Source organism: Paenibacillus sp. FSL R7-0297, from assembly GCF_038009025.1.
GTDB lineage: Bacteria > Bacillota > Bacilli > Paenibacillales > Paenibacillaceae > Paenibacillus_AQ.
This window is the reverse complement of record NZ_JBBPAQ010000001.1, coordinates 979041-1094383: the sequence shown is the minus strand read 5'-3', so window position 1 is coordinate 1094383 and position 115343 is coordinate 979041. Positions and strand designations below refer to the sequence as shown.

At 50.7% G+C, this 115343-nt stretch carries 104 protein-coding genes, 1 tRNA gene, 6 rRNA genes and 3 riboswitches (2 of these 114 cut by a window edge); of the genes, 88 read left to right on the top strand and 23 right to left on the bottom strand.

The features are described from left to right. The 6 genes from mnmG to rpmH all read right to left on the bottom strand — a co-directional run. Positions 1-116, bottom strand: partial view of a tRNA uridine-5-carboxymethylaminomethyl(34) synthesis enzyme MnmG gene (gene mnmG, locus MKZ24_RS04685; RefSeq protein WP_340781471.1) — the 5' portion only. It extends 1771 nt beyond the left edge of the window; only the first 116 of its 1887 coding nucleotides appear in the window; its start codon is at positions 114-116; the stop codon falls past the left edge of the window. 15 nt (positions 117-131) lie between these two features. Continuing rightward, entirely contained in the window at positions 132-1508 is a 1377-nt protein-coding gene (gene mnmE, locus MKZ24_RS04680) for a tRNA uridine-5-carboxymethylaminomethyl(34) synthesis GTPase MnmE (protein WP_340781470.1), read from the bottom strand. A gap of 196 nt (positions 1509-1704) precedes the next feature. Further along, complete coding sequence (gene jag / locus MKZ24_RS04675; protein ID WP_042241240.1) at positions 1705-2439, bottom strand: RNA-binding cell elongation regulator Jag/EloR; 735 nt, start codon at positions 2437-2439, stop codon at positions 1705-1707. Then, positions 2436-3380 carry a YidC/Oxa1 family membrane protein insertase gene (locus MKZ24_RS04670; protein WP_042241243.1) on the bottom strand — a complete coding sequence of 315 codons (945 nt, stop codon included), beginning with the start codon at positions 3378-3380 and terminating at the stop codon, positions 2436-2438. The genes jag and MKZ24_RS04670 overlap by 4 nt, the downstream gene beginning before the upstream one ends. A gap of 85 nt (positions 3381-3465) precedes the next feature. Beyond that, a complete protein-coding gene (rnpA, locus tag MKZ24_RS04665; protein WP_042140607.1) occupies positions 3466-3816 on the bottom strand; it encodes a ribonuclease P protein component in 351 nt (116 codons plus the stop codon). Positions 3817-4315: 499 nt separating this feature from the next. Further along, positions 4316-4450: a 50S ribosomal protein L34 gene (rpmH, locus tag MKZ24_RS04660; protein ID WP_340781466.1), complete on the bottom strand. Its 135-nt coding sequence runs from the start codon at positions 4448-4450 to the stop codon at positions 4316-4318. A gap of 738 nt (positions 4451-5188) precedes the next feature. Between rpmH and dnaA the strand changes: the two genes are divergently transcribed. From dnaA to gyrB, 6 genes are all read left to right on the top strand, one after another. Then, the gene (dnaA, locus tag MKZ24_RS04655; protein WP_340781465.1) at positions 5189-6535 is read left to right on the top strand and encodes a chromosomal replication initiator protein DnaA; all 1347 of its coding nucleotides are present in this window, start codon (positions 5189-5191) and stop codon (positions 6533-6535) included. 196 nt (positions 6536-6731) lie between these two features. Further along, positions 6732-7874: a DNA polymerase III subunit beta gene (gene dnaN / locus MKZ24_RS04650; RefSeq protein ID WP_039295747.1), complete on the top strand. Its 1143-nt coding sequence runs from the start codon at positions 6732-6734 to the stop codon at positions 7872-7874. Between the two features lie 46 nt (positions 7875-7920). Further along, positions 7921-8148: a S4 domain-containing protein YaaA gene (yaaA, locus tag MKZ24_RS04645; RefSeq protein WP_039295744.1), complete on the top strand. Its 228-nt coding sequence runs from the start codon at positions 7921-7923 to the stop codon at positions 8146-8148. A 23-nt stretch (positions 8149-8171) separates the two neighbouring features. After that, complete coding sequence (recF, locus tag MKZ24_RS04640) at positions 8172-9290, top strand: DNA replication/repair protein RecF (protein ID WP_042231378.1); 1119 nt, start codon at positions 8172-8174, stop codon at positions 9288-9290. Between the two features lie 16 nt (positions 9291-9306). Next, positions 9307-9555 carry an extracellular matrix regulator RemB gene (gene remB, locus MKZ24_RS04635; protein ID WP_039295738.1) on the top strand — a complete coding sequence of 83 codons (249 nt, stop codon included), beginning with the start codon at positions 9307-9309 and terminating at the stop codon, positions 9553-9555. A gap of 46 nt (positions 9556-9601) precedes the next feature. Then, positions 9602-11512: a DNA topoisomerase (ATP-hydrolyzing) subunit B gene (gene gyrB, locus MKZ24_RS04630; protein WP_042132667.1), complete on the top strand. Its 1911-nt coding sequence runs from the start codon at positions 9602-9604 to the stop codon at positions 11510-11512. Between the two features lie 90 nt (positions 11513-11602). Here the strand turns inward: gyrB and MKZ24_RS04625 are convergent, their stop codons facing one another. After that, positions 11603-12490: a YheC/YheD family protein gene (locus MKZ24_RS04625; protein ID WP_042231381.1), complete on the bottom strand. Its 888-nt coding sequence runs from the start codon at positions 12488-12490 to the stop codon at positions 11603-11605. A 343-nt stretch (positions 12491-12833) separates the two neighbouring features. Between MKZ24_RS04625 and gyrA the strand changes: the two genes are divergently transcribed. The 6 genes from gyrA to MKZ24_RS04595 all read left to right on the top strand — a co-directional run bounded on the left by gyrA (position 12834) and on the right by MKZ24_RS04595 (position 22797). Then, a complete protein-coding gene (gene gyrA / locus MKZ24_RS04620; RefSeq protein ID WP_340781464.1) occupies positions 12834-15380 on the top strand; it encodes a DNA gyrase subunit A in 2547 nt (848 codons plus the stop codon). Between the two features lie 149 nt (positions 15381-15529). Next, positions 15530-16630, top strand: coding sequence for an HD-GYP domain-containing protein (locus MKZ24_RS04615; RefSeq protein ID WP_042231385.1), 1101 nt, complete (start codon positions 15530-15532; stop codon positions 16628-16630). Between the two features lie 378 nt (positions 16631-17008). Then, positions 17009-18566 (top strand): 16S ribosomal RNA (locus MKZ24_RS04610). A gap of 386 nt (positions 18567-18952) precedes the next feature. Beyond that, positions 18953-21881: ribosomal RNA gene (locus tag MKZ24_RS04605) — 23S ribosomal RNA — on the top strand. A 127-nt stretch (positions 21882-22008) separates the two neighbouring features. Then, positions 22009-22125 (top strand): 5S ribosomal RNA (gene rrf, locus MKZ24_RS04600). The 16S, 23S and 5S rRNA genes sit together here, the layout of an rRNA operon. Before the next feature lie 258 nt (positions 22126-22383). Further along, positions 22384-22797, top strand: a complete 414-nt coding sequence (locus tag MKZ24_RS04595; protein WP_042231394.1) for a hypothetical protein — start codon at positions 22384-22386, stop codon at positions 22795-22797. An 85-nt stretch (positions 22798-22882) separates the two neighbouring features. On the opposite strand, the gene MKZ24_RS04590 is transcribed toward MKZ24_RS04595, so the two are convergent. Next, positions 22883-23407: a hypothetical protein gene (locus MKZ24_RS04590; protein WP_042231396.1), complete on the bottom strand. Its 525-nt coding sequence runs from the start codon at positions 23405-23407 to the stop codon at positions 22883-22885. A gap of 209 nt (positions 23408-23616) precedes the next feature. On the opposite strand from MKZ24_RS04590, the gene MKZ24_RS04585 reads away from it, so the two are divergent. From MKZ24_RS04585 to rsmI, 10 genes are all read left to right on the top strand, one after another. After that, positions 23617-23802 carry a sigma factor G inhibitor Gin gene (locus MKZ24_RS04585; protein ID WP_042241246.1) on the top strand — a complete coding sequence of 62 codons (186 nt, stop codon included), beginning with the start codon at positions 23617-23619 and terminating at the stop codon, positions 23800-23802. 219 nt (positions 23803-24021) lie between these two features. Beyond that, positions 24022-25758 carry an aminotransferase class I/II-fold pyridoxal phosphate-dependent enzyme gene (locus MKZ24_RS04580; RefSeq protein WP_042231398.1) on the top strand — a complete coding sequence of 579 codons (1737 nt, stop codon included), beginning with the start codon at positions 24022-24024 and terminating at the stop codon, positions 25756-25758. After that, positions 25759-26400, top strand: a complete 642-nt coding sequence (gene tmk / locus MKZ24_RS04575; RefSeq protein ID WP_039305713.1) for a dTMP kinase — start codon at positions 25759-25761, stop codon at positions 26398-26400. 113 nt (positions 26401-26513) lie between these two features. After that, positions 26514-26843 carry a cyclic-di-AMP receptor gene (locus MKZ24_RS04570; protein WP_036723983.1) on the top strand — a complete coding sequence of 110 codons (330 nt, stop codon included), beginning with the start codon at positions 26514-26516 and terminating at the stop codon, positions 26841-26843. Between the two features lie 40 nt (positions 26844-26883). Further along, on the top strand, positions 26884-27327 hold the full coding sequence (locus MKZ24_RS04565; protein WP_039305718.1) for a YaaR family protein: 444 nt from the start codon (positions 26884-26886) through the stop codon (positions 27325-27327). A gap of 17 nt (positions 27328-27344) precedes the next feature. Further along, positions 27345-28319 carry a DNA polymerase III subunit delta' gene (gene holB, locus MKZ24_RS04560; protein ID WP_042231400.1) on the top strand — a complete coding sequence of 325 codons (975 nt, stop codon included), beginning with the start codon at positions 27345-27347 and terminating at the stop codon, positions 28317-28319. A 149-nt stretch (positions 28320-28468) separates the two neighbouring features. Next, a complete protein-coding gene (locus MKZ24_RS04555; RefSeq protein ID WP_039305726.1) occupies positions 28469-29269 on the top strand; it encodes a PSP1 domain-containing protein in 801 nt (266 codons plus the stop codon). A 31-nt stretch (positions 29270-29300) separates the two neighbouring features. After that, entirely contained in the window at positions 29301-29663 is a 363-nt protein-coding gene (gene yabA, locus MKZ24_RS04550) for a DNA replication initiation control protein YabA (protein ID WP_039305729.1), read from the top strand. Between the two features lie 59 nt (positions 29664-29722). Then, on the top strand, positions 29723-30499 hold the full coding sequence (locus tag MKZ24_RS04545) for a tRNA1(Val) (adenine(37)-N6)-methyltransferase (RefSeq protein ID WP_042231402.1): 777 nt from the start codon (positions 29723-29725) through the stop codon (positions 30497-30499). After that, positions 30496-31401, top strand: a complete 906-nt coding sequence (gene rsmI, locus MKZ24_RS04540) for a 16S rRNA (cytidine(1402)-2'-O)-methyltransferase (RefSeq protein ID WP_340781463.1) — start codon at positions 30496-30498, stop codon at positions 31399-31401. The genes MKZ24_RS04545 and rsmI overlap by 4 nt, the downstream gene beginning before the upstream one ends. Before the next feature lie 861 nt (positions 31402-32262). Here the strand turns inward: rsmI and MKZ24_RS04535 are convergent. After that, complete coding sequence (locus MKZ24_RS04535) at positions 32263-32517, bottom strand: AbrB/MazE/SpoVT family DNA-binding domain-containing protein (protein ID WP_019914502.1); 255 nt, start codon at positions 32515-32517, stop codon at positions 32263-32265. Between the two features lie 303 nt (positions 32518-32820). Here MKZ24_RS04535 and MKZ24_RS04530 point away from each other — a divergent pair, with 303 nt between their 5' ends. The 13 genes from MKZ24_RS04530 (at position 32821) to MKZ24_RS04470 (ending at position 45504) form a co-directional block, all read left to right on the top strand. Next, positions 32821-34104: an HD domain-containing protein gene (locus MKZ24_RS04530; RefSeq protein WP_340781462.1), complete on the top strand. Its 1284-nt coding sequence runs from the start codon at positions 32821-32823 to the stop codon at positions 34102-34104. Between the two features lie 53 nt (positions 34105-34157). Then, positions 34158-34928, top strand: coding sequence for a TatD family hydrolase (locus MKZ24_RS04525; RefSeq protein WP_039305744.1), 771 nt, complete (start codon positions 34158-34160; stop codon positions 34926-34928). Positions 34929-35126: 198 nt separating this feature from the next. Beyond that, positions 35127-35356: riboswitch (cyclic di-AMP (ydaO/yuaA leader) on the top strand. 287 nt (positions 35357-35643) lie between these two features. Next, entirely contained in the window at positions 35644-36804 is a 1161-nt protein-coding gene (locus MKZ24_RS04520; RefSeq protein WP_340781459.1) for a 3D domain-containing protein, read from the top strand. 160 nt (positions 36805-36964) lie between these two features. Beyond that, positions 36965-37516: a ribonuclease M5 gene (rnmV, locus tag MKZ24_RS04515; RefSeq protein WP_039305750.1), complete on the top strand. Its 552-nt coding sequence runs from the start codon at positions 36965-36967 to the stop codon at positions 37514-37516. After that, positions 37513-38397, top strand: a complete 885-nt coding sequence (gene rsmA, locus MKZ24_RS04510; protein WP_340781458.1) for a 16S rRNA (adenine(1518)-N(6)/adenine(1519)-N(6))-dimethyltransferase RsmA — start codon at positions 37513-37515, stop codon at positions 38395-38397. Before rnmV ends, rsmA begins: the two co-directional genes overlap by 4 nt. Before the next feature lie 73 nt (positions 38398-38470). Then, positions 38471-39370, top strand: a complete 900-nt coding sequence (yabG, locus tag MKZ24_RS04505) for a sporulation peptidase YabG (protein ID WP_042231411.1) — start codon at positions 38471-38473, stop codon at positions 39368-39370. A 325-nt stretch (positions 39371-39695) separates the two neighbouring features. Further along, complete coding sequence (veg, locus tag MKZ24_RS04500) at positions 39696-39971, top strand: biofilm formation stimulator Veg (protein WP_036696386.1); 276 nt, start codon at positions 39696-39698, stop codon at positions 39969-39971. 125 nt (positions 39972-40096) lie between these two features. Further along, positions 40097-40273 carry a small, acid-soluble spore protein, alpha/beta type gene (locus tag MKZ24_RS04495; protein ID WP_039305760.1) on the top strand — a complete coding sequence of 59 codons (177 nt, stop codon included), beginning with the start codon at positions 40097-40099 and terminating at the stop codon, positions 40271-40273. Between the two features lie 175 nt (positions 40274-40448). Further along, positions 40449-41303: a 4-(cytidine 5'-diphospho)-2-C-methyl-D-erythritol kinase gene (gene ispE, locus MKZ24_RS04490; protein ID WP_042231412.1), complete on the top strand. Its 855-nt coding sequence runs from the start codon at positions 40449-40451 to the stop codon at positions 41301-41303. 170 nt (positions 41304-41473) lie between these two features. Further along, positions 41474-42301, top strand: coding sequence for a pur operon repressor (gene purR, locus MKZ24_RS04485; RefSeq protein WP_042231413.1), 828 nt, complete (start codon positions 41474-41476; stop codon positions 42299-42301). A 209-nt stretch (positions 42302-42510) separates the two neighbouring features. Further along, complete coding sequence (gene spoVG, locus MKZ24_RS04480; RefSeq protein WP_036696395.1) at positions 42511-42798, top strand: septation regulator SpoVG; 288 nt, start codon at positions 42511-42513, stop codon at positions 42796-42798. A 258-nt stretch (positions 42799-43056) separates the two neighbouring features. Next, on the top strand, positions 43057-44460 hold the full coding sequence (glmU, locus tag MKZ24_RS04475; protein WP_340781455.1) for a bifunctional UDP-N-acetylglucosamine diphosphorylase/glucosamine-1-phosphate N-acetyltransferase GlmU: 1404 nt from the start codon (positions 43057-43059) through the stop codon (positions 44458-44460). 90 nt (positions 44461-44550) lie between these two features. Further along, entirely contained in the window at positions 44551-45504 is a 954-nt protein-coding gene (locus MKZ24_RS04470) for a ribose-phosphate diphosphokinase (protein WP_019914487.1), read from the top strand. Positions 45505-45596: 92 nt separating this feature from the next. On the opposite strand, the gene MKZ24_RS04465 is transcribed toward MKZ24_RS04470, so the two are convergent. Further along, positions 45597-45797, bottom strand: a complete 201-nt coding sequence (locus tag MKZ24_RS04465; protein ID WP_039305774.1) for a hypothetical protein — start codon at positions 45795-45797, stop codon at positions 45597-45599. 92 nt (positions 45798-45889) lie between these two features. On the opposite strand from MKZ24_RS04465, the gene pth reads away from it, so the two are divergent. The 48 genes from pth to MKZ24_RS04225 all read left to right on the top strand — a co-directional run bounded on the left by pth (position 45890) and on the right by MKZ24_RS04225 (position 98365). Next, the gene (gene pth / locus MKZ24_RS04460) at positions 45890-46450 is read left to right on the top strand and encodes an aminoacyl-tRNA hydrolase (protein ID WP_042231417.1); all 561 of its coding nucleotides are present in this window, start codon (positions 45890-45892) and stop codon (positions 46448-46450) included. A gap of 89 nt (positions 46451-46539) precedes the next feature. Beyond that, entirely contained in the window at positions 46540-46770 is a 231-nt protein-coding gene (locus MKZ24_RS04455; RefSeq protein ID WP_042231418.1) for an anti-sigma-F factor Fin family protein, read from the top strand. Positions 46771-46901: 131 nt separating this feature from the next. After that, on the top strand, positions 46902-50426 hold the full coding sequence (gene mfd / locus MKZ24_RS04450; RefSeq protein WP_340781454.1) for a transcription-repair coupling factor: 3525 nt from the start codon (positions 46902-46904) through the stop codon (positions 50424-50426). Beyond that, entirely contained in the window at positions 50413-51447 is a 1035-nt protein-coding gene (locus tag MKZ24_RS04445) for a peptidylprolyl isomerase (RefSeq protein WP_340781451.1), read from the top strand. The genes mfd and MKZ24_RS04445 overlap by 14 nt, the downstream gene beginning before the upstream one ends. 284 nt (positions 51448-51731) lie before the next feature. After that, on the top strand, positions 51732-52274 hold the full coding sequence (gene spoVT / locus MKZ24_RS04440; RefSeq protein WP_039305786.1) for a stage V sporulation protein T: 543 nt from the start codon (positions 51732-51734) through the stop codon (positions 52272-52274). A 221-nt stretch (positions 52275-52495) separates the two neighbouring features. Next, a complete protein-coding gene (locus MKZ24_RS04435; RefSeq protein ID WP_340781447.1) occupies positions 52496-54151 on the top strand; it encodes a putative polysaccharide biosynthesis protein in 1656 nt (551 codons plus the stop codon). A 74-nt stretch (positions 54152-54225) separates the two neighbouring features. Next, entirely contained in the window at positions 54226-55725 is a 1500-nt protein-coding gene (gene mazG, locus MKZ24_RS04430) for a nucleoside triphosphate pyrophosphohydrolase (protein ID WP_340781446.1), read from the top strand. Between the two features lie 264 nt (positions 55726-55989). Further along, positions 55990-56262 carry an HU family DNA-binding protein gene (locus MKZ24_RS04425; protein ID WP_039309509.1) on the top strand — a complete coding sequence of 91 codons (273 nt, stop codon included), beginning with the start codon at positions 55990-55992 and terminating at the stop codon, positions 56260-56262. Further along, on the top strand, positions 56262-56540 hold the full coding sequence (locus MKZ24_RS04420; RefSeq protein ID WP_036723951.1) for an RNA-binding S4 domain-containing protein: 279 nt from the start codon (positions 56262-56264) through the stop codon (positions 56538-56540). The genes MKZ24_RS04425 and MKZ24_RS04420 overlap by 1 nt, the downstream gene beginning before the upstream one ends. Before the next feature lie 138 nt (positions 56541-56678). Next, positions 56679-56963, top strand: coding sequence for a sporulation protein YabP (gene yabP / locus MKZ24_RS04415; RefSeq protein WP_039309510.1), 285 nt, complete (start codon positions 56679-56681; stop codon positions 56961-56963). Next, a complete protein-coding gene (yabQ, locus tag MKZ24_RS04410; RefSeq protein WP_042231430.1) occupies positions 56960-57523 on the top strand; it encodes a spore cortex biosynthesis protein YabQ in 564 nt (187 codons plus the stop codon). The genes yabP and yabQ overlap by 4 nt, the downstream gene beginning before the upstream one ends. 22 nt (positions 57524-57545) lie before the next feature. Then, entirely contained in the window at positions 57546-57878 is a 333-nt protein-coding gene (locus MKZ24_RS04405; protein ID WP_042231432.1) for an FtsB family cell division protein, read from the top strand. Between the two features lie 127 nt (positions 57879-58005). Next, positions 58006-58509 (top strand): S1 domain-containing RNA-binding protein, encoded by a 504-nt coding sequence (locus MKZ24_RS04400; RefSeq protein WP_042132690.1) that lies wholly within the window; start codon positions 58006-58008, stop codon positions 58507-58509. 443 nt (positions 58510-58952) lie between these two features. Continuing rightward, entirely contained in the window at positions 58953-61460 is a 2508-nt protein-coding gene (spoIIE, locus tag MKZ24_RS04395; RefSeq protein WP_042231433.1) for a stage II sporulation protein E, read from the top strand. A 935-nt stretch (positions 61461-62395) separates the two neighbouring features. Beyond that, positions 62396-63142: a VWA domain-containing protein gene (locus tag MKZ24_RS04390; protein WP_340781440.1), complete on the top strand. Its 747-nt coding sequence runs from the start codon at positions 62396-62398 to the stop codon at positions 63140-63142. Next, entirely contained in the window at positions 63132-64070 is a 939-nt protein-coding gene (locus MKZ24_RS04385) for a serine/threonine protein kinase (protein WP_340781439.1), read from the top strand. Before MKZ24_RS04390 ends, MKZ24_RS04385 begins: the two co-directional genes overlap by 11 nt. A gap of 74 nt (positions 64071-64144) precedes the next feature. Then, complete coding sequence (tilS, locus tag MKZ24_RS04380; RefSeq protein WP_340781438.1) at positions 64145-65587, top strand: tRNA lysidine(34) synthetase TilS; 1443 nt, start codon at positions 64145-64147, stop codon at positions 65585-65587. Positions 65588-65632: 45 nt separating this feature from the next. Continuing rightward, a complete protein-coding gene (gene hpt / locus MKZ24_RS04375) occupies positions 65633-66172 on the top strand; it encodes a hypoxanthine phosphoribosyltransferase (RefSeq protein ID WP_039309523.1) in 540 nt (179 codons plus the stop codon). Positions 66173-66283: 111 nt separating this feature from the next. Continuing rightward, the gene (ftsH, locus tag MKZ24_RS04370) at positions 66284-68335 is read left to right on the top strand and encodes an ATP-dependent zinc metalloprotease FtsH (protein WP_042231440.1); all 2052 of its coding nucleotides are present in this window, start codon (positions 66284-66286) and stop codon (positions 68333-68335) included. 215 nt (positions 68336-68550) lie between these two features. After that, positions 68551-69489: a quinolinate synthase NadA gene (gene nadA / locus MKZ24_RS04365; protein WP_039309543.1), complete on the top strand. Its 939-nt coding sequence runs from the start codon at positions 68551-68553 to the stop codon at positions 69487-69489. Between the two features lie 39 nt (positions 69490-69528). After that, on the top strand, positions 69529-71145 hold the full coding sequence (nadB, locus tag MKZ24_RS04360) for an L-aspartate oxidase (RefSeq protein WP_340781437.1): 1617 nt from the start codon (positions 69529-69531) through the stop codon (positions 71143-71145). Beyond that, entirely contained in the window at positions 71135-72007 is an 873-nt protein-coding gene (gene nadC, locus MKZ24_RS04355; protein WP_042231443.1) for a carboxylating nicotinate-nucleotide diphosphorylase, read from the top strand. Before nadB ends, nadC begins: the two co-directional genes overlap by 11 nt. Beyond that, complete coding sequence (locus tag MKZ24_RS04350) at positions 72007-72774, top strand: type III pantothenate kinase (protein ID WP_039309527.1); 768 nt, start codon at positions 72007-72009, stop codon at positions 72772-72774. Before nadC ends, MKZ24_RS04350 begins: the two co-directional genes overlap by 1 nt. Positions 72775-72821: 47 nt before the next feature. Continuing rightward, positions 72822-73706 (top strand): Hsp33 family molecular chaperone HslO, encoded by an 885-nt coding sequence (hslO, locus tag MKZ24_RS04345; RefSeq protein WP_042231450.1) that lies wholly within the window; start codon positions 72822-72824, stop codon positions 73704-73706. A 9-nt stretch (positions 73707-73715) separates the two neighbouring features. Further along, positions 73716-74660, top strand: coding sequence for a peptidylprolyl isomerase (locus MKZ24_RS04340; protein WP_340781436.1), 945 nt, complete (start codon positions 73716-73718; stop codon positions 74658-74660). Positions 74661-74784: 124 nt separating this feature from the next. Continuing rightward, on the top strand, positions 74785-75723 hold the full coding sequence (gene cysK / locus MKZ24_RS04335) for a cysteine synthase A (RefSeq protein WP_340781435.1): 939 nt from the start codon (positions 74785-74787) through the stop codon (positions 75721-75723). Positions 75724-75994: 271 nt separating this feature from the next. Further along, positions 75995-77617 (top strand): anthranilate synthase component I family protein, encoded by a 1623-nt coding sequence (locus tag MKZ24_RS04330; protein WP_340781434.1) that lies wholly within the window; start codon positions 75995-75997, stop codon positions 77615-77617. After that, a complete protein-coding gene (pabA, locus tag MKZ24_RS04325) occupies positions 77617-78198 on the top strand; it encodes an aminodeoxychorismate/anthranilate synthase component II (RefSeq protein ID WP_042231456.1) in 582 nt (193 codons plus the stop codon). Before MKZ24_RS04330 ends, pabA begins: the two co-directional genes overlap by 1 nt. Next, positions 78195-79076 carry an aminotransferase class IV gene (locus tag MKZ24_RS04320; protein ID WP_340781433.1) on the top strand — a complete coding sequence of 294 codons (882 nt, stop codon included), beginning with the start codon at positions 78195-78197 and terminating at the stop codon, positions 79074-79076. The genes pabA and MKZ24_RS04320 overlap by 4 nt, the downstream gene beginning before the upstream one ends. Continuing rightward, positions 79073-79930 (top strand): dihydropteroate synthase, encoded by an 858-nt coding sequence (folP, locus tag MKZ24_RS04315; protein WP_340781432.1) that lies wholly within the window; start codon positions 79073-79075, stop codon positions 79928-79930. Before MKZ24_RS04320 ends, folP begins: the two co-directional genes overlap by 4 nt. A gap of 30 nt (positions 79931-79960) precedes the next feature. Continuing rightward, on the top strand, positions 79961-80323 hold the full coding sequence (gene folB / locus MKZ24_RS04310; protein WP_042231463.1) for a dihydroneopterin aldolase: 363 nt from the start codon (positions 79961-79963) through the stop codon (positions 80321-80323). Positions 80324-80332: 9 nt separating this feature from the next. Then, entirely contained in the window at positions 80333-80884 is a 552-nt protein-coding gene (gene folK, locus MKZ24_RS04305) for a 2-amino-4-hydroxy-6-hydroxymethyldihydropteridine diphosphokinase (protein ID WP_042231465.1), read from the top strand. Continuing rightward, positions 80851-81045 carry a helix-turn-helix domain-containing protein gene (locus MKZ24_RS04300; protein ID WP_331281922.1) on the top strand — a complete coding sequence of 65 codons (195 nt, stop codon included), beginning with the start codon at positions 80851-80853 and terminating at the stop codon, positions 81043-81045. Before folK ends, MKZ24_RS04300 begins: the two co-directional genes overlap by 34 nt. Positions 81046-81084: 39 nt before the next feature. Then, on the top strand, positions 81085-82101 hold the full coding sequence (dusB, locus tag MKZ24_RS04295) for a tRNA dihydrouridine synthase DusB (protein WP_042231467.1): 1017 nt from the start codon (positions 81085-81087) through the stop codon (positions 82099-82101). Positions 82102-82325: 224 nt separating this feature from the next. Further along, positions 82326-82805, top strand: coding sequence for a transcription elongation factor GreA (gene greA, locus MKZ24_RS04290; RefSeq protein WP_039309541.1), 480 nt, complete (start codon positions 82326-82328; stop codon positions 82803-82805). Positions 82806-83000: 195 nt separating this feature from the next. Continuing rightward, complete coding sequence (lysS, locus tag MKZ24_RS04285; protein WP_039309542.1) at positions 83001-84515, top strand: lysine--tRNA ligase; 1515 nt, start codon at positions 83001-83003, stop codon at positions 84513-84515. 368 nt (positions 84516-84883) lie between these two features. Next, positions 84884-86441, top strand: a 16S ribosomal RNA gene (locus MKZ24_RS04280). 386 nt (positions 86442-86827) lie between these two features. Further along, positions 86828-89756 (top strand): 23S ribosomal RNA (locus tag MKZ24_RS04275). 127 nt (positions 89757-89883) lie between these two features. Continuing rightward, positions 89884-90000 (top strand): 5S ribosomal RNA (gene rrf / locus MKZ24_RS04270). 388 nt (positions 90001-90388) lie between these two features. Further along, positions 90389-91846, top strand: coding sequence for an IMP dehydrogenase (gene guaB / locus MKZ24_RS04265; protein ID WP_042241251.1), 1458 nt, complete (start codon positions 90389-90391; stop codon positions 91844-91846). 167 nt (positions 91847-92013) lie between these two features. Continuing rightward, positions 92014-93372, top strand: coding sequence for a D-alanyl-D-alanine carboxypeptidase family protein (locus tag MKZ24_RS04260; protein ID WP_042241254.1), 1359 nt, complete (start codon positions 92014-92016; stop codon positions 93370-93372). A gap of 118 nt (positions 93373-93490) precedes the next feature. Further along, on the top strand, positions 93491-94372 hold the full coding sequence (pdxS, locus tag MKZ24_RS04255) for a pyridoxal 5'-phosphate synthase lyase subunit PdxS (RefSeq protein ID WP_042231469.1): 882 nt from the start codon (positions 93491-93493) through the stop codon (positions 94370-94372). 18 nt (positions 94373-94390) lie between these two features. Continuing rightward, entirely contained in the window at positions 94391-94975 is a 585-nt protein-coding gene (gene pdxT, locus MKZ24_RS04250; protein ID WP_340781421.1) for a pyridoxal 5'-phosphate synthase glutaminase subunit PdxT, read from the top strand. 89 nt (positions 94976-95064) lie between these two features. Continuing rightward, positions 95065-96354: a serine--tRNA ligase gene (serS, locus tag MKZ24_RS04245; protein WP_042231473.1), complete on the top strand. Its 1290-nt coding sequence runs from the start codon at positions 95065-95067 to the stop codon at positions 96352-96354. 65 nt (positions 96355-96419) lie between these two features. Beyond that, positions 96420-96508, top strand: a tRNA-Ser gene (locus MKZ24_RS04240). Positions 96509-96666: 158 nt separating this feature from the next. Then, positions 96667-97008 (top strand): hypothetical protein, encoded by a 342-nt coding sequence (locus MKZ24_RS04235; protein ID WP_042231474.1) that lies wholly within the window; start codon positions 96667-96669, stop codon positions 97006-97008. Positions 97009-97020: 12 nt separating this feature from the next. Further along, entirely contained in the window at positions 97021-97173 is a 153-nt protein-coding gene (locus tag MKZ24_RS04230) for a small acid-soluble spore protein P (RefSeq protein WP_042132708.1), read from the top strand. A 103-nt stretch (positions 97174-97276) separates the two neighbouring features. Further along, positions 97277-98365: a DUF6612 family protein gene (locus MKZ24_RS04225; protein ID WP_042132709.1), complete on the top strand. Its 1089-nt coding sequence runs from the start codon at positions 97277-97279 to the stop codon at positions 98363-98365. A gap of 92 nt (positions 98366-98457) precedes the next feature. On the opposite strand, the gene MKZ24_RS04220 is transcribed toward MKZ24_RS04225, so the two are convergent. Beyond that, the gene (locus MKZ24_RS04220; RefSeq protein WP_340781415.1) at positions 98458-99024 is read right to left on the bottom strand and encodes a GNAT family N-acetyltransferase; all 567 of its coding nucleotides are present in this window, start codon (positions 99022-99024) and stop codon (positions 98458-98460) included. Between the two features lie 47 nt (positions 99025-99071). After that, on the bottom strand, positions 99072-99575 hold the full coding sequence (tadA, locus tag MKZ24_RS04215; protein ID WP_268794628.1) for a tRNA adenosine(34) deaminase TadA: 504 nt from the start codon (positions 99573-99575) through the stop codon (positions 99072-99074). A 308-nt stretch (positions 99576-99883) separates the two neighbouring features. Here tadA and MKZ24_RS04210 point away from each other — a divergent pair, with 308 nt between their 5' ends. Beyond that, positions 99884-102196, top strand: coding sequence for an ATP-binding protein (locus MKZ24_RS04210; protein ID WP_042231479.1), 2313 nt, complete (start codon positions 99884-99886; stop codon positions 102194-102196). A 5-nt stretch (positions 102197-102201) separates the two neighbouring features. After that, complete coding sequence (rluF, locus tag MKZ24_RS04205) at positions 102202-102903, top strand: 23S rRNA pseudouridine(2604) synthase RluF (protein ID WP_340781414.1); 702 nt, start codon at positions 102202-102204, stop codon at positions 102901-102903. A 100-nt stretch (positions 102904-103003) separates the two neighbouring features. Here the strand turns inward: rluF and motB are convergent, their stop codons facing one another. Together motB and motA are read right to left on the bottom strand one after the other, a co-directional pair. Next, on the bottom strand, positions 103004-103822 hold the full coding sequence (gene motB / locus MKZ24_RS04200; protein ID WP_340781412.1) for a flagellar motor protein MotB: 819 nt from the start codon (positions 103820-103822) through the stop codon (positions 103004-103006). After that, positions 103806-104606 (bottom strand): flagellar motor stator protein MotA, encoded by an 801-nt coding sequence (gene motA, locus MKZ24_RS04195; protein ID WP_039303855.1) that lies wholly within the window; start codon positions 104604-104606, stop codon positions 103806-103808. Before motA ends, motB begins: the two co-directional genes overlap by 17 nt. 205 nt (positions 104607-104811) lie before the next feature. On the opposite strand from motA, the gene MKZ24_RS04190 reads away from it, so the two are divergent. Beyond that, the gene (locus MKZ24_RS04190; RefSeq protein WP_042231484.1) at positions 104812-105105 is read left to right on the top strand and encodes a hypothetical protein; all 294 of its coding nucleotides are present in this window, start codon (positions 104812-104814) and stop codon (positions 105103-105105) included. Positions 105106-105317: 212 nt separating this feature from the next. Further along, positions 105318-105593 (top strand): 4a-hydroxytetrahydrobiopterin dehydratase, encoded by a 276-nt coding sequence (locus tag MKZ24_RS04185; RefSeq protein WP_042231486.1) that lies wholly within the window; start codon positions 105318-105320, stop codon positions 105591-105593. A 105-nt stretch (positions 105594-105698) separates the two neighbouring features. Here MKZ24_RS04185 and MKZ24_RS04180 read toward each other — a convergent pair whose 3' ends face one another. The 6 genes from MKZ24_RS04180 to MKZ24_RS04155 all read right to left on the bottom strand — a co-directional run bounded on the left by MKZ24_RS04180 (position 105699) and on the right by MKZ24_RS04155 (position 111643). Continuing rightward, entirely contained in the window at positions 105699-106055 is a 357-nt protein-coding gene (locus tag MKZ24_RS04180) for a c-type cytochrome (protein WP_042241255.1), read from the bottom strand. A 126-nt stretch (positions 106056-106181) separates the two neighbouring features. After that, on the bottom strand, positions 106182-106667 hold the full coding sequence (locus MKZ24_RS04175; protein ID WP_042231489.1) for a GNAT family N-acetyltransferase: 486 nt from the start codon (positions 106665-106667) through the stop codon (positions 106182-106184). A 248-nt stretch (positions 106668-106915) separates the two neighbouring features. Continuing rightward, positions 106916-107407, bottom strand: coding sequence for a C40 family peptidase (locus MKZ24_RS04170; RefSeq protein WP_042231491.1), 492 nt, complete (start codon positions 107405-107407; stop codon positions 106916-106918). Positions 107408-107412: 5 nt separating this feature from the next. Continuing rightward, positions 107413-107556, bottom strand: a riboswitch (cyclic di-AMP (ydaO/yuaA leader). Between the two features lie 387 nt (positions 107557-107943). Then, positions 107944-108372 carry a C40 family peptidase gene (locus MKZ24_RS04165; RefSeq protein ID WP_042140612.1) on the bottom strand — a complete coding sequence of 143 codons (429 nt, stop codon included), beginning with the start codon at positions 108370-108372 and terminating at the stop codon, positions 107944-107946. Between the two features lie 57 nt (positions 108373-108429). After that, positions 108430-108568, bottom strand: a riboswitch (cyclic di-AMP (ydaO/yuaA leader). A 217-nt stretch (positions 108569-108785) separates the two neighbouring features. Beyond that, entirely contained in the window at positions 108786-109583 is a 798-nt protein-coding gene (locus MKZ24_RS04160; RefSeq protein ID WP_340781409.1) for a hypothetical protein, read from the bottom strand. Positions 109584-109627: 44 nt separating this feature from the next. Further along, entirely contained in the window at positions 109628-111643 is a 2016-nt protein-coding gene (locus MKZ24_RS04155; protein WP_340781407.1) for a M1 family metallopeptidase, read from the bottom strand. A 104-nt stretch (positions 111644-111747) separates the two neighbouring features. Here MKZ24_RS04155 and MKZ24_RS04150 point away from each other — a divergent pair, with 104 nt between their 5' ends. After that, a complete protein-coding gene (locus tag MKZ24_RS04150; protein WP_042231499.1) occupies positions 111748-112254 on the top strand; it encodes a YwhD family protein in 507 nt (168 codons plus the stop codon). Positions 112255-112346: 92 nt separating this feature from the next. Here the strand turns inward: MKZ24_RS04150 and MKZ24_RS04145 are convergent, their stop codons facing one another. The 3 genes from MKZ24_RS04145 to MKZ24_RS04135 all read right to left on the bottom strand — a co-directional run. Next, positions 112347-112826: an AbrB/MazE/SpoVT family DNA-binding domain-containing protein gene (locus MKZ24_RS04145; RefSeq protein ID WP_042231503.1), complete on the bottom strand. Its 480-nt coding sequence runs from the start codon at positions 112824-112826 to the stop codon at positions 112347-112349. Positions 112827-113097: 271 nt separating this feature from the next. Beyond that, positions 113098-113778, bottom strand: a complete 681-nt coding sequence (locus MKZ24_RS04140; RefSeq protein ID WP_042231506.1) for a DNA-3-methyladenine glycosylase — start codon at positions 113776-113778, stop codon at positions 113098-113100. A gap of 99 nt (positions 113779-113877) precedes the next feature. After that, positions 113878-115343, bottom strand: the 3' portion of a protein-coding gene (locus tag MKZ24_RS04135; RefSeq protein ID WP_340781405.1) for a transglycosylase domain-containing protein. It continues 607 nt past the right edge of the window; only the last 1466 of its 2073 coding nucleotides appear in the window; its start codon lies off the right edge, out of view; its stop codon occupies positions 113878-113880.

Genomic DNA, 115343 nt, shown 5'->3' with positions numbered 1-115343 from the left:
TTAATCGTGATCATCAGTGTGCGGCAGCCCATCCGTGCAGCAGCCAGAGCCGCCTCACAGCCGGCATGTCCGGCGCCAATGACGACAACGTCATAGCTGCCTCCATCATAATTCATAACTGTTACCTCCTTTTATTTACCTAAGCAGAACTGCGAGAAAATCTGATCCAGCAGAGAATCCGCAGCCGTATCTCCAATGATCTCACCGAGCTGCTCCCAGGCAAGGCGTACATCGATCTGTATCATATCTATAGGAATAAGCATCTCCGCCGCTTCGTAGGCATCCTGCAGTGATCTGTGTGCCTTCTTGAGCAATGCTATATGTCTTACATTACTTACATAGGTTAAATCACCTGATTCCAGCTTGCCTCCGAAAAAGAGTGCCGAGATCGCCTCTTCCAGTTTATCCAGTCCTTCCTCTTCCAGCACAGACATCGGTACAATGCTCGATTCGTCAAAAAAGGAGCGCAGCTTATCCGTATCCAGACGGGACGGTAAGTCCATTTTATTCATGATGACCAAGGCTTGTCTACCGTGGATTTGTTCCATCAGTGCCAATTCATCCTCATGGAGCTCATCGTTGGCGTTCAGCACCAGCAGAATCAGATCCGCATCGCTAAAAGCCGCCTTCGAACGTTCCACACCGATTCTTTCTACCACATCCATCGTTTCACGGATACCGGCAGTGTCCAGCAGCTTCAACGGGATATTATTAATCGTAACATACTCTTCTATTACATCACGCGTTGTTCCCGGAATATCGGTTACAATCGCCTTGTTGTCGCGGGCAAGCGCGTTAAGCAGGGAGGACTTGCCGACATTAGGCCGGCCCACAATTGCTGTTGTGATCCCTTCGCGCAGAATCTTTCCTTCATTAGCTGTACGAAGCAGCTTGTTAATGCCTTCCATAACCTCTTGGCTCTTGTCCTTAATGAAATCGGCAGTTAAGGACTCCACATCATGTTCCGGATAATCAATGTTCACTTCAATATGAGCCAGCATCTCAATAAGAGTGTGCCGAAGCTCATGAATCCGTGCGGATAGAGAACCGCTAACCTGCTTAAGCGCAACCGAGAAGGCCCGGTCCGATTTGGAACGAATCAGGTCTATAACAGCCTCTGCCTGCGAAAGATCAATCCGTCCGCCCAGAAAAGCACGTTTGGTGAATTCCCCCGGCTCAGCCAGCCGGATATCCTGCTGCAGCAGTAGGTCCATCACTCTTCTTACAGAGATTACGCCGCCATGGGCACTGATTTCCACTACATCTTCCGTTGTAAAAGAACGCGGTCCCTTCATGACCGTAACCAGCACTTCTTCCATCCGCTCCCCATCCAGCGGACTTACAATATGTCCATAATGTACAGTATGGGATTCAGCTTCCGTAAGGGGGATACGGCTTTTGAACAATGGAGCCACCTGGCTGATAGCCTGCGGTCCGCTAACCCGGATGATGGCAATTCCGCCCTCGCCCAGAGCCGTCGATACAGCAGCAATAGTGTCACTAAGCATGTTGTTATTCACCTCTGGATTGATCTTTTCTTATTTGTCTCTTCAAGTGGAAACGGTTAAGCCGTCCTTCCAAAGGACGGCATCCGTTTCAGCGCGAAATATAAGGGTAATATATTGCGCGAACCATATAAATTCTTATATTTCAAAAAAACAATGACTCCTCGCATAGGTCAAGGAGTCATTGCGGCATATAGATCTACTTCAAAGTTATAACGACGCGGCGGTTCGGTTCTTCACCCTTGCTAAGCGTGTTTACCTGCCGGTGATCTTGTAATCTGGAATGAATAATCTTGCGTTCCTGCGGGGACATGGGTTCCAGGACAACCTCTTTACGGGTCCGGACTACACGTCCCGCCAGCCGATCCGCCAATTCCTCAAGCGTCTTCTTGCGGCGTTCACGGAAGTTCTCCGCATCCAGCACAAGGCGGATGAAGCTGTCGGAATAGCGGTTGGCAACAATATTAGCCAAATACTGCAGAGCATCGAGAGTTTGTCCTCTTCTGCCGATCAGCAGCCCGAGATCCGGGCCGGATATTTGCAGAACAGTTGATTCCTTGGTATGAACGATTTCAACTTCCACCTCGAGCCCCATGCTCTTGGCGACATCCACAATGAAATGAACGGCCTGCCCGTAAGCTTCCTCCACCGGTTGTCCGGAATCCTGGCGCGGTACGCCGCTGATCGCCTCTGGTTTGCTCTCTCTTGTTGACTGCTGAGACAGTAGCGGAGCACTCGCCGCTGATGCCGGTGCGGCTTCAGAGATCAAGGTTAATTCTACCTTGGCTCCCTTTGCACCGATCAATCCAAGGAATCCTTTTGACGGCTGTTCAAGTACGTTGACCGTTACCCGGTCCTTCTGAACTCCAAGCTGGTTAAGTCCCCGTTCTACAGCTTCTTCAATGGTTTTCCCTGTCGCGACGACTTTGCTCATTTTGACTTTTTGACCCCCTTCTTACCTTTGCTGCTATTGCCTTTTGCAGCAGGAGTAACATCTTTGCGGGCGTTATTGTTGCTGTTCTTGCTCTTCGTCAAATTCACTTCTTTGGCTTTGCCGTTACCTGCAGTAGCGGAAGCGGTGGCACCGGCAGCTGCAATAGCCGCTTTATGTTTATCATTGTTGCGGTACAAGAAGTAGTTCTGAATAATGGTGTACAGATTACTATAGAACCAGTACAGCGGAAGCGCGGACGGGAAGTTGTAGGACATGATGAAAATCAGAACCGGGTATACCATCATCATGAACTGCATTGGACCCTGCTGTTGTACCGGGTTCATTTTGGTCATCATACGAGTCTGAATGAATGTCGTAGCAGCGGCAAGAAGCGGCAAAATGAACAGGTGATCGGGCTTGCCGAGCTGCAGCCACAGGAAGTCATGCAATCTAAGATCCGGATTGTAATAGATCGAGTTGTACAGGGCGATGAAGATCGGCATCTGCACGATCAGCGGCAGACAGCCTGCCATCGGATTTACCTTGTTCTCCTGGAACAGGCGCATCGTTTCCTGCTGTACCTTTTCGGGCTCATCTTTATATTTTTTCTTAATCTTCTCAAGCTCCGGTTGGATGGCCTGCATCGCACGTGAACTCTTAACCTGTTTCATGGTAAGCGGCAAAATTAACGTACGCACAATGATAACCATTACAAGTACGGCTAATCCGTACTGGCCATTAAACCACTTCGCGAAAGTATCCAGTGCAATGGCGAAATAATAAACGACATTACTTTGCCAGAAGCCTCCATTTTTCAAATCCTCCGTAGTGTGCGTCACTGTTGCCGCAGACGGAGAGCATCCCGACAGAACAGCGATCATTAGAACCATTAACCCGAGGAGAAGAAACATTTTTCCTCGCTTAGTCTTCATTAGAGACACTTCAAAACCCCTCTCATAAACATTCCATTGCACCGTAAATCATAACATAATTATGGATACAAATAAACAAGCCCCTGTGTCCCTCTTACTTGTGCAAAGCCTTGAGCAGCTTGGCTTTGCGAAGCACATGCAGCACACTTTTCTCGAGCTCGCCGTAATCCTTGGAAAGCGCTCCTTTTCTTACGATGAACACGATGTCCAGACCCCCGATAATTTCCGGCTCATGGTGACGGACAATTTCCTTTACCAGCCGCCTCATCCGGTTGCGTACCACGGCGTTTCCAACCTTCTTGCTGACAGATATACCTACGCGGAAACGCTCCACCTCTTTTCTGGGAAACCAGTACACCACATATTGATGATTCGCAAATGACTTCCCATGGCGGTATACGCGGCTGAAGTCGGCACGGTTTCGTAATCGTAGACTTTTGTGCACGGGACTCTCCTATTCAAATACCGGATTTCGCGTAAGCTCCGGAATTTCATCTTCTAATTAGTATAGTCATTCAGGTGATGCCATAAACGGCATCCGTTTCAGCGGAAAGATAAGGCTCCTTAAGGATGCAAAGCGTATACATTTTTATCTTTCAAAAAAAGCCCCGCAGTAGCGCTATCTTCCTCTGCAGAGCCATACTTTTATTGTTGCAGCTGCAGAATAACAGTGGTCCTCCCGCTCTGAGGAGATGCTGCCAATTCTGTGCTATATATAGAAGGAAAAAATGATAGGCGTCCTCTTCCTTCCTTATATATCAAAAAAAACCCCGCAAAGTGCGGCTCTATAGTGAAGCCTGATCCGTAACTTTTGCGGGGACCCCATGTAAAATAACCCCACAAAGTGGGGCTTTGCTTCGATGATTACTCAAATATTTATGGGGACCCATTGAATTCTCATCTTGTAAAAAAGGACCACCGCAGTGGTCCCTAAGTGGCCTAACTTACGCACTCAAAATTTTTCTGCCTTTCAAGCGGCGGGCTGCCAGCACTTTGCGGCCGTTTTTCGTGCTCATTCTTTTGCGGAAACCATGCACCTTTTTGCGTTTGCTCACATTCGGTCTGAACGTCGGTCTCATGTATTGCACCTCCCTTACAGGAACTTAATTACTGTCATATAAGCAGAAACGGACTAAGCCGTCCTTAGAGTAGGGACAGTATCTACAAGTATTATCAATTAAATTTGGAGACATATCCTCACAGAAAACACCTTTATATATTTAAACACATAATCAAGGCAAAAGTCAACCTTGTCCCCTTCCTCCCTCTTTTTTATTTCTCCACAGTTCTCTTCAGCAGCTCCGCCGCTATCCCCAGCCTGCTTAATCCCCATGAATTTTCGTCTCTGCGTCTTATCCACAGTTCTTTTATTCCAAAAAGTAATCCACAGAACATTATAGTTATCCACTTGTGATCAAAAAAAATAGTCGACTGCTCACAACTGAGCACAACCTGTGTATAAAAATATCGAAGCCATGACGTAAACTGTCGAACGGTAAACAATTTATCAACAATATGTAGTGGTGTTCTTAAAAATTATACACAAGTGATTGAATTTGTGGATAAAATAGCGTGGCTCATTGAAAAACAAGGGGGGTTTTGCTATGATAGTATTACTTTTGAATGTGAATAGATTTGTTTGTTCTCTATATTATCAACAAGCTGTGGATAAAGTTGTGAACAATTCAAATTTATCCATATTTTTTTGTCTCTTGATATTGCATATTGGGGATAAGATTCAGCAACAACCCATTTTCTTCGACATTTCCACTTCATGGCTGATGCCACATTTGGAAGATTTAAAGGAGTGACAGTCTGTGGACAGCCATACTTCCGAATTATGGCAGCAAATTTTATCGATTATTCAAACCAAACTAAGCAAGCCGAGCTTTGACACCTGGTTTAAGGCTACCAAGGCCTTAACGTTTAGCCACCAGGCTCTTATTATCTCGGCGCCTACAACTTTTGCCGTAGAATGGCTGGAAAGTCGCTACACCAAACTGGTAGGAGCAACGGTTTATGAGGTCACCGGACAACAGGTTGACGTCAAATTTGTAATTGAAGAGAACAAACCCTCTGAGCCAATAGTTCAACAAATGGCGACCACTCCCGCAGTTTCACGCGAAGAAGCACAGACGCATTTGCTCAATCCCAAATACACTTTTGATACGTTCGTGATCGGTTCGGGCAACCGTTTTGCGCATGCAGCCTCACTGGCTGTAGCCGAAGCGCCCGCCAAAGCTTACAATCCTTTGTTTTTGTACGGAGGCGTGGGTCTCGGGAAGACTCACTTGATGCATGCCATCGGGCACTATGTGCTGGAGCATAACCCCAACAATAAGGTTATCTACATCTCGTCCGAGAAGTTTACGAATGAATTCATCAACTCCATCCGTGACAACCGCGGCGAAAGCTTCCGTAACAAATACCGCAGTGTTGACATTTTGCTGATTGACGATATTCAATTCCTGGCCGGCAAAGAGTCAACGCAGGAGGAATTTTTCCATACGTTCAATGCTCTTCATGAAGAACGCAAGCAAATTATCATCTCAAGCGACCGGCCTCCCAAGGAGATTCCCACACTGGAAGAACGGCTGCGATCCCGGTTTGAATGGGGATTGATCACCGATATTCAGCCTCCTGATCTGGAGACACGGATTGCGATTCTCCGTAAGAAGGCCAAGGCGGAGAACCTGGATATCCCTAACGAAGCGATGATGTACATCGCTAATCAGATCGACACAAATATCCGCGAGCTGGAAGGTGCACTGATCCGCGTTGTAGCCTATTCATCACTGACAAATCAGGATGTGAATACGCATCTGGCAGCTGAAGCGCTGAAGGATATCATTCCCTCCAGCCGGCCGAAGATGATCACCATGAATGATATTCAGCAAAAAGTCGGCGAATACTACAATTTGCGCATGGAGGATTTCAAAGCACGGAAACGCACGAAGGCTGTTGCTTTTCCAAGGCAGATTGCCATGTATCTCTCACGTGAATTAACGGATTATTCGCTTCCCAAGATCGGTGAAGCCTTCGGAGGGCGCGATCATACGACAGTTATCCATGCCCATGAGAAGATTACGCAGCAATTAAAGGTGGACCAGGAGCTCTATAAAGTGGTAAATAATCTTGCGGAGAAAATTAAAAATCCTTCCTAAGAGGAACAAAGAGCCTATACACAATCTATACACATGTGGGTAGGCTTAATTTTATGCTGTTTAGCGACTTATCCACATAAACGGAGCCCCTACTACTAATACTATTAAATAACTATAATAATTCATCTTCTAAGAGCAGGATTCAAAGAGGTCAAACGTACACCCATTTCCCAATTTTTCAGCTAGGAGTGAAATCATGAAAATCAGCATTCTCAAAAATGAACTCAACGAATCTATAGGCCATGTCTCCAAGGCGATCTCGAGCAGAACAACCATCCCTATTTTGACCGGAATAAAGCTTGAGGTTAGCCACCAGGGAGTAACATTGACGGCAAGCGACACGGATATCTCAATTCAATCCTTCATCCCTGCCGAGAATGACAGCCATACGATCGTAAAAGTGGAACAGCCCGGCAGCGTAGTGCTTCCAGCCAAGTTCTTTGTCGAGATCATCAAGAAGCTTCCCTCCAAAGAAATTCACATGGAAGTCAAAGAGGGCTTTCAAACCTATATCTCTTCCGGATCTACGGAGATTCAGATTGTTGGCCTGGACCCTGAAGAATTCCCTGTTCTGCCAAGCATTGAGGAGAATGAAACCATCTCAATGCCAGGCGATTTGCTGAAGAATATGATTAAACAAACCGCGTTCTCCATCTCTACCCAAGAGACAACACCAATTCTGACGGGTATTCTCTGGAATCTTGCCGATAACGAGTTCAAGTTCACGGCTACCGACCGCCACCGTCTGGCAACAAGAGCAGCACATCTGGAAGGTACAGAGAATGTTCAGTTTGCGAATATTGTTATTGCCGGCAAAACGTTGAACGAGCTCAGCAAAATTATCCCGGATCAGAATATGCTGGTGGATATTGTCGTTGCGGATAACCAGGTCCTCTTCAAAATCGACAAAGTGCTGTTCTATTCGCGGATCCTGGACGGCATTTATCCGGATACTTCTAGAATTATTCCAACCACCTACAAAACAGAACTAACTCTTGATACAAAAAAACTCAGCGAATCGATTGACCGCGCTTATTTGCTATCCCGTGAAGAAAAAACGAACATTGTCCGGATGCAGACTCTTGAGAATGGCGACGTAGAGATTTCTTCCAGCTCATCAGAGCTGGGTAAGGTCCGGGAAGAACTTGAAGTAATTGATTTCAAAGGTGAGCCTTTGCGGATCTCCTTCAACTCCAAATATATGCTCGATGTGCTGAAGGTTGTGGAGAGTGAGCAGCTCGTGATTGCCTTCACCGGCATGATGAGTCCGATTATTCTCAGACCGCTCGACGAGAGCCGCAGCCTGTACGTCATTCTGCCTTACCGCACAACCAATTAATGCCCTGTCCATGGCCTGTGGATAAGTGGTGGAAAGGACAAAAAAGATGAAAAAAATAGTTATCCACAGTGGATATATCAAGCTGGACCAGTTTTTGAAGCTGGCAGATTGTGTATCCACAGGTGGTATGGCCAAAGCGCTGCTGCAGGAAGGGCACGTACAAGTGAACGGGGAGAAAGAAGAACGGCGTGGCAGAAAGCTCTACCCGGGTGATAAGATAGAGGTACAGGATAACGGCGTATTCGAGGTTGAAGGCGGCGGAGTCAAAGAGTAGTACACCCAAGGAGGCACAGGGTCTTGTTTGTCAAAAATATCGGTCTGCAGTATTACCGCAACTATGGGCTGCTGCGCCTTACGAGCCTGGGCGATGTAAACCTCATTCTCGGTCAGAACGCCCAAGGCAAAACAAATCTCATGGAGGCTTTGTTCGTCCTGGCGATGACCAAAAGCCACCGTACCTCCAAGGACAAGGAACTCATATCCTTCGATGCTCCTGCAGGTTCCGCACAGATTGTGGCCGAAGTGGAGCGCAAATACGGTGATCTTAAACTGGAGCTTACCCTGTCACCCCAAGGCAAAAAAGCCAGAATTAACGGACTGGAGCAGCGCCGGCTTAGTGAATTCGTAGGTTCACTGAATGTGGTGATGTTTGCTCCGGAGGATCTCGAGATTGTCAAAGGCACCCCGGGCATCAGGCGCCGGTTCCTTGACATGGAGATTGGACAGGTCCAGCCCAGCTACCTGTTTCATCTGCAGCAATACCAGAAGGTGCTGCTCCAAAGAGGGAATCTGCTGAAGCAGCTATGGGGAAAAGAAGCTGCCGGCAAGGAGCTTCTGGAGATATGGGATGCGCAACTTATAGAGCATGGTGTTAAAATCGTCAAAAAAAGGAAACAATTCATAAAGAAGCTGCAGATATGGGCAGAAAGCATCCATCGCGGCATTACAAACGGCGGAGAAGAGCTCAAACTGCTCTATGTCCCCTCTTTCGGTGAGCGCGAAGAGGAAGATGAAGCTGTCTTATTGGACAAATTTATGTTAAAGTTATCACAAACAAGAGATCAGGAAATCAGGCGCGGCATGACGCTGACGGGTCCCCATAGGGATGACCTGTCCTTTTTTATCAACGGAAGAGAAGCTCAGGTCTACGGTTCCCAGGGACAGCAACGTACGGCAGCTTTATCGCTCAAGCTGGCGGAAATTGAACTGATCCATGAGGAGATCGGAGAGTATCCTGTGCTGCTTCTTGATGATGTTTTGTCCGAACTTGATCCCTATCGTCAGACCCAGCTTATCGAAACATTTCAAAGCAAGGTACAGACCTTCATCACCGCCACCGGTGTAGAGGGACTGAATGCCGATAAATTAAAAGGCGCAAGCCTGTATCATGTGCACGGCGGCACAGTGGAGCTATAAAGAGCGGAGGAAGACCATGTATATTCATTTGGGTGGAGAGAAAATTATTCGATCCTCAGAGTTAATTGCTATATTTGATATATCGATTGAGAAGTCCTCCAAGGTGTCGAAGCAATTTATGACTCATTCCCAGCAGGATAAGAAGCTGGAGCGCATTGGTGAAGAGGAAGCGAAGTCTATTGTCGTCACCAAGAATACTGTCTACTACTCCCCTATCTCCTCCTCCACTCTCAAAAAAAGAGCCAAAATCTTGTTAGAAATATAATGTTTCGGTAGTTACAGGAGATAATCTGAAAGAAGTAGGTGAAGGCATGTCAATGAATCAACCGACATATGATGAGAGCCAGATTCAGGTACTGGAAGGGCTGGAAGCGGTTCGGAAACGTCCCGGCATGTACATTGGCTCCACTAGCGCCAAAGGTCTGCATCATTTGGTCTGGGAGGTTGTCGATAATAGTATCGATGAGGCGCTGGCAGGTTTTTGCGACCGGATTCAAGTGAAAATTCATGAAGATAACAGTGTGACTGTTATTGATAACGGCCGGGGAATACCTGTCGGCGAGAACGTAAAGCTGAAGAAATCCACGCTTGAAGTCGTTATGACTGTCCTGCATGCAGGCGGTAAATTTGGCGGCGGGGGTTACAAGGTTTCCGGCGGTCTTCACGGTGTGGGGATCTCGGTAGTTAACGCACTGTCCGAGAAGGTAGTTGTAACGGTCAAACGTGACGGACATGTCTACCAGCAGGAATACAGACGCGGTGCGCCGCAATATGATATCAAGGTAATCGGTGATACCGAGGAGACAGGGACAACAACAACCTTCCATCCGGATCCGGAGATCTTTACCGAGACCACTGTGTTTGAATATTCCACTCTGCTTACCCGCATCCGCGAGCTTGCCTTCCTGAACAAGGGCATTGAGCTGTCTCTGCTGGATGAACGGACCGGAGTCTCCAATACGTTCAAGTATGACGGCGGTATTGTGGAGTATGTGAAGTATCTCAACGAGAAAAAAGAAGCCCTGCATGATGACCCGATCTACGTGGAAGGCTCACGGGATATGATCGCTGTTGAAGTGGCTCTCCAATATAACGATTCTTATACAGAGAACATCTATTCCTTCGCCAACAATATCAACACCCATGAGGGCGGAACGCATGAATCCGGCTTCAAGAGTGCTTTGACGCGGATTATCAATGATTATGCCCGCAAGGCAGGCGTGATCAAGGACAGCAGCCAGAATCTTACCGGAGATGATGTCCGTGAAGGTCTGACGGCGATTATTTCCGTCAAAATTCCTGAGCCGCAGTTTGAAGGCCAAACCAAGACCAAGCTGGGGAACAGTGAAGTCCGCGGGATCGTCGAATCTCTGTTCGGCGAGAAGCTGCAGGAGTTCCTGGAAGAGAATCCTGCTGTCTCACGCAAGGTGCTGGAGAAGTCGCTGCAGGCTTCCCGTGCCCGTGAAGCGGCCCGCAAGGCCCGTGAGCTGACCCGCCGTAAGAGTGCCCTAGAAGTCAGCGCCCTTCCGGGCAAGCTGGCTGACTGCTCCTCCAAGGATGCGTCGATCAGTGAGCTGTACATCGTCGAAGGTGACTCTGCGGGCGGATCGGCCAAGCAAGGCCGTGACCGTCATTTCCAAGCGATCCTGCCGCTGCGCGGTAAGATTCTGAACGTAGAGAAAGCCCGGCTCGACCGGATCTTGTCCAATGCGGAAATCCGGGCGATTATTACCGCTCTTGGGACTAGCATCAGCGATGATTTCGATCTGTCCAAAGCACGTTACCACAAGGTTGTAATTATGACCGATGCGGACGTCGACGGTGCCCACATCAGAACATTGCTGCTGACGTTCTTCTACCGCTACATGCGGAAGATTGTCGATGCCGGATATATCTATATCGCCCAGCCTCCGTTGTTCAAGATCGAACGCAACAAAGTCATCCGCTATGCGCAGACCGAGAAGGAACGCGATGAGATCATTGCCGGCTTTGGTGAGAACGTCAAAGTAAACGTTCAGCGCTACAAAGGTCTGGGTGAGATGAATGCTGCACAGCTCTGGGATACTACAATGGATCCTGAGAGCCGCACGATGCTGCAGGTAACGATTGAGGATGCGATGCTGGCTGACAGCATTTTCGATACACTGATGGGTGACAACGTTGAGCCGCGCCGTGAATTCATTCAGGAGCATGCCCAATCGGTCAAAAATCTCGACATTTAAGCGTAAGCTGTATAACGAACCTCCGGTTTTCTCCCTTATAGGGGGGACCGGAGGTTTTTTAATGCAGGGAGAGAGTTTTTTGGCGTAACTTTAATGCTTGAGTGTTCGTCTGCGGCGGTAGGTTGGGGACGGGTGGGTGCGTTTCAAACGTCCATAGGCAACAGCATAGCGGTGGATTCTGCGGTAAATGGCTTTGTTCGGAAACATTTTGAAGACGATGATCGAAGGCAGCGTATTAACTTCAAGCAGCCATAGATCATGATGCTGATCCATCGCCACATCCAGTCCGATTTCTTTGAGGCCCGGATAGGCAGTTTCCAGCTGGGACCCGATTCTAACCCCCAGTGATTTCAACTGCTGGATGGTTGCCGTCATTTCTTCAGGCGTCATATGTTCTTTGAACAGGGCATCTACCGAAAAAATGCTGCCTCCATTGTGATAGTTGGTGACCACCTTTTGCGGCGCAGCCACCCGCCCGAGCATGCCTGTAGTCTCCCAGGATCCCTGAAGATTCTTCTGGGTCAATACCCGTAGGTCAAATGGCCGGTCCTGATGCTGAAGCAAATCAATGCCTTGCTGAACGAGATAAGAACGTCCCTTAATCCGCGGCAATAGGGCAGCATGAAGCTCTTCCGGTGTATTGAAGATTTCTGCATCCTTGGCGTATCTCAGAATATACATCAGCTTGGGTTCTGCTGGTGCTTCCGCTTCACATGTTAAAGGTTCTGTTTCCGGTTGGCTTAAATCCGGCTGCTGCTCGCTTGGGCTTAAATGAACTACCCGCTGTTCAGCTCTCATGACTCCGCTGCCGTAGGTGCCGCGGTCCGGTTTGATATATACCGTTCCGTACAGACCCAGCAGCTCTTTCAAATCTTCCAGGGCGTATTTACGTGTTTCCGGAATGAAGACCGAGAGCAGGCGGTTCTGAAGAATGACTTTCGTTTTTGCCCACTTGCTGGACACGCGCTGAATCCTCATTTTCTGCCTCCTTGGGTAGTTGTGCGGTTGCCGGTTTCGCCACAGATGAACGTATATCCGTTTGTTCATCTGTGGCGAATTTTCAGGACAATCTAACTAAACAATGTTATAATATAAGGATATGGGGTTATGCTTTTTTGGACGAAATCAGGGTCATAGAGCCATTCTTCTAGTCTTTACAGTCTATGTACTGAAGACACCAGCGGAAAGGGCGTATATCCTTATCCGTACTAAAAGAAAATCAATATAGAAGATAAAAGGCTATCATGTTTAATTGTGCTGCTTTTGTGAAAGTAATATAATAAAGGGTAGCGGTTTTTAACTGAAGGAGGTCCACCAACTCATGGCTGAACAAAATAACCCGCAAATCAGGGATCGGGACATTGGCGTGGAAATGCGCGAATCCTTTATGGATTACGCAATGAGCATCATTGTAAGCCGGGCTTTGCCGGATGTGCGGGACGGACTTAAGCCTGTTCACCGACGCATTTTGTTTGCGATGTCGGAACTTGGAATGTCCTCGGATAAACCTCACAAGAAATCAGCGAGAATCGTCGGTGAGGTTATCGGTAAGTATCACCCTCACGGTGACTCGGCGGTTTATGAAACAATGGTACGTATGGCACAGGATTTCTCCATGCGCTATATGCTCGTAGACGGCCACGGAAACTTCGGCTCTATTGACGGAGATATGGCAGCTGCGATGCGTTATACCGAAGCGAGGCTGTCCAAAATTGCGGGAGAAATGCTCCGCGATCTGAACAAAGAAACGGTTGATTTCGCTCCCAACTATGACGGTGAAGAGCATGAGCCTGTAGTATTGCCGGCGCGTTACCCTAACCTGCTTGTGAACGGGGTTTCGGGGATTGCGGTCGGTATGGCTACCAATATTCCTCCGCACAATCTGGGCGAGGTCATTGATGGTGTGCAGGCAATGATCAAGAATCCTGAGATTACGCCTATGGAGCTTATGGAATATATTCAAGGTCCGGATTTCCCAACGGCTGGTTATATTTTGGGCCGTGAAGGTATCCGTCAGGCTTACCGCACTGGACGCGGGTCGGTTACTATGCGTGCCAAAGCGACGATTGAAGAGAATAACGGTAAAGCGCGGATTATTGTGCACGAGCTTCCTTACCAGGTCAACAAAGCCAGACTGGTTGAGAAGATTGCTGAATTGGTGCGTGAGAAACGTATCGAAGGCATTACGGATCTGCGTGATGAATCTGACCGTAACGGAATGCGTGTAGTCGTTGAAATGAGACGTGATGTGAATCCTAGCGTCGTGCTCAACAACCTCTACAAACATACCTCCATGCAGTCTACCTTCGGGATCAACATGCTGGCTATTGTCAATAATGAACCGAAGATTCTGAACCTGCGTGATGTGCTGTATCATTATTTGCAGCATCAGATCGAAGTTATCCGCCGCCGGACCGTGTTTGACCTGAAGAAGGCGGAAGCCCGGGCGCATATTCTGGAAGGGCTGCGTGTTGCCCTCGATCATCTGGATGAGGTCATTGCTCTTATCCGTGCTTCACGGACAACAGATATTGCCCGTGAAGGCTTGATGGAGACCTTCAGTCTAAGCGTGGAGCAGGCGCAAGCGATCCTAGATATGCGGATGCAGCGCCTTACCGGTCTGGAACGTGAGAAGATCGAGAATGAATATAACGAACTGCTCGCCAAAATCACTGAATACAAGGAGATTCTGGCTAACGAGCATCTCGTACTGGAGATTATCAGCAATGAGCTGCAGGAGATTCGTGATAAGTACTCGGATGACCGCCGAACGGAAATTACGGTTGGGGAAGAGAGTATTCTCGATGAGGATCTGATTCCGCGTGAAGAGGTTGTAATCACGATTACACATACCGGTTACATCAAACGTCTTCCGGTCAGCACTTACCGCAGCCAGAAGCGCGGCGGCCGCGGGGTGATCGGGATGGACACCAAGGACCAGGACTTTGTGGAGCATCTCTTCGTGAGTAACTCCCACAATTACCTGATGTTCTTCACCGACAAGGGTAAAGTGTACCGGATTAAGGCTTATGAGATTCCGGAGCTCGGACGTACCGCCCGGGGAACGCCGATCATCAACCTGATCCAGATTGAGCAGGGCGAGAAGATTAGTGCGGTAATCCAGGTAGAGGAAGCGGACAGCGACAAATACCTGTTCTTCGCTACCCGTGAGGGAATCGTGAAGAAGACGCCTCTGGAAGACTACAACAACATCCGCAAGGGCGGTCTGATAGCGATCAATCTGCGTGAGGAAGATTCACTGATCGAAGTGAAGCTGACAGATGGAGAGCAGAATCTGATTATCGGTACGGCACGCGGAATGTCGATTACTTTCTCGGAGAGCGATGTCCGTTCCATGGGCCGTAGTGCTACAGGAGTTAAAGGGATCACGCTGGATGACAATGACCATGTCATTGGTATGGACTGCGTAGATAAGGATCTTGAAGTGCTGATCGTAACAACCAAGGGTTATGGTAAACGTACGCCTGCCGGCGACTATCGTTCCCAGACACGCGGGGGTAAAGGCATCAAGACCATTAACCTTACCGATAAGAACGGTCCGGTAGTCGGGCTGAAGGTTGTCAAGACAGATGAGGACTTGATGATTATCACGACCAGCGGTACCCTGATCCGGACCAGTATGGATGGAATTTCTACCATGGGCCGGTACGCACAGGGCGTTAAGCTGATTAACATCCGTGAGGATGATGCAGTGGCTACGCTCTGCAGAGCGGATAAAGAGGAAGATGACTTGTCTGAGCAAGAGGACGGCGAAGAAATTCAAGGTGCAGTAGTGGAAGGCGATGGCGAAGTCAGCGAGCCTGAAGCGGAAACTGATACCGGGAACGAAGACGATAGCATCGAATAATCCTTTGCAGCAAAAGCATGAGTTTCTGATTATAGAAGCTCATGCTTTTTTTAATTTTGTAGAATGGGAATCCTCTATCTAGCCGCTTGCCGGGTTCCATACTATAATTAGAGAACTAGAGGTGTCAGAGAAATAAAGGGGCTGAATTTATGCCAAATATATCCGTTGGAGAGATCAAGGCGGGATCAAAGATTATTAAGGATGTAATCACTCCTTTGGGAGGAGTGTTATTCGGTAAAGGCAAGATCATACTTCCGCGGGATATTGAGATTCTCCAAGCTTTTTTGATAGGACAAGTTGAAATTGAGGGAGTTCAGGGAGAGGACAAAGCGCCAGAAGTCTCCAAGCCGCCAGCAAAGCAGCAGACTGCCAAAACAGGTGCACTGATCAATGAATCCGTACTGGCCAAAAGTAATTCTCCGCTTCATGATGAGTATGAGAAAATGCTGGTGCTTATTAAGCAGAGCTATCGTGCAGCAACCGCAGCGGTACTTCCGATTTTTGAATTGCGGAGCCAACTGGAGCTGCTGATCAGCCATTTGAAGGATTATCATGTCCTGAAGTTTGCACCGCGTGTCCTGTTTGACCAGGAGTATAATTATCATAACGCTGTATTGTCTGCCTTAACTTCATATAAAATTGCCCAGTGGTGCGGATATCCGCAAAAGGATTGGATGCAGGCTGCCTTTGCCGGCTTGCTTCATGATATAGGTAACATTAAGGTAGATGAGACTTTGCTACACAAACCGACTCCCCTGACGGGCGCGGAGATAGAAGAAGTACGCAGGCATACCACTTATGGCTACCAGCTGCTGCGTAATGTTACAGCAATCAACGAAGGCGTCAGATTAGCCGCCCTGCAGCATCATGAGAAGATCGACGGTTCCGGTTATCCGCTTAAGCTGGAAGGCACTCAGATTCACTTCTATGCCAAGATTGTTGCAGTAGCTGATATCTTCCATGCCATGACGCTTGAAAAAGCCTACAGAAAGGCTCAGTCGCCTTATCTGGTACTGGAGCAGATTCAGAAGGAGAGCTTCGGGAAGCTCGACCCGGTTATTGTACAAACCTTCATTCAAAAAACAACGGATCTGTATAATGGAACACGGATACGGCTCAGCGACGGGCGTCACGGAGAAATCATCTTCACGGATCGCACTAATCCCACAAGACCAATGGTTCAGGTAGAGGGCAAGATCGTGAATCTGGTCAATGAACGGGAGCTGCATATTCAGGAGATTATCGCTTAGGTGGTAAGCGGGTATGATTTACAGAAGCTATGTCATCTGTGGCTGGCTGTGGCCGGGCGTTTATAAGGAGCATAGCTTTTAAATTTGATTTCAAAATACTGCTTGCAAAAAGAATCTATACATGATATATTCTATTTCTGGCCGCGAAACATCAACGCCGAGCTCGAAAAGAAGTTGAAAAAAAGAGCTTGCATTGATCGGTTGGATGTGATATATTATAAGAGTTGCTGGTGACGCGGTAGTCGTCGCTGACAACGAGCTTGATCTTTGAAAACTGAACAACGAGTGAGTATCGGAAATCACGAAAGTGACTTCCAAGATAGAGAATGAAAATTCTCGTCAGATGTTTCAAAATGAGCAATCGCTCTTTCTAAAACCAATTTGGAGAGTTTGATCCTGGCTCAGGACGAACGCTGGCGGCATGCCTAATACATGCAAGTCGAGCGGAGTTCATTTGAAAGCTTGCTTTCAAATGAATTTAGCGGCGGACGGGTGAGTAACACGTAGGCAACCTGCCCTCAAGACTGGGATAACTACCGGAAACGGTAGCTAATACCGGATAATTTCTTTCCTCTCCTGAAGAGAGAATGAAAGGCGGAGCAATCTGCCACTTGGGGATGGGCCTGCGGCGCATTAGCTAGTTGGTGGGGTAACGGCTCACCAAGGCGACGATGCGTAGCCGACCTGAGAGGGTGAACGGCCACACTGGGACTGAGACACGGCCCAGACTCCTACGGGAGGCAGCAGTAGGGAATCTTCCGCAATGGGCGAAAGCCTGACGGAGCAATGCCGCGTGAGTGATGAAGGTTTTCGGATCGTAAAGCTCTGTTGCCAGGGAAGAACGTCCGGTAGAGTAACTGCTACCGGAGTGACGGTACCTGAGAAGAAAGCCCCGGCTAACTACGTGCCAGCAGCCGCGGTAATACGTAGGGGGCAAGCGTTGTCCGGAATTATTGGGCGTAAAGCGCGCGCAGGCGGTCATTTAAGTCTGGTGTTTAAACCTTGGGCTCAACCTGGGGTCGCACTGGAAACTGGGTGACTTGAGTACAGAAGAGGAAAGTGGAATTCCACGTGTAGCGGTGAAATGCGTAGATATGTGGAGGAACACCAGTGGCGAAGGCGACTTTCTGGGCTGTAACTGACGCTGAGGCGCGAAAGCGTGGGGAGCAAACAGGATTAGATACCCTGGTAGTCCACGCCGTAAACGATGAGTGCTAGGTGTTAGGGGTTTCGATACCCTTGGTGCCGAAGTTAACACAGTAAGCACTCCGCCTGGGGAGTACGGTCGCAAGACTGAAACTCAAAGGAATTGACGGGGACCCGCACAAGCAGTGGAGTATGTGGTTTAATTCGAAGCAACGCGAAGAACCTTACCAGGTCTTGACATCCCGATGAAAGCATTAGAGATAGTGCCCCTCTTCGGAGCATCGGAGACAGGTGGTGCATGGTTGTCGTCAGCTCGTGTCGTGAGATGTTGGGTTAAGTCCCGCAACGAGCGCAACCCTTGACTTTAGTTGCCAGCAGGTAAGGCTGGGCACTCTAGAGTGACTGCCGGTGACAAACCGGAGGAAGGTGGGGATGACGTCAAATCATCATGCCCCTTATGACCTGGGCTACACACGTACTACAATGGCCGGTACAACGGGAAGCGAAACCGCGAGGTGGAGCCAATCCCAGCAAAGCCGGTCTCAGTTCGGATTGCAGGCTGCAACTCGCCTGCATGAAGTCGGAATTGCTAGTAATCGCGGATCAGCATGCCGCGGTGAATACGTTCCCGGGTCTTGTACACACCGCCCGTCACACCACGAGAGTTTACAACACCCGAAGTCGGTGGGGTAACCCGCAAGGGAGCCAGCCGCCGAAGGTGGGGTAGATGATTGGGGTGAAGTCGTAACAAGGTAGCCGTATCGGAAGGTGCGGCTGGATCACCTCCTTTCTATGGAGAATCGTTTCCTGCAACGGAAACATTCAAATCGGAAGCTAAAGCTTCCACAACGAACCTTAGGGTTCAAACACTCACTCGTTGGTCAGTTTTGAGAGTTTAAGCTCTCATCTTTAAACTGTCTGAATTTTCGAACATCACAGTCGTGATTGTCCCGAAATTTCAGCACCTTGATCCTTGAAAACTGGATACCGAAACGAATTTGCGTTTTAGAACATCTTTTAGCTGAAACTTGTGTAAGCAAGTTGAAATAGTTATTAGTGCAGAACGAAGGTTTTCGATTGTGCAGCGACCTTTGGCTTTGAATGTGTTGGTGAATGGAGCAATCCATGAGCAGTATTCAAAACAAGATGAGCAAGCAAGCGAAACACCGGAGTGACGGTTAAGCTAATAAGAGCACACGGAGGATGCCTAGGCGCCAGGAGCCGACGAAGGACGTGGCGAACAACGAAACTGCCTCGGGGAGCTGTAAGCAAGCTTTGATCCGGGGGTGTCCGAATGGGGAAACCCAGCTGTGGTAATTCGCAGTTACTCGTATCTGAATACATAGGATACGCAGAGGCAGACCAGGGGAACTGAAACATCTAAGTACCCTGAGGAAGAGAAAACAATAGTGATTCCGTCAGTAGCGGCGAGCGAACGCGGAACAGCCTAAACCAAGGGGCTTGCCCCTTGGGGTTGTGGGACGTCTCACATGGAGTTACAAAGGAATATGGTAGGTGAAGAGGTCTGGAAAGGCCCGCGATAGAGGTAAAAGCCCTGTAGCCTAAACTGTGTTCTCTCCGAGACGGATCCCGAGTAGTGCGGGGCACGTGAAACCCCGTATGAATCCAGCAGGACCATCTGCTAAGGCTAAATACTACCTGGCGACCGATAGTGAAACAGTACCGTGAGGGAAAGGTGAAAAGCACCCCGGAAGGGGAGTGAAATAGAACCTGAAACCGTGTGCTTACAAAAAGTCAGAGCCCTATTACTGGGTGATGGCGTGCCTTTTGTAGAATGAACCGGCGAGTTACGTTTAACATGCAAGGTTAAGTCGAGAAGACGGAGCCGCAGCGAAAGCGAGTCTGAATAGGGCGAATGAGTATGTGGACGTAGACCCGAAACCGTGTGATCTACCCCTGTCCAGGGTGAAGGTGCGGTAACACGCACTGGAGGCCCGAACCCACGCATGTTGAAAAATGCGGGGATGAGGTGGGGGTAGCGGAGAAATTCCAATCGAACTCGGAGATAGCTGGTTCTCCCCGAAATAGCTTTAGGGCTAGCCTCGGTGAATGGAGTGGTGGAGGTAGAGCACTGATTGGGTGCGGGGCCCGCAAGGGTTACCAAGCTCAGTCAAACTCCGAATGCCATTAACTTCTTGCCGGGAGTCAGACAGTGAGTGCTAAGATCCATTGTCAAAAGGGAAACAGCCCAGACCATCAGCTAAGGTCCCCAAGTGTGTGTTAAGTGGGAAAGGATGTGGAGTTGCACAGACAACCAGGATGTTGGCTTAGAAGCAGCCACCATTGAAAGAGTGCGTAATAGCTCACTGGTCGAGTGACTCTGCGCCGAAAATGTAACGGGGCTAAACACACCACCGAAGCTATGGCTAGATACTTTGTATCTGGGGTAGGGGAGCGTTGTATGTGGGTTGAAGGTGTACCGTAAGGAGCGCTGGACAGCATACAAGTGAGAATGCCGGTATGAGTAACGAAAAGATCAGTGAGAATCTGATCCGCCGAAAGCCCAAGGTTTCCTGAGGAAGGCTCGTCCGCTCAGGGTAAGTCGGGACCTAAGGCGAGGCCGAAAGGCGTAGTCGAAGGACAACAGTTTGAAATTACTGTACCACCGTAATCCGCTATGAGCGATGGGGTGACGCAGGAGGGTAGTGACGCGGACTGATGGATGTGTCCGTCTAAGCAGTGAGGCTGATGTGTAGGCAAATCCGCACATCATTAAGGCTGGGCTGTGATGGGGAGCGAAAATTGTAGTAGCGAAGGTCATGATCTCACACTGCCAAGAAAAGCCTCTAGCCAGGAGAAGGTGCCCGTACCGCAAACCGACACAGGTAGGCGAGAAGAGAATTCTAAGGCGCGCGGAAGAACTCTCGTTAAGGAACTCGGCAAAATGACCTCGTAACTTCGGGAGAAGAGGTGCCTCGGTAGGGTGAATAGCCCGAGGGGGCCGCAGTGAAAAGGCCCAAGCGACTGTTTAGCAAAAACACAGGTCTGTGCGAAGCCGCAAGGCGAAGTATACGGGCTGACGCCTGCCCGGTGCTGGAAGGTTAAGGGGAGTGGTTAGGGGCAACCCGAAGCTGTGAACCGAAGCCCCAGTAAACGGCGGCCGTAACTATAACGGTCCTAAGGTAGCGAAATTCCTTGTCAGGTAAATTCTGACCCGCACGAATGGCGTAACGACTTGGGCGCTGTCTCAACGAGAGATCCGGTGAAATTTTAATACCTGTGAAGATGCAGGTTACCCGCGACAAGACGGAAAGACCCCATGGAGCTTTACTGCAGCTTGATATTGAATTTGGGTACGATCTGTACAGGATAGGTGGGAGCCGTTGAGGCAGGAGCGCAAGCTTCTGCGGAGGCGCCGTTGGGATACCACCCTGATCGTATCTAGGTTCTAACCTAGTACCCTAAGCGGGTACGGGGACCGTGTCAGGCGGGCAGTTTGACTGGGGCGGTCGCCTCCTAAAGAGTAACGGAGGCGTTCAAAGGTTCCCTCAGAATGGTTGGAAATCATTCGCAGAGTGCAAAGGCATAAGGGAGCTTGACTGCGAGACCTACAAGTCGAGCAGGGACGAAAGTCGGACTTAGTGATCCGGTGGTACCGCATGGAAGGGCCATCGCTCAACGGATAAAAGCTACCCTGGGGATAACAGGCTTATCTCCCCCAAGAGTCCACATCGACGGGGAGGTTTGGCACCTCGATGTCGGCTCATCGCATCCTGGGGCTGAAGTAGGTCCCAAGGGTTGGGCTGTTCGCCCATTAAAGCGGTACGCGAGCTGGGTTCAGAACGTCGTGAGACAGTTCGGTCCCTATCTGTCGTGGGCGCAGGAAATTTGAGAGGAGCTGTCCTTAGTACGAGAGGACCGGGATGGACGTACCGCTGGTGCATCAGTTGTTCCGCCAGGAGCATGGCTGAGTAGCTACGTACGGACGGGATAAGCGCTGAAAGCATCTAAGCGTGAAGCCCCCCTCAAGATGAGATTTCCCAACTAGTAAGACCCCTTGAAGACGACGAGGTAGATAGGTTGGAGGTGGAAGTGCAGCAATGCATGGAGCTGACCAATACTAATCGGTCGAGGGCTTATCCAAATTTCTTAGAGCGCAGATTCGTTTCGGATTCAGTTTTCAGGCGATCAAGCCTGTACGCCATGAAATTCATTCACACATCCGTGATGAACCGAATTTCAAGCGGCAGCGTCTGTTTCACAGACGCATGTTTGGTGGCGATAGCGGAGGGGTTCCACGCGTACCCATCCCGAACACGACCGTTAAGCCCTCCAGCGCCGATGGTACTTGGACCGAAGGGTCCTGGGAGAGTAGGACGCCGCCAAGCACATGAGCCATTGTTGAGCAATCGACAATGGCTTTTTTGTATATATATTGAGAAAAAGAGGGCAAATAAGCAGAAACCATATATAAAACGCTTACAAACGAGTGACATTTTTGTTACCGACGTGTCGATAGTTCCAAGTATAATAGAAAAGTGCAAATATTAAGCAGAGGCCTTAATACGAATGAACTACAGATAAATTCTAACTTTGAATTTTCTTGCGTCTTTAGATGCATGGTAGAGGTAAGGAGGATTTAAGGTATGAAGCGAACCCAACCTTTATGGATATTAGTTATTCTTTGTATAGTTGGAGTTATGCTGGCCGGCTGCGGAGCGAAGGAGCCGGCCTGGGAGACTTTTGACGGTGCGCTCAATGAGAAAAGCTTTCCCGTTCCTAAAGAAGCCAGTTCCCCCGACAGGACCACTACGAACGTGGCCATGGATTATGTAAGATACTCTTTGCCCGGGCTGAAAGAGAAGAAGGGTGTACCTGAGCCTTATCTGGAGGAGATCAAGGCATGGGGATGGGAAGAGCAGAGTAATGAGGATTCAGGAAGCTCCCGCGTTTTTCAGAAGGAAGGACTTATTGTACACTTAACCGTGCATGATGGCTACTTCATTGTAATGATCCCGAAGGAAAAGAAAGTCACCACCAAAGGATTAAAGAGCAAATAAAAAAATCGCCGTCCGTATAGGGATGGCGAATTTTTTTGTGTGGGATGCAAGTTGAATATGCGCCCGTATGTATGATTGCTTAAGATTATTGGGCGTAATAGGAGGCATCAGACGGATTAAATTTCAGCATGCCGTCTTTCGCTTCGCTGCGCAGCCGCAGAAGGGTATACAGGCGGGGCAGCAGCAGCCATAGATGGCATATTACTAAAGATGCGGTAAATGCAGGCGGTGCCCAGACGATAAAGAGCGCTGTGATGCAGAGACCGATCCACAGGTTATGCATTTGTACTTTGCTGAAGATGCCATAGTTGATATATTGATCAGGCATATAACCGGGCCAGGGCAGGTGCAGGGACATTTTCCACCGTTTTACGATAGGGTGTCCGGAGATCAGCAGAACTGAACGCGAAATGACATATTGAATCCACAGCATTACGGGTCCGGCAATAATCATGAACAGAATGCTTAGCCAGGATAGGAAAACTGTTTCCAGTACAAGGAACACAAAAGGAAGCGCAATATAGACCCGCAGCAGGGATGCGGAAATATTAATTTTTTTGATAAGCTTGTATTGATAGAATGTAGCAGCGCCTTTAGTGTTTGGTTCCATAAAGAAATTTCAGACCTCCTCACAAGTTCTCATGTTATTAATATCGGCCTAACCGTGCGATTTATTAAACCCGGGATCAGATACACCGATTGGGCATTAGGCGAATATATATATTTCAGGCTATGAAGGATTAGGAAAAAACTATGAAAAGGTTTAAAATGATAGAAGGTGTACCATACTGATCTTAAAAGAGTCAAGGTGGGATGATTATGGAACAGCAAACCGGGCAGGCCTGCATCATCTGCGGGCAAGTAAAGGAAGAAGGCATTGTGATTGTCTCGCATTTCATCTGTGAGGATTGTGAGAGTGAGATGGTGCGTACAGAGGCGGAAGATGCCAAGTACCGTTTTTTCATCGGCCGGATGAAGAAGATCAATCTGCAGAAGAATGCTTAACCCGAGAGCAGCAGCAACAATTTACAAGTAAGTATATAAAGAGCGGGCGGTGGATGTGTGTCGCGTTGGCTGCAAATAAAAGGGTTTCTCTAACGGTTTCTCCGCCAGGGTCTGGTGTGGGAGCCGTTTTGTTGTTTCAGGAAGACTTTGTGCATAATAATAGGCGTTTGGGTATATTTGCGTTAAAATAGAAGGTAACCCCCAGGGAAGGAAGAACAAATGAACAATTTACAGCCTGGCAGGGCACCTGTATACGAAATGCTGGAACAATATAAACTTAAGGGTAATATATCTTATCATGTGCCGGGGCACAAGAATGGCGAAGCTTACCGGAATACCGGCGGTGCAGGGTATCTGGCTGACGTGATGCGCTATGATGCGACAGAGATTACCGGAACGGATGATCTTCATCATCCTGAAGGGGTAATTCAGGAGGCTCAGGAGCTGGCGGCGGATTGTTTCGGCGCAGAGGAGAGCTTCTTTCTGGTAGGCGGCAGCACATCAGGCAATCTGGCACTTATTCTGACCGTTTGCTACGAGCCGGGGATGCTGCTTATCCTGCAGCGCAATGTCCACAAATCTGTAATCCACGGACTGATGCTGGCCGGGGCACAGGCCGTTTTCTTGGAGCCGCAGATTGATCCAGGCAGCGGGCTTGCGGTTGCACCGGCGGTAGAAACGGTCCAGGCTGCACTGGCGGCTTATCCGGAGGCTGCCGCGGTACTGGTTACTATGCCGAATTACTACGGCATGGGCAGCGATCTTGCGCCCCTCGCGCAGGCCTGTCACGACAGCGGGATTCCGCTACTGGTGGATGAGGCGCACGGGGCGCATTACGGGCAGCACCCGGCGCTGCCAGCCGGGGCGCTTGCCAGAGGCGCGGACGGCGTGGTGCAGTCCACGCACAAGATGCTGACGGCGCTGACGATGGGCGCCATGCTGCATGTGCAAGGGCCATGGCTCGACCGTGCGCTGCTTCGCCAGCGCCTCGCCATGGTGCAGAGCTCCAGCCCATCATACCCCGTGATGGCTTCGCTCGATCTGGCCCGGCGGCTGCTGCACAGCCAGCGCGCCGGTGCCTTCACGGCGGGGCTTGCCGCCGTGGACGTCCTGCGGCGCGGCCTGGCTGTGCTGCCGCGCTTTGGTCTGCTGCAGCCGGCCGTGCCGCTGCAGCGCACCTGCGGCGGTGCTGACGCCGCAGAGACAGATACGCCGCCGCAGCACGGGGCGGCGTACGGGACACAGGACCCCTTTAAGGCCGTCATTTATGACGCCGCCGGGGTCCTGGGGGGCTTCGAGCTGCAGCGCAGGCTCGAAGAAAGAGGAATCGTGCCGGAGATGAGCGACGACCGGCACGTGGTACTGGCCTTCAGCCTCGGCTCGAAGGCAGAGGATGCAGCGGTGCTGCTGGAGGCGCTGCGGGATATCGCGGCGCAGACAGCCTGCGGGGTGCCGCAGAGGAGCGGCACGGGGTCAGCTTTTGATTCTGGATGCGGCCTTGCTTCTATTTCCGATGCTACAGCAGGCTCTGGCTTTGTCCTTAATTCTGCCCCTATCGTAGAGTCTCAATCGGATTCCACCTCCAGGACCATACTGGCGGCTGCATCATACAATAAGGGGGAAGAGGCTATGTCAGCCTTTTCCAGCCTAAATTCCACGTGGAACAATTTCAGCACATCGCTGATCTCAGCTCCGGTCCGGTTCTCCACGAAGCCGGTTGCTGCTAGGGAGACAGAGAGTATAACGCTTGAAGCAAGTGCGGGCAGGGTGGCGGCCGAAATGGTTATTCCCTATCCGCCCGGAATACCGCTGCTTTATCCCGGAGAGATCATAACAGAGTCCATATGCGGCAGGCTGGGCAGCCTCCGCGCTGGCGGGGCTAAATTTCAGGCCTGTGCCGATCCCGCCTTACAGCATATTAAGGTATACAACATTCAGAAGGGCGGAGAAGTATAAGTGAAGCGCGAAGGTTTCTTCATTACTCTGGAGGGAGGCGACGGCTCCGGTAAAACAACCGTACTCGGCAGAGTAGCGGCTTATCTGCAGAATCATTCCATGCCCTACTTAATCACCCGCGAACCGGGCGGAATTGAAATCGCCGAGAAGATCCGCTCCATTATTCTGGACCCGGCCCATACGGCTATGGATGCCCGGACAGAAGCCCTATTATACGCGGCAGCAAGAAGCCAGCATCTGGCGGAAGTAGTCGAGCCTGCACTGCAGGAGGGGATTACTGTGTTATGTGACCGATTTGTAGACAGCAGCCTGGTCTATCAGGGTTATGCAAGAGGACTCGGCATCGAGGAAGTGTGGGGAATTAACCGGTTCGCGACCGGCGGCAGGATGCCTGACCTTACCTTCTATCTTGATGTTGATCCTGAGGTGGGGTTGTCTCGGATAGCAGCTAATCAGAACCGGGAAGTCAATCGTCTGGATCTGGAGAGCCTTGAATTTCACCAGAAGGTTAAGGCGGGTTACCAGCTTGTGGTGGATTCCGATCCGCAGCGGATTGTTGTACTTGATGCCAACCGCCCGATCCATATGGTGGAGCAGGACATTGTACAGACACTGAAAGACCGGATATTAAAGGATTTCTAAGAGGTTTTGTCAAATAAACAATAGAGGTATAATGATTACACACAGACCTGAAGCAGGCTAGCGCAGCTGCGAGGAACTCTGTGATCACACAACATGCAGGAGGGGAAACGAAGATGAATTTGATCATTGCAATTATCCAAGATAAGGACAGCAACCGGCTATCCAGTGAACTAGTCAAAGCGAATTTCCGTGCAACCAAGCTGGCCAGTACAGGCGGATTTTTGCGGGCGGGGAACACCACTTTTCTGATTGGGGTAGATGATATTCAGGTTGATGCAGTACTGAGTGTAATCCGCAACAGCTGTAAAGTACGTGAACAATTGGTCACACCTGTAACACCGATGAGCGGTACGACAGATTCATATTTGCCTCTTCCCGTGGAAGTTCAAGTAGGCGGAGCTACAGTATTCGTCCTTCCGGTTGATCGTTTCGAGCATTACTAACGCATAATATAGCAATAAACCATAGGGGCGGTAGATACCTTTGAAGATCAACCCGGGCTACAGGCCCTTAAAAAGTGAATTGTCGACCACGGAAGCTGACCGGCGGCCTGTTCAGCAAAAGAACTTCACCGATGTATTTCAACAGCAAAGTGAGCAAAAAACAATAGATGAACTAAACCGCCAGATTAAAGATATCCAGCAGCAAGGCGACCGGCTCTCTAAATCCATGACCGTCCGTGAACTGGCGATCTACCGGAACATGATCAAACGGTTCCTGGAGGAGACCGCCCGCCGCGGAGTGATCCTGAAGGAGACCAAGGGCTGGGACCGACGCGGCCGGGGCAAACGCTACAAGCTGCTGGATGAAATTGATGCCGCTCTGCTGAATATGGCAGATGATCTGCTGGACAGTGAGCAGGGCAGGATTGATCTGCTCGGACGGGTCGGAGAGATCCGAGGACTGCTGATTAATCTTTCGTTCTGACAAACTTGGAGGAATATATGTCTTTTCATGAATTATTAGGCCAGGAGGATGCCAAGCGGCTGCTTCAAAATGCCTTGCGTAAGGACGCTGTAAGTCATGCCTATCTGTTCACTGGTCCGCCAGGGAGCGGCCAGGTCAGAATGGCTATGACGTTCGCCCAAGCGATATTCTGCACGAAGTGCAAGGATGATGCCTGCGGGGAATGTCTGGAGTGCCGTAAGGTGGAGCATGGCAACCATCCCGATTTATCGTTGCTGCGGCCCGATGGGGCGAGTATCAAGATTGACCAGATCCGCGAACTTCAGCGTGTTTTTTCATACCGCTCGGAAGGAATTAACCCGAAGGTTTATATTATAGAAGGAGCGGACAAAATGACGGTGCAAGCCGCCAACAGTCTGCTGAAATTTCTGGAGGAGCCTCCTGCTCCTGCGGTAGGAATTCTGATCTCTGATAACAGCAGTTCCCTGCTGCCGACGATCCAGTCCAGAACCCAGCGCATTCCGTTTAGTCCGCTTCATCCGGATATTATGCTTCAGGCGCTGTCCAGTGAAGGGGTTCCGGTGCCGCTGGCACGGTGCGCGGTATCACTGACTGCAGGTCTTGACGGCTGCAGGGAACTTTTGGCACAGAATTGGTTTGCAGAAATGAGAAATCTAGTGTTACAATTAGCAAAGGAGTCTTTGGGCAAAGGCAGCTCCGCAGTAGCAACTGCAGGGCAGAAGGTGTTCAAGACCGGGCTAGGTGAACATTTGGATATTCTATTCAGCATGTTTCACTTATGGTTCAAAGATATGCTCTACTTCCTGTACCGAAAGCACGAAAGTATCGTTTTCATAGATCAGTTAGACTTCATTTCCAGGGCTGCCCGTCAGCGGAGTACGGAACAATGGGTAGCTTACATGGAATTTGCGGTGGAGAGCAAGCGCAGGCTCCGCTCCAATACCAATACCCAGTTGTGTTTGGAGCAGTTCTTAATCCGGTTGGAAAGTTAAAAGGCCGGGTTATTTATGATAAATCCTCCGGATAAACGCTTCAGCACCTGGAAGTACGGGTTTAACGGATGAGGAAGGACAAGCATGAATCATCTGGGAAGCAGGCTTGCTTAAGGATTCCTTTTACCGGCAAACAAGGGGGTTAATTTTTGTACAGCGTAGTAGGTGTCCGCTTCAAAAAAGCGGGTAAAATATATTATTTTGATCCACTTGATTTCCCGATTGAGCGCGATCAATGCGTTATTGTTGAGACAGCAAGAGGGGTCGAATACGGTAAGGTTGTCGTTGGCAAAAAAGAGGTGCAGGAAGCAGACGTTGTACTGCCGCTCAAGAAGGTCATGCGTATTGCCGGTGAAACCGACGCCCGTGTGGTCGAAGAGAACAAAGGTGCTGCAAAGGACGCTTTTACCACCTGTTTAAATAAAATCCGCGATCATGGCCTCAAAATGAAGCTCGTGGATGTGGAATTTACGTTTGACCGTAATAAGATCATTTTTTATTTCACTGCCGAGGGCCGCGTGGATTTCCGCGAACTGGTTAAGGACCTGGCAAGTATTTTCCGAACCCGCATCGAGCTCCGGCAAATTGGTGTGCGTGATGAAGCCAAGATGCTTGGCGGACTTGGACCTTGCGGACGGGTGCTCTGCTGCTCCTCCTGGCTGGGTGATTTCGAGCCGGTGTCCATCAAGATGGCCAAGGACCAGAATCTCTCGCTGAACCCGACCAAGATCTCGGGACTATGCGGACGGCTGATGTGTTGTCTGAAGTTTGAGCATGATAATTATGAGAGCACGAAGGAAGAAATGCCGGCGGTAGGCAAAATCGTCGTAACCTCACTGGGTGATGGCAAAGTAGTAGGTATTAATGCCGGAAGCCGCACAGTTCATGTGCAGTTGTTTGAAGTGGGCAAAGTTAAAGAACTTCCAATGGATGATGTTGTCGTCAAGTAAACCATTATAAGGTTACTTTCGGGGTGGAAACTTGGAGAAGAAAAATATATTTGCACACATGCAGGAGATGGAAGCGCAGATGGATGAAATGCGCGCCACTCTAGGAGATTGGAAACAGACGGTTAAAGAGCTGATGGAAGCAAACCAGAAGCTTAGTCTGGAGAATGAGCAGCTACGTATCATATTGAAAAGGGAAGCCCCTCTGGATAAGGCCGCGCTTTCTGCTGAGGCGGAGGCTATACTGGCTGCCGAAGGCAAAGAAGAGGTTGTCGGAGAAGGTTACGATAATCTGGCCAGACTGTACCATGAAGGTTTCCACATCTGCAATGTCTATTTCGGGCATTTGCGGACGGAAGGCGATTGTCTGTTCTGCCTTTCTTTTCTGAATAAATGAGGATATCCAGCCGTAGGAGATTTTCGCCTACGGTTTTTTTGAATTTGGAGGAATGTACAATGACCAATTCGTTTAACGATACCCCGGTGTCCTTGCATAGTGCGGAGCGGATCGATGACTTGCTAACCCATGATCTGCGGATTATCCAGAGTGACGAAGTATTCAGCTTCTCTATGGATGCTGTACTGCTGGCCCGGTTCGCCAGTATACCGCCGCGCGGAAGAGTACTTGATCTATGCACCGGTAACGGAGTTATCCCTATGCTGCTGACCACGCGCACCAAAGCTTCTATTGAAGGGATAGAAATTCAGCCCCGTCTTGCCGACATGGCCCGGCGCAGTGTAGCTTTGAACAGGCTGGAGGAGCGGGTGCTGATCCATGAAGGTGATTTGCGGGAGCTGCATAATACCGCAGGGTATGGTGTATATGATGCAATAACGGTTAATCCTCCCTATATGCCGCTTAACGGGAGCGACCTGAAGCTGAATTCACATCAGGCCATGGCCCGTCATGAAATTGGCTGTACGCTGGAGGAGGTCATTCAGGCCTGTGTCCGGCTGGTCCGCACTGGAGGCAAAGTCAGTATGGTACATAAGCCGCAGCGTCTGGTGGATATCATCAGTCTAATGCGTAAGCACCGGCTGGAACCGAAGCTGATCCGCTTTGTACATCCCCGTGCCCATCTGGAGGCGAATATGGTACTGATTGAAGCGGCGCGCGACGGGAAGCCGGAGGTGCGTTTACAACCACCTTTAATCGTATATAATGAGGACAATCAATACTGCCCGGAGATTATGGATATTTATTATGGGAACAAAGAGGATAACAGCCAATGACGATAACATGCCAAAGCAGCTTTCAAAATAACAATGACGGAGCAAAGCCCGAAGGATGCGGCTGTCTGTATCTGGTGGCTACACCGATCGGTAATCTGGAAGATATGACGTACCGCGCGGTACGCACTTTGAAGGAATGCGATATTATTGCCGCAGAGGATACGAGACAGACGCGTAAATTACTGAGCCATTTTGAAATTACACCCTCCATGCTGTTCAGTTACCATGAGCATAATAAGGCGGCAAGCGGACCTGAACTGATACGCTATATAATAGAAGGTAAAAATTTAGCCCTTGTCAGCGATGCCGGCCTGCCGGCGATTTCTGATCCTGGAGCTGATCTCGTAGCTCTTGCTGTAAGTCATCAAATTCCGGTCATTCCGATTCCCGGAGCTAACGCGGCGCTGTCAGCTTTGATTGCTTCGGGATTGCCTACCGCCAGCTTCACATTTATCGGTTTTCTGCCCAGAGAGCGCAAGGATATCCGGGCCGTTCTGGCACCTCTCCGCTCTGCTCAGGGCACACTACTCTTCTATGAGTCACCGCATCGTGTCGCTAAGACGTTGGTTCATTTGCAGGAAGCCTTTGGCAACCGCCGGGTTACACTGGCCCGTGAGCTGACCAAACGGTATGAGGAATTTCTGCGCGGTACGATTGAAGAATGCTGTGCCTGGCTGGAGGAGCATCCTCCGCTTGGTGAGTACGTAATTGTGCTTGAGGGAGAGAGCAAAGAAGAGGCGGAGCTCGCGGAGTCTTCCTGGTGGCGGGAGCTGAGTATCGAGGATCATGTTGCCCATTATGAAACCTCAGGCCTGCCGCGCAAAGACGCGATGAAAAAAGCGGCCTCAGACCGCGGATTAGCCAAGCGTGATATTTATAATGCGCTGCTGGAGCGGGAGTAAGAGTATAGAATGGATGGATAGCGTAAAATTGATGTGATTTATCAAGACTTAAACTTTGGGTAGGCCATTTCTGATCTAAAAAATTTAACCAGAGCCGTTAATGAAATAATTGTATTCAGTACACTTATATGGATATAATTATTCCTTATATTAGATATAAGTGTAGTTTGTACATTTATATTTATGGAAAAAGGATGATTTAGAGGATATGTATGGATATAATTGTATGAAATACAACTAAAACAATCAGCCGCTCACTTTGGTATTAAATAACTGTACAGAATGCAGCTATCCAATTTTTCCAAAACCGATTATCCAATATTGCACCTAAACATTTTCCAGTATCAACTGGCTGCACCAATGTTAACGCCACTCTGACAGATAGCGATTCCCGCAGGGAGAGCGGTTCCATGCTCAAATGTCACTTAAGAGCGTAACCGCACGGCCGCCGCAAGAGCGAAGCGTGCGGCGGAACTCTGCGCATGGGAGGGCCCTGAGGACGCACCTTCAGGGAGTCCGAAAAGGGCCGGTCCACCGCCTAACTTGGCTTCCTTCCGCGCCAGCTTGCACAGTTAGCCAAGCTTCCGGGTGTCCAGAGGGCCGGGGCCCTTGGGGCCCTCCCTGTAGGGAGGGTTTGGGAGGGTGAAAAGAAGTTAATGTTTATGATTTAATGTTTAGATTTAATGTTTAGATTTAATGATTATGAATTTAACGGTTAATGTTTAAATAGGGTAAAGAGGTATCCGGGGAACGTCCCCGGAAAAAGGGCAAAAAAATACCTCCCGCGCTAACGGGAGGCCAAGGAGATATAAAAAGGTTAGAATTAACAATTTGATTAGTTCCTATTATAACCTATTTGTTTTAGTTTGTCACAGGGGTAGGGATAGCAGAAATACATTCATGACAAACAATTTTACCTTTGAAATAGGTTACATTCTCAGCATTGCCGCAGAAAATACAGGCAGGCTCATATTTCTTAAGCATGATCCGCTCACCGTCCACGTAAATTTCGAGCGCATCTTTTTCTCCGATACCCAGTGTGCGGCGCAATTCAATTGGAATAACGACCCGTCCAAGCTCATCTACCTTACGTACAATTCCTGTTGATTTCATCATTACAATCGTTGCTCCTCTCAATGTTCAAAAGCGTCAATATTCGACATTGTTCACTGTTTTATGATATTTATAATACCAACCATTCCCAAAACAGTCAACCTTTTTTGAGGCGAATTTTAAGGAAACTTTAAAGGAAACATTCATACCGCCATTGATTAGGCATATATCCCAAAAAGAACCTCGAAAATATTTGTCGATTTGTAAGTTGTTAGATTGTCATAATTCGACAAAGTACGACAATATTTATTATTATAACTGTAATTTCATCCTATTTCTATGGATATTTTCAAAGGAGTTGATCTCATGAAGCAACCGTTGACAGAAGAGAAGGTATTTAAGGATCCGGTTCATAACTACATTCACGTCCAGGACACCATTATCTGGCGACTGATTAACACCAAGGAGTTCCAGCGTCTGCGGCGCATCCGCCAGCTTGGCACCTCTTATCTGACTTTCCATGGAGCAGAACACAGCCGGTTTTCCCATTCGCTTGGTGTTTATGAAATTACCCGGCGGATTATATCGCAGTTTGAAAGAAGCGGATATAAGGATTGGATGCCTGAGGAGAGTCTGCTTACCCTGTGTGCGGCACTGCTGCATGATCTGGGACATGGTCCGTTTTCCCATTCTATAGAAGAAGCTTTTGAGATGGATCATGAGGACTGGACCTGCCGGATCATTCTGGAGGATACGGAAATTACCGCTATTCTGCGTGATGTAGCTGAGGATTTCCCTAATAAAGTAGCCTCCGTGATCTCCAAAACGTATGAGCATGAAATTGTTGTCAATTTGGTGTCGGGGCCGCTGGATGCAGACCGGATGGATTACCTTTTGCGTGATGCCTATTATACAGGGGTGAATTACGGAACCATTGACATTGACCGTATTCTGCGGATGCTGCGCCCCTATGACGGCCGGGTAGTTGTTAAAGAATCCGGCATGCATGCGATTGAGGATTACCTGATGTCACGTTATCAGATGTACTGGCAGGTCTATTTCCATCCGGTAACACGCAGCTCGGAGATTATTCTGCGCCAGATTCTCCGCAGAGCCAAGGAGCTGGTGCAGGAGGATTATGGTTTCCGGTTCATGATTGAGCCGCTCAGTGATTTGTTCCGCGGGGATGTAACAGTGCAGCAGTACCTGCTGCTGGACGAGGCTTTGATGCAGACAGCCTTCATGCAGTGGACGCTGGAGAAAGATGAAATTTTAAGCGACTTGTGCAGCCGTTTTATTCATCGTAAACTGTATAAATATGTGGAGATGGAGCATCTGGATACAGAGACGATTGACGAAATCCGCCGCAGCTTTGCGGGTGCTGGACTGCGAGCGGATTATGATCTGGAAATCGATTTTCCGACAGACCTTCCTTATGATGTATTTCGTCCGGGGGATGCTTTTGACAGTAAACAGATTCTGCTTCTGGACCGTCATGATAAGCTGCGGGAGATCTCTGAGGTATCAGATATTGTACGCTCGATCAGCGGGATTCACCGAGGCAGATACCATCTCTATTTCCCGCAGGACAGGCTGCAGAAAGCCCTTCCACGGCTGCCGTCCTCCATTGCAGATATTTTTGCAAAATAACCTAAAATACTTGTAATTCTTCATAGAAATCAAGGCGGAAAGGATGTAATATAATGCAGTTATTCGACACACATACCCATCTGGATGCTCCGCAATTCGACGAGGACCGCGAGGAGGTAATCGCCCGGGCACTGGAGTCCGGAGTCAGTAAAATGATCAATATTGGCTTCAACCGGGAGACGATACCGACAACGATGGAGCTCGCAGAGAAATATGATTATATTTATGCAGCGGTGGGCTGGCATCCCCAGGATGCATTCAGTATGAAGGAGGGCGACCTCGAATGGATCGCTTCGCTTTGCAGCCATCCCAAGGTAGTGGCCATCGGCGAAATCGGACTTGACTATTATTGGGACACCTCTCCTAAGGATGTACAGCATGAGGTATTCCGCAAGCAAATCGGCCTGGCGCGTGAACTGAAGATGCCCATCTGTATCCATAACCGCGATGCCCACGAGGATGTAATCCGGATTCTGCGGGAGGAAAAAGCGGGTGAGGTTGGAGGGGTGATGCATTCGTTCTCCGGCAGCTGGGAAAGCGCCAAAATGTGTCTGGATCTCGGCTTCCATTTGTCCTTCGGGGGACCGATTACGTTTAAGAATGCCAGGGTGCCCAAAGAGGTGCTCGCCCAGACTCCGCTGGACCGGCTACTGATCGAAACGGACTCCCCATATTTGACTCCGCACCCCTTCCGCGGCAAGCGGAATGAGACCGCACACGTAAGACTTGTAGCGGAGGCAGCTGCGGCAATAAAAGGGATTGATTTACAGGAATTGGCTGAAATTACGTATGCGAACGCACTGGAACGATTTGGGATTGTCTGAAAACGGGAGAAAAAGCGGTGAAAAATGAAGTATAGCCGATATATTAAACTTTTATAGTCCAAAAACGGCTGAATATTACAATATTTTAATCATTTTTTTACGTAAACGTGGTTGAATCGTCCTTTACAACATGCATCAAAACAGGATATCATCTTTTCAGTGCAGTGAGCTGTTGTTACTGTGACAGTCACTATTTCATGGATCGTCTCGCTGAGTCTCCGTATGGAGAACGGGGGAACCAATAAATGCCCTGCCGCATGCCCGTACATAGAGTACAACACAGAATTGCCGCAGAATTTATTTGATTTCTTCACGTGGTCTTTGGGGTGAATTTGAGGGCAACCGCCGTGAGCGGGTGACCTGAGATAGGGCGTCTCTCTTATGCCCGAACCCGACAGCTAACCCCGTAAGCGCAAGTAAGAGAGGAAACCTCGTGCATAAACATTCCCGCGTATTCGACACCGGAGAAGCCACGAAAGAGTCCTCTGTGAACTCTTTTTTGGGCTTTTTTTGTTATGAATAATGCGGATGTTCCCGGCATACTGTTATACAACAGATATCCGGAGTAGCTATGCCGAGCAGGCGATCCATGAGCAGGAAACGCTGGAGCAATGCGGGCGTATCCTGTTGCAATCTCAAACCTAGTTTCGTCAGAAATGATGCAGTCACCATGATATAACTTGGACGACGGGGCTATGTAAGGAGGATGGAGAGAGTGGGCGTATTCCAACCAGAGGTATCCCATGATTCGCAATCATCCAGCAGGTCTTTCGCATTACGGCTGAAGCAAGTGAATCCTCGCGTACTTTCACTTGCAGGTGTGATATCAATTGTTATCGCACTGTTAATTCTGCTGTACGTACACGGTCAGAGCAATAAAGAAATAATTTTAGTTATAGACGGACAGGTGCAGACACTGGAAACGCGGGAAACGCTGCTCAGTGATGTGCTGGCAAAGGAACAAATTTCGCTGCAGCCGTATGATAAGCTATCTATTGGCCTTAGTGATGAAATACAAGACGGCGACCGTGTCGTAATCACCCGTGCGCAGAAGCTTTTGCTTACTGCAGACGGTGCAACCAAGACCCTATACACCACCGAGGATTCGCTCGGAGATGCCATTACCAAGCTGGGTTACAGCCTGGAGGGCAATGATAAGATTTTCCCTTCGCTTGATACCGCAGTCACACCCGACATGGAAGTCAAGATTGTCCGTATTACCAAGCAGACCGTACAGCGGACAGTAAACTTGCCTTTTAAGGTCATCAAAACCGCAGACCCCTCTCTGTATAAGGGAGACGTAAGAGTTGCACAGGCAGGCAAGCCGGGCGCGATCATCCAGCATATCGAGAAGATATATCAGGATGGGGAGCTAGTCTCCATGAATATGGTCGGCAAGGAAGTTCAGACGGTAACCAAAGACAAGGTTATTGCCGTCGGCACCAAAGCGGTTCCGAAGCCTGTTGTAGCTGCTGCAACTACATCCAAAGCAACAACAACCTCCAAATTATCCAAAGTCAGCGCGAAGAGCAACAACGTCACGAGCAAGGCAGGCGTAGATTTTGAATACAAAAAAATGATCAAAAACGTATCTATGACGGCGTATTCCTCGGAAGAACCGGGAATTGGAACACGTACCGCCTCCGGCACACGCGTAACGGAAGGCCGCACTATTGCAGTGGATCCGAATGTAATACCAATTGGCTGGTGGGTGTACATTGAGGGATTAGGGTTTCGCCGAGCAGAGGATACCGGCGGTGCCATCAAAGGCAACAAGGTGGATGTTTACTACGATTCACTAAGCCATGCCCGTAATTTCGGCCGGAAGTCGCGGACCATCTATGTGATTGGACCTGTGAAGCCGGAGCTTAACTAAGCGCCAAGTCTTTTGCAAATTAGCGGTTTATAAGATATAGTGGGGGTAGCACTTACGGAATTTAGAGAGCTACCGCTCATCACTTATACATTCTTTAGCCAAAAAGAAGAGGAGCGAATCCTCTTCTTTTTGCGTTTTAGAGTAGGGGAGTAAATTATTTATGATTAAAGAATTAATTGTCGTCGAAGGTAAAAGCGATACCGTAGCCGTTAAGCGGGCCGTAGAAGCGGATACGATTGAAACAGGCGGATCCGCAGTGGACCGTAAGGTCATTGCGAAGATTACATTAGCCATGGAGCGCAGAGGGGTTATCATCCTCACGGATCCCGATCATGCCGGAGAACGGATTCGTAAAATTGTCTCCTCCAAGGTGCCCGGATGCAAGCATGCGTTCATTCCGGAGAAGGACGCTACCCGCAAAGGGGATATAGGTGTGGAGAATGCTTCGCCTGAGGCCATCCGCCATGCGCTGGAGCATGTTCACACGTCTTTTGAGGGGGCGCCGGCTGTAATCGGGCTGGATGATCTTATGGCCGCAGGCATGATGGTACACGCACAGGCAGCAGAGCGAAGAATGCAGCTTGGCAATCTGCTCGGTATCGGTTATTGCAACGGCAAGCAGCTGTACAAGCGTCTGGCGATGTTCGGTATTACACGCGAAGAGTTCGCGCGCGCGCTCGCCCAAATTGATCAGGGAGGCATTACTTCATGAGCGAAACTCTGAATATCTCATCACCAACCAGAACCAAAGCAATAATACAGCGGTACGGGTTTTCGTTCAAAAAAAGCCTGGGCCAGAACTTCTTGATCGACCAGAATATTCTGGACAAAATTGTCGATGCTGCAGGCCTGGATACTGCCGCAGGCGCACTGGAGATTGGCCCGGGTATCGGAGCCCTGACGGAAAGGCTGGCGATGACAGCGGGAGCAGTCACAGCGGTGGAGATTGACCGCAGACTGATTCCGATCCTCAGGGATGTCCTCTCACCCTATCCCCATGTAAAGATCCGCAATGATGATGTACTGAAGGTCAATATGCAGGAGCTGTTTGCCGAGGATTTCGCCGGTGTGGACCGGGTCAGTGTAGTGGCCAACCTCCCGTATTATGTAACGACCCCTATTCTCATGAAGCTGCTGGAAGAGAAGGTGCCGCTTGATAACATCGTCGTTATGATCCAGAAGGAAGTTGCAGAACGTATGGCGGCTTCTCCGGGCGGTAAAGAGTACGGAAGCCTCAGCATTGCCGTCCAGTATTACAGCGAGCCTGAACTGGTCTGCATGGTACCCCGCACGGTGTTTATTCCGCAGCCGAATGTGGAGTCAGCCGTCATCCGGCTGAAGGTCAGAGAGCGCCCGCCGGTTGAAGTAGCTGATGAGAAGCATTTCTTTGATGTCGTCCAGGCATCCTTCACCCAGCGGCGCAAGACAATTGCCAATAACCTGAAGGCCCGCTTCTTCCCTGAAGAAGGACGTGAACGTCTGGAGGCTCTGCTGGCGGAAGCAGGGATTGAGCCCTCCCGCCGTGGTGAGACGCTTAGCCTGGAGGAATATGCGCGTCTCAGTGCTGTCCTGCTGGAAGCAGGAATTGCTTAATCAATAGAAAACGCGCTGTGTGATGAACCATCCGGGACCTTTGCCCATAACATGGGGTAGAGGTGGTGTTGAAATGAATTTAGGAGACTTGGTCGTTCGTAAATCTTATGGCGGCGATGTGACCTTCCGGGTGGATAATATATTTCAGAATCGGGCCGTCATCAAGGGGACTGAATTCCGTCTGCTGGCGGATTCTCCGCTTGACGATTTGGTGCAGGTGCCGCCTACCCGGATTACCGAGCGGGGGCAGCAGGCACAGATCAAAGCTATAGAATCCCTAAGCTGGCTGCGCAAGAACCGCCAGGAGCAGAGCCAGCGCAGCGGAGAGAGTGTGTCCGGGACATGGACCCAATCTCCGAAGGAAGCTGCTTATTTTGAAGTGCCGGGTAAGGTGCTCCATCTGGACGGCGACGCGCTTTACCTGAAGAAAAGCCTGAGTCTGTATGAGCAGTTGCGCATACCCGCCGAAGGGCATCACATTCATGAGTCCAAAATGGCGGAGACCTTATACCGGCTGCTGCCCCGTGTGCGCCCGGATATTGTGGTGATTACCGGTCATGACGGAGTACTTAAGCAACAGCAGGCTTATGATCTCTACAGCTTGAGCAGTTACAAAAATTCACAGAATTTTGTTGCGGCCATCCAGGTGGCCCGGGAGTATGAGCGGAATTTCGATGCTCTGACGATTGTTGCAGGGGCCTGCCAATCGCATTTCGAGGCGCTGCTGGGCACAGGGGCGAATTTTGCCAGCTCACCGGGAAGAATACTCATTCATGCCCTGGACCCCGTCTATATTGCGGCCAAGGCTTCGTTCACTTCGATCCGCGATACGGTCAATTTGAGCGATGTATTGAACCATACCATTAGCGGCAACCAGGGAATGGGCGGAATTGAGACCCGCGGGAGCTTCCGTATCGGGATGCCCCGGCTGCAAAATCTTGCTACCCTGAAGGTGGCGCCTTCGGTGATGTAGTGGCAGATATAGAGAAGGAAGGATAAGCGATCCGGCTTATCCTTCCTTTTTTCGTGGAAATATAAGAATTTATATGTTTCACACGATAACTTATCCTTCTATTTCTCGCTGAAACAACACCGTCCCTTAAAAGGACGGCAAAGCCGTTTCTACTTGGCAGATTTGCGTTCAGCATTACCGCTAACAAGGAGCTTAAGCCGGGACTTCGTGATGCTAAAAAAATTCCGTTGACAACTTTTTTGGCATCATCTATAATTGTTTATTTGATTTGACAATGATTGTGAAAAGTTGTATAATGGACAAGGAAAGAGGTGGTCGTCAGGCAATGGCTAATAACGCGCTGTTGGAAATCAAACGCAGTCTCGAAGCTCACGTCGGTCATAAGATCACGTTGCGGGCTAACGGTGGTCGTCGCAAAACCGTTGAACGTACCGGTGTCCTGGAAGAAACGTACCCTTCTGTATTTATTGTCAAACTGGATCAGGAGCAGCAAACCTTTAAGCGAGTCTCCTATAGCTATGCCGATATACTTACTGAATCTGTGGAAATCACAGTTACCGAAGACGATGGGCAGATGCGGATTATGTATATTAAAGCTTAGCGTCACGGACAGTCTCCCTGCAGGGGGGCTGTTTTTTGTTTTTCCGCTGCATGACCTGTGTCCCTTGGCCGCATACTACATAAGCAGTAGCTCATCATCCAATAGCATAAAGGGAGGAATCCGTAATGAGCCGCAGAAGACGGGGCATGATGTCGGAGGAACTGAAGACAGAGCTGGCCAAGGAGCTTGGATTTTATGAAACGGTAGAGCAGGAAGGCTGGGGCGGGATCCGGGCAGTTGATGCCGGGAACATGGTCAAGAGAGCCATTCAGCTTGCTGAACAGGCAGCACGGAAATCGTAACGCCGTAAGCTGGGGTCTGCAGTTGTAACCTGGGTATCGCCTGCCGGCGGTACCTTTTTCCAAATACAGGGGTCCGTAGAAGCTTGCTCAACTTTTGTTAATGGACTTCACTGCCAGTTTCTCATATAATATGTTAAGTTGTTTTTACGGGAAAAGCTGAGGGTGGGTGAACGCCTTGAAAATGTATGAGAAAGCGCCGGCCAAGATTAATTTGATGCTGGATGTGCTGAATAAACGCGCTGACGGATTTCATGAAGTGGAAATGATTATGACTATGGTCGATCTGGCCGACCGTCTGGAGCTCTCCGAGCTGAAGCGTGATTCCATTATTATCTCTAGCCAGGCCGGGTATATTCCGCTGGATGAGAAGAATCTGGCCTTCCAGGCCGCAAGACTGATTAAAGACCGCTATAACGTGAGAAGCGGTGTACATATTCACCTGGACAAAAGAATTCCGGTCGCTGCCGGCCTCGCCGGCGGCAGCAGTGACGCCGCGGCTACGCTGCGCGGCCTGAACCGGCTCTGGCGCCTCGGGATCCCGGCGCAGGAGCTGCAGGAACTGGGCGCCGAGCTGGGCTCGGACGTCCCGTTCTGCGTCACAGGAGGCACTGCCCTCGCTACGGGCAGGGGAGAACGGCTGACGCAAATAGCGAGTCCGCCGCAATGCTGGGTCGTCCTGGCCAAGCCGCCGATTAATGTATCGACGGCTGAGGTGTACGGACGCGTACGCGCGAATAACATAGCGGTCCATCCGTCCGCACTCCGGATGCAGCAGGCGATTGAGGCCGGCGATTTCGCGGCGGTCTGCGCGGGCCTGGGCAATGTGCTGGAGGATGTGACCCTGAAGCTGCACCCGGAGGTACAGCAGCTCAAAGAAGCGATGGTGAAGCTGGGAGCAGACGGGGTACTGATGTCCGGCAGCGGACCGACAGTGTTCGGCCTGGTGTCGAAGCAGTCCAAGGTGGCGAGAATCTATAACGGACTCCGCGGATTCTGCAAGGAAGTCTATGCCGTGCGTTCACTGAGCTGATCCAGAAGGCACACAGAAACGGTTAGCGCTGCCCTGGCGGCTTAGCCGTTTCTTCTTGAGCCGAAGCGCAAGCCTTCTTCTGAAGGACGGTATAACCGTTTTCGCTTGTGTAAATCCGTACAAAAATGATATTATTCATAATAATATTCGGTTTTGGCGAGGAGCATTCCGTGAAGAAACTTAAACGAAGCCAGCGATTGGTTGATATGACCCAATTTTTACTTGAGAAGCCGCATGATCTGCTGCCGCTCTCGACCTTCGCAGAGCGGTACGGTGCAGCGAAGTCATCGGTCAGTGAAGATCTGGCTATTATAAAAGAGGTATTTGAAGGCGAAGGCATGGGCGAACTGCAAACCCTTGCGGGTGCTGCAGGCGGAGTCAGGTATATTCCGCGGATGCCGATGGACATGGCCCTTGCTTTCGTGAACCGGCTGTGCGGACAGCTGGAGCAGAGTGACCGGATTCTGCCCGGCGGTTATTTGTACATGTCCGATCTGCTGGGACTGCCGTCCCTGATGGAGCAAGCCGGTAAGATTATTGCTACGGCTTTTTACGGAGTAGAGATTGATGTCGTGATGACAGTGGAGACCAAGGGGATTCCGCTCGCTTATGCGACGGCTGCACAGCTTGGGCTGCCTGTAGTACTGGTGCGCCGCGACCATCAAGTGACCGAGGGTTCGGCGGTAAGCATTAACTACGTCTCGGGTTCGCACAAGAGTATACATACGATGTCGCTGTCCAGACGGGCATTGCGTGAGAAATCACGGGTGCTGATCGTGGATGACTTCATGAAGGCGGGCGGTACCGTACGCGGGATGGTTGATCTGCTGGGCGAGTTCAATGCCGAGGTCGCCGGTGTAGGCGTACTTGTAGAATCCGGAGCGGTGGAGAAGGAAGAACGCCTGCTGCATGATTACGTATCGCTCGTAAAGCTGACGGAGGTAGATTCCAAGGTACGGCGCATTTCCGCGTATCCCGGCAATTATTTCTCCTCCTGAGTGAGCTGGATTTCCAAAGTTAAAAACCCGGGCATAATGTCGAAACCGTGAGGAATCTTAAGATAACAGCACGAAATGTGTCGAAATCAAAGGTTCTGCGAAAATAATCTTCTTTATCAGGCATTTTATGGAATGAAAAAGAAGGAATTCGCTTTGCTGTGTGGAATTATACACCAAGTCTCTGATGGAAAAAGGTGGTGAACACACACATGCAAATTACGGATGTCAGACTCCGCCGCGTCAACTCTGAGGGGAGAATGAAAGCAATCGCATCCATTACAATCGATAACGAGTTTGTTGTTCATGACATACGCGTCATCGATGGTAATAACGGGATGTTCGTTGCAATGCCCAGCAAGCGTACACCTGACGGTGAATTCCGCGATATCGCTCACCCGATTTCTTCGGGAACGCGCGAAAAGATTCAATCTGCGGTTCTGGCCGAGTACGAACGCGCCGCTACGGAAGAAGAAGAAGTCATTGAAGAGGGAGCTTAAGCTGTGAAGCGCTGACTCTCAAGGATTGCTGCCCTCCCGGGCGGCGTAAAGCCATGCCGTTTTTTAAGATAAGACTTTTTTATGTTTCGGGGTCCCCGCAAAAGTACCTGGGTCAGCCTCGAAGCCAAAGCCCCACTTTGTGGGGGGATTTTATTGGGGTTCGAAGAAAAGGGAACCATGCCTTCATGGTTCTCTTTTCTTTTTGCCCGGAATGAGATATATTCAGTAGTGAGTTCAAGAAGTAGGAGGTTGGCATTCTTGAAAAGAATGGCTGTTGTACTTGCTGCAGGCCAAGGCAAGCGTATGAAATCTAAATTATACAAAGTGCTGCACCCCGTCTGTGGCAAACCGATGGTAGGGCACGTGCTTGATACAGTAAAGGCGACCGGATGCGAGCGTACAGTAGTCGTCGTAGGCCACGGCGCTGAGAAAGTTAAAGCTTATGTAGGCGACAATGCCGAATATGTGCTGCAGGATATCCAGCTTGGAACCGGGCATGCCGTCAAACAAGCCAAAGATCTGCTTGGCGGTGAAGAAGGAACTACGATCGTGATCTGCGGGGATACACCGCTGGTAATGACCGAGACACTGGAAGGGCTGATGGCGCTGCATGAAGCGCAGAAAGCTGCCGCAACCGTCCTAACTGCTATTATGGAGCAGCCTGCCGGATATGGCCGGATCATCCGGGGCGAAGACGGCGGAGTGCAGAGGATTGTAGAACAGAAGGACTGCACAGAGAGCGAAGCCGCTGTCAGCGAAATCAATACAGGCACTTATTGTTTTGATAACGTTAAGCTATTTGCCGCTCTGGAGAAGGTTACCAATACCAATAACCAGCAGGAATATTATTTGACTGATGTTATCGGTATACTCCGGGCACAGGGAGATATCGTTCTTGGATATCAGGCCCATGATGCTGCAGAGTCTATTGGTGTGAATGACCGCCTGGCGTTGTCCGAAGCGGAAGGCTATATGCGTGAGCGTATCAACCGCGGGCATATGCTGAACGGTGTAACTTTAATCGATCCTGCCTCTACCTATATTGGAGCAGATGTTGTCATTGGAGCAGACACTGTGCTGTATCCGGGCACTGTGCTCAAAGGCAAGACGGTAATCGGCGAAGATTGTGTGATCGGACCAGCGAGCGAAATTGAAGACTGCGTGATTATGGACGGTGCTGTAGTGAAGCATTCCGTACTGAATCAGGCTGAGGTCGGCGCACGGGCTTCCGTTGGGCCTTTTGCGTATTTGCGTCCGGGTGCCGTGCTTGGCGAAGAGGTCAAGATCGGCGATTTCGTGGAGATCAAGAATGCTACAATCGGTCACGGCTCCAAAGTATCCCATTTAAGCTATGTCGGTGATGCTGAGGTCGGTAAGAATGTGAATATCGGCTGTGGTGCCATCACCGTTAACTATGATGGCTATAACAAGTCAAGAACAGAGATCGGTGATGATGCTTTTATCGGCAGCAATGTGAATCTTGTCGCTCCGGTAACTGTGGGCAAAGGCGCATTCGTTGTCGCCGGATCCACCATCACGCGTTCTGTACCAGAGAATGATCTGGCAGTTGCCAGAGTAAGACAGGAGAACAAGCCGGGTTATGCGGACAAGATCCGCTCCCGTGCCAAAGCGAAGAAAGACCAGTCGAAGAGTCCATCGTAAAGCGCTCAAGGCCAAAGCGCCGGACGGACTCTGCAAATCCGCGCCGGCGCTACTTGGAAGTTAAATTCCGTCACGGAGGGTTTATATTTTATGACTTATTGCGATTCCAAACTAAAGATTTTCACCTGCAACTCCAATCCTAAGCTGGCTAGTCAGATTGCCGATTATATCGGTATTCCGATGGGCGAGTCCCATACTACTAGCTTCAGTGACGGAGAGATTCAGGTTAAGCTGTCGGAAAGCGTCCGGGGCTGTCATGTCTATATTGTACAGTCCACCTGTGGACCGGTTAACGACAATCTGATGGAGCTTCTCGTTATGGTGGATGCGCTTAAGCGTGCGTCTGCGAAGAGCATCAATGTCGTGATTCCTTACTACGGTTATGCGCGCCAAGACCGTAAGGCCCGTTCCCGTGATCCGATTACGGCCAAGCTGGTAGCCAACCTGATTGAAAAAGCGGGTGCACATCGCGTCATTACCATGGACCTTCATGCGATGCAGATTCAAGGCTTCTTCGATATTCCTGTAGATCATCTGCTGGGTGTTCCGATTCTGGCCCAATATTTCCGCTCCAAGCAAATTCAGAACCCGGTTGTCGTCTCACCGGACCATGGCGGTGTTGTGCGGGCAAGAAAGCTTGCTGACTTCCTCAACGCTCCACTGGCGATCATCGACAAGCGCCGTCCGGAGCCGAACGTTAGTGAGGTTATGAACATTATCGGTAACATTGAAGGTAAAACAGCGATTCTGATTGATGATATCATTGATACGGCAGGAACCATCGTGCTGGGGGCCAATGCTCTGATGGAAGGCGGCGTGAAGGAAGTCTACGCTTGCTGTACACATCCGGTATTGTCCGGGCCTGCGCATGAACGCCTGGAGAACTCTCCAATCAAAGAAATTATCGTGACGGATACCATTCCAATTCGCAGCAGTAATCCGACAAGTAAGCTCAAGGTGCTGTCCGTAGCTCCGCTTATGGGCGAAGCTATTATTCGTGTGCATGAAGAGCTGTCGATCAGCAAACTGTTCGAGATCGAATAAGCTGCTTATATTAGAAAAAGGGTTACACCTCCGTGAAGCGGAAGATGTAACCCTTGTCGGCGTGATGCGGGAAACAGAGCAGCTCGTACGTCTCAGTATCCCGGGCGGGAAATGAAGGTGAACAGGCTGCGGTTGTATAGCGTCCCCTGAAGCTCCACAAAGCCTTCATCCACCGCTGTAATCACACCGATGTCTACATGAGCGCTACCCCTAAATACTTCAACAGGCACAGCATATTGAATATGGTACTGGAAATGGCGCGGTAATGTTAAAATATCGCCCTGATGTGGCATTGTTCATCACCTGTCTTCGGAGTATAAACTTATTGTACCAAAAACGGAACTCTTCTGCTGGGAGTACCGGGCGGAAAGGATAGACTTTAGTTATGAAATGGATTGTTGGACTCGGAAATCCCGGAACGCAATATGCGAAGACCAAGCATAATGTTGGTTTTATGGCGCTGGATGAGCTTGCGTCCAGACACGGCATTGTCTTTAACCAGAATAAATGCAAATCGGTGATCGGCGAAGGGGTCATTGGCGGAGTAAAGACCGTACTGATTAAACCGATGACCTTCATGAACCTGTCCGGTGAGGCGGTCCGCGCTTATATGGATTATTACAAGGTGCAGCTGGAAGATATGATTGTTGTCTATGATGATCTGGATACGGAGCTGGGCAAAATCCGGCTGCGCTATCAAGGCAGTGCCGGTGGACATAACGGAATCAAGTCGATCATTCAGCACACAGGCACCCAGAGCTTCAACCGGGTGCGGATGGGAATCTCACGTCCGGAGCCGGGATTTGCAATTGTCGATTATGTGCTGTCTACATTCGCCAAGAAAGACGGACCCAAGCTGGAAACGATGATTATGGATACTTGTGATGCAGTGGAATTTGGCCTGCAGCACACATTTGAGCAGACTATGGCCAAGTTCAATGGCTGATTACAAGGTATAGGGTGCAGTAATTTAAGGCTAAAGCTATCCGGGGCGGGGCATACTGGAGGTATATACTACCTTCAGGAGGCATATAGATGGCAATAAACTATGTATGCAGGCACTGCCGGACATTCTTAGGAAGCATCGACAGAAGTGATATCACAGAGATGCAGCTGGGCCTACATTCCTTGACCCCTGCGGAACGCAGAGATATAATAGCGTATGATTCAGAAGGTGAGATTACGGTGAAGGTTACCTGCGGTTACTGTAAGCAGGCCCTGGATAACAATCCGGAACTTAGCCTGCTGGCCAGTCCGCTTCAGTAGGTGGAAGCGCCTGTCTCTATCGTCATCCGCAAGCCTTGGCCTTATCCGCTGAGGCTTGTTTTCGATTCTAATTATAATAGGTGGCAGCGGCAACGCTGCTGTCAGCCTATTTAGTAAGAGAGGTGCACCTGTTGTTACAAGGTCTTATAGAAGCTTTTTCGAAGGATCCCGATTTTCAGTCCGTCACCAGCGGTATCGCTGCAGGTATGAAGGAGCAGCTTATCTCCGGCTTATCCGGCTCGGCCAGACAAATTATGCTGGCTGCGCTGCATGAAGAGACGGAGCGTCCGCTGCTGGTAGTCACTCATAATATGTTCTCGGCACAGAAGATGGCCGAGGATTTGCAGGAAGCGCTTTCTCCGGACCGTGTGCTGCTGTATCCGGCTAATGAGCTGGTAGCTGCTGAAGCTGCAGTCTCCAGCCCCGAGACACTCGCACAGCGTATTGATGTGCTTACGAAATGTGCCAAGGGCTTCCGTGGAGTTGTAGTTGTTCCCTACTCCGGTGTCCGGCGGCTGCTCCCCGCCCCACATGTGATGGCTGGAGCCCAGCTGACCGTTTCGCAGGACGGTACCCTTTCGCTCGATGAATTCCTCATGTCCATGATTGAAATGGGCTACGAGCGTGTCGAGCGGGTGGAGAACCGCGGTGAACTCAGCGTGCGCGGCGGTATTATTGATTTCTATCCTATGACTTCTCCACTAGCTTACCGGGTGGAGCTGTTTGATGATGAAGTAGACTCCATTCGTACCTTTGATCCCATAGACCAGCGGTCTATTGATAAGGTCCGCACTGTGAAGATTACTCCGGCCAAGGAGATTATTGCCGATCAGCTGCGCCAGGATGCGGCCTCTACAGCTGCGTCAGCACTACTGGAGCGGCAGCTCGAGAAAATGAGCGACCGTCAGGCCAAGCTGCGTCTGCGTGAGGAAATGGGCCGGGAGCTGGAAATGCTGCGCGAAGGCACTTATTTTCCGGAACTCTATAAATATATCAGTCTCTTATATCCTGAACGCTCTCATCTGTATGATTACATGGCACAGGATACGTTGCTTGTGCTGGATGAACCGGCCCGATTGCTTGAAACTGCGAAGCAGCTGGAGCGCGATGAGTCGGAATGGAACCTGCACCTGCTGCAGAACGGCAAAACGCTGCCTGACCTGCATCTTTCTGTCGAGAGCGATGTGATTATGTATCACCGTCCGTTCCAGAGCTTGTTCATGTCGATTTTCCTGCGTCAGGTTCCGCATATTCAGCCGCAGAATATCCTGGGCTTCATCAGCCGGGGAATGCAGGATTTCCATGGGCAGATGAACGTGCTGAAATCCGAGATGGAACGCTGGCATAAGTCCGGCGTGAAGGTTATTATGCTGGCCAATGGCGAGGAGCGGATGGAGCGTGTCCGCCGGGTGCTTGACGACTACGGGATTGAAGCCCCGACCATCCTTCAGGGCAACCTGGGCTCCGGTTTTGAGCTTCCTTCGATTCATTTGGCTGTCATCACCGAAGGTGAGATGTTCTCGCAGAAGCAGCGCAAGGCGCGGAAGGTCTCCAAGGGAATTGACAATGCCGAACGGATCAAGAGTTATACGGAGCTGAAGATTGGCGATTATGTGGTTCACCAGAACCACGGGATCGGCAAGTACATGGGCATCGGCACGCTTGAGGTCAGCGGGATTCACCGCGACTATATGCATATTCTCTATGCCGGCGGCGACAAGCTCTCGGTTCCGATTGATCAGATCGATCTCATCCAGAAGTATGTCGGTTCTGAAGACAAGGAGCCGAAGGTATATAAGCTTGGCGGCAACGAGTGGACGAGAGTTACCAGCAAAGTACGGAGCTCGGTCCAGGATATCGCCGATGATCTGATCAAGCTCTACGCCGAACGCCAGAGCGCGCTTGGTTACGGCTTCGATAAGGATACGCAGGAGCAGCGTGAATTCGAAGAGATGTTCCCGTATGAGGAGACCCGTGACCAGCTTCGCGCGATCGAAGAGATCAAGAAGGATATGGAGCAGAACCGTCCGATGGACCGCCTGCTTTGCGGAGATGTGGGCTACGGCAAGACAGAAGTGGCGATCCGGGCTGCTTTTAAATCAGCGATTGAAGGCAAGCAGGTGGCAGTCCTCGTGCCAACGACGATTCTGGCACAGCAGCACTATGAGACCTTCCGTGAGCGCTTCGCTAATTATCCGCTGAATATTCAGGTGCTGAGCCGTTTCCGCAGCCGTAAGGAGCAGAATGACACCATTAAGGGAGTAAGACAGGGTACCGTGGATGTGGTTATAGGCACACACCGACTGCTGTCGCAGGATCTGGTGTTCAAGGATCTGGGTCTCCTGATTGTCGATGAAGAGCAGCGTTTCGGCGTGACCCACAAAGAGAAGCTGAAGAAGCTGAAGACCAATGTCGATGTGCTGACCCTGACGGCAACGCCGATTCCACGCACTCTGCATATGTCGATGCTTGGTGTGCGGGACTTGTCAGTTATTGAGACGCCGCCAGAGAACCGCTTTCCCGTACAGACGTATGTTGTTGAGCATAGCCAGACCCTTACCCGCGAAGCGGTAGAGCGGGAGCTTGCCCGTGGCGGCCAGGTCTATTACCTCTATAACCGCGTCCAGGGGATTCAGGAGATGGCTGCACAAATCTCCATGCTGGTGCCGGAGGCAAGAGTAGGCATCGGCCATGGACAGATGTCAGAGTCGGAGCTGGAGAAGACTATTCTCGATTTCCTTGATGGAGAATACGATGTGCTGGTCAGCACAAGCATTATAGAAACTGGTGTGGATATTCCAAACGTCAATACGCTCATTGTGCATGATGCCGATAAAATGGGACTTTCCCAGCTCTATCAGCTGCGCGGACGTGTAGGACGTTCTAACCGGATAGCTTATGCCTATTTCACGTACCAGCGGGATAAGGTGCTGACAGAAGTGGCCGAGAAACGTCTGCAGTCAATTAAGGAATTCACGGAGCTTGGTTCAGGCTTCAAAATCGCTATGCGCGATCTCTCTATCCGCGGAGCAGGCAATCTGCTCGGTGCGGAGCAGCACGGATTCATTGCTTCTGTTGGGTTCGATCTGTATTCGCAGATGCTGGCGGAGGAAATCCGCAAGCGTAAGGTCAGCGTGCTAGGTGAAGAGGATACTTCGCTGAAACAGGGCAATACCGTGATTGATTTGTCGATTGACGCATATCTTCCATCCGAGTATATTTACGACAGTATCCAAAAAATTGAAATCTATAAAAAAGTTGCTGCAGTGGCGACTTTTGAGGATGCCTCGGAGCTTGAGGATGAGCTGCTTGACCGGTTCGGCGAATTGCCGGAAGCAGTCATCAATCTGCTCTCTGTGGCCCGGCTGAAGGTATACGGCAAACTGTATGGTATGGAATCCATGGTCCGGCGGGGCGATGAGGTCTCACTCAATTTCCATGAAGGAACTATCGGGGCGTTAGATACGGCGAAGCTGGCCAAAGTTGGAAATAGCTTCGAAAGACGTGTACAATTTGATAAGGATGCGAAAGCAACGATCCGCATCAAGTCCAAAGACTTGGGCGACAAAGAGCTGCTTGAACTGCTGGAGCAATTCCTCGCGGCAGCTAAACAGTCTTTAAAATCGAAGGGAGAATTACACAATGTCGTTAAATAAAAAACCATGGAAAGTGCTGCTGGTCTCACTGGTTGCAGCAGTTTCCTTCTCAATGCTTGCTGCCTGCAGCAGCAACAGCGGCGATGATACAGCGGTGGCAACTTATAATGGCGGAACGATTACTGCGAAGGAATTCGATCTGGATACCCGCGTAATGAAATTCCTGTCTCCGCAGCAGGCGCAGTATCTGGAGATTGATATGTTCAAGGAGTCTATCCTGAAGCAGGAGGTCGCGTTTGAACATCTGGCTGGCCAGGCAACGGATGAGGCGAAGAAGGCAGCAGAGAAAGAGGTCGATACACAGATTGAGACGATCAAGAGCAGTCTGGGCGACTCCTATAAAAGCTCTCTGAAGGAGCAGGATCTAAGCGAATCGGACCTGCGTTCTTATATGCAGCGGGTGCTTACCGTTTATCAGGACATGCTGCTCAAAGTAACGGACGAGCAGGTGAAGACAGAGTACGAAGCGATTAAAGCTGATTTCACCGTGGCTACACTGCGTCATGTGCTGGTTGGCTTGACGGATGGTGACGGCAAGGAGCGTGCGGATGCAGATGCGCTGAAGCGTGCCAATGAAGCGAAAGCGAAGCTGGACGGCGGTGCAGACTTTGCAGCCGTTGCCAAAGAATATTCGGATGATACCAGTACGAAGGATACCGGGGGCTTATATAAGGATGAGCCGCTGTCCAAGTACGTAGAAGAGTTCAAAGCCGCAGCCCAGACGCTGCCGCTTAATACGATTAGTGATCCGGTGAAGAGCAGCTACGGATATCACGTCATTAAAGTTGAAGCCCGCAAGGAGACAACCTTCGACACGCTGACGGCAGAGCAGCTGGAGACTGTTAAGAGCTCAGCAGCTTCCACCAGCCTGGAGTCGTTCCTCGAAAAGGGTCTGGATAGCCTGAAGATTGAGATCAACCTGCCGAAGAGCACCGCCGCAGCCGATGAACCGGGAACAGCAGCTACTCCAGCCCCGGCTGATGCCACACCAGCTCCGGCCGCTACAGAAGCAGCCAAATAATTTTATAGGTGGACAAGCCGTCTGATGCGCCAAGCATCAGGCGGCTTTTTTTGAACAGGCTGGAGCAGGTATAGAATGGTGAATTTAAGAACATAACTGGAATGATGCGCCTGTTGTGTTTGTGATTTTGCATGAACTATTTTAAACAGGCGGCTTGAATGTATAAGGAACTGGGAAGAGATGAATACTATGGTCAGATATTACGATAAATCACTGGGATTAACCATTCCCATAATGGACAGTAGTTGGACCATACTTCTTAAGAAAGCGGGGCAACATGTGAAATGAAAGCTACTGGAATTGTACGCCGTATTGATGACCTCGGACGAGTTGTTATCCCTAAAGAGATTAGACGCACCTTGCGCATTCGGGAAGGAGACCCTCTGGAAATCTTCGTCGACCGTGATGGTGAAGTTATATTGAAAAAGTATTCTCCGATTGGCGAGCTGGGTGATTTCGCGAAAGAATACGCGGAGTCACTGTTTGAGGGAACAGGGCATATTACGATGATTACGGACCGGGACACCTTCATCGCACTCGCCGGCGGCTCCAAGAAGGATTATTTGGAGAAGCAGGTTGGCGTGCTGCTGGAGAAGGTAATGGAAAGCCGTAAAACGGTGCTTGAGACGAATGGGGGCAGCTACGACATCAGCAAAGACCACACGGAGCTGCTATCCAGCTATGTGGCAGCACCCATTATCTCCGGCGGAGATCCAATCGGCTGTGTAGTACTGCTGAATAAGGATGACACGGTGAAAATGGCGCAGATGGAAGTGAAGATGGCTGAAACAGCCGCAGCCTTCCTGGGCAAGCAGATGGAGCAGTAAGAGATTGGCCTATAGAACCCCGCTTATCCTCTGGGTATGACTCCACAGGAAATGGCGGGGTTTTGTTGTATGAAGTGAAGCCATTTCCACTTACAGGCATACTTAAGCTATAATATAGAAATTCATTCTAATATGATGAGCTTAAGAATGGGGACCTCATTGTAACATGCTTAAGTTCACGTTCAATAATATGGCAGTCACGCTGTAGAAGCAGGTATATCATGAAATCGGACACCCAAGGCTCGAAGCTGCTGCAAGGTGCATTTATTCTTAGCGCGGCAGCTATTTTCTCAAAACTGATCGGTACCCTGCAGAAGATTCCGCTGCAGAACCTGGGCGGTGACGCAGCATTCGGTATCTACAATACGGTCTATCCGCTATATACGATCCTGGTCACGGTGGCCATGCTGGGATTGCCTGCAGCCATCTCCCGGTTCGTGGCAGAGGCATCTGCTGCGCAGGATGACCAGGAAGGACGGCGGGTGCTGCGCCTGTCAGCGGGCATTACAGCAGTCTCCGGACTGATTCTCGGGATTCTGGTCTATACCGGAGCACCGGTTATTGCTGTGTGGGTCGGCAATTCCCATATTACTTCCGCTCTGCGCAGCAGTGCCTGGGGACTGGCAGTAGTACCGCTGATGGCCGCACTGCGCGGTTACTTCCAGGGGCTGCATAATATGATGCCAACCGCTGTGTCACAGGTCGTAGAGCAGTCGGTGCGTGTGGCAGTCATGATCGCACTGCTGCTCTATCTGACAGCGGCCGGTGCCGATGAGGCAGGTATTGCCGCCGGCGCATTGCTCGGTCCTGCGGGCGGAGGATTGGCAGGTCTGGCCGTTATGCTCCTCTATTGGCGCACTTACCGCCGCAGCGGGCTGAAGGCCGCTATGCTTCTGGTTCCCGCCAGAGGGAAGCCAGCCGCAGCTGAAGTCCACCCGGAACGCGAGACGAATGTCCGTAAGCTGCTGGCTTACGGACTGCCGGTGATGCTGGGCGCTCTGGCTATGCCGCTGATCGGCCTGGTGGATGTGTTCACGGTTCCCCGTCTGCTGACGGGAAGCGGCAGCAGTGAGACGGCCGCTATGGCCCAGTTCGGCATCTATAACCGCGGACTGCCGCTCGTCCAGATCGTAACCATGCTGGCCACCTCATTGTCGGTAGTATTCATTCCGGCCCTGGCGGAAGCGAAATTCCAGCGGAACGAGGAACTTATCCGCACACGCATCACGTTGTCGCTGCGCTGGTTCTGGCTCCTCGGCTTGGCCGCGTCCGTAGGCCTGGCCGTCCTTGCAGAGCCCGTTAACACGGCTCTGTACGGGGACGCTGCCGGCAGCGGCGCGATGACCTGGCTGGCCTTCACCGCCGCCGGCGGCACGGTCAGCATCATCTCCGCCGCGCTGCTGCAGGGCCTTGGCGCCGTGCGTGCGCCGGCGCTGCACCTTCTGGCCGCCGCTGCGCTTAAGGCGGCCCTGAACCTGCTGCTGGTCCCGCAGCAGGGCATTACCGGTGCGGCCATCGCCGGCGTGGCCGCACATCTCTTCGCAGCAGCGCTGAACGTGCTGCTGCTCTACCGCCAGGGCTATCTGCGGCTGCGCTTCGCAGATGCCCTGCTGAAGCCCGCGGCGCTGCTCGCGGGCCTGGGGCTGGTTGCCGCGGCCGTGAGCCTCGCCGCGGGCAGAGCGGCGGACGCGGCCGGCTTCGGCGGCGGGCGGACCGCTGCGCTGGCGCAGAGCCTGCTCGGCGTGCTCGCAGGCTGCGCCGTCTTCGCACTCGGCGCAGTGGCGCTGCGGCTGCTCAGCGAGAACGAGCTGCGCCAGCTTCCGGGCTTCGGCCCCCGGCTGGCGGACAAGCTGAAGAAGCTGCGCCTGTTCCCTTAAGGCTTACTAATAATTTACATAGGGCCACCGGCTGCACAAGCAGCAGGCAGATGCCCTCAAAGGAGTAGACAGGCATGAGCGCAATACTAACGGTGGTCGGCCTCGGGTCCGGTAATCCGGACCGGCTGACACTGGGCATTATCAAGAAGCTCAAGGCGGCATCCGCCGTTTACGTGCGGACCGCAGAGCATCCCGCCATGGCTGCACTGGCTGAGCTTGAGATTTCTTCGGAGTCTTTCGACGGGCTGTATGAATCGTTATCCTCCTTCCCTGAGGTCTACGAAGCCATTACGGCAACCCTGATTGAGAAGGCAGCGGCGGCTCCGCAAGGCACAGAAATCGTCTATGCCGTGCCGGGACATCCCATGGTTGCTGAAGCCGCTGTATCCCTGCTGCGACAACGCTGCCCGGAGGCCCGCATTGAGCTGAATATCCTCGGCGGGGAAAGCTTCCTCGATGAGGCATTCGTCCGTCTGGGCTTTGATCCGATTGAAGGATTTCAGCTGCTGGATGCTTCGGGCATCCGCAGCTCCCAGCTCCACCCGGAGCTGCACACACTGATCGGGCAGGTGTATGACAGCTTCACTGCGTCAGAAACCAAGCTCTGCCTGATGGAGCTGTATCCGCCGGAGTATGAAGTAGTTGTCGGACATGCTCTCGGTGTAGAGGGTGAGGAGCAGATTCTGCGTGTGCCGCTGTATGAGCTGGACCGGCTGGACGGATACGGCAACCTCTCGCTGGTGTATGTTCCAATCAACCCTGCAGAGGATGCGCGAAAGCGTACGTTTGCCCGGCTGCATGAGATTGTCGATATTTTGCGGAGTCCGGAAGGCTGTCCCTGGGACCGTGAGCAGACCCATGAATCCTTGCGCAAGAACCTGATCGAAGAGACCTATGAGGTGCTGGAAACGATCGACGAGGATGACCCGGACCATATGAAGGAAGAGCTGGGCGACCTGCTGCTCCAGATTATGCTTCATGCCCAGATGGAAGAGGAGCTCGGTACATTTAGCGTCTATGATGTGATTGAAGGCCTGAATGAGAAGCTGATCTTCCGCCATCCGCATGTCTTCGGCGACCGTGTTGCCGGCAATGCCGAGGAGGCGCTGCAGAACTGGGACGGCATGAAGGCCGAAGAGAAGCGACGCAAAGGCGTGAAGCCTGAAGCGCTGTCCGCGCTCAGCGGGGTTCCCCGTGACCTGCCTGCACTGATGAAGGCTTACAAGCTGCAGAAGAAGGCCTCCAAGGTGGGATTCGATTGGGATAATACCGGAGATGTCCTAGCCAAAATCCGTGAAGAGGTCGACGAACTGCAGGAAGCGATTGAAACGGGGCTGTCTGCCGAGGAGCAGATGCTGGAGCTGGGTGACCTGCTGTTCGCGGCAACCAATGTAGCCCGCTTCATCGATGCCGATCCGGAGGAAGCGCTGACCCGCACAAACCGCAAGTTTATCTCCCGGTTCCAGTACATTGAGCAGCGGCTGCTTGATAGAGGTACTAGTGTTCAAGACAGTAGTCTGGAAGAGATGGAGGCTCTCTGGCAGGAAGCCAAGACAGAAGAGCGGAGCCAGTAGGGTATACAGTGCTGGAGAAACGGTAATGCTGTGAACAGGACCTTAAATCTCTGATTTAAAATGCAAATAGAGGTTTATAATGTTATAGTGCTATAAGTCCCGGTTCTCTGCCAGCGGTTACTTTTTTAAAAAAAGGGCGGATCATGGCAGGAATTGAAGGCAGCATCAAGAATATCATAAAGACGAAATGACGATTTGCGGCATTTTTTGCCAGCGAGCCGGAATTTCATTTATTTTTTTGTATCCTAGGAGGAACTTCAAATTATGAACAAGACAGATCTGGTAAACAACATTTCCGAAAAAAGCGGATTGGCCAAAAAAGATGTAGAAGCGGTACTCAATGGGGTTCTGGGCGAAATTACAGAAGCTCTGGCAAGCGGAGATAAAGTGCAGCTGATCGGATTCGGCACTTTTGAAACCCGCAAACGTTCCGGCCGTACCGGCCGTAACCCGCAATCGGGCACACCTATTGAAATCCCTGAATCGACTGTACCGGCCTTCAAGGCAGGTAACAAGCTTAAAGAAGCCGTTAACTAATGCGTCTGGACAAGTTCCTGAAAGTTTCCCGTCTGATCAAGCGCCGCACCGTGGCCAAGGATGTGTCCGAACAGGGCCGGGTACTGATCAATGGACGGGAATCCAAACCGAGCAGCACTGTGAAGATCGGTGACGAGATTACCGTGCAGTTCGGCCAAAAGCTTGTGACGGTCAAAGTCGAAAAGCTGGTGGAGACCACCCGCAAGGACGAGGCCGCCGGAATGTATACCCTGCTCCGTGAAGAGCCTGTGGCCAAAAGCACCGGACTCGACTGGTAAGGCAGATTTCAGTCAGTAATCGAAAGCGTAACTTTACTCTATGTGAAGTTACGCTTTTTTACGATGCATGGCACGCCTTCATGTTCTATACCCTGTCCTTCCGTCATAGATTAGAACCAAGAAGGAGGGGTACATGCTATGATCGAGCCAGCCAAAGTCAATAAACAACATGATCTGCACATGCACAGCCGTAAACAGGTCGAACTTACGGGCGTGCAGAATGTAGAGAGCTTTGACAGCGAGGAGTTTCTGCTACGTACGGAACTCGGCCATCTCACCATTCGGGGAAGTCATTTACATATCAAAAATTTGAGTCTGGAGAATGGATTGTTGTCACTTGAAGGCAATGTTCATTCCCTGATTTATCTGGATCCCGGTACGCAGGGCAAAAATAAAGGGATTCTCCGTAAGCTGTTCAAATGAATCCCGCGGTCCAATGGATCACCCTGCTCTATATGGTGCTGGCCGGCACAACCATGGGACTGGCCTATGACAGCTACCGGGTGCTGTCGCTGAAGCTGAGCTTTCCCAAATGGCTGAATGCGCTGCTGGATTTGCTGTACTGGATAGCAGCTGCCCTGTTCGTCTTTCGCATGCTTTATGCCGGAAATCAGGGACAATTGAGGTTTTATGTCTTTCTCGGACTCTTTCTAGGTGTATGGATCTATTTTTTGATCTTCAGTGTTACGGTGCGGCGTTTTGTGTTAATGTTAATTCAGTCGGTTCAGTATACGTGCAGGCTGCTATGGAGATGTATTGAGATCGTGATCGGATGGCCGCTTCTCTGGCTGTGGCGCCTTGTAAAGGGAACGCTGCTGCTGCTCGGCCGGATCCTACTCTATATTTTCAAGCTGCTGCTGCGTCTAACCAAGCCAATCTGGGTACTTCCTGTAAGGTGGGTCTCTCCGTATCTTTCCCGGTTCTATCATAGTCCCAGGGTAGTGAGGATCACTAAATGGATATCGGGATGGCGGAAACGCTGATCTTGAACTGGGGGTACGCTGTATGAACAGATTCTCTGCGGAAGAGAAGAATAATAACAATAAGGCTTCGGCCGCAGGCGCGAAGAGAAGAAAGTTTATATGGATTTTTGTAGTGGCGGTATTCTTCGGCTGGGCCGGGTTTACTTTCTTTGCCCAGAGTTCAGCTATTGCCGACAAGACTGAACAGCTTGCGAAGAAGCAGCAGAGCAATGAAAGCGTCACAGCTTCGCTCAACCAACTGAAATATGAAGTCTCGCGGCTGAATAATGATGAGTATATCGGACAATTAGCGCGTAAATGGTATAATATGTATCCAGAAGGTGAATCACCTATCCGCACAGAGCAATCTGAGTAATAAAAGCAGGCTAAAAGGGGCTTTCGCTCTGTTGCCTTGCTTTGTTCTTTACTGTATAATCAAATCACCGCAGACAGGATGAACTAATATTCGTCTGTATATTTTTAAGGGAGGATCATTTTATTCTATGGCAATTGAAGTGGGCACCAAGTTAGAGGGCAAGGTGACAGGCATCACGCATTTCGGAGCATTTGTGGATCTGTCAGGAGGTGTCACAGGTCTCGTTCACATCTCGGAGATCGCCGATAACTACGTCAAGGATGTTAACGATCATTTGAAGATTGCGGATGTAGTAACCGTCAAGGTGATCAATGTTGACAAGGACGGCAAGATCGGACTTTCCATTAAGCAGGCCGTTGATAAGCCGGCGTCGGAAGTACGTCCCCCCAGAGCTCCAAGACCAGAACGTCCAAGCGGTGGAGACCGTTTCGGCGGTGGTGGCGGCAGTGGCGGAGGCGGCGGTGGTGGATTCAATCGTGAACGGGGTGGGCGTCCATTCAAGCCTGCAGCCGGTAAACCTTCATTCGAGGATAAAATGTCACGCTTCCTGAAAGACAGCGAAGAACGGATATCTTCGATCAAGAAGAACACAGAAGGAAAGCGCGGCGGCCGTGGAGCCAAGCGCGTATAATCTGAGTCTTGCACATCATAAATAACCGCTGGGGCTTCATGCCCTTCGCGGTTTTTTTGTTTGTCCTGGTAATTGTTCAATTCCTGGCATTTGCCCGCGGGTGGCAGGAAGCTCTGCAATACCTTCAGTGTAGGATTCGCAGCCGGGCTGTTTTTTGTCGGCCACAAACAAATTGCCGACAGCATCCAAGCCATTCTCACATAACTCTAGGGCAAAAGCTGACGAATGTCTGCGGGGGCACCGGCAACGTCTGCCGTCAAGGCCAGCCCCAGCATGGGCTAACCTTTTGCTCCGTAAGGGTTAGAAAGGTTTTTCCATAAAATGTCGGCAGAGGCTTTTTTGTCGGAATATTTTTGCAGCCTGCTCTCTGTTTCTGACAAACTTTCATAAGACCCCCGCTATATAATGAGAACCATAAATTCATATACGGGTGGTGCAGGGGAATGAGTAAAAGCAATGTGGTGAATTTGCCGGAGTGGACAAGAGCAGGAAGCAAAGACAAGGTTCAGAAGGAAGCTTGGAGTACACGTCTGAAGGCGTGGAGTATGAGACAGCCGGTCCTCCAGTTCATCGCGGTCAAGAAGTGGGCACTGCTGCTGAGTCTGATGGGCTTTTTACTAGGCCGTGCCATGATTTTGGACGAGCTGACTCCCTTTGCTGCCGCTTATTTCGCCGTCATTGTATTTATGCGCAGGGACTCTACGCTGCCTGTGGCTGCGGCTATTCTTCTCGGAAGTCTGTTTACCCCGTTTCCCGGTGCTATAGTGGTTGCCGCAGAGCTGATTATCTTTTATCTGATTTACAAAGGAATGGAGAACTTCCAGCGGGTGGATCTGTCCTATGCGCCGCTCATGGTATTCGTCGCTTCTTTTATGGTGGGACTGTTCCGGGTGGTAATCGGGCCGACGCTGGCCTGGTATCCGCTGATGATGGCAACGATTGATGCCTTGCTTGGGTTTGTGCTGACGCTCGTATTCCTGCAGGCGCTTCCAGTGTTCACTTATAAGCAAAAAAGCAGGGCGCTTCGCAATGAAGAGGTCCTCTGCCTGATTATTCTGCTGGCCTCCGTGATGACAGGCCTGGTCGGGTGGACGGTAAATGGCCTTTCTCTGGAGCATATTTTATCGCGTTTCCTCATTCTGCTCTTTGCCCTTGCCGGTGGAGCCCCGCTCGGCGCAGCCGTCGGTGTCGTCACCGGTCTGATCCTTAGTCTGGCTGATGTAAGTGCCATTTATCAGATGAGTCTGCTGGCCTTCTCCGGTATGCTGGCGGGAATGATGCAGTCCGGACGCAAAGGGGCCGTCTCAATCGGGATGCTGCTGGGTTCAACCATATTGTCGGTATATTTCATGGGACCAGGCGATGTGATGAATTCCACCTGGGAGACCTGCGCCGCCGTAGTGTTGTTTCTTTTGACACCTAAAGGCATTATTTCTGCCATTGCCAAATATGTACCGGGCACTGCTGATCATAGCCGCTCTCAACATGAATATGCCCGCAGAGTACGGGATATTACAGCAGACCGGGTTACCCAATTCTCTCAGGTATTCCGTCAGCTCTCCAGCAGCTTTGGTCAAATTCCCCGTGCCACGGAAGCCGGTAAAAGCGACCGTGAAATGGAGGACTTTATGAAAACGGTAACGGAAGGAGCCTGCGCCGGCTGCATCCGGCGTACCCACTGCTGGGATGCCAAGTTCTATCAGACATACAGATATATGACCGATATGATGACTACTGTGGAAGAATGCCCCGACATTACAGCGGCCCAGCTGCCTCCGGAATGGAACCGGATCTGCGGCAAGACGGGCGAAGTACTCGAAGTAATGAAGGGCCAATATGAACTCTATCAGCATGATATGCGCTGGAAGCGGCAAATATACGACAGCCGCCAATTTGTTGCCGAACAATTATCCGGGGTCTCTCAGGTTATGGAGGATCTGGCGAAGGAGATCAAGCGGGAAGGCCAGGCGATGTACCGCCAGGAGGGACAGATCCGCGAGGCACTGGAGAAGCTGGGCCTGTCAATTCATACCATAGAAATTCTAAGCCTTGATCCCGGCCGGGTAGAGATTGAAGTGGTGCATGCTTATACCCGGGGCTTCGACGAATGCCGCAAAATGATTGCCCCGTTGCTCTCCGATATCCTGGAGGAGAATATTGCGGTGGTAAGTGAAACAGCGGTGCACCCGCGCGAAGGCTTATCTATGGTGACTTTTGGTTCAGCCAAGGCTTATGAAATTAACACAGGTGTAGCCGGTGCTGCCAAAGGAGGCGATATAATGTCCGGCGACAGCTTCAGTACGGTGGAGCTCGGAAATGGCACCTTTGCTGTGTCGATCAGTGATGGAATGGGCAACGGCGAGCGGGCCCGGATGGAGAGCAGTGCTGCGCTATCCATGCTGGAGAAGCTGCTGCAATCAGGGATGGATGAGAAGCTGGCGGTCAAATCTGTCAATTCGATTCTGCTGCTGCGTTCCCCGGATGAATTCTATGCGACCGTGGATATGGCGCTGATCGATCAATATTCGGCGCAGACCATCTTCATGAAGATTGCGTCAGCACCAAGCTTTATCCGGCGGGGCAGCGAGGTTATTCCGGTGACAGCCAGCAATCTGCCGATTGGAATTATTAAAGATATTGAAGTGGACCTGGTCACCATGCAGCTGCGTCCCGGAGATATTCTCATTATGATGACCGATGGTATTTATGATGCGCCCGGATATGCCGTTAATAAAGAGATATGGATGAAACGACTGATTCAGGAGCTGGAAGGCGATGATCCTCAGGATATGGCCGACAGCCTGCTGGATAAAGTAATCCGTTACCAGGGCAATGAGATCCATGATGATATGACGATTGTCGTCAGCCGTGTCGATCATTTCCATCCCGAGTGGTCAAGCCTGCATATGCCGGGAGTGGGCCGGATGGAGAGACCGCGCACAGTTAGTTAGGTAACCTATCATTTACCTGACACTGTTCTTTCATTATCTTCTATATAAGATTAGCAAAACTTAAGAATGACAGCCGGCAGCCGATAAAAGATTCCCCTGCAGGGTAAGGATTCCTCCATGCAGTAAGTTGGATTCTTAGGTCCACTCTGTCTTCTGCCCGGTATGCAGCAATGGGATTCAGGGAACTTAGGCAGGCAATACCGGTTCGTCTCTGTGCAGACATTAAATGTTGTACTGAGTGCAGCTTTGATATGAAGAAACCAGGGTGTTTGGAAAAATTGTTGTACGAAATACAAGAATTGCTCCGCAAAGTGGCTGGAAGCTGAGAAATCCTGCATTTCGTACAACAATATCCGTTTAAGGGTGATTGGTATGAGGGAATTGTTGTATTTGGTGCAGGATTTAAGACCTCAGACTGGAGGAGCGATAGCGGGCACTTAATAGTTATCTGCATGATAACTTATCAATTTAGCTGCAGCAGTCACCAGATTCCCACCAACTAGCTAAGTGGTTAACCAAGTTGATCACCACTGGAGGTTCCAAATATTCTGCTGGCTGAGGCCTGTGTTCTCAATCTTGCGTTAACCGGCAAGTGCATTCCATCCACTGGCCCGTTTCTGCCCGCCCCGTTTCAACCGCCGCTGACTCAGCGGCGTAAACTTGTATTGATGGAAAGTGAAGTATATGGAACGGAGAGGAATTTTGGAGCCGCAGAAGCGGCAGTGTTCGCCTTTGTCCTCTGATTTCAACCGCAAACTGCGTTACTCAAATCAGGAAATCAGAGGACAACAGCGATCGGAGGGCCAAAACTTTCTCGCAGTGGCCCTTATTTCACGAAGCCATTCGATTCAAGTTTTTCCCGCTAAGCGGCGTTTGAAATCTCTCTACCTTGGATATGCTAGAACTAGATACAAGGCAAAGGGGAGTGAACGGTCATGAAGCAGATCCTACTCATTACTGACGGTTGTTCGAATGTGGGGGAAAGTCCGGTACTTGCGGCGGCGCATGCCCGGCAGGAGGGTATTACGGTCAATGTCGTAGGAGTCGTGGACTATGGAACGATCGGTGAACTCGGAAGCCGGGAGATCGCTGATATTGCCAAAGCGGGAGGCGGACTCAGCCGGATTGCCTCAACGTCGCAGCTGGCACAGACCATTCAGATGATGACCCGCAAGACCGTGGTTCAGACGATCCAGCAGGCGGTTAATAAAGAGGTAAAAAAAATTCTCGGCGAGGGTTCCCTCGAAGAACTGCCTCCGCAGCAGCGGTCACAGGTGGTTACGGTTGTCGATGAGCTGACCGAGACTTCTCCGCTGCGTATTGCCCTATTAATTGATGCAAGTGCGAGCATGAAGCCCAAGCTGGGTGCCGTGGAGGATGCCATCCGTGATTTGGCTCTCAGTCTGGAGGCACGGGAAGGGCGGAGCGAGCTTGCCGTGTTCCATTTCCCCGGGCGTACCAGCAGTGAAGATATCGTGCTGGATATGGACTGGACGCGGAATGTATCGGAAGTCCGCTCACTGTTCTCCAGGCTGAAGATGCGGGGGGCTACTCCGACAGGACCGGCTATTTTCAAGGTGCTCGAACATTACCGTTATGATAAACTGGATGAACCTCGTGACTATCTTGTGAATGGGGATGACGAGGCAAGAGAAGGGATGATTGGTGGGTATGTCGTCTAATCCACCCTTTCCGGCAGGCACTGTAATTACCGGCAAATGGCGGGGGAACCGTTATGTTGTGGAGCGGATGCTGGGGAAAGGGGCAAACGGAACCGTATATCTTGTGCAGCGGGAAGGCCGGCGGGAGCGGTATGCGCTCAAAATCGGATACGATACGCTGGAGCTGCAGTCAGAAATCAATGTACTGACTTCTCTGCAATCCTGCCGTAAACGCAGCGAGCACCGGGCACGCAAGGAGTCACCGTTGTCCTCTTACCTGCTGGAATCGGATGATTTCAAGGATAGGGACCATACTCCTTTCTACGTGATGCGTTATGTGGAAGGCAGGCCGCTTCATCATTTTTTGTCCAGGAACGGGGCGTCCTGGCTGGGGCTTGTCGGCATGAAGCTCCTGGAGAAGCTGCAGACCCTGCATGAGTGCGGCTTTGTGTTCGGAGACCTTAAGCCGGAGAATGTCATGGTATCCAATTACGGGGAAGCCGAGCTGATTGACTACGGAGGCGCGAGTCCCCTGGGACGCAGCGTGAAGCAGTTTACCGAATGGCATGACCGCGGGTTCTGGAACGCCGGCAGCCGGACGGGAGACGAGAACTATGATCTGTTTGCTTTTGCCGTACTGTGCCTGCGCCTGCTTAATGAAGAAGGTCTGAAGTCCGCAGCCCAGCAGCTGCCGCAGACCCGGAGTGTGGATGAACTGCTGAAGCTGGCCAGAAATCTGCCTGACAAAAAGCTGGCCTCCTGGCTGTGTCTGGCGCTCAAAGGCGGTTTTCCCGGTTCCTCACAAGCTGCGGAGATCTGGAGAAGTCAGATATACAGAGCACGGAAGACGGGAAAAGATACGATGGCAACTCCCCGCTGGCTCAAAAATGCGTTTGCGCTGTCTTTATTTCTGCTGGCCTTTACGATCTACTGGGTATTCCGTTTTTGAAATTATACATAATACCAGCGTGCTGGAATTCCGGAGCAAGACAGGCAAGTGATCTGCAAGAAAGGATGCCGCATATGGAACAAATGAAAGAACTGGTGGAATCCGTACTGGAGGCTGCGGCTGAGCATGAACTGTGGCAGCCCCATGACACCATAGTAGTCGCAGTTTCCGGAGGGCCGGACTCTGTGGCTCTTTTGCGTATTTTGCACGAGATTGCCGTAAACCGGATGCCATTAACTCTGGTCTGTGCCCATGTGAATCATGGCTTCAGAGCCGAATCAGCGGAAGAGGCGGAGTTTGTCAGGAATATGGCTGCTGAGCTGGGAATCCCTTTTGAGCTCGCGGAGTTTGATATTCCATCCATGGTCAAGGAAATAGGACTGGGTCCGGAAGGAGCGGCAAGGGAGAAACGCTATCAATTTCTGATTGAAACCGCGCACCGTTACCATGCACGTTCTGTCGCACTGGCCCATCATGCCGATGATCAGGCTGAGACTGTGCTGATGCGGCTGCTGCGGGGGAGTGGTCCTTCAGGCCTTGCAGGCATGCGCTGGAAACGGACTGAAAAAAAGGTGGAACTCATCCGCCCCTTCCTGCGTATTAACAAAACAGCTCTTGTCGGCTTATGCCGGGAAGAGGGGTTTGCTTACGCGGAGGATGCCAGCAATCTGCTTATGAAGTATAAGCGGAACGCGGTCAGGCTGGAAGTATTGCCCCTGCTTGAACAGCATAATCCGAGAGTGAGACAATCACTTCTGCAGCTGTCTGAAATTGCCGGTGCGGAAGATGAATATATGGAGGCGAATGCGGCAAAATGCTTCGAAGAGCTTGTTTTTATCGAGCATGGAAAATACACCTTGGAGAGAGCTTCATTTGCGGCCCTACCCTCCGCTTTACAACGGCGTTTGATTAAACTAATATTAAATTATCTGTCAGCGGATTCATCTGTGATGGATTTCCCCAAGATTGAAGCTGTGCGCCGGGGAACGCTGCAGGAGCACCCCACCGTATGGACTTTGGATTTGGGCAGGGGTTTCGTCTGTATGCGGCAATATGATACCCTTTTATTCTCGTCCAAGCCCTTGCTTCGGCAGGTGAGCTATACATACCCTCTGTCTTTGCCTCATCCCCGGATTCACCTGAAGGAGATAGGAAAAGTTATGACGATGAAGGTGCTGGAGAGAGAAGATTTTTTTGCACAGGAGGAGGACTCTGGGAAGATGTCGGCCTGGTTTGACGGCGATGAGCTCGTCTTACCACTCACCATCCGTTCCCGATTGCCTGGAGATACCATAAGGGTTATGGGATTAAACGGAAGCAAAAAGGTAAAAGATATTTACATTGATGATAAAATACCTTCTTCCGAACGCTCTGCGATTCCCCTCGTTTGTGATGGTTTGGGCAATATCGTCTGGATTCCGGGCGTTAGGCGCTCGATGCATGCCGCAGTAGGGCGGCACACGGCCTCGGTGCTTCTCCTGTCCATGGAAGACATGGAACAGGGCGAAGAAACGTAATGGTCGAAGTAAGTCTTTCATAGTATAACTTAGGAGGTTCGCAAGTTGCAGAATGATATTCAAGAAATCTTGATCAGCGAAGAAGAAATCCAACAAAGAATCAGGGAGCTTGGCGCCCAGCTGAGCAAGGAATATGCAGGCCGCACACCTTTAGTCATCTGTGTACTCAAAGGTGCGTTTATCTTTATGGCGGATCTGGTTAAAGTGATTACAGTACCCGTTGAGATGGACTTCATGGCAGTATCCAGCTACGGTGGTACGACCAAATCCTCCGGTGTAGTCAAAATCATCAAGGATCTGGACACATCGGTTGAAGGCCGTGATGTTCTGATTGTCGAGGACATTATCGACAGTGGTCTTACCCTCAGCTATCTGATTGAGATGCTGCAGGGCCGGAATGCTGCTTCCGTCAACGTAGTCACCCTGTTCGATAAACCTTCAGGCCGTGCAGTTAATCTTGAAGCCGAATATACCGGTTTTGTGATCCCTGATGCTTTCCTGGTAGGCTATGGACTCGACTATGCCGAACTGTATCGGAACCTCCCATACGTAGGTGTACTGAAGCCTGAAATTTATTCCAAATGAACCAATCGACAGCCTTAGATTCAAGGATCACTTTTCTGGATTTCCTGACAATTTGAGGAGTCTGGTCAGGCTATGGTACAATAACTTGAGCGTTGTGAGAGGAGGTAGGGGATGAATCGGTTCATCCGGAATTCTGGTTTTTATTTGATTTTATTTTTAGTCGTGGTGGGCATTGTCCAGTTTGTAAGCAATGGAAATGAATCCGCCGATTTCCCTAGATATGATGAGTTAAGACAGGAGATCAAGGACAATAACGTGAAGAGCCTGACGGTTCAGTTTGAGGGTAACGCATTTCTGGTTACAGGCGAATACAAAGAATTGCCACCTGAAACTAAATCTAAGAATTTCTCCACTTATGTTCCTCCTACAGATCGGGCCCTTGATGAACTTATAGCTGCCAGTGAAGATAATGGCGTGGAGCTGACTCAGAAGAAAATGGAAGGCGACAGCATCTGGCTGACATTCCTTTCTTCCATCATTCCATTAGTTATCATGTTCATCCTGTTCTTCTTCCTGTTTAACAATGCACAGGGCGGCGGCGGCAAGGTCATGAATTTCGGCAAGAGCAAAGCCCGGTTATATAATGAAGAGAAGAAGAAAATCAGCTTCGAGGATGTTGCAGGAGCTGATGAAGAGAAGCAAGAGCTGGTGGAGGTCGTGGAATTCCTCAAGGATCCGCGTAAATTCGCAGCTGTAGGTGCACGTATTCCTAAAGGGGTACTCCTTGTGGGACCTCCGGGAACAGGTAAAACCTTGCTGGCCCGTGCGGTAGCAGGTGAAGCCGGTGTTCCATTCTTCAGTATCTCCGGTTCCGACTTTGTGGAAATGTTCGTCGGTGTCGGCGCATCCCGGGTACGTGATTTGTTCGAGAATGCGAAGAAGAATGCTCCTTGTATCATCTTTATCGACGAAATCGATGCTGTGGGACGTCAGCGTGGCGCAGGACTTGGCGGCGGACATGACGAACGCGAACAAACCCTTAACCAATTGCTCGTTGAAATGGACGGCTTTGGCGGCAACGAAGGCATTATCATTGTCGCGGCTACTAACCGCGCCGACATACTGGATCCGGCATTGCTCCGTCCAGGCCGGTTTGACCGTCAGATTACGGTTGACCGTCCAGACGTGAAGGGCCGTGAAGCTGTACTGAAGGTTCATTCCCGCAACAAACCGCTTACCAAGGATGTTCGGCTTGACGTAATTGCCAAGCGTACAACTGGCTTCACCGGTGCGGATCTGGAGAACCTGCTTAACGAAGCGGCACTGCTTGCTGCACGCCGCAACCGTAAGGACATTACCATGCGTGAAGTGGATGAAGCGATTGACCGTGTAATTGTCGGCACAGAGAAACGCAGCCGCGTAATCAGTGACCGCGAGAAACGTATTGTAGCTTACCACGAAGCAGGTCATACCATTGCCGGCTACTTCCTCGAGCATGCCGATGTGGTGCATAAGGTTACCATTATCCCGCGCGGCCGCGCAGGCGGATATGTCATTATGCTTCCTAAGGAAGACCGGATGATCGTTACCAAGCAGGAACTCTTGGATAAGGTTACCGGACTCCTGGGCGGACGTGTTGCTGAAGAATTGTTCATTGGCGAAATCGGCACAGGCGCTTATAGTGACTTCCAGCAGGCTACGCGCATTGTGCGTGCGATGATTATGGAATATGGAATGAGCGATAAGCTTGGGCCATTGCAGTTCGGGACATCCCAAGGCCAAGTCTTCCTTGGCCGTGATATCGGACATGAACAGAACTACAGTGACTCCATTGCTTACGAGATTGATCAGGAAATGCAGAACCTTATCCGCAGCAGCTATGAGCGCTGCAGAGAGCTGCTGACTAAGCATTCCAAAGAAATGCACCTGATTGCGAACACCCTTCTGGAGAAGGAAACGCTGGAACTTGATCAGATCACAGAATTGATTGAGCAAGGCTACCTGACAGAGGATGGCAAACCGGAAGAAACAGAGGCAGTTACGCACGAAGCGGGCGAGCCAGTAATTGATTCTATCGGTGATGTACGTGTACGCATTCAAGGCAAATCCGGTGAAGAACCGCCATTCCTTGGCGATCTGTCCAAGGATATTCCGAATAAACCGGATCCTGAAGAAGGAAACGGTTCGGATGAGGGCAACAAAGGCGGCGGAAGTCTGGTTTAATCACTTTTTGAACAAAACATCGTAATTTTATCCGGAGAACCTGAGGTTCTCCGGATTTTTCTGTCTATACGTACATCAAGACATAGAGCTACACCCGGCTTGCCCGCATTGACAGGGGGTGGAACGTTGTGTACATTAGTGATTAAATATTAAATAAGTTAACTTAATAGAATGTACTGGCTATAAGCCATGAAGACATAAGGGGGAGAATGACCGTGGAAGCTCTGGCGCTTGAGCGCAAGCAGGAACAGAATCGTGAACTTCGTGTGCGCCTCGAACAGCTTAAGAAAGAACGGAATGCAATAATTCTGGCTCATTATTATCAGCGGGATGAAATTCAGGAAGTAGCGGATTTCCGTGGCGACTCTTTTTTACTGGCTCAGAAGGCTGCGGAGACAGAGGCAGATGTGATTGTATTCTGCGGGGTTCACTTTATGGGGGAAAGCGCCAAGATTCTTGCGCCTAACAAAACTGTAATAATTCCTGATGAACGCGCCGGCTGTCCTATGGCGGATATGGTCAACGTGGACGGACTCCGGAAGCTGAAGGCGCAGCATCCTAATGCCAAAGTAGTAACCTATATCAACTCCTCCGCTGAGATCAAAGCAGAAACTGATATTTGCTGTACCTCTGCCAATGCGGTGAAGGTGATTGAATCGCTTGATGCGGAAGAGATTATCTGGGTACCCGATAAGAACCTGGGCCAATATGTTCAGGATAAGACCGGCAAGAAGCTGATTATATGGGAGGGCTACTGTAATACTCACGATATGCTTACCGTCAAGGATGTAGTGGAGATGAGAGCCAAATATCCGGAAGCAGAATTTGTGGTACATCCGGAATGCCGTCCTGAAGTGGTGGCCATGGGTGATTATGTGGGCAGCACAACCTCGATTATAGAGTATTGCCGGAAATCGGACCGCCGGCAGTTTATCGTGGGAACTGAGGATGGAACCGGATATCAGCTGCGTTTGGACAGTCCGGATAAAGAATTCCATTTTGCCACCAAATTTCTGGTCTGTCCCAATATGAAGGTTAACAATTTAAAGAAACTGGTAAAATGCCTGGAGACGATGAAGCCGCAGATTTATGTACCGCCCGCTGTCGCCGACAAAGCCAGAACTTCCCTAGAGCGCATGCTACAAGTCCGGTAGCATGCGCTACTCTTTCGTTGAAACAGGTGAAAAGCGGTCATGATTCCAAAATATTTGGTTGATTTCGATCTTCAGGGGCTTCCTGTAATTAAAACAGACTGTATTGTGATTGGTTCAGGCATTGCCGGTTTGTTCACAGCGATCAAAGCCAGTGAAGACCGGAAGGTCATTATGATTACGAAGAAGACAGTGATGGAGAGCAATACACGGTATGCCCAAGGGGGGATAGCCGCTGTGTTCTCAGACGATGATTCTCCGGTGTACCATCGTCAGGATACCCTGATGGCCGGTGCGGGGCTAAACTCCTCTGCGGCTGTTGATGTACTGGTGAATGAAGGTCCGGAAGGTGTCCGCGAACTCATTCGGCTCGGGACGAAGTTCGACAAGGAGAATGGCGAGCTTGCGTTAACACAAGAGGCAGCACATAGTCACCGTCGTATTCTGCATGCGAATGGGGATGCTACAGGCTATGAAATTGTCCGCGCCTTGGCTGAGCAGGCAGAGCAGCATAAGAATATCGAGGTATGGGATGACCATTATGTCATTGATCTGATTACCGTAGACGGGGAATGCGTGGGGGCACTGGTACAGCGGCCGGGCGGCGGACGTTTGTTCCTGCAAGCCGATGCAACCATCCTGTGCTCAGGCGGAGCAGGGCAATTATACCGCTATACGACCAATCCTGAAGTGGCAACCGGTGACGGTGTCGCCATTGCTTATCGGGCTGGAGCCCATGTACGGGATATGGAATTCATCCAGTTTCACCCGACAGCACTCAGTTATCCCGGAGCGCCGCGCTTCCTGATCTCGGAAGCGGTACGCGGTGAAGGCGCTGTGCTGCGCAATATCAACGGAGACCGTTTTATGGAACGGTACCATGAGCTGCTGGAACTGGCCCCGCGCGATATTGTGGCCCGGGCGATTGTGAGCGAGATGGAGCTGACCAAATCCACCTTTGTCTACCTTGATATTACACATGAATCAGCCGATATGGTCAAACACCGCTTCCCGACGATCTATGAGACCTGTATGAGTTATGGACTGGATATTACAAGTGACTGGATTCCAGTGGCTCCTGCTGCGCATTATATGATGGGGGGCGTCAAGACCGATCTGAACGGGGAGAGCACCGTTTCCCGCCTGTTTGCCTGTGGCGAGGTTTCTTCTACAGGGGTACAGGGAGCCAACCGGCTGGCCAGTAATTCCTTATCGGAAGCGATTGTCTTTGGCCGCCGGATCGTAGAGCGCATCCGTCAGCTCCTGCCGCTTGGGCAAGATACAGTATCAGCAAGCTGTGACCATGGCCGGGTGGAGTCGCCTACCCAGGCAATTGTGGAACGTCGTCTGAAGCTGCAAAAGGTTATGGTACGCTACGCCGGACTACGGCGGAACCAGGAAATGCTGATTAAAGGACTGGATGAATTAAAGCGTCAGCTGCCGATTTTTAATGCGGCACTTACCAAACGTGAAGAATACGAGTTCGCTAATATGCTTACGTGCTGCCTGCTGATTACCGAATCAGCGCTGGCACGGGAGGAGAGCCGCGGCGCTCATTATCGCGAGGATTATCCGCTGCGGAATGATGCAGAGTGGCAGAAGCATCTGCTCCAGATTCGCGAACTGGGAATAGTGGAGGAATTAAGTGATGATGTTTAATGGCTATAATGAAGAACTGCTCCAGTCTATTAAGGGATGGCTGCAGGAGGATGTCGGATCAGGGGATATCACAACACGTACCACTATACCCCAGGGACATGAATCCAAAGGGATTATCCATGCCAAAGAGGACGGAGTAATCTGCGGAATTCCCGTGGCTGAACTGGTTTTTGAGGTGGTAGACCCGACACTCGTATTTACGGCATTGGTTCAAGAGGGCCAGCCTGTGTCCAAAGGCACGGTCATCGCAGAAGTCGAGGGCAGCACGCATGCCATTCTTACAGGCGAACGGCTTGCCCTTAATCTGATGCAACGGTTGTCCGGTGTGGCCTCGCGGACGGCGTCATTCGTGCAAGAGCTTCAAGGTCTGCCAACCCGGCTGGTGGATACCCGCAAGACAACACCAGGTCACCGGATGCTGGAGAAGTATGCTGTGCGCATAGGCGGCGGAGCCAATCACCGCTTCGGCTTATATGACGCGGTAATGATTAAGGATAATCATATCAAGGGCGCCGGAGGCATTCGTCAGGCGGTAGGACGCGCCCGGGCCAATATCCCCCACACCATGACGATCGAAGTGGAAACGGAAAGCCTGGAGCAGGTAGAGGAAGCACTCGCTGCGGGGGCGGACATTATCATGCTTGATAATATGTCTCCTGAGCTGATGACGGAAGCGGTAAGAAGAATCAGAACCAAAGCGCGGCATGTCAAAATCGAGGCTTCAGGCAATGTATCTCTGGAAACGGTACGCGGGATTGCAGAATCGGGTGTAGATGTTATTTCTGTAGGCCGGCTTACCTATTCCTTCGCCAGTCTTGATATCAGTCTGGATCTGAATGGCAAGAAAGGCGGAAATCTCTAATGATACTTGTCGTTGATATCGGGAATACGAACATCGTGCTTGGAGTCTATCGGGGGCCTGAGCTGCTTCATCATTTCCGGCTTAGCACAGCGCGTCAATCGACTGTGGATGAATATGGTGTCCTGATTCATAATCTGTTCCACATGTCGAATATATCGTTTAAAGATGTAGAGGGCGTCATCATCTCCTCAGTTGTTCCGCCGCTGGTTCAGGTTATCGTGGAAATGTGCGTGAAATATATCGGCAAAGACCCGCTGCTCGTAGGCCCCGGAATCAAAACCGGGCTTAATCTGCGTTATGAGAACCCGCGCGAAGTGGGGGCAGACCGGATTGTTAATGCCGTTGCGGCTATCGAGCAGTATAAATGCCCGCTCGTGGTCGTTGATTTTGGTACGGCAACTACGTTTGACTGTATTGATGCCGGAGCGAACTATCTTGGCGGGGCAATCGTGCCGGGTCTCGGAATCTCTACAGAGGCCTTATATCAACGGGCATCCAAGCTGCCGCGGATTGAGCTGGAGAAGCCCAAGAAGGTGATCGGACGCAATACTGTTCACGCGATGCAGGCAGGAATTATTTTTGGCTATGCCGGCCAGGTAGAGGGAATTGTAAGACGCATTAAGCTGGAGATGAATGCGCCCGTTCTCAAGGTTATTGCTACAGGGGGGCTTGCTCCGCTGATTGCCGGCGAGACAGATTGCATTGATGAGGTTAATCCGATGCTCACGCTGGAAGGACTGCGTATTATTTACAATCGTAACAAATAATCATGAAATGAAACCTTATACAGACAGATAGGAGGAGTATGCACCCAATGGAAAAAAAGAAGGATCGGCTTATCCGGGGAACTGCCATGAACGGGAAGGTCAGAGCGTTCGCAGTCCGGACAACAGAACTTGTCGACGAATTGCGGCGCAGACATGATACCTATCCGACAGCTACAGCTGCGCTTGGCCGTACTGTAACCGCCGCAGCCATCATGGGCGCTATGCTCAAGGGTCAGGAGAAGCTGGCGATTATGGTCAAAGGGAATGGACCGATCGGACAGATTACGGCCGAATCCAACGCCCTGGGCGAGGTTCGCGGTTATGTGAGTAATCCGCATGTTCATCTGCCGAGCAATAGCCTTGGCAAGCTGGATGTCGCAGGTGCTGTGGGTACGGAAGGATTCATTGATATCAGCAAGGATCTGGGGATGAAAGAGCCGTATCGCGGCAGTGTGCCTATTGTCTCAGGAGAACTGGGCGAGGATTTCACTTATTATTTTGCCGTTTCGGAACAAACACCTGCTGCTGTAGGGCTGGGTGTATTGGTGGAGACAGATAATTCGGTAAGAGTTGCCGGAGGGTTCATCATTCAACTGCTTCCCGGCCTGACAGATGAAGAGATCACCGAGATTGAGCATGCCGTCGGAGCGATGCCTTCAGTGACGGCGATCCTGGACCAGGGCCTTGAGCCTGAAGAGATGCTTCGTTTGCTGCTGCCGGATGCTGTAGTCCTTGATGAACTCGAGATCTCTTTTGTCTGTCAATGCTCGCGTGAGCGGATAGAAGAGACACTGGTCAGTCTGGGCCAGCACGAACTGGAGCAGCTGATCGAAGAAGATGATCAGGCTGAAGTCATATGTCATTACTGTAATGAAGCTTATGTGTTTAACAAGGATGAACTGCAGGTAATCCTCGATCAAGCGAAATCGTAGGGCTATGAGATGATGACAAGACAGGAGCGCGCGCTGCGCAATACCGTTATATTACTCGCCGTCGCGACCTTAATGCTTGGAGGTCTTTTATTCTGGAGCCTGCGTGCAATGGCCCTGCTTAAGGGAGAGGCTGCAGACGGGGAGGCTTCGGATATTGCTGCCGCTGGAGGCCAGCCGGTCACGGACCGGGAATGGATAGATGAACTCAAAAAAAAGCATGGAGCTGAAGTGCTGCTGGGCATGCTTAATCATATCGTTGTTGGCAAGGAAGCCAAAGCTCTCGGTATTACCGTGACCGATGAGGAGATTGAGCAGGAATTGAAGCGCGGCATGTCCGGCTACGGTTCAGAGGAGCAGTATTATGATCAGATGCAGTCTGAGCTTGGTCTTTCCCGCCAGGAGCTGCACGACGAGACCGCGTATCGGCTGACGCTTCAAGCGGTAGCCACCGCCGGTATCACGGTTAGTGAAATTGAAATTGATGAATATTTGACCCAAAACGCCGAGAGATTTACTCCCAGGAAGCAAATGCAGCTCTCTATGATTAAGCTGGCAACCTATAACGGGGCTAATCAGGTTATGGACCGCCTGGAGCAGGGAGAGGATTTCGCCGGCCTGGCCAGAGAGGTATCCATTGATGAGGAGAGCCGCCAGCATGGCGGTAATATCGGAACAGTGGAGGAGAATGATCCGTTCTGGCCGGAGGAACTGCTGAAGACAGCAGCGGGCCTTGAGGCGGGAGACATCGCAGGGCCGCTGCAGGTCGAAGGCGGCTATGCCGTAATCCGGCTGGAGAAGCTTATTGATCCCGGGAAGCCGGATCAGGATGAGCTCCGAGGGCTGATACGCCAGGAGCTGGCGCTTGAACAAGCAGCGCCCCTGCAACAGGTGGAAAGCGATTTGCGTGCCAAATATGCTACAGCAATATATATTGACAACAGCCTGCAAGATTGATAATATGAAATTATGTAAAACCTACTGATTTAGTCGGAAATAATAAGCGGCACAACATATGCGAATCATAACTGTCACAGGTTCCGCACCCAATTCATCTATCATCCCAAGGAGGTTTTTGCTCATGGCTAAAGTCGTCAACAGTGTAACAGATTTGATCGGTGGCACACCGCTCGTTCGTCTGGGTCGGATTGTTCCGGAAGGTTCAGCAGAAATTTACTTGAAGCTGGAATATCAAAATCCGGGTTCGAGTGTGAAAGACCGCATCGCTATCAGCATTGTGGAAGAAGCTGAGAAGGACGGTTCCCTGAAACCTGGAGGCACCATTGTAGAAGCGACCAGCGGTAATACAGGGATTGGCCTGGCGCTTGTGGCTGCTGCCAAAGGCTACAAGGCGATTATTGTTATGCCTGAAACGATGAGCCTTGAGCGCCGCAACCTGCTGCGTGCTTATGGTGCTGAGCTGGTATTGACTCCAGGATCCGAGGGGATGAACGGGGCAGTTAAGAAAGCTGAGCAAATCCTCAGTGAGAATCCGGATTACTTCCTTGCAGAGCAGTTTAAGAACAAAGCCAATGTGAAGATTCACCGCGAGACCACTGGACCGGAGATCGTGGAAGCAATCGAATCCATTGGCGGACCCCTGGATGCGTTCATCGCAGGTGTCGGTACAGGCGGAACGATCAGCGGCGCGGGTGAAGTGTTGAAGAGCCAGTATCCTGATGTGAAGATCTATGCTGTAGAACCTGCAGCTTCCCCAATCCTGGCCGGAGGCAAGCCGGGTCCCCACAAAATCCAGGGGATTGGCGCCAACTTCGTTCCTGAAATCCTGAACCAGGATATCTATGATGAAATCATTCATGTAGAGAATGACGAAGCCTTTGAAACGGCCCGCCGTGTAGCCAAAGAGGAAGGCGTTCTGTCCGGTATTTCTTCCGGCGCTGCTGTATTTGCTGCCCTCAAAGTAGCTAAGGAACTGGGCGTAGGCAAAAAGATCGTTGTTATTATCCCAAGTAACGGCGAACGTTATCTGAGCACACCGCTGTATAACTTTGAAGTATAATTGCTGAGAACCAGCAATTCAGAAGAGCCTGTGATCCGCTTCCATAGGGATATCGCAGGCTCTTTTTCTGAATAATAAGCAATTATTAGGTTTACGGGCTTTTCAAAGTAACCGGATGTACAGTATACTGACAGGCAATAAACTATCGTAGAAGCCAGCGTATGCTTTCAAGGCTATGCTTCACAAAACTTAGCACATGCTTCCGAAGCGAGTTTTGTTGCGAAGTAATTCTAGAGAAGCAAAGGCTTCACAAAACTTTAGGGGGATAAAAGTGGAGATCTTAACGGCTTGGCAGGAGTGGGAAGAATGGGCGGACGAAGCCTGGACCGTTCTTCCGCTGGTCCTTCAGTCACGGCAGGAGAAAGCGGGACTGCCGGGCAGCTGGCAGAGAGCCTGGGAGATGGCTTCACCATATTCCGTGGTCCTGGAGAGCGGTAAGGGCGGACGTTATACGTATTTGGGCTTGCGTCCGGTTTCAGTCATAAAGGGCATTGGAGATACCGCGGAGCTCTATAGTCTGTCTGATGCGGCTGTGGGACAGGCCCAAGCTGAACCTGAAGCTACGGAGCTGCTTCATGGACAGCCGCTGAAAGTGCTGCAGGAGTGGATGAAGGATTATGTCTCACCCCGCGTACCGGTTGGCGGGCAGCCGCCCTTCACCGGAGGTTGTGTCGGATTTCTCGGCTATGACGTAGTCCGCTCTCTGGAGAAGCTGCCGTCCTGTGCCAAGAGGGATCCCGATTTCCCGGATTATCTGTTCATGAGGCTGGAAGAGCTGTGGATCTATGACCATCAAGAGGATATTGTGTATTGCGCAGTCCATGTACCTGTTCCGGCTGCGATATCCGCTAACAGGGCTGAGCTGCACTCCATCTATCTTGATGCTGTGAGCCGTGCGGAGCGAATGCTGGAGGAGTGGCAGCGTATCATGGCACCTGCTTCTTCTGAAGCAGCTGCTGCCTCCCAGTATGCTGACATTTCCGGCCTGATTGATACTGAAGCTAGTATCACCGGAGAATGGCCGGGCATGAGCTCGGATTTCTCGCCGGAGCAATTCCAGCAGGCCGTGCTGGATGTTCAGGAATACATCCGTGCCGGCGATGTCTTCCAGGTGAACCTATCGCTGCGCCAGCAGGCGCAGCTGCAGTCCTCGCCGGAGGATGTCTACGAGTGGCTGCGCAGACTCAACCCGTCCCCGTACATGGGGCTGCTCCGCACGCCCGGCTTCGCCCTCTCCAGCGCTTCGCCGGAGCTGCTCGTGAAGCTGCACGGGGACAAGGTCAGCGCCCGCCCCATAGCCGGTACCCGGCGCCGGGGCCACACTCCCGCGGAGGATGCCGCCATGGAGGCGGAGCTGCGCGGGAGCGAGAAGGAGATCGCCGAGCATGTTATGCTTGTCGATCTCGAGCGCAACGACATCGGCCGTGTCGCTGCGTATGGGACGGTCAGCGTGCCGGAGCTGCTGACCGTGGAGCGATACTCGCATGTGATGCATCTCGTCTCGCAGGTGGAGGGCATCGCCGCACCCGGCAAGGATGCTTACGATGTCATTGCCGCCTTATTCCCCGGCGGCACGATTACCGGAGCGCCCAAGGTGCGCACCATGGAAATCATTGAAGAGCTGGAGCCGGTCCGCCGGGGTCCATATACTGGATCCATGGGCTGGATTGACTATAACGGCAATATGGAATTAAATATAATTATACGTACACTGGCCGTGAAGGACGGAATCGGCTACATTCAGACAGGAGCGGGTATTGTGATCGATTCGGATCCTTACCGGGAGTACCGGGAATGCCACAACAAAGCCAAAGCGGTAGTGAAAGCGATTCTCTGCAGTGAACGCGAGCAGGAATTGCGGACTACCTCCGGCACAGAAGGAGGAAGCTTTTAATGATCTTGGTCATCGATAATTATGATTCCTTTACGTATAACCTGGTGCAATATCTGGGGGAGCTGGGGGAGGACGTTAAGGTATCACGTAACGATGAGATCAGTATTCAGGAGATTGAAGCCCTGGCACCGGATCATATTTTGATCTCTCCGGGACCCTGTACACCCAATGAGGCAGGCATCAGTCTGGAGCTGCTGCAGCATTTCAAAGGAGTCATCCCGATCTTTGGTGTATGCCTCGGCCATCAGGCCATCGGACAAGCCTTCGGCGGTAATGTGATCCGGGCAGAACGCCTGATGCACGGCAAAACCTCGCCGATTCACCATAAGGGCACCTCTGTCTTCGAAGGACTGGAGTCCCCGTTTACAGCAACACGATATCATTCCTTGATTGTAGAACGTGAGAGTCTGCCGGATTGCCTGGAGATTACTGCAGAAACGGCCGAAGGCGAGATTATGGCCCTGCGCCATAAGGAATACCCAATCGAAGGCGTGCAGTTCCATCCCGAGTCGATCATTACCGATCATGGACATACGATGCTGCGCAATTTCCTGAAACGGAGAGCCGGAGAACCGGCATGAAATATATAGGACTTAACAATAAAGCAGTCGACGCCAAAGACGCCGTGGTCTCCGCCCTGGATCACGGCTTTTTGTACGGAATGGGTCTGTTTGAGACCTTCCGCACCTACGGGGGGGAGCCCTTTCTGCTGCAGAGGCATCTTGACCGGATGGCAGAGGGCTGCCGGCAGCTGGGTATTCCCTTTGCGCCGGATGTGCAGCAGCTGCTGGACTGGATTCGGCTTATAATGGACAAGAATGAGCTTAGCGAGGCTTATGTCCGCTATACAGTTACAGCCGGTGAAGATATCCTCGGGCTGCCGGCAGGAGATTACAAGCAGCCTAATCAGCTGCTGTATATCAAAGCGCTGCCGGAACTGCCGGACAGCCTGTATAGCGAAGGCAAAGAACTGCAACTGCTGCATCACCGGCGGAATACCCCGGAAGGCCCTGTACGGCTGAAGTCGCTGCATTATATGAACAACATTCTGGCCAAGCGTGAGCTGGCCGGATACCCGTCTTCGTCTAGAGGAGCAGAGGGGTTGATGCTGACGGCAGCGGGCGACATATCCGAGGGAATCGTGAGCAACATCTTTTTCGCCGCAGATAACCGGCTCTATACCCCCGATATAGCTACAGGCATTCTCCCCGGAATTACCCGGGAAATGGTGCTGGAGCTGGCAGCATCCGCAGGGCTCCATCCAGAACAAGGCTTTTACCGCTGGGAGCAGCTTGAGGCTGCTGACGAAATTTTCCTAACCAATTCGGTGCAGGAGATTGTACCGGTAACGGCTCTCTGGAACGGGGACCGGCGGATAAAGATAGGCAGCGGGCGCTGCGGAGAACGGACAAATGCAATCCTGAAGCTTTACAGAGAAAGGGCGGGGGGGCTGGAATGAAGCCGGTAATATATAAACGGACCTACCGATGCGGAAGCGGCAGGCTGATTTTAGGCGAACGGACCCTGATCATGGGTATCCTCAATGTGACGCCGGACTCTTTTTCCGATGGGGGATTATGGACAGACCCGGATAGAGCGGTAGAGCATGCACTGCGAATGGCAGCCGATGGTGCCGATATTATTGATATAGGCGGAGAGTCAACGCGTCCCGGTCATCAGCCGGTAGGAGTTGAGGATGAGTTGGAACGCGTACTGCCCGTTATCGAGAGCATCCACCGTGCCGCGCCTCATCTGCCGCTATCTATAGACACCTACAAAGCGGAAGTAGCGCGCCGTGCGATTCAGGCAGGTGCCCATATCATTAACGATGTCTGGGGAGCCAAAGCAGATCCGCAGATGGCGGCAGTTGCCGCACAGGCGGGTTGTCCGATTATCCTGATGCATAACCGCCATGACCGCAATTATCAGGAATTGATCAGCGATATGACGGAGGATTTAACCGCGAGTATTAACCTTGCCCTGACAGCCGGAGTAGAGCCGCAGAATATCATTCTCGATCCCGGAATCGGCTTTGCCAAGGATTATACGGAGAATCTACAGGCAATGATGGGCCTGGATGTACTGGGGGAGCTTGGGTATCCGCTGCTGCTGGCCACTTCGCGCAAAAAATTCATCCGTACCGCACTCGATTTGCCGGCGGATGATGTTGTGGAAGGGACCGCTGCTACGGTCGCTTTCGGAATTGCCCAGGGCTGCCAGATCGTGCGGGTGCATGATGTCTCTTTAATCAAACGTACGGTAGATATGTGCGATGCCATGTTGTATGCCGCAGCACCTGTGGTGCGTGAATAGACTATTTTCAAGAGAAGGCAGGTACCCTAGATGGATAAAATGAAGCTGCACCGCATGGAATACTATGGATATCACGGTGTGTTTGAAGAGGAGCGCAAGCTGGGCCAGCGTTATTATGTGGATTTGGAGCTCGAGCTTGATTTGCAGGGAGCGGGTCTCTCTGATGATCTGGAGCTAACCGTGAATTATGCCGAAGTACATTTCTTGGTCAAAAAAATTGTCGAAACAAAGTCCTTCAAGCTGATTGAGGCTTTGGCAGAATATATTGCATCCGCAGTACTGGACACTTATACTGTTATCAATGCAGTAACCGTCAAGGTGACGAAACCGCATCCGCCATTCGATATTCATTTTCAGGGAGTGACCGTAGAACTGCGCCGGACGAGAAAGTGAGACAGAGTCATGAATATACATTCTACCTCTGAGGCATCAGAGGCTTATATTGCTTTAGGGGCTAATTTGGGCGACCGCGAAGGAACGCTGAGAGAAGCTTTGAACCAGCTGGACCGGCATGAAGAGATTGAAGTTCTACGCACCTCATCGGTATACGAGACCGAGCCGGTGGGTTATCTGGATCAGCCCCAGTTTCTTAATATGGCTGCGGCTCTGCGTACTACGCTTGCTCCGGAGGCTCTGCTTCATGTGATGCTGGAGACAGAAACCCGGTTAGGCCGTGTACGTGATATCCGCTATGGGCCGAGAACGGTGGATTTGGATTTACTTTGGGTAGAGGGGTTGAGCCTGGATACACCGGACTTAACGCTGCCGCATCCCCGGATGCTGGAGCGTGCGTTTGTGCTCTTACCGCTTAGTGATATCGTTTCGCAGAATGAAGAGTCTTCCGGATTCCGCGGCTTAATTACAACAGCGCTTCAAGACATAGACGGAAAGGAAGGAATTCGCTTGTGGACAACAAACGTATGGGACGGCGGGTTAGGGCGTTCCGAAAGCTGAAGGGCTACACTCAGCAGGAGTTGGCGGATTCTGTCGGAATATCCTTGGCCGTGCTTGGTGCGGTCGAGCGGGGTAATAGACGTTTGGAAGATCAAATTTTAAATAAAATTGCGGATTTCCTGGGAGTTACGGTCGATGAATTAGCCAACCCGGCTACGTGAGCTCCTCAAGCTGATCCACAATATAAGGAAGTGATTCGTATGTTGAAGATTGGCGATATTGAGATGAAGAACCAGGTGGTATTGGCCCCTATGGCCGGCGTGTGTAATCCTGCGTTTCGTCTGATTGCCAAGGAATTCGGGACGGGTCTAGTCTGTGCCGAAATGGTGAGCGGCAAAGCTATTGTGCATGGCAATGCGCGTACCCGTGAGATGCTGTTTGTGGATGAGCGCGAGAAACCGCTGAGTCTGCAGATTTTTGGGGGAGACCGCGAGTCGCTGGTTGATGCAGCCAGAATCGTGGATCAAGAAACGAACGCTGATATCATTGACATTAATATGGGCTGTCCGGTGCCGAAGGTGACGAAATGTGATGCCGGAGCGCGCTGGCTGCTGAATCCGGACAAGATTTATGAAATGGTATCTGCCGTAGTGGATGCCGTGGATAAACCTGTGACGGTGAAGATGCGCATCGGCTGGGACAGCGAGCATATCTTTGTCGAAGAGAATGCACGTGCAGTGGAGCGTGCCGGAGGCAAGGCAGTCAGTGTTCATGGCCGCACCCGCGAGCAGCTCTATACAGGGCATGCCGACTGGAAGTATATCCGGATGGCCAAAGAAGCTGTGTCCATTCCGGTCATCGGCAATGGTGATGTGAATACGCCTGAAGATGCGCGGGCGATGCTGGATCAGACCGGCTGCGACGGCGTAATGATCGGGCGGGGGGCGCTGGGCAACCCGTGGATGCTGTACCGGACCATTCAGTACTTGAGTACCGGAGAGCTGATACCTGAACCGGACGCTGAAGAGAAAATCAAGGTGGCCATTCTTCACATGGACCGTCTGATCGCCCTTAAGGGTGAGGCGGTGGCGGTCCGCGAAATGCGCAAGCATCTGGCTTGGTATTTGAAGGGCCTTAAGTCAGCCGCACGGGTGAAGGACATTATTATGGAAGAAACGAAACGTGACGAGATGGTGCGGATTTTGAGTGATTTTGTCGTTCAGCTTAAGGACGAAGAAGTGCAAGAAGGCGCAGATATCGCTCTTTCGGCCGTTTAATTCCCTGATTTGCCGCGTTGTCAGACCCGTCCCTGCCTGCATTATTGAATATCGCTAAACATTATATGGGGCGTCATTGACATTTTGTAGCGGTTCCAATATAATTTCACAGTATAAAATCGCCGTTACAGCAGGAGCAATGGAGAAGGAGGGTTCTGTTCCCTCCGGATTCGCATATAGTATGGTGTTTTCAATAAATGTATACGACAGGAGAATCGGTTGAGATGAGCGATAAAGAAGTCATCCTTACACCGGACGGACTTAAGCGTCTGGAAGAAGAACTGGAGACCCTCAAATCCGTAAAACGCCGCGAGGTAGCGGAACGTATTAAAGTGGCCATCGGCTACGGAGATATCAGTGAAAACTCGGAATATGAAGACGCGAAGAATGAGCAGGCCTTTATCGAAGGACGTGTTCTGACTTTGGAGAAGATGCTACGCAACGCGCGTATCATTAATAGTGATGAGATTGTGACAGATGTAGTAAGCATCGGGGTTACAGTGAACGTTGAGGATATGGAGTACGGAGACGTTATGGAATATACAATCGTCGGAACCGCCGAATCCGATCCGCTGAATAATAAAATCTCCAATGAGAGCCCGGTTGGCAGAGCCATCATCGGTAAGAAGATTGGTACCATTGTGGATGTAAGTGTCCCTGCAGGCGTCATTCAATATAAAATTCTTGATATCAAAATGAAGTAAGATGGATCCGAAAGCTTCCTTAGGGGAGCTTTTTTCAAAAGTTAAGAATTTATAGGCTTCGCGCAACGTATAACAACCGAAAAATATGGGTGAACACATACAGCTTATATTTTGTACTGGAACGGACTGTCCCCTTGGTATGAGGGCGGAGCCGTTTCTTCTTTTGTATACCGTGAGTAAGAGAGGATGAAGAACATGACGGAAGAAATCAACAACGTGGAAACTACAGAGAGTGAACTAAGTGAGTTGCTGCAGATCCGCCGGGGTAAGCTGGACGAGCTCCGCGCGCTGGGAATCGACCCGTTTGGCAAGAAATATGAGCGTACAGCAGCGGCTGGCGATCTTCTGGCCAAGTATGACGGACTAACCCATGAGGAACTGGACGAGCTGGCACTTGAGGTTAGTGTAGCAGGACGTATTATGGCTAAGCGGGTAATGGGCAAAGCGAGCTTCTCGCACATCCAGGATCTCAGCGGTAAAATTCAGATTTATGTCCGCCAGGACAGCATTTCTGAATCCCAGTACGCAGCTTTCACCATTCTGGACCTGGGCGATATTATCGGAATCCGCGGTACCCTGTTCAAGACCAAGACCGGTGAAACCTCTATTAAAGTGCATAACCTTGAGGTGCTGTCTAAATCCCTGCTTCCGCTTCCAGAGAAATATCATGGACTGAAGGATGTAGAACTCCGCTACCGTCAGCGTTACGTTGACCTGATTATTAATCCGGAAGTACAGCAGACATTTATTGCGCGTTCACGGATTATCCAGTCGATGCGCCGTTATCTGGACTCATTGGGCTATCTCGAAGTAGAGACTCCAACACTGCATACGATTGCCGGGGGAGCCGCCGCCCGTCCGTTTATTACACACCACAACACGCTGGACATGCAGCTGTATATGCGTATCGCAATCGAGCTTCACCTGAAACGTCTGATCGTAGGCGGTTTGGAAAAAGTATATGAAATCGGCCGCGTATACCGTAACGAAGGGATCTCTACACGCCACAATCCGGAATTCACGATGATTGAGCTGTACGAAGCATATGCCGACTACAAGGATATCATGCAGCTGACAGAGAATATGATCGCTCATATCGCTCAGGAGGTTCTTGGCAACCAGGTGATTAACTACCAGGGGCAAGAAGTAGATTTGTCTCCAGGCTGGCGCCGTGTGACTATGGTGGACGCTGTCAAAGAAGTAACAGGCGTAGACTTCGGGGTCCACATGACGAATGAAGAGGCACAGGCTCTGGCTAAGGAGCATCGTGTACCGGTTGAGAAGCATATGACCTTCGGACATATTCTTAACGCATTCTTCGAGCAGTTTGTAGAGGAAACATTGATTCAGCCGACGTTCGTAATGGGACACCCAGTAGAAATATCACCGCTGGCCAAAAAGAATGATCAGGATCCACGCTTTACTGACCGCTTCGAGCTGTTTATTGTAGCCCGTGAGCATGCGAATGCGTTCAGTGAGCTGAACGACCCGATTGACCAGCGTCAGCGCTTCGAGGCACAGATTCACGAGAAAGAGCAGGGGAATGACGAAGCGCATGAGATGGATGATGATTTCATCCGTGCACTGGAATATGGCATGCCGCCTACAGGCGGACTGGGAATCGGCGTAGACCGTCTCATCATGCTGCTTACGAATGCCGCGTCTATCCGCGATGTACTACTGTTCCCTCATATGCGCAACAAAGACTGAATAATTATCTGATTCTTAACCATAATATCCAAGGGAGCTGCACAAGCAGTTTCCTTGGAACAATGGTTGAAGGGTTAATTGAAATAAATGCTTGCAAAAAGAATCTATACATGATATATTCTATTTCCGGCCGCGAAACATCAACGCCGAGCTCGAAAAGAAGTTAAAAAAAAGAGCTTGCATTGATCGGTTGGATGTGATATATTATAAGAGTTGCTGGTGACGCGGTAGTCGTCGCTGACAACGAGCTTGATCTTTGAAAACTGAACAACGAGTGAGTACCTGGAGATCGCTTCGGCGAGATCCAAAATAGAGAATGAAAATTCTCGTCAGATGTTTCAAAATGAGCAATCGCTCTTTCTAAAACCAATTTGGAGAGTTTGATCCTGGCTCAGGACGAACGCTGGCGGCATGCCTAATACATGCAAGTCGAGCGGAGTTCATTTGAAAGCTTGCTTTCAAATGAATTTAGCGGCGGACGGGTGAGTAACACGTAGGCAACCTGCCCTCAAGACTGGGATAACTACCGGAAACGGTAGCTAATACCGGATAATTTCTTTCCTCTCCTGAAGAGAGAATGAAAGGCGGAGCAATCTGCCACTTGGGGATGGGCCTGCGGCGCATTAGCTAGTTGGTGGGGTAACGGCTCACCAAGGCGACGATGCGTAGCCGACCTGAGAGGGTGAACGGCCACACTGGGACTGAGACACGGCCCAGACTCCTACGGGAGGCAGCAGTAGGGAATCTTCCGCAATGGGCGAAAGCCTGACGGAGCAATGCCGCGTGAGTGATGAAGGTTTTCGGATCGTAAAGCTCTGTTGCCAGGGAAGAACGTCCGGTAGAGTAACTGCTACCGGAGTGACGGTACCTGAGAAGAAAGCCCCGGCTAACTACGTGCCAGCAGCCGCGGTAATACGTAGGGGGCAAGCGTTGTCCGGAATTATTGGGCGTAAAGCGCGCGCAGGCGGTCATTTAAGTCTGGTGTTTAAACCTTGGGCTCAACCTGGGGTCGCACTGGAAACTGGGTGACTTGAGTACAGAAGAGGAAAGTGGAATTCCACGTGTAGCGGTGAAATGCGTAGATATGTGGAGGAACACCAGTGGCGAAGGCGACTTTCTGGGCTGTAACTGACGCTGAGGCGCGAAAGCGTGGGGAGCAAACAGGATTAGATACCCTGGTAGTCCACGCCGTAAACGATGAGTGCTAGGTGTTAGGGGTTTCGATACCCTTGGTGCCGAAGTTAACACAGTAAGCACTCCGCCTGGGGAGTACGGTCGCAAGACTGAAACTCAAAGGAATTGACGGGGACCCGCACAAGCAGTGGAGTATGTGGTTTAATTCGAAGCAACGCGAAGAACCTTACCAGGTCTTGACATCCCGATGAAAGCATTAGAGATAGTGCCCCTCTTCGGAGCATCGGAGACAGGTGGTGCATGGTTGTCGTCAGCTCGTGTCGTGAGATGTTGGGTTAAGTCCCGCAACGAGCGCAACCCTTGACTTTAGTTGCCAGCAGGTAAGGCTGGGCACTCTAGAGTGACTGCCGGTGACAAACCGGAGGAAGGTGGGGATGACGTCAAATCATCATGCCCCTTATGACCTGGGCTACACACGTACTACAATGGCCGGTACAACGGGAAGCGAAACCGCGAGGTGGAGCCAATCCCAGCAAAGCCGGTCTCAGTTCGGATTGCAGGCTGCAACTCGCCTGCATGAAGTCGGAATTGCTAGTAATCGCGGATCAGCATGCCGCGGTGAATACGTTCCCGGGTCTTGTACACACCGCCCGTCACACCACGAGAGTTTACAACACCCGAAGTCGGTGGGGTAACCCGCAAGGGAGCCAGCCGCCGAAGGTGGGGTAGATGATTGGGGTGAAGTCGTAACAAGGTAGCCGTATCGGAAGGTGCGGCTGGATCACCTCCTTTCTATGGAGAATCGTTTCCTGCAACGGAAACATTCAAATCGGAAGCTAAAGCTTCCACAACGAACCTTAGGGTTCAAACACTCACTCGTTGGTCAGTTTTGAGAGTTTAAGCTCTCATCTTTAAACTGTCTGAATTTTCGAACATCACAGTCGTGATTGTCCCGAAATTTCAGCACCTTGATCCTTGAAAACTGGATACCGAAACGAATTTGCGTTTTAGAACATCTTTTAGCTGAAACTTGTGTAAGCAAGTTGAAATAGTTATTAGTGCAGAACGAAGGTTTTCGATTGTGCAGCGACCTTTGGCTTTGAATGTGTTGGTGAATGGAGCAATCCATGAGCAGTATTCAAAACAAGATGAGCAAGCAAGCGAAACACCGGAGTGACGGTTAAGCTAATAAGAGCACACGGAGGATGCCTAGGCGCCAGGAGCCGACGAAGGACGTGGCGAACAACGAAACTGCCTCGGGGAGCTGTAAGCAAGCTTTGATCCGGGGGTGTCCGAATGGGGAAACCCAGCTGTGGTAATTCGCAGTTACTCGTATCTGAATACATAGGATACGCAGAGGCAGACCAGGGGAACTGAAACATCTAAGTACCCTGAGGAAGAGAAAACAATAGTGATTCCGTCAGTAGCGGCGAGCGAACGCGGAACAGCCTAAACCAAGGGGCTTGCCCCTTGGGGTTGTGGGACGTCTCACATGGAGTTACAAAGGAATATGGTAGGTGAAGAGGTCTGGAAAGGCCCGCGATAGAGGTAAAAGCCCTGTAGCCTAAACTGTGTTCTCTCCGAGACGGATCCCGAGTAGTGCGGGGCACGTGAAACCCCGTATGAATCCAGCAGGACCATCTGCTAAGGCTAAATACTACCTGGCGACCGATAGTGAAACAGTACCGTGAGGGAAAGGTGAAAAGCACCCCGGAAGGGGAGTGAAATAGAACCTGAAACCGTGTGCTTACAAAAAGTCAGAGCCCTATTACTGGGTGATGGCGTGCCTTTTGTAGAATGAACCGGCGAGTTACGTTTAACATGCAAGGTTAAGTCGAGAAGACGGAGCCGCAGCGAAAGCGAGTCTGAATAGGGCGAATGAGTATGTGGACGTAGACCCGAAACCGTGTGATCTACCCCTGTCCAGGGTGAAGGTGCGGTAACACGCACTGGAGGCCCGAACCCACGCATGTTGAAAAATGCGGGGATGAGGTGGGGGTAGCGGAGAAATTCCAATCGAACTCGGAGATAGCTGGTTCTCCCCGAAATAGCTTTAGGGCTAGCCTCGGTGAATGGAGTGGTGGAGGTAGAGCACTGATTGGGTGCGGGGCCCGCAAGGGTTACCAAGCTCAGTCAAACTCCGAATGCCATTAACTTCTTGCCGGGAGTCAGACAGTGAGTGCTAAGATCCATTGTCAAAAGGGAAACAGCCCAGACCATCAGCTAAGGTCCCCAAGTGTGTGTTAAGTGGGAAAGGATGTGGAGTTGCACAGACAACCAGGATGTTGGCTTAGAAGCAGCCACCATTGAAAGAGTGCGTAATAGCTCACTGGTCGAGTGACTCTGCGCCGAAAATGTAACGGGGCTAAACACACCACCGAAGCTATGGCTAGATACTTTGTATCTGGGGTAGGGGAGCGTTGTATGTGGGTTGAAGGTGTACCGTAAGGAGCGCTGGACAGCATACAAGTGAGAATGCCGGTATGAGTAACGAAAAGATCAGTGAGAATCTGATCCGCCGAAAGCCCAAGGTTTCCTGAGGAAGGCTCGTCCGCTCAGGGTAAGTCGGGACCTAAGGCGAGGCCGAAAGGCGTAGTCGAAGGACAACAGTTTGAAATTACTGTACCACCGTAATCCGCTATGAGCGATGGGGTGACGCAGGAGGGTAGTGACGCGGACTGATGGATATGTCCGTCTAAGCAGTGAGGCTGATGTGTAGGCAAATCCGCACATCAATAAGGCTGGGCTGTGATGGGGAGCGAAAATTGTAGTAGCGAAGGTCATGATCTCACACTGCCAAGAAAAGCCTCTAGCCAGGAGAAGGTGCCCGTACCGCAAACCGACACAGGTAGGCGAGAAGAGAATTCTAAGGCGCGCGGAAGAACTCTCGTTAAGGAACTCGGCAAAATGACCTCGTAACTTCGGGAGAAGAGGTGCCTCGGTAGGGTGAATAGCCCGAGGGGGCCGCAGTGAAAAGGCCCAAGCGACTGTTTAGCAAAAACACAGGTCTGTGCGAAGCCGCAAGGCGAAGTATACGGGCTGACGCCTGCCCGGTGCTGGAAGGTTAAGGGGAGTGGTTAGGGGCAACCCGAAGCTGTGAACCGAAGCCCCAGTAAACGGCGGCCGTAACTATAACGGTCCTAAGGTAGCGAAATTCCTTGTCAGGTAAATTCTGACCCGCACGAATGGCGTAACGACTTGGGCGCTGTCTCAACGAGAGATCCGGTGAAATTTTAATACCTGTGAAGATGCAGGTTACCCGCGACAAGACGGAAAGACCCCATGGAGCTTTACTGCAGCTTGATATTGAATTTGGGTACGATCTGTACAGGATAGGTGGGAGCCGTAGAGGCAGGAGCGCAAGCTTCTGCGGAGGCGCCGTTGGGATACCACCCTGATCGTATCTAGGTTCTAACCTAGTACCCTAAGCGGGTACGGGGACCGTGTCAGGCGGGCAGTTTGACTGGGGCGGTCGCCTCCTAAAGAGTAACGGAGGCGTTCAAAGGTTCCCTCAGAATGGTTGGAAATCATTCGCAGAGTGCAAAGGCATAAGGGAGCTTGACTGCGAGACCTACAAGTCGAGCAGGGACGAAAGTCGGACTTAGTGATCCGGTGGTACCGCATGGAAGGGCCATCGCTCAACGGATAAAAGCTACCCTGGGGATAACAGGCTTATCTCCCCCAAGAGTCCACATCGACGGGGAGGTTTGGCACCTCGATGTCGGCTCATCGCATCCTGGGGCTGAAGTAGGTCCCAAGGGTTGGGCTGTTCGCCCATTAAAGCGGTACGCGAGCTGGGTTCAGAACGTCGTGAGACAGTTCGGTCCCTATCTGTCGTGGGCGCAGGAAATTTGAGAGGAGCTGTCCTTAGTACGAGAGGACCGGGATGGACGTACCGCTGGTGCATCAGTTGTTCCGCCAGGAGCATGGCTGAGTAGCTACGTACGGACGGGATAAGCGCTGAAAGCATCTAAGCGTGAAGCCCCCCTCAAGATGAGATTTCCCAACTAGTAAGACCCCTTGAAGACGACGAGGTAGATAGGTTGGAGGTGGAAGTGCAGCAATGCACGGAGCTGACCAATACTAATCGGTCGAGGGCTTATCCAAATTTCTTAGAGCGCAGATTCGTTTCGGATTCAGTTTTCAGGCGATCAAGCCTGTACGCCATGAAATTCATTCACACATCCGTGATGAACCGAATTTCAAGCGGCAGCGTCTGTTTCACAGACGCATGTTTGGTGGCGATAGCGGAGGGGTTCCACGCGTACCCATCCCGAACACGACCGTTAAGCCCTCCAGCGCCGATGGTACTTGGACCGAAGGGTCCTGGGAGAGTAGGACGCCGCCAAGCACATGAGCCATTGTTGAGCAATCGACAATGGTTTTTTTGTATACTTTTATACATGGAAAATGCATAGACGTTACGGTGTTAAATTATGGATGATTATATAATCTGTCCACTGTACACGGACTTTAGTCCAAGAATTCGCTTACCCGGAGCAAGATTTCTTAATACCTTATCAGAAGATGTAATATTCTTGACAGGCCAAAAGCCCTTTGCTAAGATAGCTCTAATATATTTTTGGACAAGCATCTCAAACCTTAACTGAAGACACTATTATGTATAACTCCCAAGCCTTTACCGCTGTCTATCGGGTATGGACTTGAAGCAGGAGTTTTTTTATTCATAAGTTAGCAGGCAGGTGGAGAAAAGAATATTTCGAGGAGGAATGACCCAGGTGTGGGAAGATAAGTTTGGTAAAGAAGGATTCACTTTTGATGATGTGCTGCTGGTTCCGCGTAAATCCGAGGTACTGCCTAAGGAAGTGGATTTAACCACTGTACTTAGCAAGAATGTGAAGCTGAACATCCCTTTGATGAGTGCAGGTATGGATACAGTCACGGAAGCAGCTATGGCGATTGCTATTGCCCGTGAGGGCGGGATCGGCATCATTCATAAGAATATGTCCGTGGAGCAGCAGGCGGAAGAGGTGGACCGTGTGAAGCGCTCCGAGAGCGGCGTTATTACCAATCCATTCTCACTTACGCCAGACCACTGGGTATCCGATGCTGAAGTTCTGATGGGGAAATACCGCATTTCAGGTGTACCTATCGTAGATGAAGGCGGTAAGCTTGTTGGTATTCTGACTAACCGTGATTTGCGTTTTATCCACGATTTCAATATTCAGATCAAAGAAGTTATGACTCATGAGAATCTGGTTACCGCTGCTGTAGGTACAACGCTTCAGGAAGCGAAAGGCATCCTTCAACGTCACAAGATTGAGAAGCTGCCGCTGGTGGATGAGCACAATATTCTTAAAGGTCTCATTACTATTAAAGATATAGAGAAAGCTATCCAGTTCCCTAACGGGGCCAAGGATGCTCAAGGCCGTCTGCTTGTTGGAGCTGCAATCGGTATTTCTAAGGATACATTAGAACGCACAGAGGCATTGGTAAAAGCCGGTGTTGACCTTATCACAGTGGATTCGGCACACGGACACCATATTAATATTATCGACGCGGTCCGCCAGCTGCGCGAATTGTATCCTGATCTTACTATTGTGGCTGGTAATGTAGCTACAGGTGAAGCTACCCGGGAATTGATTGAAGCCGGAGCATCCGTGGTCAAGGTCGGTATTGGACCCGGGTCGATTTGTACAACCCGTGTAATTGCAGGTATCGGCGTTCCACAGGTTACAGCAATCTATGATTGTGCAACGGTTGCCCGCGAATACGGGATTCCAGTTATTGCTGACGGGGGAATTAAGTACTCCGGAGAGATTACTAAGGCAATTGCTGCCGGAGCTGCTGCAGTGATGATGGGCAGCTTGTTCGCCGGTACGGAAGAGAGTCCTGGGGAGTCGGAAATTTATCAGGGACGTAAATACAAGGTATACCGCGGAATGGGCAGCATGAGCGCCATGAAGCAGGGCAGTAAAGACCGTTACTTCCAGGATGATGATAAGAAGCTCGTTCCTGAAGGCATCGAGGGGCGGGTTGCTTTTAAAGGGCCGTTGTCCGATACCGTTCATCAACTGATCGGCGGATTGCGCTCAGGTATGGGTTACTGTGGTACGAAGACATTAGAGGAACTGCGCAATGATACCTCATTTATCCGTATCACTGGCGCGGGTCTTCGTGAGAGTCACCCGCATGATGTGCAGATTACCAAAGAAGCGCCGAACTATTCCCTGTAAACCGGGAAGAATCGCATATTTTTGCGGACAGGCAGGACTAAATTCGTCCTGTCTGTCTTTTTTTGCAGATACCCCTGTGTTAGAATAGAACAAGCACTGATCTGAGGATTAAAGGAGAGTAGTAATCATTGAAGTACAAGCGGAAACTAAGTAGTAAGCAACTTGTGATGAAGACAGCGACAGTAGGTCTGCTTTTAAATATGCTAGCATTCCCGGCAGCGTCTGCCATGGCAGAGGCGGTAAGCACACCGGCTGCAACAGAGGCTGCGGCTCCATCGACAGCGGCAACACCTGCCAAAACGGCAGTAACCAAGATTCCAAGCGTGGAGTCACTCGGACTTAATCTGAAGTCTGCAGTATTAATAGAGCCGACCACAGGAGAGATCCTCTTATCTTTGAATGCGGACGAGCCATTGCCACCGGCAAGTATGACGAAGATGATGACAGAATATCTCGTGTCTGATGCGGTGAAGAACGGACAGATATCCTGGGATGAGAAAGTTGTTGTGCAGGAGAATGCGTCGAAGCAGATCGGGTCACGTATTTTCTTAGCCGAGGGCGATGAACATACCGTCAAAGAACTCTACATAGCCATGGCCGTTGGTTCAGCCAATGATGCCACGGTAGCTTTGGCTGAACTGGTGTCGGGTTCTGAGCAGGAATTCGTAACCCTAATGAACGAAACTGCTAAGAAGATGGGGATGAAGACCGCCCACTTCATTAACTCCACAGGGCTTGACCGCGCTGATATGCCGGAGAAATTCCGTCCGGAGGCTGAAGGCGAAACGTTAATGTCCGCTATGGATGCTGCCCTGCTCGCTAAGTTTATTGTAACGGACCATCCGGATTTCACCGAGTTCACGACAATTCAGTCCTACAAGTTCCGTGAACGTGACGCGAAACCGATGATTAACTATAACTGGATGCTGGAAGCCAACAAGGATATTGCTAATTTCAAGGCCTATGCCTATCCGGGTCTCGACGGATTGAAGACTGGACATACCACCAATGCCGGCAACTGTTTCACTGGTACGGCCGTTCGTGATGGCATGCGTCTGATCAGCGTAGTCATGGGGGCCAATTCAGAAGCACACCGTTTCACGGAAACGAAGAAGGTGCTTGATTTCGGCTTCAATAACTTCGAGATTAAGCAGGTTGTAGCGCCTAAGGCAGTCATTGCCGGAACTGAAACAGTGCCTGTACTGAAAGGGAAGAACAAGGAAGTATCCGTTGTTACCGACGCTGGAGTTACGTTCATGGTACCAAAGGGTACGGTTTCTCCACAGATCAAAACTACAGTGGTGACGAACGACCCCGCAACTTTGATCGCGCCGATTGCCGGAGCCAGTAAAGTAGGTAAGGTCACTTATAGCTACCAGATCGAAGGAATGTCTCAGGTTCAGGAGAAGACGGTTAACCTGATTACTGCTGAGGAAGCAGAGAAGGCTGGCTGGTTCAAATTGCTGATGAGAGCAATCGGAGAGTTTTTTGGCGACCTGTTTACAGGAATTAAGAACTTGTTCTAACTGCAAGGCAGCCTAATGCCAGCAATACAACAAAATCCCAGTAAATAGGTTGTATATATCACCGCCTTGCGGTAAAATTACAAGTTAGATTAGGATAGATCATTCGGGAGGCTTAGACATGGAAACAGGAACATCGCGAGTTAAAAGAGGCATGGCAGAAATGCAAAAAGGTGGCGTCATTATGGACGTCATGAATGCAGAGCAGGCAAAGATTGCCGAGGCAGCGGGCGCAGTAGCCGTTATGGCTCTGGAACGTGTACCTTCCGATATCCGCGCAGCGGGTGGTGTAGCACGTATGGCCGATCCTACTATTGTAGAAGAGGTTATCAAGGTAGTGAGCATTCCTGTTATGGCTAAAGCCCGTATTGGCCATTATGTAGAAGCCAAGGTTCTTGAATCCCTCGGTGTTGACTATCTGGATGAGAGCGAAGTGCTCACGCCGGCTGATGAAGTGTTCCATATCAATAAACGTGAATTCACCGTTCCTTTTGTATGCGGAGCCAAGGACCTTGGGGAAGCCCTGCGCCGGATTAACGAAGGAGCTTCGATGATCCGTACTAAGGGTGAGCCGGGAACCGGCAATATCGTTGAAGCCGTCCGCCACATGCGCTACATAAACAGTCAAATCCGCAAAGTGACTAACCTCTCGCTTGATGAGCTTTATAATGAAGCTAAGACACTGGCTGTTCCTTATGAGCTGCTGCTGGAGGTTCACCAGCTTGGTAAGCTGCCTGTCGTTAATTTCGCGGCCGGCGGTGTAGCTACACCTGCCGATGCTGCGCTCATGATGCATCTTGGTGCTGACGGCGTGTTCGTCGGCTCGGGGATCTTCAAGTCGGACAACCCTGAGAAATTCGCGCGTGCCATTGTAGAAGCGACCACCCACTTTACAGACTACAAGCTGATTGCTGAAGTGTCGAAGAACCTTGGCGCCCCGATGAAGGGGATTGATATTGCCACTTTGACTCCGGCTGAACGTATGTCGGAACGCGGCCGTTAATAGAGAGAAGGCTTCCGGATGAGAATAGGAGTGTTGGCGCTTCAGGGCGCTGTAACAGAGCATATCGTCAGTATTGAGAAGACGGGTGCGCAGGGTCTGCCTATCAAGCGTGTAGAGCAGCTGGAAGAGGTAGAGGGTCTAATTATTCCCGGCGGCGAGAGCACGACCATCGGCAAACTGATGCGCAAATATGGCTTTATAGAAGCTATACGTGAGTTTGCGGGTCAAGGCAAGCCGATTTTTGGCACATGCGCCGGTATGATTGTCCTGGCCAAGCACATTGCCGGAGGCGAACCCGGCCATCTGGAGCTGATGGATATTACCGTTTCCCGGAATGCCTTTGGCCGCCAGCGGGAAAGCTTTGAATGTGATCTGGAGGTTAAAGGGATTGCTGAGCCGGTACGTGCGGTATTTATCCGTGCTCCGCTCATTAACGAGGTGGGTCCGGATGTCGATGTGCTTACCATCTATAAGGATGAGATTGTAACTGCACGTCAGGGCAACCTGCTGGTATCCTCTTTTCACCCGGAACTGACTGTTGATTACAGGCTGCATCAATATTTTGCCGACATGGTAGAGGACAGTATCGCAGCCAATCAATAGAACTGCATATAAAACATCCTGACTCTTTCAAAGCTGTAAACAAATCAGCATTTTGAAAGAGTTTGGGCTGTTTTCAGGAGGGAAACTTTGTGTTAGATGTTAAAGTGTTGCGTAGTGATTATGCCAGAGTAGAAGAGGCCCTTACTAAAAGAGGAAAGTCGCTCGATTTGATTGCCAGCTTCCCGCAGCTTGATCTGCGCCGCCGTGAGCTGCTTCAGGAAACAGAGGGACTTAAGAACCGCCGGAACACCGTATCCGGAGATGTAGCCAAGAAGAAGAAAAATGGAGAACCGGCGGATGATTTGATTGCAGAAATGCGTACGGTGTCCGACCGGATCAAAGAGCTGGACGATGAAGTACGAGAGCTCGAAGCTAAGATTGATGAATTAACCATGAGCATTCCGAACATCCCGCATGAATCGGTGCCGGTTGGGAAGTCCGAGGAGGACAATGTTGAAGTACGCCGCTGGTCGGAGCCTAGAGAGTTCGGATTCACTCCGAAATCACACTGGGAGCTGGCGCAGCAGCTGGATATCATTGATTTTGAAGCGGCAGCCAAGGTTACGGGTTCCCGGTTCGCCTTCTACAAAGGGCTGGGAGCAAGACTGGAGCGCGCGTTAATCAACTTCATGATGGATCTGCACAGCGGAGAGCATAACTATGAAGAGATGCTGCCGCCGTACATTGTCAACAAGGACAGCCTGTATGGAACAGGACAGCTGCCGAAGTTCGAAGAGGATTTGTTCAAGCTGCGTGATACAGAATATTATCTGATCCCTACAGCAGAAGTGCCTGTAACGAACTACTACCGTGAAGAGATTCTGACGGCTGGTGATCTGCCGAAGTACCATGTAGCCTACAGCTCTTGCTTCCGTTCGGAAGCCGGATCTGCGGGGCGTGATACCCGCGGTCTGATCCGCCAGCATCAGTTCAATAAGGTGGAGCTTGTGAAGCTTGCCAGTCCGGAGACCTCCTATGAGGAGCTGGAGAAGATGACAGCCGATGCTGAACGCGTCCTACAGCTCCTGGGACTGCCTTACCGCGTCCTTCTGCTGTGTACGGCAGATATGGGCTTTACATCGGCGAAGACGTATGACCTGGAGGTGTGGCTGCCGGAGAGCGGAATGTACCGCGAAATTTCCTCCTGCTCCAACACCGAGGATTTCCAGGCCCGCCGGGCCAATATCCGCTTCCGCAAAGAGCCCAAGTCCAAGCCGGAATTCGTGCATACGCTGAATGGTTCTGCGCTGGCCGTAGGCCGTACGGTAGCGGCTATTCTGGAGAATTACCAGCAGGAAGACGGCAGTGTTCTGATTCCGGAATGCCTGCAGCCGTATATGCGTAACGTGAAATCCATAAGCGCACAAACTGCTCAATAATTATAGTTGCATATTATTTGTTGGGTGTGTTATAATTCCTAATGCATGTGAAATTTAGATGCATTGGAGAGGTACCGAAGCGGTCATAACGGGGCGGTCTTGAAAACCGTTAGGGTGCAAGCCCACATGGGTTCGAATCCCATCCTCTCCGCCATTCCTTTACACTCAAAGATTTGCAGATAGAAGCCGTTCTCCTTATGGGGGACGGTTTTTTGTTGTACTCAGAGGATTCTTTTGGATGGAACCTGTTCCAAAGAGAATAAAAAGCTCTCTTTCTCGGCAATGTATTAGAGAAGGAGGATGATCATAAAGATGGACCGACAATTACAAGTAGATCAGCAGAATCTGGTGTCTGCCTGGCAGGAGCGCCTGCCTGCACTGATGGAGGATGGGGACAGCTTCAGTGTGCAGGGGGATGCGGCGGACCAGAACAGTCTGCTTATTCATTTCAATGCATCCGGGCGTCAAGGGTATTCCCTCGATTTCCGCTGCACCTATGTGGATAGCCGCGAGGTTGCTGTGGATCTGCTCGATGCCGAGCAGGATGGGCGCGTGGCGGACGAACGTACGGATGCCGTACAGCTTTTGGCGCAGCAGTATACAAGGCAGATTCATGAATGCGCGCAGGCGCTTCAGGGCTTAACCAATCCATAGGAGGTGAACAAAGTGAGCAAACCAAAAAGCATGCCGGTACCCGGTGTACAGCAGGATAATCAGGGACCGCGCAAGGAACATCATTCATCAGGTCCTGAGCCGTTGTCCGGTTCAAAAAAGGTAAAACAGGCTAACCACGTTGACCATAATAATCCTCAGGGCTGACCCTAGCCGGAGATGAAAATGGAGAGAAATGTTTCTCATATTTGCCAAATGGTTTATCATTAGGGAGGGGAAAGAATTTTTCACATGGGAGAGGAGAACAATAATGAATAAAAAATGGGGGTTATCCGCTGCCGCATTGCTGCTCACCGCCGCAGTAATTCTGCCGGGGTGTGCAAAGAAAGAGGCTCCGAAAGAGGCATTGTCCGCTGCTGCAAATAAAGTTGCGGCGATGACATCGTATGAAATGAAGACGAAGCTTACCGTTAATGACCTGACGATCGACACAGGTACAAGCGAAGCTGATGCTACAACGGGTCAGATTCTCAGCATGCTTAAGAATGCTGAGCTTACAGTTGATGGAGTCTACCAGGCAGAGCCGATGCAGACAGAGCTTACAATGGTTCTGAATCTGAAGGGGGATATGGCGATGTCCTTCACGGTTCCGATGGTAATGACAGCAGAGAAGCTGTATGTCAAAGTGCCGTCCATTCCGTTCCTGCCGCTTCCCGAGACAATCGTAGGTAAATTTGTTGAAGTGGATCTGAAGGAACTGGCCGAGCAGGAGGGGGCTGAATTCAACCCTTCGGCTATGGACACGCAGAAAGTGCAGAAGCTGTCTAATGAAGTGATGAACACATTACTGGGTGAGTATGACGAAGAGAAGTACTTTAACGAAATCAAACCTAAGGAAGCCGGCCTGCCTGAAGGGGTTGAAGCCAAACAGGTTGTCCAGTTCCAGGTAACGAATGATAATGTCAAAGAGGCGCTCACCATCCTGGTGAACAATGCGCTGCCTAAGATCATCGATATTCTCGGCAAGGATGAATACAAGGAACTGCTGAAGATCGATGCTGCCGACTTGGCTAAAGCGAAGGAAGAGCTGCAGTCCAGTGAAGCACGTGCTGAATTCGATAAGGATCTGGCTGAGCTGAATACGCATCTCACGATTAACCAGTTCCATCTTAACACGGCGATCAATGACGATAACTTCCCGGTGTATCAGGATATGCTAATGGATATCAAAGTGAATGATCCTGAACAAGGTGAGAATGTCGCTCTGTCTATGACCGCTAGCAATCAATACAGCAAGATCAATGAGAAACAAACCTTCCAGATCGGAATTCCGCAAGGCGAAGATGTGATTACCCTGGAAGAGCTGCAGCAGCAGTTCGGAGCCACAGGCACTTATTAATAAATACTGCAGCAACACAGAAATCCCGTATAAGCGAACCTCCGCTCATACGGGATTTTTGTGCTGCTTGCCGGCGGCTCCGGCAGATCAGGCTATTGCTCCTGTGGAAGAAAATCTTCAGCCAGAATGGCGTAAGTGCGGTGGTCCTGCCATTCTCCGTTGATTTTGATGAAGCGGCGGGCAAGCCCTTCAGCCTGAAATCCGTTCTTCTCCAGTACTCTGCGGGAGCCGTCATTATGAGGCAGGATGGCCGCCTGCAGCCTGTGAAGGCCGAGGGAACGGAAGGCATAGCCCAGGATCAGATGCACCGCTGCGCTGGTATACCCTTTACCCTGCATTTCATAATCAATAAAATATCCGATATCGGCAAATTGTCCGACACCCCGTACCACATTAGAAATGGTAATCTGGCCAATCAGCTCGCCGCTGAGCAGATAGATGCCGAACATATAAGCACTATCCTGCCGGGCGTCCAGGATGCGCTGGTTAATCAGCTGCCGCTGGCTCTCCAGGGTGAAGTAGTCATTGTCACGGAGGGGTTCGAACTGCTGGTGCTCCTTGCGGTTGCGGTGACGGAGGTTAAGCAGTGCTTCGGCATCCGTGAGCTTCAATAAAGAGATAAAGATTCCCTTCGGGGTATTGTACAGCTTAAAAGACATGGATCGCCCTCCTGGTCACAATAGAATGATATATCTGATCCGTTTCATTAGAGCTTGGCAGGTCTTTGCCGCAGCCGGCGGAAGAACGAAGTCAGCAGCTCTGCGCATTCTTCCTGCAGCACACCCTGGATGACCTCTGTACGGTGGTTAAAACGCGATTCCTCCAGCAGGTTCATCAGAGTCCCTGCACAGCCGGCCTTGGGATCAGGAGTACCATACACGGTGAGCGGGACTCTGGCCTGCACCATGGCTCCTGCACACATGGGACAGGGCTCCAGGGTCACGTAGAGCTGGCAGTCGAGCAGACGCCAGGAATTAAGGGCCGTACTCGCTTCACGGATGGCAACCATCTCCGCATGGGCAGTGGAATCGAGCGTGGTCTCACGCAGATTGTAGCCGCGCCCGATAATTTTACCTTCACGGACAACCACTGCCCCGATCGGCACTTCACCCAGTGCTTCTGCTTTGCGGGCTTCGCCTATTGCCTCGTTCATCCAATATTCATGAATTGCCCGCTCGTCAGGCGGCAACTCTTCAAGTCGTGTATTCAAGTTCATCTTCCCTTCTAAAATAGCCCCTTGTACAACGAACAAATATTCGTTCTTAACAAATTGTGGACAACTCTGTGGATAAAGCCCGACTTATGCACAAAATTGTACACATCGCGATTTAGCAAAATGTTTATATGTGCATAACCTGTGGATGGTTTCCTACTTATTGTAGAGAAAGTGTCTGAAGAATTCAATATGTTCCCCAGGTTATCCCTGTTTGAAATGTCTTTTCAAATGGAGAGGCAAAAGGTATGATAATTATGAATGCTCCGCTAGGATTTACCAGCGGTAAGAGGTGAACAATACGCTTGTCTATAAAAACGAAATTATCGGCTATTATTTTCGGCTCGGTACTCTTAATCCTGACGCTGAATCTTACACTTAATCTATATGCCGTCCGGAATAATCTGCGTAATGAAAGTCTGAGTAATATGAAGATAACTGCCATGCAGATCGCTGTTTCGGTTGAGCAGAGCAGTTATAGTTCCAACTATGTGCAGCATAAAATTGCCCAGAACCTGAGGATGACCTCTATTCTGGCTTCGCTTGAGCTTGATCCGGATATCAAGAATGTGGACAATAGGGAGCTGCAGGCCTTGGCCATCAAGCTGGGCGTGTCTAATATCTCGCTTCTGGTCAAGACTGATAATGATATTGTTGTAGCCAAGTCATCAGATCCCACAGAGATCGGACTCTCGACCAAAGGCATGGGATACTGGTATGTGGCTTTTTTGGAGTTGTTTGCAGGCCAGCGGGTATCCGTTGACCAGGGGCAGACGATGGATAATTTCTGGTCCGGCCCTTTCGAATATTCAACCTCAAATCCCGAGTACATTGATAAATGGGGTTACTATTATGATGGCACCAGCAACTATATCATAGATCCTTATATCCGCAGTACTGCCGTAAGCGATTACGTCAAGATTATGGGACCTGACGAAATTATTCAGGACTCCAAAGCTGTGAACCCCGGCATCCTGGAGATCACAGGCTTTAATCCCAAAACGTTCGGATCGCCCAGCATGCTGCCCGATGGCAGTGACCCGATCAATGTGAAGCTGCGCAACCGTCCTATTCATTACGGTACGTATACGTACGGCAACGTTGCACAGGATAAAGCTGCAATACGGGAAGCGATCAACGGGGGTGAGCCGGTAACGCTGGATACGGAGGTTCTGGGCAAAAGAGTGCTCAAGAGCTTCATTCCAATCAAACAGCCGGGAGCCGACGATTATGTAATTACTGTGGTTATGGATTACTCGCTGATCTCATCCGTAATTAAAGAGCAGCTGTTCAATAATATCACCACGTCCGTGCTGCTGCTTATTATCTTTTTCCTGGCCAGTTATATTATGGCCGGCTTCGTCACGCGGCCGATTCAGGATATACTGGCTAAGGTGAATGATGTGGCCAAGGGCAAATTTGAGCCTCCATTAAATGTAGAGAGCCGGGATGAACTCGGACAGCTGGCCCACCGGATCAACGCGATGACCTCCCACTTGCTGCAGCATACGGACCGGCTGGGACAGACACTGGAAGAGAATAGGGCGGTTAAAGAGCATCTCGAATCGGTGATTAACGGCACCTCCGATGCGATTCATACGGTGGATATGGATGGACGGATTATCAGCACGAACAGAGCCTTTGAAGAGCTCTATGGATGGAGTGCTGCGGAAGCGCTGGTCAAGACGCCATATCTGGTGCCGGCTACAGTACAGGAGCAGGAAGATGTCCGTTTGCGGCAACTCAAGAACGGAATGTCTCTGCCACCGGTAGAGACCGTACGTCTGAAACGTGACGGTTCTATCGTAGAAGTCAGTGTGAGCACCTCGGTGATCCGGGATGAGGAAGGGCAGCCGCAGTCTTTTGTACATGTATCCCGTGATATGACTGAGCGCAACCGGATTGAAGAGCTGCTCAGACGCTCTGAGAAGCTGACTACGGTCGGCCAGCTGGCAGCAGGAGTTGCCCATGAGATCCGCAATCCCTTGACCACCTTGAGAGGGTTCCTGCAGCTGCAGCAGGAGAAGAAGGTTCTGGTCCCGCTGCATATTGATCTTATGCTCTCGGAGCTGGACCGGATCAATCTGATTGTAAGTGAGTTCCTGATCCTGGCCAAGCCGCAGGCCGTTCATTTTCAGTTGAGGGATTTGCGGCATATTGTCGGCGATGTGATCTCTCTGCTGGATAGCCAAGCCCATCTTTTTGGCATAGAGTTTGTAACGTATTTCTCGGATATGCCGGCTATGGTGCACTGTGAGGAGAATCAGCTGAAGCAGGTATTCATTAATGTAATCAAAAATGCGATTGAGGCTATGCCTGACGGAGGGACGATTACCCTGGAGGAGCAGCAGCAGAATAATTCTGTGGTTATTATTGTTTCTGATGAAGGCGGAGGGGTTCCGGAGGATATGCTTCCTAAGCTGGGCGAGCCGTTCTTCACGAATAAAGAGTCAGGGACCGGGCTTGGACTCATGGTCAGTCAGCGTATTATACAAGCCCATAAGGGCAGTCTTGAGATCCGCAGTGAGTATGGACGGGGGGCGCAGGTTACCATTAAGCTGCCTGAAGCCGGGGAGAATAACCTTCCGTCAGGCATGTATATAGAACGGAGTGAATGACAGATATGAGAATTAATAAGTTCATCAGTGAGACAGGGTACTGTTCGCGCCGTGAAGCAGACAAGCTGGTGGAAGGGGGAAGAGTCACCATCAACGGTGAGACCGCTCTGCTGGGCAGTCAGGCAGAAGCCGGAGATACGGTGCTGATCGACGGCAAACGCCTGGAAACAGGCAGCAGGATCGTTTACATCGCACTTAATAAGCCGGTAGGCATCACTTCTACAACAGAAGGCCATATTCAGGGCAATATTGTAGATTTCATTGGACATGAAGAGCGTATTTTCCCTATCGGCCGGCTCGACAAGGATTCTGAGGGATTAATTCTGCTGACAAATGACGGGGACATTGTGAACAAAATATTGCGTGCTGAAGGCAGACATGAGAAGGAGTACGTAGTTACCGTGGACAGGCCAGTCACGCAATCCTTCCTTACAGGCATGGCCACCGGGGTCAAGATTCTGGGCAGCAAAACGCTCCCTTGTGAGGTAACGCGGATAAGCGAGCGGGTATTCCGGATTATTCTTACCGAGGGCAAGAACCGGCAGATCCGCCGAATGTGCAGCGCGTTTGGCTATGAAGTGCGGCGTCTGCAGCGCATCCGGGTAATGAACATCCGGCTGGGCGCCCTGCAGACCGGGGAATGGCGTGATCTGTCACCACAGGAGAAGCAGGAGCTTGGAGCGATGCTGAACTATGAGCTGCAATAAGGAGAAACATATCAATTGAGTAAATAAAGAGCTGTTCCGGAAGGCTGAATAACGGCCTTTGGAACAGCTCTTTGTGCTTGATGTACTATGAATATTTGCCTTATTTACCGGGAGCGGCAACATCAGTTGGTTCTGTTGTTGCATCTTTGTATTTGCGGAGAACGGAAACTTCTACACGACGGTTCTTGGCGCGTCCGGCGGCAGTCGTATTCTCAGCGATGGGATGATATTCCCCGTATCCGATCGGACTGAACTTAACCGGGTCCAGGTTGGGGTTAAGCAGCAGGATTTTCATGAATTGAAGGGCACGGGCCACGCTAAGATCCCAGTTGGAGGAGTAGCTGCTATTGGAGATAGGAATATTATCCGTATGTCCCTGCACTAATATATCGTAATCGGGAAACTGCTGCAGCATCGTCGAGATTGACTTGGCCAGCTGGCGGGAGTCATCCTTGACCATAGCCTGTCCCGAAGCAAATAAGGCGTTGTCGCTGATTGTAATCATTAACTGGGACTGATTCAGCTTTGTACTGAGCAAATCAGTCATTCCGTTATTCTTGATGTACTGATCGAATTGCTCCTTAAGCTTCTCCAGATCCTCCTGTTCTTTGGCACGAAGTTTGGAGATCTCGGCGGTGCCTGTATTTTTATCTAGAACACTATTCATTTTATCCTTACTGCCTTGGTCAAGTTGAGTACTAGTAGGTGAATCCGAGCGGAATTCCAGTACGCCGCCACCGCCGCTGAGCGCTGAATTGAACGCTTGGGCCATTTGCTCAAACTTCTGGGCGTCCGTAGCACTCATGGCATACATAACCAGGAATAGAGCAACCAGCAGGGTCATCAGATCGGAATAGGGCAGCAGCCAGGATTCATCGGCATGCTCTTCGTGCTCCTCATGCCTAGTCTTTTTGCTCATTCGAGGCGCCCTCCTTCTCACTTAGCTTGGCCCGTTCGGACGGAGTAAGGAAGACGGAAAGCTTCTGATTGATAGCAATGGTGGAGACCCCGGACTGGATAGACAACAGACCTTCTACCATCATCAGGCGGACTTCAATCTCGCGTTTGGAAATACGTTTTAACTTGTTGGCCATAGGGTGCCACATTACGTAACCGGTGAATATCCCCAGCAGAGTAGCAATGAAGGCTCCGGCAATCGCGTGGGCCAGGACGTCCATGTTGCTCATATCACCCAAGGCGGCAATCAGCCCGATAACAGCCCCGAGTACCCCCAGCGTAGGTGCGTACATCCCGGCTTGGGAGAAGATTAAGGCGCCGGCTTTATGTCTATCTTCTGTAGCGTGAATATCTTCCATTAATACATCGCGGACAAATTCCTGGTCATTACCGTCGATAATCATCCGCATGCCGTTTCTAAGGAAATTATCTTCGATTTCATCGACATTGGATTCCAGTGCAAGCAGTCCTTCACGGCGGGTGATGGATGCCCATTCCATGAACATTGTAATCAGTTCGGGCTTGCCGACCATCTTTTTCTTCACAAATAGGATCTTCAGCAGCTTAGGGAAATTCTTGACTTCCGACATGGGAAAGGCCATGAAGATTGAGGCGGCCGTACCAAGAAAGATAATTACATAGGCGGCAGGATTGTTCAAGCTTTCAAGCGGAGCATGCTTGAGTACCATCCCCCAGACTACTGCGATCAGACCAAAAACCAGTCCTAGTATTGTTGAAATTTCCATTTATGCACCTCGTCCATGAGAATTAAGAAGTGATCCGACTATACCGCGTTTATCATCCTTGAACCGCGGGAGGACACTCTGCACGTAACCAAATCACGTATATTCTTATTTATCGACAGCATTCCCTTTTTTGTGAAGTGATTTTTTCGGCTATAATGGATAAGGTAAGTAATTATTCATCAGCGAAGAAAACGGAGTGATTGACGTGGGAGTAAAGCATGGCAGAGATTACAGTGAAATTCTGGTTGAGCTGACAAGCGCAGTCGGACGGATTTCCGACGGGTATATTTTTTTCGAAATGGAGCCAGAGGAGTGGGAGAACCTGCCGGAGGAGTCGAAGCTGGAGGTATGGGAGGCGCTTGCGGAGGATCTGTTCTACGCACTGGGCAATGAGCCGGTGATTAAGGTCGGAAGCGGTGTTGTAATGTACGATAAAGAAACGCACCGGATCAATATTCTGCTCGGCGACGAGGATTTGGCGTCGGTCGTTCTGGTGTAGCCTGGAGGCAGCCGCGGAGCGGAGTTTGTCCCCAGGCATCTGCCCATGTTAAAATTGGGATAAGAAGTACTATTGGCCGGGATTTAAGAATACATTTAATCGAAAAAAATCTTTGGCCCGGCACATCCCTTGGACTTTAAGAAGCTGAGGGATGTTTTATTTAAAAGACAGGACTGCTGTGATGTAGCTAATTAAGCAAGGGAGGAAACAAATTGCCATTTACAGAGGAAGAACTGCGGGAGCAGATCGGCAAGCTGGAAGGCTGGAAATTGGAAGAGGATATTATGGTACGCAAATATATGTTCAATGAATATATGAAGGGAATTGCCTTTGTAGATGAGGTTGCTGCGATCTCGGAAGCGTTCGACCATCACCCGCATATCACCATTGATTACAAGACCGTTATCGTGCGTCTGCCTGCAGATGTGCAGAAGCTGGATATCCGCCAGGCCAATGAAATTAACGAGGCTTTTGAGAAAAACCGTTAGAGGACAGGATCCTTATGGAAATGACAGTACTGCCTGATCCATAAAAATGCCCGTGCAAGGATACCAGGTATCTTTTGCAGCGGGCATTTTGCTTTGGGCATGTTATTATTTCTTCTCGGCCAGCCATAAAGCGACATTCGCAATTTCCTCAGGGGCTAGTTTGTCTTTGAAAGAAGGCATCTGCCCGCGTCCCTTGGTCACAATGCTGTAAATCTGCGCCGCGTCATGCTGAGCGCCCTCCTGCTGCAGGTTCGGCCCTACACCGCCCTGAAGCTGATCCCCGTGGCAGGTGATGCAGTTGGCTTTTACCAGGGCCTCCGCGCTGGCTGCGTCCAGCACAACCTCAGGCATTGTAGGCTTGTTCTCTTCAGCCACCTCGGCTTTGCCGGGCAGGGTAAACATTAAGACCACGGCAAAGGCACAGGCGGCAAAAAACAAACCGCTCATGATCCATTTCTGCATCTGCATCCGTCCCTTCATGTAAGCTGCTTCCTTCATTATACCGGATGGTGAAGCGTTATCATAGTATTTGTGTCAAAAAAATGAACGAAACTCCTGGGAAATTTGCATACATACAGAAGTGGAATGCTATTTCTCATAGACCATACAATAAAATGGTTTATCGCCAGATGGAGTTCTTCGTTCATAAGTATCCGTTATGGTAAATCCGCATTTCTGGTAAGCACGGATGGCCCGCTGATTCCAGGTCAGTACCTCCAAATCGATCTCCCGTTCCGGATAACGCAACAGAGCCGCCTGAACGATGGCCTTCATGAAGAGATGTCCCATGCCATGACCGCACAGATCGGGCCGCATGCCGATTCCGAGCCGGACTACACCCTCCATAGGGAACAGCTGGGCGAAGCCGCATAGGATTCCCTGTCCGTTCACGATGGAAACGTATTGTTCGCTGCGCAGCTGCGGATCACCGAATTCAACACCGAGCGCCTGCATCTGCTCCCAGGGCATCCAGCCGTAAATATTATACGGGGGCCTATAGTTCCACTCACAGATCTCAGCGCCATGCCGCGACTCCATAGCAACAACATAAAAAGATACCGGAGAACTTATCATAAGCGGAGGCCACCTTTCAAGGGAACATTACTTCATTCTATAAATATTATATACAAAATGAGCAGGATACGACGCAAAAACCTTGCAGATAGACCGGAACTTGACAAACGCCAAAAAATATTTTAGGAAAGGGCCGAATTGATGTTTTACAAATATAGAGCGGGGTAAGTAATTTTATAGACAAAAAAATAAGCCCTCCTCCAAGATTTCGGCAAAAATCCTGGAAAAGCGCTTATATTTAGGACAAATTATTGCACATCGTCATTGTCTTCGGAATCAGTAGCTACAGTCTTGTAAGCATCTGTACTCATAATCCGTTTGGCGCCAACGTAGCGGTTGACGTAGTAGCTGTCACTCAGCGAACTGATGGTTACACCACGCGAGGAAGAAGCATGTGCGAACTCACCGTCACCAACATAAATACCGACATGGGAAACGCCTTTGCCGCTTGTATTGAAGAATACAAGATCGCCCGGTCTCATCTCATCACGGGATATAGCAGTGCCCATCTGATATTGGGAGCCGGATTGGTGGGGCAGGTTAATTCCGATCTTATCAAAAACATACATTGTAAATCCGGAGCAATCAAAACCGTTCGTGGATACACCGCCGGATACGTATTTGGTCCCGATGGCTTTGTCGATAACTTTATCCATTTTGGAATCCGCGAAAGCGCTTCCTGCTCCAATGGTGAAGATGATGGAAAAGCTTAGTACTGCGGCTGCTAGCTTCTTCTTCAAAAGTAAATACCCCTTCCAAATGCCTACGAGGTTAGCTTAAGGGTTCGGTTGAAGGTCCCCTATGACCCCTCTTAGAATAGGAGGTCAATTCACCCAAAGTTGGTTCCCCCGTTTCCCTAAATCTTTAGGGAACTCGGCACGACTGTTGATTAGGATTAGCTGTTATTCAATACATGACAAAACCTTTGTTAAAAGCGATTCAATAATTACAAAAATGTTACTAAAAGCTCACTGCGATAATTGTAGCAAAGACTAGGGCGCTTGGCAATCACTTATAACATATTAATGCATTTTTTTTGCGTTTTTTAGAGTTATAGCTGCATAGAAAGACTCATATTTAACGCAGCGGGTGAGCTGTTGATGAATTTTCTTTGGATTTGGGATAAAAAGGTGTTTCAGGGCCTGCAGATGAGTGTAAAAGGTAGAATAAGGAAAAGGAAAAACCCGGAAATGATTACGGCAATAATCAAAACCGGGCTCGTATAAGTTACATTTAGATGTTAGAGGTACAAATATTCGAGGAAATGTTCAAGGGTTCAATCGTAAGCGACAGCTTGGTAGGCTGTTGTGCTCATTACTCTTTTAGCGCCAACGTAGCGGTTGGCCCAGTATGCCTGACTCAGCGAACTGATGGTTACACCACGCGAAGTGGAGGATTGTGCGAATTTTCCATTGCCAACATAAATACCGACATGGGAAACTCCGTTGCCCAGGGTATTGAAGAATACCAAATCACCGGAACGCAAATTACTCTTGGATACGGCTGTTCCAACGCTGTACTGTGCCTTAGAGGTGCGCGGCAAGGTCAGGCCGATACTCTTGAATACGTATTTGGTGAATCCGGAACAATCAAAGCCGCTGGTGCTGGTGCCCCCGGTTTTATATGACGTTCCAATGGTTTTTGAGATCACAGTATCCATTTTGGAATCTGCGAAAGCGCTGCCCGCTCCGAGTGTAAATACCATCACAAGACCTAGCGCTGCTGTGGTGCATTTCTTCTTAAAGTTCTGACTTCTCAAAAGATGTACTCCTTCCAAGGCCTGCGAGGTTAGCTTAAGGATTCGGTAGAAGGTTCCCCTATGACCCCTCTAAAGCGAGATCAATTCACCCAAAATATGGTTCCCCCACTCCCCGGTGCTGGGAATTCGGCGTTTTGTGCACCAGAATAGTGACATATCGACATAAGGTTAATGGCTTCGGTTACATAGCTGCATAATTCCATTTGAAAGATTACAAATTTGTTACTAGTAGTACAGGCATCATTGTACCAAAGGATTTACAGTTTTGCAAATGCACTTGTCGCAGCTGTAAACAAAAAAGAGTCATGCACCTCACCAGAGGGGCGATGACTCTTTTAGTATGCCGTTTTGGCGGCCGATTATTGTGGGAATGATTTACTGGACCAGAGATGATACTGCGCGGCTATGCCCCACATTTTGAATAGAGTGGATGGCAGAGGGGCAGCCTGGCGCAGGAGCAGGGCCGGGAGACCCGGAAAGAAGAGCGCTGCAGCGCCGCAGAGGATCAGCATCACCAGACTTCCTGCGCCCAAAATGACAGATATCCCGATGGAGTGCAGAAGGACTTTCAGACAGATCAGCAGCGAAGGGAGCATGCCCGTGCCTGCAGTATAACCAAACTGCATATACAGCAGCAGCTTGCGGATAAGGAAGAGGTAGATGAGCCAGCCCAGCACATAAGGCACGAGCGTCAGCAGCAGCGGATAATCGAGAATGCCGTTCAGAAGCAGACGGTACATCTTCGGCAGCAGCCAATAGAGCGGCAGAAGGACCAGCGCCCATTCAACGAGACTGAACAGCAGGACAGGCAGACCATAACGCTTCATCCCGGGAAAAAAGAACAGTCCGCGCTCCCCGGCGCGTTCCTGGTGAAGCTCATGCAGCAGGCCCGCCCGGATAAAGGGGGAGAGCAGCAGCCGCAACACAGTCAGTGCCAGGAGCAGCCATAGCCATTGCCGGACGTCCGGGTCCGTGTGCAATGCAGTCTGCCCTTCAATATAATACAGCAGCCTGCCTATGCTACTGCCGCCGGCGTTCGCATCCGGATAACGCAGCAGTACCGGAATGACGGCGCTTTTAATGAATTTGTACATGAAGTAGCCCCAGAACAGCCGGTAGATAAATAGCAGAATCAGGATATAAAATTGCTCTTTCATGCTGTGCCAACCGCGGGTTATCGAAATTTTCACAATCCTTCACCTCACCAGACAAGAGTTCCGAGCAGGGTTTCAAGCAGTGTCGTCGCACTGAGCGTCCAGCGGGAAAGAGTAGTGTGCTCAAGCTCCGCCATTCTGAAATTATTAAGATGCTTGCTCTCCAGCAGTATGGAATGTCCCGGATCAATCTCGGCGGAGACCAGAGGCGCTTTATACGATAATTCAAACGATGTTGCCTTCCCTTCGCCGTTCCAGTATTGCTGTACCGAGTACCCGTCCGAGAAAATGAATTTCACAGGGACATCCCCATAATGGCTGCCCTTGTTGCTTACCTCAACTACCGCATCATATTGGATGCCTGCTCCGCCACCGCCGCCCCGCTTGGCCGTGAGGCTGATGTCATCTACTGCAAAATCAGGGGCTCCGCCGCTGTAGACATACTGGTCAAAATAAGTCTGCCAGGATTGCTTGTTCACTTTCTCCACAATCTTCTGGAAGTCAGCGGTCGAGGGATGCTTGAAGCGGTATTTACGGGTATAGGCAGCGAGAATGGCATCCATGCTCTTGGCTCCTGCTAACCGTTCGATGTCACGGAGCACCAGCTTGCCCCGGATATAGACATTGCGCGTGTAGGCATCATCTCCGGTGTATTTCCACGTCTCCAGATTGAGCGGCTGCGAGGAGGAGACCAGACTGGACTGCAGCGGGAGGCTTGAGGCAACGCCATATTCCTGCTCCATCAGCCGATCTTCGGCATATGAGGTGAAGCTCTCATCCAGCCACGCCTCCTCGAATTCATTGCTGGCGACCATGCCATAGAAATACTGGTGACCGATCTCATGGATCACGGTCCGTTCAAGCGAGGTGCCGGGCGATGCCTCGGCAGCACCGAAGGCAGTGATCAGCGTCGGATATTCCATCCCCCCGGCCCCATTGCCAGATTCAGGCGGGACTACAATGGATAAGGTGGAGTATGGATACGGGCCGTACCATTTGCTGAAGGCGGTCAGGGCAGCCTCTGCGGCCTGGAAGTAGCGCTCCTGAAGATCCTTATGCAGCGGGTCCAGATAGAGCTTGATCTTTACTCCGGGCACCTGCGGCGCGGAGAAGGCCTTCTCGGCAACCACAAAATCCGGCGATGCCGCCCAGGCGAAGTCATGAACATCATCTGCGTAGAACTGATAGATTTTGCGGTCCTGTACCAGCCGCGCGTTCTTCACCGGAAATCCGGTGGCGGCAACCTTGTAATCAGACGGGACGGAGATGGTTACATTGTAAATACCGAAGTCACTGTAGAACTCAGATGTGCCATGGTACTGATGCAGGTTCCAGCCTTCCTCCTGTGCTCCTCTTGTGCCAGCAGGCTCGTAGACGCTGAGCTTGGGGAACCATTGGCCGGCCATGACGAAGTTGCCGGCGGTTCCCATACGGGCGAATATTTTCGGCAGCTTGACCTCAAACTGGAGTTTGAGTGTTACGCTCTCACCACCGTTTACCGGCTGGGGCAGGTGGACCTTAAGCAGGGTCTTGTCATTCACATTGCCGTCGTCAGGCTGTACATACTGGGTGCGCTGCATTAACGAAATCCCCTCGGAGGTCCGCAGATCCGTCAGCGTCAGGCTGCCGTATCCGCCCGCAGGCATAGAGTCGCCCCGGAGAGTTCCTCCGGATTCCTTCATAAAGGTTGTATTGCCGGAAGCGAATGCATTGGGATAAAGGTGGAAATAGAGCTCTTGGACCGGTTTTTTGCCCGGATGGATCCAGGTCACCGTTTCGGAAGCTGTTAAGGTTCCCGTATCGGCCAGCAGCTGAACATCCATGTGGTATTCCACCACACGCTGGCTTAAAACCTCCGACACTGGAGGCGGAGTGATCTCCGGAAGAGTGGACTGCACAATTTGCTGCTGCGGCAGGACGGCGGGGGACTTGGCCTCTTTTGGGGCAGAGGCAGTCCATACGGCAGGGCTATGCCCTGAAAGAAACCATATTCCGCCTCCAAGCAAGGTGAGAACAGCCAGAGCTGCGAAGATGAGGGTATACCTTAATGAATGTGGCTTCATACTGTGATTCCTCCCGTGACAAGCATCTACGGGATGTATATGTTTGCAATCGGCGCATTATTAGCTAAAATTAAATAATTAGTGAATGGAAAGGATGTGCACTTGTGGATAACGTACAACCAGAGGGCAAAAAGCAGATTGCCTTGAATATTGTGAATGCCAAGAGTAAGCATAAAGGCTTCGGGGCAGGCTCCATTGATCTGGGTAATGTATCGCCTGTTATTATTGATCAAGGTATCGCCGTTATCGATATCGGTGCCATGCATGCCAAGAGCAAAGTGGAGAAGGGGATTAAGTTCTCCGTGAACCGTGAGGATGTACCGGAAGGAAGACAGGTCTGGGTAGTCTGGGTCGCTGTGGACCGTACACCGGAGGGCCAGTTCTACGGCGGAATTACCGCCTGTGAGATGTGGATCGATTCCGAAGCCCGCCGGGGCTGGAAGATTCTTGCCGATCATGTCAATAAGCTGGATGCTGCCCTGAAACGGAAGATTATTGTGGAGGGACTTGGGTCTATGGAGCGGGAAGCGCTGAAATCACTGCTGATTGCCCATAATGAAGAGTGGTGGGCCGCTTCACCTGACGAGCTGAAAGCGGCATTGTCGGAGTAGTAAGCTGAACGAACATGTATATCGAAAAACAAGGCTTGGCTCTCTGTTAGCAGAGGGCCAAGCCTTATGTATAAGATGATGGATATGCGCTGCTACGGAGTCACTCTGCCGGCAGTATTTAGCTTGCGCTTCAACTGGCTTACTCTGGCCTGGCTGATTCCGAGCACCTCGGCAAGCTCCTTCTGGTTGGCATAGGGGTGGTCTTCCATCGCCTTCTCCAGACGCTGGCTCATTTCCTCCGTCTTCGTTCTCCGTCCACTGCGGACAGGTTCGGCAATCTCCTCTGCAGGGCCTGAGGAGATTGTGATCTCTTCAGATCCGCGCCCGGGGTCGCTCAGCTCTTTGAGGCAGGTATTGCAAATGAATTGATCTTTATAATAGGTTACATGATCAAGGCTTCTGCAAAAAGTGCATTCTGTGGAGGTGTACTTTCTGAGGACGATAATTTCCTCATTCAGGATAAAAAACTCGATGGGATCCCCAATGTCAATATTTCGTGTCATGCGGATTTCTACGGGAACCACAATTCTACCAAGACTGTCTAAACTCCGGATCATGCCTGTATCTTTCATTCCATGTCCCTCATTTACATCTTTATATTTTTTGTGGATATCTCTGATTATAGCAGTAATTGTAAGTTTAGAGAACGGGGAAAGCGCATACAAATTATGTTGTTTCTTGTCGCTTATACGGGAAATAGCCCGTTTTACTGCGCAGGAGAGGGTCCGGGGCAAAAAAACATATAAAACCTCTCCCTTCGGGAAATCCCAAGGGAGAGGTTTATTAGGGTTCTCTATTTTTTACCCAAATTAGCACAGTCGAAACAGCGGGATGAAACTATCTTCAGGTGAGGATAACCGGCTGCGCATCCGTGCTGCTGACCGAGACATAGGGATTGCCCCGAAGATAGAAACGCCAAGGCTTCAGCGCGTATTCTTCTGCATAGGGAATATTGATGCGCGGAGCCTGGACAATATCCAGAGATTCCGGGGCTTCACCTTGCTCCAGCCAAATCGGTCCCCCGCGGAGATCAAGCCTGGCCATGTTGAGGCTTTTGTCTATCCTCAGTGCCCGGCACAGCTTGCCCGGGCCGCCGGACAGATCCGAAGGCTTGCGGACAGCCATTCCCCGGTATGCAGCCATGAGCTCCGCGTCCCTGGCGGTAAACGGCTCCACTGCACGGATCAGGACCGCATGCGGTTCGTCTTCAGCAGCGGTAACCACATTGAAGCAATAGTGCATCCCGTAGATCAGGTATACATACGTAGCGCCGCCGGAGCTGAACATTGCTTCTGTACGGGTTGTCCGCCGCCCTCCGTAGGCATGACTCCCCTTGTCTTCAGCGCCGCCGTAGCCTTCAGTCTCCACAATACGGCAGCGGATATCACCGTTATCGGTGCGCCGGACGAGATGCTGGCCCAGGAGGCGCGGAGCTGCATCTACTGCCGCAAGCGCATAGAGTTCAGGCGGCAGCAGCCGCTGCGGGGCGGAATGGTCTGGTCCGACTGAAGAATTCAGCTTCATGAATGGTTGACACCTTCCTGCGGCGGACTAACGCTTAAGAGAGCGCCTTGCCGGGCTCATCCCATCGTAACGCAAGTCTCCGGCGGCAGCAATGCCGGATCAGTTCATCCACCAGCGTTTGATATCATTCCATAGCGAATGTTCCTCCTTGACAGGCTCGGCAATCTCAGAGTTGCTCCCATTCGGGGAAGCATCGGAGTCGCCGGCGGCATGCTGGTCGCAGTACTCAGTAGGCTCAGTGCCGCTGATGAAGGTTGTAAGCTCCTTCTCCGGACAGGCTGCTGTAGCCAGCTTGCCGGACTGCGGATTGATATACACGCTGACCACGCCATCAGGAATCGGGAAAATCTTCGGCGGTACATTCTCCAGCGCTTTTTCCGTAAACTGCGCAAAGATAGGCGCTGCACGTCTTCCATCAGCGGTGGCAATGTCCCGGCCCTTGTCGTAACCTACCCAGACCGCAGTGGAGAGCTCAGGAGTGAAGCCCACCATCCAGCCGTCTGTATCGGTAGTGCCTGTTTTGCCGGCGACCGGGCGTTTAATCATCGAGGCTACGCGGTTCCCCGTTCCTCCGCTCTCAAATACGCCTTCCATCAGCCGGGTCAGCACATAAGCGGCTGCCGGTTCTACCACAGACTGCCCTTGAGGCTGCGGAGCTTCATATAGAAGGTGTCCGCCCGCATCTGTAATTTTCAGAATTGCGGTAACAGGCTGTTTGACTCCGCCATTGCCGATAACTGCGAAGGCGGAAGCCATCTCCAGCGGACTGACAGGGGAAGTGCCGAGCGCCAGAGACGGGACACTTTGCAGCGGGCTGTTGATTCCCATAGCGGCGGCCATAGCGGCCACCTTATCCGCGCCAATCTTCATAATTGTATTTACGGCATAAATATTGTCGGAAGCGGCAATCGCCTGCTTCATGTTGATCTCGCCAAGATACTTATCGCCGAAGTTGCGGGGCTGATAGGTTTTGCGGTTGTTGTCATAGTGGAACAGTGTCGGCTGGCTGTTGAAGACAGACAACCCGGTCATCTCCTTGGAAGACAGCGCGGATAAATACATAATAGGTTTAAAAGAAGAACCGGGCTGGCGTGTGGTGGCCAGGGCATGATTAAATGCGCTCGAACGGTAATTGGTCCCTCCGACCATGGCCTTCACATAGCCGGTACGGGGGTCAATGGATACCAAGGCGGTTTCCAGCTCGCTGTTATGGTCCATTCCCTGATCCACGGCCTCTTCCGCAGCCCGCTGCATATCCGGATCAAGTGTCGTGTAGACATTCAGTCCGCCCTGATCCAGTTCGTCGCTGCTGATATGCAGACTGTCTATAACGAGGCTGCGCACATAATCGCGGAAATAAGGAGCGGCTACAGTAGTATCCTTCTGCCCCTGCGGCTTGAAGGTCAGCTTCTCCATGGCTGCGGCCTCCGCCTGCGATTCCGTGATATCCCCTACATCGACCATGGCTGCCAGAATGATACCCTGCCGCTTAACAGCACTATCCAGGTGCGTGTAGGGCGAGTAATAGGTGGGGCCTTTGGGAACTCCAGCCAGCAGGGCACTCT

Excerpts from the sequence above, each read along its gene's own strand:
- mnmE (WP_340781470.1), bottom strand. The coding sequence starts at position 1,508 with ATGCTTAGTGACACTATTGCTGCTGTATCGACGGCTCTGGGCGAGGGC.
- jag (WP_042241240.1), bottom strand. The coding sequence starts at position 2,439 with ATGAGCAAAGTCGTCGCGACAGGGAAAACCATTGAAGAAGCTGTAGAA.
- rpmH (WP_340781466.1), bottom strand. The coding sequence starts at position 4,450 with ATGAGACCGACGTTCAGACCGAATGTGAGCAAACGCAAAAAGGTGCAT.
- dnaN (WP_039295747.1), top strand. The coding sequence starts at position 6,732 with ATGAAAATCAGCATTCTCAAAAATGAACTCAACGAATCTATAGGCCAT.
- yaaA (WP_039295744.1), top strand. The coding sequence starts at position 7,921 with ATGAAAAAAATAGTTATCCACAGTGGATATATCAAGCTGGACCAGTTT.
- remB (WP_039295738.1), top strand. The coding sequence starts at position 9,307 with ATGTATATTCATTTGGGTGGAGAGAAAATTATTCGATCCTCAGAGTTA.
- gyrB (WP_042132667.1), top strand. The coding sequence starts at position 9,602 with ATGTCAATGAATCAACCGACATATGATGAGAGCCAGATTCAGGTACTG.
- MKZ24_RS04625 (WP_042231381.1), bottom strand. The coding sequence starts at position 12,490 with ATGAGGATTCAGCGCGTGTCCAGCAAGTGGGCAAAAACGAAAGTCATT.
- gyrA (WP_340781464.1), top strand. The coding sequence starts at position 12,834 with ATGGCTGAACAAAATAACCCGCAAATCAGGGATCGGGACATTGGCGTG.
- MKZ24_RS04615 (WP_042231385.1), top strand. The coding sequence starts at position 15,530 with ATGCCAAATATATCCGTTGGAGAGATCAAGGCGGGATCAAAGATTATT.
- MKZ24_RS04595 (WP_042231394.1), top strand. The coding sequence starts at position 22,384 with ATGAAGCGAACCCAACCTTTATGGATATTAGTTATTCTTTGTATAGTT.
- MKZ24_RS04590 (WP_042231396.1), bottom strand. The coding sequence starts at position 23,407 with ATGGAACCAAACACTAAAGGCGCTGCTACATTCTATCAATACAAGCTT.
- MKZ24_RS04585 (WP_042241246.1), top strand. The coding sequence starts at position 23,617 with ATGGAACAGCAAACCGGGCAGGCCTGCATCATCTGCGGGCAAGTAAAG.
- MKZ24_RS04580 (WP_042231398.1), top strand. The coding sequence starts at position 24,022 with ATGAACAATTTACAGCCTGGCAGGGCACCTGTATACGAAATGCTGGAA.
- MKZ24_RS04570 (WP_036723983.1), top strand. The coding sequence starts at position 26,514 with ATGAATTTGATCATTGCAATTATCCAAGATAAGGACAGCAACCGGCTA.
- holB (WP_042231400.1), top strand. The coding sequence starts at position 27,345 with ATGTCTTTTCATGAATTATTAGGCCAGGAGGATGCCAAGCGGCTGCTT.
- MKZ24_RS04545 (WP_042231402.1), top strand. The coding sequence starts at position 29,723 with ATGACCAATTCGTTTAACGATACCCCGGTGTCCTTGCATAGTGCGGAG.
- rsmI (WP_340781463.1), top strand. The coding sequence starts at position 30,496 with ATGACGATAACATGCCAAAGCAGCTTTCAAAATAACAATGACGGAGCA.
- MKZ24_RS04535 (WP_019914502.1), bottom strand. The coding sequence starts at position 32,517 with ATGATGAAATCAACAGGAATTGTACGTAAGGTAGATGAGCTTGGACGG.
- MKZ24_RS04530 (WP_340781462.1), top strand. The coding sequence starts at position 32,821 with ATGAAGCAACCGTTGACAGAAGAGAAGGTATTTAAGGATCCGGTTCAT.
- MKZ24_RS04525 (WP_039305744.1), top strand. The coding sequence starts at position 34,158 with ATGCAGTTATTCGACACACATACCCATCTGGATGCTCCGCAATTCGAC.
- rnmV (WP_039305750.1), top strand. The coding sequence starts at position 36,965 with ATGATTAAAGAATTAATTGTCGTCGAAGGTAAAAGCGATACCGTAGCC.
- rsmA (WP_340781458.1), top strand. The coding sequence starts at position 37,513 with ATGAGCGAAACTCTGAATATCTCATCACCAACCAGAACCAAAGCAATA.
- yabG (WP_042231411.1), top strand. The coding sequence starts at position 38,471 with ATGAATTTAGGAGACTTGGTCGTTCGTAAATCTTATGGCGGCGATGTG.
- veg (WP_036696386.1), top strand. The coding sequence starts at position 39,696 with ATGGCTAATAACGCGCTGTTGGAAATCAAACGCAGTCTCGAAGCTCAC.
- MKZ24_RS04495 (WP_039305760.1), top strand. The coding sequence starts at position 40,097 with ATGAGCCGCAGAAGACGGGGCATGATGTCGGAGGAACTGAAGACAGAG.
- spoVG (WP_036696395.1), top strand. The coding sequence starts at position 42,511 with ATGCAAATTACGGATGTCAGACTCCGCCGCGTCAACTCTGAGGGGAGA.
- MKZ24_RS04470 (WP_019914487.1), top strand. The coding sequence starts at position 44,551 with ATGACTTATTGCGATTCCAAACTAAAGATTTTCACCTGCAACTCCAAT.
- MKZ24_RS04465 (WP_039305774.1), bottom strand. The coding sequence starts at position 45,797 with ATGCCACATCAGGGCGATATTTTAACATTACCGCGCCATTTCCAGTAC.
- pth (WP_042231417.1), top strand. The coding sequence starts at position 45,890 with ATGAAATGGATTGTTGGACTCGGAAATCCCGGAACGCAATATGCGAAG.
- MKZ24_RS04455 (WP_042231418.1), top strand. The coding sequence starts at position 46,540 with ATGGCAATAAACTATGTATGCAGGCACTGCCGGACATTCTTAGGAAGC.
- MKZ24_RS04445 (WP_340781451.1), top strand. The coding sequence starts at position 50,413 with ATGTCGTTAAATAAAAAACCATGGAAAGTGCTGCTGGTCTCACTGGTT.
- spoVT (WP_039305786.1), top strand. The coding sequence starts at position 51,732 with ATGAAAGCTACTGGAATTGTACGCCGTATTGATGACCTCGGACGAGTT.
- MKZ24_RS04435 (WP_340781447.1), top strand. The coding sequence starts at position 52,496 with ATGAAATCGGACACCCAAGGCTCGAAGCTGCTGCAAGGTGCATTTATT.
- mazG (WP_340781446.1), top strand. The coding sequence starts at position 54,226 with ATGAGCGCAATACTAACGGTGGTCGGCCTCGGGTCCGGTAATCCGGAC.
- MKZ24_RS04425 (WP_039309509.1), top strand. The coding sequence starts at position 55,990 with ATGAACAAGACAGATCTGGTAAACAACATTTCCGAAAAAAGCGGATTG.
- MKZ24_RS04420 (WP_036723951.1), top strand. The coding sequence starts at position 56,262 with ATGCGTCTGGACAAGTTCCTGAAAGTTTCCCGTCTGATCAAGCGCCGC.
- yabP (WP_039309510.1), top strand. The coding sequence starts at position 56,679 with ATGATCGAGCCAGCCAAAGTCAATAAACAACATGATCTGCACATGCAC.
- yabQ (WP_042231430.1), top strand. The coding sequence starts at position 56,960 with ATGAATCCCGCGGTCCAATGGATCACCCTGCTCTATATGGTGCTGGCC.
- MKZ24_RS04405 (WP_042231432.1), top strand. The coding sequence starts at position 57,546 with ATGAACAGATTCTCTGCGGAAGAGAAGAATAATAACAATAAGGCTTCG.
- MKZ24_RS04400 (WP_042132690.1), top strand. The coding sequence starts at position 58,006 with ATGGCAATTGAAGTGGGCACCAAGTTAGAGGGCAAGGTGACAGGCATC.
- spoIIE (WP_042231433.1), top strand. The coding sequence starts at position 58,953 with ATGAGTAAAAGCAATGTGGTGAATTTGCCGGAGTGGACAAGAGCAGGA.
- MKZ24_RS04390 (WP_340781440.1), top strand. The coding sequence starts at position 62,396 with ATGAAGCAGATCCTACTCATTACTGACGGTTGTTCGAATGTGGGGGAA.
- MKZ24_RS04385 (WP_340781439.1), top strand. The coding sequence starts at position 63,132 with ATGTCGTCTAATCCACCCTTTCCGGCAGGCACTGTAATTACCGGCAAA.
- tilS (WP_340781438.1), top strand. The coding sequence starts at position 64,145 with ATGGAACAAATGAAAGAACTGGTGGAATCCGTACTGGAGGCTGCGGCT.
- ftsH (WP_042231440.1), top strand. The coding sequence starts at position 66,284 with ATGAATCGGTTCATCCGGAATTCTGGTTTTTATTTGATTTTATTTTTA.
- nadB (WP_340781437.1), top strand. The coding sequence starts at position 69,529 with ATGATTCCAAAATATTTGGTTGATTTCGATCTTCAGGGGCTTCCTGTA.
- nadC (WP_042231443.1), top strand. The coding sequence starts at position 71,135 with ATGATGTTTAATGGCTATAATGAAGAACTGCTCCAGTCTATTAAGGGA.
- MKZ24_RS04350 (WP_039309527.1), top strand. The coding sequence starts at position 72,007 with ATGATACTTGTCGTTGATATCGGGAATACGAACATCGTGCTTGGAGTC.
- hslO (WP_042231450.1), top strand. The coding sequence starts at position 72,822 with ATGGAAAAAAAGAAGGATCGGCTTATCCGGGGAACTGCCATGAACGGG.
- MKZ24_RS04340 (WP_340781436.1), top strand. The coding sequence starts at position 73,716 with ATGATGACAAGACAGGAGCGCGCGCTGCGCAATACCGTTATATTACTC.
- cysK (WP_340781435.1), top strand. The coding sequence starts at position 74,785 with ATGGCTAAAGTCGTCAACAGTGTAACAGATTTGATCGGTGGCACACCG.
- pabA (WP_042231456.1), top strand. The coding sequence starts at position 77,617 with ATGATCTTGGTCATCGATAATTATGATTCCTTTACGTATAACCTGGTG.
- MKZ24_RS04320 (WP_340781433.1), top strand. The coding sequence starts at position 78,195 with ATGAAATATATAGGACTTAACAATAAAGCAGTCGACGCCAAAGACGCC.
- folP (WP_340781432.1), top strand. The coding sequence starts at position 79,073 with ATGAAGCCGGTAATATATAAACGGACCTACCGATGCGGAAGCGGCAGG.
- folB (WP_042231463.1), top strand. The coding sequence starts at position 79,961 with ATGGATAAAATGAAGCTGCACCGCATGGAATACTATGGATATCACGGT.
- folK (WP_042231465.1), top strand. The coding sequence starts at position 80,333 with ATGAATATACATTCTACCTCTGAGGCATCAGAGGCTTATATTGCTTTA.
- MKZ24_RS04300 (WP_331281922.1), top strand. The coding sequence starts at position 80,851 with ATGGGACGGCGGGTTAGGGCGTTCCGAAAGCTGAAGGGCTACACTCAG.
- dusB (WP_042231467.1), top strand. The coding sequence starts at position 81,085 with ATGTTGAAGATTGGCGATATTGAGATGAAGAACCAGGTGGTATTGGCC.
- greA (WP_039309541.1), top strand. The coding sequence starts at position 82,326 with ATGAGCGATAAAGAAGTCATCCTTACACCGGACGGACTTAAGCGTCTG.
- lysS (WP_039309542.1), top strand. The coding sequence starts at position 83,001 with ATGACGGAAGAAATCAACAACGTGGAAACTACAGAGAGTGAACTAAGT.
- MKZ24_RS04260 (WP_042241254.1), top strand. The coding sequence starts at position 92,014 with ATGAAGACAGCGACAGTAGGTCTGCTTTTAAATATGCTAGCATTCCCG.
- pdxS (WP_042231469.1), top strand. The coding sequence starts at position 93,491 with ATGGAAACAGGAACATCGCGAGTTAAAAGAGGCATGGCAGAAATGCAA.
- pdxT (WP_340781421.1), top strand. The coding sequence starts at position 94,391 with ATGAGAATAGGAGTGTTGGCGCTTCAGGGCGCTGTAACAGAGCATATC.
- MKZ24_RS04235 (WP_042231474.1), top strand. The coding sequence starts at position 96,667 with ATGGACCGACAATTACAAGTAGATCAGCAGAATCTGGTGTCTGCCTGG.
- MKZ24_RS04225 (WP_042132709.1), top strand. The coding sequence starts at position 97,277 with ATGAATAAAAAATGGGGGTTATCCGCTGCCGCATTGCTGCTCACCGCC.
- MKZ24_RS04220 (WP_340781415.1), bottom strand. The coding sequence starts at position 99,024 with ATGTCTTTTAAGCTGTACAATACCCCGAAGGGAATCTTTATCTCTTTA.
- rluF (WP_340781414.1), top strand. The coding sequence starts at position 102,202 with ATGAGAATTAATAAGTTCATCAGTGAGACAGGGTACTGTTCGCGCCGT.
- motB (WP_340781412.1), bottom strand. The coding sequence starts at position 103,822 with ATGAGCAAAAAGACTAGGCATGAGGAGCACGAAGAGCATGCCGATGAA.
- motA (WP_039303855.1), bottom strand. The coding sequence starts at position 104,606 with ATGGAAATTTCAACAATACTAGGACTGGTTTTTGGTCTGATCGCAGTA.
- MKZ24_RS04180 (WP_042241255.1), bottom strand. The coding sequence starts at position 106,055 with ATGCAGAAATGGATCATGAGCGGTTTGTTTTTTGCCGCCTGTGCCTTT.
- MKZ24_RS04175 (WP_042231489.1), bottom strand. The coding sequence starts at position 106,667 with ATGATAAGTTCTCCGGTATCTTTTTATGTTGTTGCTATGGAGTCGCGG.
- MKZ24_RS04165 (WP_042140612.1), bottom strand. The coding sequence starts at position 108,372 with ATGGTATTTACACTCGGAGCGGGCAGCGCTTTCGCAGATTCCAAAATG.
- MKZ24_RS04160 (WP_340781409.1), bottom strand. The coding sequence starts at position 109,583 with ATGAAAGAGCAATTTTATATCCTGATTCTGCTATTTATCTACCGGCTG.
- MKZ24_RS04155 (WP_340781407.1), bottom strand. The coding sequence starts at position 111,643 with ATGAAGCCACATTCATTAAGGTATACCCTCATCTTCGCAGCTCTGGCT.
- MKZ24_RS04145 (WP_042231503.1), bottom strand. The coding sequence starts at position 112,826 with ATGAAAGATACAGGCATGATCCGGAGTTTAGACAGTCTTGGTAGAATT.
- MKZ24_RS04140 (WP_042231506.1), bottom strand. The coding sequence starts at position 113,778 with ATGAAGCTGAATTCTTCAGTCGGACCAGACCATTCCGCCCCGCAGCGG.